Source organism: Citrobacter sp. R-1.5.2 (assembly GCF_035064245.1).
Taxonomy (GTDB): Bacteria; Pseudomonadota; Gammaproteobacteria; order Enterobacterales; family Enterobacteriaceae; genus Citrobacter.
The window spans coordinates 57,672-171,909 of the sequence record NZ_JASEYC010000002.1 but is presented as its reverse complement, the minus strand read 5'-3'; the positions used below and the strand labels follow the sequence as shown (position 1 = coordinate 171,909).

General features: G+C 51.2%; 113 protein-coding genes, 7 tRNA genes and 3 pseudogenes (1 of these 123 running past the window's edge). 52 read left to right on the top strand and 71 right to left on the bottom strand.

The features are described 5' to 3' along the window. Positions 1–81: 81 nt before the first annotated feature. Positions 82–537: a terminus macrodomain insulation protein YfbV gene (gene yfbV, locus QMN38_RS04880; RefSeq protein WP_003028087.1), complete on the bottom strand. Its 456-nt coding sequence runs from the start codon at positions 535–537 to the stop codon at positions 82–84. Positions 538–876: 339 nt separating this feature from the next. Here yfbV and ackA point away from each other — a divergent pair, with 339 nt between their 5' ends. The 3 genes from ackA (at position 877) to yfcC (ending at position 6,154) form a co-directional block, all read left to right on the top strand. Further along, positions 877–2,079 carry an acetate kinase gene (gene ackA / locus QMN38_RS04875; protein ID WP_006683648.1) on the top strand — a complete coding sequence of 401 codons (1,203 nt, stop codon included), beginning with the start codon at positions 877–879 and terminating at the stop codon, positions 2,077–2,079. Between the two features lie 196 nt (positions 2,080–2,275). Beyond that, positions 2,276–4,417: a phosphate acetyltransferase gene (gene pta / locus QMN38_RS04870; protein ID WP_137384163.1), complete on the top strand. Its 2,142-nt coding sequence runs from the start codon at positions 2,276–2,278 to the stop codon at positions 4,415–4,417. A 216-nt stretch (positions 4,418–4,633) separates the two neighbouring features. Then, complete coding sequence (yfcC, locus tag QMN38_RS04865; protein WP_271440251.1) at positions 4,634–6,154, top strand: putative basic amino acid antiporter YfcC; 1,521 nt, start codon at positions 4,634–4,636, stop codon at positions 6,152–6,154. A gap of 85 nt (positions 6,155–6,239) precedes the next feature. On the opposite strand, the gene yfcD is transcribed toward yfcC, so the two are convergent. Genes yfcD through yfcF form a run of 3 tightly spaced genes read right to left on the bottom strand, consistent with a single transcriptional unit; the run spans position 6,240 to position 8,102 of the window. Then, positions 6,240–6,794 (bottom strand): NUDIX hydrolase YfcD, encoded by a 555-nt coding sequence (yfcD, locus tag QMN38_RS04860; protein ID WP_199945882.1) that lies wholly within the window; start codon positions 6,792–6,794, stop codon positions 6,240–6,242. Positions 6,795–6,850: 56 nt separating this feature from the next. Next, positions 6,851–7,402, bottom strand: a complete 552-nt coding sequence (gene yfcE, locus QMN38_RS04855) for a phosphodiesterase (RefSeq protein ID WP_271440250.1) — start codon at positions 7,400–7,402, stop codon at positions 6,851–6,853. A 55-nt stretch (positions 7,403–7,457) separates the two neighbouring features. Continuing rightward, on the bottom strand, positions 7,458–8,102 hold the full coding sequence (gene yfcF, locus QMN38_RS04850; protein ID WP_271440249.1) for a glutathione transferase: 645 nt from the start codon (positions 8,100–8,102) through the stop codon (positions 7,458–7,460). 134 nt (positions 8,103–8,236) lie between these two features. Here yfcF and yfcG point away from each other — a divergent pair, with 134 nt between their 5' ends. The 4 genes from yfcG (at position 8,237) to QMN38_RS04830 (ending at position 10,789) form a co-directional block, all read left to right on the top strand. Then, positions 8,237–8,872: a GSH-dependent disulfide bond oxidoreductase gene (gene yfcG, locus QMN38_RS04845; RefSeq protein ID WP_271454968.1), complete on the top strand. Its 636-nt coding sequence runs from the start codon at positions 8,237–8,239 to the stop codon at positions 8,870–8,872. 54 nt (positions 8,873–8,926) lie between these two features. Next, complete coding sequence (folX, locus tag QMN38_RS04840; RefSeq protein ID WP_005129505.1) at positions 8,927–9,289, top strand: dihydroneopterin triphosphate 2'-epimerase; 363 nt, start codon at positions 8,927–8,929, stop codon at positions 9,287–9,289. A gap of 19 nt (positions 9,290–9,308) precedes the next feature. Next, positions 9,309–10,202, top strand: a complete 894-nt coding sequence (locus QMN38_RS04835; protein WP_323604631.1) for a TIGR01777 family oxidoreductase — start codon at positions 9,309–9,311, stop codon at positions 10,200–10,202. A 71-nt stretch (positions 10,203–10,273) separates the two neighbouring features. Beyond that, positions 10,274–10,789: a GNAT family N-acetyltransferase gene (locus QMN38_RS04830; RefSeq protein ID WP_271440247.1), complete on the top strand. Its 516-nt coding sequence runs from the start codon at positions 10,274–10,276 to the stop codon at positions 10,787–10,789. Between the two features lie 33 nt (positions 10,790–10,822). Here QMN38_RS04830 and hisP read toward each other — a convergent pair whose 3' ends face one another. The 15 genes from hisP to pdxB all read right to left on the bottom strand — a co-directional run bounded on the left by hisP (position 10,823) and on the right by pdxB (position 24,962). Then, on the bottom strand, positions 10,823–11,596 hold the full coding sequence (hisP, locus tag QMN38_RS04825; RefSeq protein WP_271440246.1) for a histidine ABC transporter ATP-binding protein HisP: 774 nt from the start codon (positions 11,594–11,596) through the stop codon (positions 10,823–10,825). Positions 11,597–11,609: 13 nt separating this feature from the next. Further along, positions 11,610–12,317, bottom strand: a complete 708-nt coding sequence (hisM, locus tag QMN38_RS04820) for a histidine ABC transporter permease HisM (RefSeq protein ID WP_271440245.1) — start codon at positions 12,315–12,317, stop codon at positions 11,610–11,612. Next, entirely contained in the window at positions 12,314–13,000 is a 687-nt protein-coding gene (locus tag QMN38_RS04815; RefSeq protein ID WP_323604630.1) for a histidine ABC transporter permease HisQ, read from the bottom strand. Before QMN38_RS04815 ends, hisM begins: the two co-directional genes overlap by 4 nt. 186 nt (positions 13,001–13,186) lie before the next feature. Further along, positions 13,187–13,969 (bottom strand): histidine ABC transporter substrate-binding protein HisJ, encoded by a 783-nt coding sequence (gene hisJ / locus QMN38_RS04810; RefSeq protein WP_003028120.1) that lies wholly within the window; start codon positions 13,967–13,969, stop codon positions 13,187–13,189. Positions 13,970–14,216: 247 nt separating this feature from the next. After that, a complete protein-coding gene (gene argT, locus QMN38_RS04805) occupies positions 14,217–14,999 on the bottom strand; it encodes a lysine/arginine/ornithine ABC transporter substrate-binding protein ArgT (RefSeq protein ID WP_271440243.1) in 783 nt (260 codons plus the stop codon). 287 nt (positions 15,000–15,286) lie between these two features. After that, positions 15,287–15,856: a UbiX family flavin prenyltransferase gene (locus QMN38_RS04800; protein WP_271440242.1), complete on the bottom strand. Its 570-nt coding sequence runs from the start codon at positions 15,854–15,856 to the stop codon at positions 15,287–15,289. Between the two features lie 96 nt (positions 15,857–15,952). Further along, on the bottom strand, positions 15,953–17,470 hold the full coding sequence (gene purF, locus QMN38_RS04795; protein WP_137384176.1) for an amidophosphoribosyltransferase: 1,518 nt from the start codon (positions 17,468–17,470) through the stop codon (positions 15,953–15,955). Positions 17,471–17,503: 33 nt separating this feature from the next. Further along, positions 17,504–17,992 (bottom strand): colicin V production protein, encoded by a 489-nt coding sequence (cvpA, locus tag QMN38_RS04790; RefSeq protein WP_005129678.1) that lies wholly within the window; start codon positions 17,990–17,992, stop codon positions 17,504–17,506. 202 nt (positions 17,993–18,194) lie between these two features. Beyond that, entirely contained in the window at positions 18,195–18,857 is a 663-nt protein-coding gene (gene dedD / locus QMN38_RS04785; protein ID WP_271440241.1) for a cell division protein DedD, read from the bottom strand. Next, a complete protein-coding gene (folC, locus tag QMN38_RS04780) occupies positions 18,847–20,115 on the bottom strand; it encodes a bifunctional tetrahydrofolate synthase/dihydrofolate synthase (protein WP_271440240.1) in 1,269 nt (422 codons plus the stop codon). Before folC ends, dedD begins: the two co-directional genes overlap by 11 nt. Before the next feature lie 69 nt (positions 20,116–20,184). After that, on the bottom strand, positions 20,185–21,099 hold the full coding sequence (gene accD, locus QMN38_RS04775; protein WP_137384179.1) for an acetyl-CoA carboxylase, carboxyltransferase subunit beta: 915 nt from the start codon (positions 21,097–21,099) through the stop codon (positions 20,185–20,187). A 149-nt stretch (positions 21,100–21,248) separates the two neighbouring features. Further along, on the bottom strand, positions 21,249–21,908 hold the full coding sequence (locus QMN38_RS04770; protein WP_003028140.1) for a DedA family protein: 660 nt from the start codon (positions 21,906–21,908) through the stop codon (positions 21,249–21,251). Between the two features lie 24 nt (positions 21,909–21,932). Then, positions 21,933–22,745, bottom strand: a complete 813-nt coding sequence (gene truA / locus QMN38_RS04765; protein WP_271440239.1) for a tRNA pseudouridine(38-40) synthase TruA — start codon at positions 22,743–22,745, stop codon at positions 21,933–21,935. Next, a complete protein-coding gene (locus QMN38_RS04760; protein ID WP_323604629.1) occupies positions 22,745–23,758 on the bottom strand; it encodes an aspartate-semialdehyde dehydrogenase in 1,014 nt (337 codons plus the stop codon). The genes truA and QMN38_RS04760 overlap by 1 nt, the downstream gene beginning before the upstream one ends. 67 nt (positions 23,759–23,825) lie before the next feature. Further along, positions 23,826–24,962, bottom strand: coding sequence for a 4-phosphoerythronate dehydrogenase PdxB (pdxB, locus tag QMN38_RS04755; protein WP_271456209.1), 1,137 nt, complete (start codon positions 24,960–24,962; stop codon positions 23,826–23,828). Positions 24,963–25,070: 108 nt separating this feature from the next. On the opposite strand from pdxB, the gene flk reads away from it, so the two are divergent. After that, entirely contained in the window at positions 25,071–26,078 is a 1,008-nt protein-coding gene (flk, locus tag QMN38_RS04750) for a flagella biosynthesis regulator Flk (protein ID WP_323604743.1), read from the top strand. Here flk and QMN38_RS04745 read toward each other — a convergent pair. Beyond that, positions 26,075–27,253 carry an MFS transporter gene (locus tag QMN38_RS04745; protein WP_323604628.1) on the bottom strand — a complete coding sequence of 393 codons (1,179 nt, stop codon included), beginning with the start codon at positions 27,251–27,253 and terminating at the stop codon, positions 26,075–26,077. The two genes, flk and QMN38_RS04745, sit on opposite strands and share 4 nt — an antisense overlap. Before the next feature lie 179 nt (positions 27,254–27,432). After that, on the bottom strand, positions 27,433–27,807 hold the full coding sequence (locus tag QMN38_RS04740; RefSeq protein ID WP_271440255.1) for a MerR family transcriptional regulator: 375 nt from the start codon (positions 27,805–27,807) through the stop codon (positions 27,433–27,435). Positions 27,808–27,978: 171 nt separating this feature from the next. Between QMN38_RS04740 and QMN38_RS04735 the strand changes: the two genes are divergently transcribed. The 3 genes from QMN38_RS04735 (at position 27,979) to QMN38_RS04725 (ending at position 29,264) form a co-directional block, all read left to right on the top strand. Next, positions 27,979–28,236: a helix-turn-helix domain-containing protein gene (locus QMN38_RS04735; protein WP_323604627.1), complete on the top strand. Its 258-nt coding sequence runs from the start codon at positions 27,979–27,981 to the stop codon at positions 28,234–28,236. A gap of 150 nt (positions 28,237–28,386) precedes the next feature. Next, a complete protein-coding gene (locus QMN38_RS04730) occupies positions 28,387–28,755 on the top strand; it encodes an NlpC/P60 family protein (protein WP_271455448.1) in 369 nt (122 codons plus the stop codon). Beyond that, positions 28,755–29,264 carry a YqhG/Tai3 family protein gene (locus QMN38_RS04725; protein ID WP_323604626.1) on the top strand — a complete coding sequence of 170 codons (510 nt, stop codon included), beginning with the start codon at positions 28,755–28,757 and terminating at the stop codon, positions 29,262–29,264. Before QMN38_RS04730 ends, QMN38_RS04725 begins: the two co-directional genes overlap by 1 nt. Positions 29,265–29,319: 55 nt before the next feature. Here QMN38_RS04725 and fabB read toward each other — a convergent pair whose 3' ends face one another. After that, entirely contained in the window at positions 29,320–30,540 is a 1,221-nt protein-coding gene (gene fabB / locus QMN38_RS04720) for a beta-ketoacyl-ACP synthase I (RefSeq protein WP_005129715.1), read from the bottom strand. Between the two features lie 159 nt (positions 30,541–30,699). Between fabB and mnmC the strand changes: the two genes are divergently transcribed. Beyond that, on the top strand, positions 30,700–32,700 hold the full coding sequence (mnmC, locus tag QMN38_RS04715; protein ID WP_323604625.1) for a bifunctional tRNA (5-methylaminomethyl-2-thiouridine)(34)-methyltransferase MnmC2/FAD-dependent 5-carboxymethylaminomethyl-2-thiouridine(34) oxidoreductase MnmC1: 2,001 nt from the start codon (positions 30,700–30,702) through the stop codon (positions 32,698–32,700). 151 nt (positions 32,701–32,851) lie between these two features. Here mnmC and QMN38_RS04710 read toward each other — a convergent pair whose 3' ends face one another. The 6 genes from QMN38_RS04710 to prmB are packed head-to-tail and all read right to left on the bottom strand — an operon-like array spanning position 32,852 to position 37,402. After that, a complete protein-coding gene (locus QMN38_RS04710; protein ID WP_005129722.1) occupies positions 32,852–33,127 on the bottom strand; it encodes a YfcL family protein in 276 nt (91 codons plus the stop codon). Positions 33,128–33,159: 32 nt separating this feature from the next. Then, a complete protein-coding gene (locus tag QMN38_RS04705; RefSeq protein WP_271440231.1) occupies positions 33,160–33,708 on the bottom strand; it encodes an elongation factor P hydroxylase in 549 nt (182 codons plus the stop codon). After that, positions 33,708–34,517, bottom strand: a complete 810-nt coding sequence (locus tag QMN38_RS04700; protein ID WP_103014173.1) for a sulfite exporter TauE/SafE family protein — start codon at positions 34,515–34,517, stop codon at positions 33,708–33,710. The genes QMN38_RS04705 and QMN38_RS04700 overlap by 1 nt, the downstream gene beginning before the upstream one ends. Next, the gene (gene mepA / locus QMN38_RS04695; protein ID WP_003834823.1) at positions 34,517–35,341 is read right to left on the bottom strand and encodes a penicillin-insensitive murein endopeptidase; all 825 of its coding nucleotides are present in this window, start codon (positions 35,339–35,341) and stop codon (positions 34,517–34,519) included. The genes QMN38_RS04700 and mepA overlap by 1 nt, the downstream gene beginning before the upstream one ends. A gap of 3 nt (positions 35,342–35,344) precedes the next feature. Continuing rightward, a complete protein-coding gene (aroC, locus tag QMN38_RS04690) occupies positions 35,345–36,430 on the bottom strand; it encodes a chorismate synthase (protein WP_271440229.1) in 1,086 nt (361 codons plus the stop codon). 39 nt (positions 36,431–36,469) lie between these two features. Then, the gene (gene prmB / locus QMN38_RS04685) at positions 36,470–37,402 is read right to left on the bottom strand and encodes a 50S ribosomal protein L3 N(5)-glutamine methyltransferase (RefSeq protein ID WP_271440228.1); all 933 of its coding nucleotides are present in this window, start codon (positions 37,400–37,402) and stop codon (positions 36,470–36,472) included. A gap of 166 nt (positions 37,403–37,568) precedes the next feature. Between prmB and smrB the strand changes: the two genes are divergently transcribed. Continuing rightward, positions 37,569–38,120 (top strand): endonuclease SmrB, encoded by a 552-nt coding sequence (gene smrB / locus QMN38_RS04680; RefSeq protein ID WP_323604624.1) that lies wholly within the window; start codon positions 37,569–37,571, stop codon positions 38,118–38,120. Between the two features lie 100 nt (positions 38,121–38,220). Here the strand turns inward: smrB and sixA are convergent, their stop codons facing one another. The 4 genes from sixA to QMN38_RS04660 all read right to left on the bottom strand — a co-directional run bounded on the left by sixA (position 38,221) and on the right by QMN38_RS04660 (position 42,833). Then, on the bottom strand, positions 38,221–38,706 hold the full coding sequence (gene sixA, locus QMN38_RS04675) for a phosphohistidine phosphatase SixA (RefSeq protein ID WP_048211041.1): 486 nt from the start codon (positions 38,704–38,706) through the stop codon (positions 38,221–38,223). A 208-nt stretch (positions 38,707–38,914) separates the two neighbouring features. Next, positions 38,915–41,062 carry a fatty acid oxidation complex subunit alpha FadJ gene (gene fadJ / locus QMN38_RS04670; RefSeq protein WP_271455444.1) on the bottom strand — a complete coding sequence of 716 codons (2,148 nt, stop codon included), beginning with the start codon at positions 41,060–41,062 and terminating at the stop codon, positions 38,915–38,917. Continuing rightward, complete coding sequence (gene fadI, locus QMN38_RS04665) at positions 41,062–42,372, bottom strand: acetyl-CoA C-acyltransferase FadI (protein ID WP_271448546.1); 1,311 nt, start codon at positions 42,370–42,372, stop codon at positions 41,062–41,064. Before fadI ends, fadJ begins: the two co-directional genes overlap by 1 nt. Positions 42,373–42,548: 176 nt before the next feature. Continuing rightward, complete coding sequence (locus QMN38_RS04660; protein ID WP_137384194.1) at positions 42,549–42,833, bottom strand: YfcZ/YiiS family protein; 285 nt, start codon at positions 42,831–42,833, stop codon at positions 42,549–42,551. A 371-nt stretch (positions 42,834–43,204) separates the two neighbouring features. Between QMN38_RS04660 and fadL the strand changes: the two genes are divergently transcribed. Then, positions 43,205–44,536: a long-chain fatty acid transporter FadL gene (fadL, locus tag QMN38_RS04655; RefSeq protein ID WP_005129763.1), complete on the top strand. Its 1,332-nt coding sequence runs from the start codon at positions 43,205–43,207 to the stop codon at positions 44,534–44,536. Between the two features lie 60 nt (positions 44,537–44,596). Here the strand turns inward: fadL and mlaA are convergent, their stop codons facing one another. Continuing rightward, positions 44,597–45,352 carry a phospholipid-binding lipoprotein MlaA gene (gene mlaA, locus QMN38_RS04650; RefSeq protein ID WP_005129765.1) on the bottom strand — a complete coding sequence of 252 codons (756 nt, stop codon included), beginning with the start codon at positions 45,350–45,352 and terminating at the stop codon, positions 44,597–44,599. Between the two features lie 286 nt (positions 45,353–45,638). On the opposite strand from mlaA, the gene QMN38_RS04645 reads away from it, so the two are divergent. The 4 genes and pseudogenes from QMN38_RS04645 to QMN38_RS04635 all read left to right on the top strand — a co-directional run bounded on the left by QMN38_RS04645 (position 45,639) and on the right by QMN38_RS04635 (position 47,768). Then, positions 45,639–46,580 (top strand): formate/nitrite transporter family protein, encoded by a 942-nt coding sequence (locus QMN38_RS04645; RefSeq protein WP_323604623.1) that lies wholly within the window; start codon positions 45,639–45,641, stop codon positions 46,578–46,580. 75 nt (positions 46,581–46,655) lie between these two features. Beyond that, positions 46,656–46,730: transfer RNA gene (locus QMN38_RS04640), tRNA-Arg, on the top strand. A gap of 160 nt (positions 46,731–46,890) precedes the next feature. Continuing rightward, a pseudogene (locus tag QMN38_RS26945) lies at positions 46,891–46,998 on the top strand (hypothetical protein); the annotation flags it as partial. A gap of 47 nt (positions 46,999–47,045) precedes the next feature. After that, positions 47,046–47,768 (top strand): IS3 family transposase, encoded by a 723-nt coding sequence (locus tag QMN38_RS04635; protein ID WP_323604622.1) that lies wholly within the window; start codon positions 47,046–47,048, stop codon positions 47,766–47,768. 38 nt (positions 47,769–47,806) lie between these two features. Here the strand turns inward: QMN38_RS04635 and QMN38_RS04630 are convergent, their stop codons facing one another. From QMN38_RS04630 to QMN38_RS04620, 3 genes and pseudogenes are all read right to left on the bottom strand, one after another. After that, the gene (locus QMN38_RS04630; RefSeq protein WP_271448550.1) at positions 47,807–48,262 is read right to left on the bottom strand and encodes a hypothetical protein; all 456 of its coding nucleotides are present in this window, start codon (positions 48,260–48,262) and stop codon (positions 47,807–47,809) included. A gap of 114 nt (positions 48,263–48,376) precedes the next feature. Further along, entirely contained in the window at positions 48,377–49,339 is a 963-nt protein-coding gene (locus QMN38_RS04625) for an ankyrin repeat domain-containing protein (RefSeq protein ID WP_323604621.1), read from the bottom strand. 50 nt (positions 49,340–49,389) lie between these two features. Beyond that, positions 49,390–49,509: pseudogene (locus QMN38_RS04620) on the bottom strand (nuclease); the annotation flags it as partial. A gap of 113 nt (positions 49,510–49,622) precedes the next feature. Here QMN38_RS04620 and QMN38_RS04615 point away from each other — a divergent pair. Continuing rightward, positions 49,623–49,838 (top strand): hypothetical protein, encoded by a 216-nt coding sequence (locus QMN38_RS04615; RefSeq protein WP_271448645.1) that lies wholly within the window; start codon positions 49,623–49,625, stop codon positions 49,836–49,838. Between the two features lie 269 nt (positions 49,839–50,107). Here QMN38_RS04615 and QMN38_RS04610 read toward each other — a convergent pair whose 3' ends face one another. After that, positions 50,108–51,487 (bottom strand): diguanylate cyclase, encoded by a 1,380-nt coding sequence (locus QMN38_RS04610; RefSeq protein WP_323604620.1) that lies wholly within the window; start codon positions 51,485–51,487, stop codon positions 50,108–50,110. 164 nt (positions 51,488–51,651) lie between these two features. On the opposite strand from QMN38_RS04610, the gene QMN38_RS04605 reads away from it, so the two are divergent. Together QMN38_RS04605 and QMN38_RS04600 are read left to right on the top strand one after the other, a co-directional pair. Beyond that, positions 51,652–52,128 (top strand): WbuC family cupin fold metalloprotein, encoded by a 477-nt coding sequence (locus tag QMN38_RS04605; RefSeq protein WP_323604619.1) that lies wholly within the window; start codon positions 51,652–51,654, stop codon positions 52,126–52,128. Positions 52,129–52,244: 116 nt separating this feature from the next. Further along, on the top strand, positions 52,245–52,784 hold the full coding sequence (locus QMN38_RS04600) for a DUF2058 domain-containing protein (protein WP_271440219.1): 540 nt from the start codon (positions 52,245–52,247) through the stop codon (positions 52,782–52,784). Between the two features lie 100 nt (positions 52,785–52,884). Here the strand turns inward: QMN38_RS04600 and pgtA are convergent, their stop codons facing one another. From pgtA to pgtC, 3 genes are read right to left on the bottom strand one after another with little or no spacing between them, the layout of a single operon-like run. Continuing rightward, positions 52,885–54,132 (bottom strand): two-component system response regulator PgtA, encoded by a 1,248-nt coding sequence (pgtA, locus tag QMN38_RS04595; protein ID WP_271448553.1) that lies wholly within the window; start codon positions 54,130–54,132, stop codon positions 52,885–52,887. Next, on the bottom strand, positions 54,122–56,131 hold the full coding sequence (gene pgtB, locus QMN38_RS04590) for a two-component system sensor histidine kinase PgtB (RefSeq protein ID WP_323604618.1): 2,010 nt from the start codon (positions 56,129–56,131) through the stop codon (positions 54,122–54,124). The genes pgtA and pgtB overlap by 11 nt, the downstream gene beginning before the upstream one ends. Further along, positions 56,128–57,327, bottom strand: a complete 1,200-nt coding sequence (gene pgtC, locus QMN38_RS04585) for a phosphoglycerate transport regulator PgtC (protein WP_271440254.1) — start codon at positions 57,325–57,327, stop codon at positions 56,128–56,130. Before pgtC ends, pgtB begins: the two co-directional genes overlap by 4 nt. 415 nt (positions 57,328–57,742) lie before the next feature. On the opposite strand from pgtC, the gene pgtP reads away from it, so the two are divergent. Beyond that, entirely contained in the window at positions 57,743–59,134 is a 1,392-nt protein-coding gene (gene pgtP, locus QMN38_RS04580) for a phosphoglycerate transporter PgtP (RefSeq protein WP_040231431.1), read from the top strand. 115 nt (positions 59,135–59,249) lie between these two features. On the opposite strand, the gene QMN38_RS04575 is transcribed toward pgtP, so the two are convergent. Next, the gene (locus QMN38_RS04575; RefSeq protein WP_271440216.1) at positions 59,250–59,492 is read right to left on the bottom strand and encodes a YfdY family protein; all 243 of its coding nucleotides are present in this window, start codon (positions 59,490–59,492) and stop codon (positions 59,250–59,252) included. A gap of 440 nt (positions 59,493–59,932) precedes the next feature. On the opposite strand from QMN38_RS04575, the gene lpxP reads away from it, so the two are divergent. Beyond that, the gene (gene lpxP, locus QMN38_RS04570) at positions 59,933–60,853 is read left to right on the top strand and encodes a kdo(2)-lipid IV(A) palmitoleoyltransferase (RefSeq protein ID WP_323604617.1); all 921 of its coding nucleotides are present in this window, start codon (positions 59,933–59,935) and stop codon (positions 60,851–60,853) included. A gap of 41 nt (positions 60,854–60,894) precedes the next feature. On the opposite strand, the gene QMN38_RS04565 is transcribed toward lpxP, so the two are convergent. Beyond that, on the bottom strand, positions 60,895–61,509 hold the full coding sequence (locus QMN38_RS04565) for a lysozyme inhibitor LprI family protein (RefSeq protein ID WP_271448555.1): 615 nt from the start codon (positions 61,507–61,509) through the stop codon (positions 60,895–60,897). Between the two features lie 344 nt (positions 61,510–61,853). Here QMN38_RS04565 and ypdK point away from each other — a divergent pair, with 344 nt between their 5' ends. Beyond that, positions 61,854–61,925: a membrane protein YpdK gene (ypdK, locus tag QMN38_RS04560; protein ID WP_010723117.1), complete on the top strand. Its 72-nt coding sequence runs from the start codon at positions 61,854–61,856 to the stop codon at positions 61,923–61,925. Positions 61,926–61,992: 67 nt separating this feature from the next. Here the strand turns inward: ypdK and alaC are convergent, their stop codons facing one another. Beyond that, the gene (gene alaC / locus QMN38_RS04555; RefSeq protein WP_137384255.1) at positions 61,993–63,231 is read right to left on the bottom strand and encodes an alanine transaminase; all 1,239 of its coding nucleotides are present in this window, start codon (positions 63,229–63,231) and stop codon (positions 61,993–61,995) included. Positions 63,232–63,618: 387 nt separating this feature from the next. Here alaC and QMN38_RS04550 point away from each other — a divergent pair, with 387 nt between their 5' ends. From QMN38_RS04550 to QMN38_RS04540, 3 genes are all read left to right on the top strand, one after another. Further along, on the top strand, positions 63,619–65,316 hold the full coding sequence (locus QMN38_RS04550) for a sensor histidine kinase (protein WP_271448557.1): 1,698 nt from the start codon (positions 63,619–63,621) through the stop codon (positions 65,314–65,316). A gap of 14 nt (positions 65,317–65,330) precedes the next feature. Continuing rightward, positions 65,331–66,065: a two-component system response regulator YpdB gene (gene ypdB, locus QMN38_RS04545; protein WP_271440214.1), complete on the top strand. Its 735-nt coding sequence runs from the start codon at positions 65,331–65,333 to the stop codon at positions 66,063–66,065. Between the two features lie 82 nt (positions 66,066–66,147). After that, a complete protein-coding gene (locus tag QMN38_RS04540; RefSeq protein WP_075551355.1) occupies positions 66,148–66,348 on the top strand; it encodes a hypothetical protein in 201 nt (66 codons plus the stop codon). 78 nt (positions 66,349–66,426) lie between these two features. Here QMN38_RS04540 and QMN38_RS04535 read toward each other — a convergent pair whose 3' ends face one another. Next, positions 66,427–67,053 carry a LysE family translocator gene (locus QMN38_RS04535; RefSeq protein WP_271456219.1) on the bottom strand — a complete coding sequence of 209 codons (627 nt, stop codon included), beginning with the start codon at positions 67,051–67,053 and terminating at the stop codon, positions 66,427–66,429. Between the two features lie 468 nt (positions 67,054–67,521). After that, positions 67,522–68,487 carry a glucokinase gene (gene glk / locus QMN38_RS04530; protein ID WP_115643122.1) on the bottom strand — a complete coding sequence of 322 codons (966 nt, stop codon included), beginning with the start codon at positions 68,485–68,487 and terminating at the stop codon, positions 67,522–67,524. Positions 68,488–68,691: 204 nt separating this feature from the next. Between glk and QMN38_RS04525 the strand changes: the two genes are divergently transcribed. Beyond that, the gene (locus tag QMN38_RS04525; RefSeq protein WP_271440210.1) at positions 68,692–69,927 is read left to right on the top strand and encodes an ion channel protein; all 1,236 of its coding nucleotides are present in this window, start codon (positions 68,692–68,694) and stop codon (positions 69,925–69,927) included. On the opposite strand, the gene QMN38_RS04520 is transcribed toward QMN38_RS04525, so the two are convergent. After that, complete coding sequence (locus tag QMN38_RS04520) at positions 69,928–71,580, bottom strand: alpha-keto acid decarboxylase family protein (protein WP_271448559.1); 1,653 nt, start codon at positions 71,578–71,580, stop codon at positions 69,928–69,930. A 183-nt stretch (positions 71,581–71,763) separates the two neighbouring features. Here QMN38_RS04520 and mgrA point away from each other — a divergent pair, with 183 nt between their 5' ends. The 6 genes from mgrA (at position 71,764) to QMN38_RS04490 (ending at position 78,314) form a co-directional block, all read left to right on the top strand. Next, positions 71,764–72,753, top strand: a complete 990-nt coding sequence (gene mgrA / locus QMN38_RS04515; RefSeq protein ID WP_323604616.1) for an L-glyceraldehyde 3-phosphate reductase — start codon at positions 71,764–71,766, stop codon at positions 72,751–72,753. Between the two features lie 137 nt (positions 72,754–72,890). Further along, positions 72,891–73,217 carry a DUF2502 domain-containing protein YpeC gene (gene ypeC, locus QMN38_RS04510; protein ID WP_005122377.1) on the top strand — a complete coding sequence of 109 codons (327 nt, stop codon included), beginning with the start codon at positions 72,891–72,893 and terminating at the stop codon, positions 73,215–73,217. 277 nt (positions 73,218–73,494) lie between these two features. Further along, entirely contained in the window at positions 73,495–74,700 is a 1,206-nt protein-coding gene (locus QMN38_RS04505; protein ID WP_271448561.1) for a PfkB family carbohydrate kinase, read from the top strand. Between the two features lie 45 nt (positions 74,701–74,745). Beyond that, entirely contained in the window at positions 74,746–75,708 is a 963-nt protein-coding gene (locus QMN38_RS04500) for a sugar ABC transporter substrate-binding protein (RefSeq protein ID WP_137384263.1), read from the top strand. A 73-nt stretch (positions 75,709–75,781) separates the two neighbouring features. Further along, on the top strand, positions 75,782–77,308 hold the full coding sequence (locus QMN38_RS04495) for a sugar ABC transporter ATP-binding protein (protein WP_323604615.1): 1,527 nt from the start codon (positions 75,782–75,784) through the stop codon (positions 77,306–77,308). Between the two features lie 13 nt (positions 77,309–77,321). Further along, a complete protein-coding gene (locus QMN38_RS04490; protein WP_271440205.1) occupies positions 77,322–78,314 on the top strand; it encodes an ABC transporter permease in 993 nt (330 codons plus the stop codon). Positions 78,315–78,365: 51 nt separating this feature from the next. On the opposite strand, the gene QMN38_RS04485 is transcribed toward QMN38_RS04490, so the two are convergent. Then, a complete protein-coding gene (locus QMN38_RS04485; RefSeq protein WP_005130002.1) occupies positions 78,366–79,604 on the bottom strand; it encodes an Nramp family divalent metal transporter in 1,239 nt (412 codons plus the stop codon). After that, positions 79,601–79,675, bottom strand: coding sequence for a hypothetical protein (locus tag QMN38_RS27190; protein WP_418219455.1), 75 nt, complete (start codon positions 79,673–79,675; stop codon positions 79,601–79,603). The genes QMN38_RS04485 and QMN38_RS27190 overlap by 4 nt, the downstream gene beginning before the upstream one ends. A gap of 273 nt (positions 79,676–79,948) precedes the next feature. Here QMN38_RS27190 and nupC point away from each other — a divergent pair, with 273 nt between their 5' ends. Beyond that, entirely contained in the window at positions 79,949–81,151 is a 1,203-nt protein-coding gene (gene nupC, locus QMN38_RS04480) for a nucleoside permease NupC (protein ID WP_048210997.1), read from the top strand. Between the two features lie 145 nt (positions 81,152–81,296). Here nupC and QMN38_RS04475 read toward each other — a convergent pair. After that, positions 81,297–81,372, bottom strand: a tRNA-Ala gene (locus QMN38_RS04475). Between the two features lie 38 nt (positions 81,373–81,410). After that, a tRNA-Ala gene (locus tag QMN38_RS04470) sits at positions 81,411–81,486 on the bottom strand. A gap of 221 nt (positions 81,487–81,707) precedes the next feature. Here QMN38_RS04470 and QMN38_RS04465 point away from each other — a divergent pair. Both QMN38_RS04465 and QMN38_RS04460 read left to right on the top strand, forming a co-directional pair. Next, complete coding sequence (locus QMN38_RS04465) at positions 81,708–82,070, top strand: YfeC-like transcriptional regulator (RefSeq protein WP_003028277.1); 363 nt, start codon at positions 81,708–81,710, stop codon at positions 82,068–82,070. A gap of 1 nt (position 82,071) precedes the next feature. Continuing rightward, positions 82,072–82,464, top strand: coding sequence for a MerR family transcriptional regulator (locus QMN38_RS04460; protein ID WP_271440203.1), 393 nt, complete (start codon positions 82,072–82,074; stop codon positions 82,462–82,464). A 56-nt stretch (positions 82,465–82,520) separates the two neighbouring features. Here the strand turns inward: QMN38_RS04460 and gltX are convergent, their stop codons facing one another. Then, complete coding sequence (gene gltX, locus QMN38_RS04455) at positions 82,521–83,936, bottom strand: glutamate--tRNA ligase (RefSeq protein ID WP_271440202.1); 1,416 nt, start codon at positions 83,934–83,936, stop codon at positions 82,521–82,523. Between the two features lie 258 nt (positions 83,937–84,194). Between gltX and QMN38_RS04450 the strand changes: the two genes are divergently transcribed. The 4 genes from QMN38_RS04450 to QMN38_RS04435 all read left to right on the top strand — a co-directional run bounded on the left by QMN38_RS04450 (position 84,195) and on the right by QMN38_RS04435 (position 84,594). Continuing rightward, positions 84,195–84,270, top strand: a tRNA-Val gene (locus QMN38_RS04450). Positions 84,271–84,316: 46 nt separating this feature from the next. After that, positions 84,317–84,392 (top strand) — tRNA-Val (locus QMN38_RS04445). Between the two features lie 46 nt (positions 84,393–84,438). Continuing rightward, a tRNA-Val gene (locus QMN38_RS04440) sits at positions 84,439–84,514 on the top strand. Positions 84,515–84,518: 4 nt separating this feature from the next. Further along, positions 84,519–84,594: transfer RNA gene (locus QMN38_RS04435), tRNA-Lys, on the top strand. A 215-nt stretch (positions 84,595–84,809) separates the two neighbouring features. Here the strand turns inward: QMN38_RS04435 and QMN38_RS04430 are convergent. The 3 genes from QMN38_RS04430 to xapA form a co-directional block, all read right to left on the bottom strand. Continuing rightward, complete coding sequence (locus QMN38_RS04430) at positions 84,810–85,694, bottom strand: LysR family transcriptional regulator (RefSeq protein ID WP_271448563.1); 885 nt, start codon at positions 85,692–85,694, stop codon at positions 84,810–84,812. Positions 85,695–85,959: 265 nt separating this feature from the next. After that, entirely contained in the window at positions 85,960–87,216 is a 1,257-nt protein-coding gene (locus QMN38_RS04425; protein ID WP_271440200.1) for a nucleoside permease, read from the bottom strand. 57 nt (positions 87,217–87,273) lie between these two features. Further along, positions 87,274–88,104, bottom strand: a complete 831-nt coding sequence (xapA, locus tag QMN38_RS04420; RefSeq protein ID WP_323604614.1) for a xanthosine phosphorylase — start codon at positions 88,102–88,104, stop codon at positions 87,274–87,276. 284 nt (positions 88,105–88,388) lie between these two features. On the opposite strand from xapA, the gene QMN38_RS04415 reads away from it, so the two are divergent. Further along, positions 88,389–89,153 carry a nucleoside-specific channel-forming Tsx family protein gene (locus QMN38_RS04415; protein WP_271448566.1) on the top strand — a complete coding sequence of 255 codons (765 nt, stop codon included), beginning with the start codon at positions 88,389–88,391 and terminating at the stop codon, positions 89,151–89,153. A gap of 31 nt (positions 89,154–89,184) precedes the next feature. Here QMN38_RS04415 and QMN38_RS04410 read toward each other — a convergent pair whose 3' ends face one another. Further along, entirely contained in the window at positions 89,185–90,111 is a 927-nt protein-coding gene (locus tag QMN38_RS04410) for a LysR family transcriptional regulator (protein ID WP_286628976.1), read from the bottom strand. 89 nt (positions 90,112–90,200) lie between these two features. Here QMN38_RS04410 and QMN38_RS04405 point away from each other — a divergent pair, with 89 nt between their 5' ends. Further along, positions 90,201–91,202: a bile acid:sodium symporter family protein gene (locus tag QMN38_RS04405; RefSeq protein ID WP_271440197.1), complete on the top strand. Its 1,002-nt coding sequence runs from the start codon at positions 90,201–90,203 to the stop codon at positions 91,200–91,202. Here QMN38_RS04405 and QMN38_RS04400 read toward each other — a convergent pair. The 3 genes from QMN38_RS04400 to zipA all read right to left on the bottom strand — a co-directional run bounded on the left by QMN38_RS04400 (position 91,199) and on the right by zipA (position 94,510). Then, complete coding sequence (locus QMN38_RS04400; RefSeq protein ID WP_323604613.1) at positions 91,199–91,417, bottom strand: DUF3820 family protein; 219 nt, start codon at positions 91,415–91,417, stop codon at positions 91,199–91,201. The two genes, QMN38_RS04405 and QMN38_RS04400, sit on opposite strands and share 4 nt — an antisense overlap. A 1-nt stretch (position 91,418) precedes the next feature. Further along, on the bottom strand, positions 91,419–93,434 hold the full coding sequence (gene ligA, locus QMN38_RS04395; protein ID WP_323604612.1) for an NAD-dependent DNA ligase LigA: 2,016 nt from the start codon (positions 93,432–93,434) through the stop codon (positions 91,419–91,421). Between the two features lie 71 nt (positions 93,435–93,505). Continuing rightward, positions 93,506–94,510 (bottom strand): cell division protein ZipA, encoded by a 1,005-nt coding sequence (zipA, locus tag QMN38_RS04390; protein ID WP_323604611.1) that lies wholly within the window; start codon positions 94,508–94,510, stop codon positions 93,506–93,508. Between the two features lie 230 nt (positions 94,511–94,740). On the opposite strand from zipA, the gene cysZ reads away from it, so the two are divergent. The 5 genes from cysZ to crr all read left to right on the top strand — a co-directional run bounded on the left by cysZ (position 94,741) and on the right by crr (position 99,601). After that, positions 94,741–95,502, top strand: coding sequence for a sulfate transporter CysZ (gene cysZ, locus QMN38_RS04385; RefSeq protein ID WP_137384721.1), 762 nt, complete (start codon positions 94,741–94,743; stop codon positions 95,500–95,502). A gap of 163 nt (positions 95,503–95,665) precedes the next feature. After that, positions 95,666–96,637, top strand: coding sequence for a cysteine synthase A (gene cysK / locus QMN38_RS04380; protein WP_003038091.1), 972 nt, complete (start codon positions 95,666–95,668; stop codon positions 96,635–96,637). Positions 96,638–97,020: 383 nt separating this feature from the next. Next, positions 97,021–97,278, top strand: a complete 258-nt coding sequence (gene ptsH / locus QMN38_RS04375) for a phosphocarrier protein Hpr (protein WP_002913505.1) — start codon at positions 97,021–97,023, stop codon at positions 97,276–97,278. A gap of 45 nt (positions 97,279–97,323) precedes the next feature. Further along, the gene (gene ptsI, locus QMN38_RS04370; RefSeq protein WP_323604610.1) at positions 97,324–99,051 is read left to right on the top strand and encodes a phosphoenolpyruvate-protein phosphotransferase PtsI; all 1,728 of its coding nucleotides are present in this window, start codon (positions 97,324–97,326) and stop codon (positions 99,049–99,051) included. Between the two features lie 40 nt (positions 99,052–99,091). Continuing rightward, on the top strand, positions 99,092–99,601 hold the full coding sequence (crr, locus tag QMN38_RS04365; protein WP_000522253.1) for a PTS glucose transporter subunit IIA: 510 nt from the start codon (positions 99,092–99,094) through the stop codon (positions 99,599–99,601). 145 nt (positions 99,602–99,746) lie between these two features. Here crr and QMN38_RS04360 read toward each other — a convergent pair whose 3' ends face one another. Both QMN38_RS04360 and pdxK read right to left on the bottom strand, forming a co-directional pair. Further along, entirely contained in the window at positions 99,747–99,986 is a 240-nt protein-coding gene (locus QMN38_RS04360) for a cytoplasmic protein (RefSeq protein WP_137384723.1), read from the bottom strand. Next, on the bottom strand, positions 99,983–100,849 hold the full coding sequence (pdxK, locus tag QMN38_RS04355; protein WP_323604609.1) for a pyridoxine/pyridoxal/pyridoxamine kinase: 867 nt from the start codon (positions 100,847–100,849) through the stop codon (positions 99,983–99,985). Before pdxK ends, QMN38_RS04360 begins: the two co-directional genes overlap by 4 nt. 82 nt (positions 100,850–100,931) lie before the next feature. Here pdxK and ptsJ point away from each other — a divergent pair, with 82 nt between their 5' ends. Next, a complete protein-coding gene (gene ptsJ / locus QMN38_RS04350; protein ID WP_323604608.1) occupies positions 100,932–102,224 on the top strand; it encodes a MocR-like B6 salvage transcription factor PtsJ in 1,293 nt (430 codons plus the stop codon). 13 nt (positions 102,225–102,237) lie between these two features. Beyond that, positions 102,238–102,954 (top strand): annotated as a pseudogene (locus QMN38_RS04345) (type 1 glutamine amidotransferase). 90 nt (positions 102,955–103,044) lie between these two features. On the opposite strand, the gene cysM reads toward QMN38_RS04345, so the two are convergent. From cysM to QMN38_RS04295, 10 genes are all read right to left on the bottom strand, one after another. Beyond that, a complete protein-coding gene (cysM, locus tag QMN38_RS04340) occupies positions 103,045–103,956 on the bottom strand; it encodes a cysteine synthase CysM (RefSeq protein WP_271440188.1) in 912 nt (303 codons plus the stop codon). A gap of 118 nt (positions 103,957–104,074) precedes the next feature. Beyond that, positions 104,075–105,172, bottom strand: a complete 1,098-nt coding sequence (cysA, locus tag QMN38_RS04335; RefSeq protein ID WP_137384728.1) for a sulfate/thiosulfate ABC transporter ATP-binding protein CysA — start codon at positions 105,170–105,172, stop codon at positions 104,075–104,077. After that, on the bottom strand, positions 105,162–106,037 hold the full coding sequence (cysW, locus tag QMN38_RS04330; protein ID WP_271440186.1) for a sulfate/thiosulfate ABC transporter permease CysW: 876 nt from the start codon (positions 106,035–106,037) through the stop codon (positions 105,162–105,164). Before cysW ends, cysA begins: the two co-directional genes overlap by 11 nt. Then, a complete protein-coding gene (cysT, locus tag QMN38_RS04325; protein ID WP_003038061.1) occupies positions 106,037–106,870 on the bottom strand; it encodes a sulfate/thiosulfate ABC transporter permease CysT in 834 nt (277 codons plus the stop codon). Before cysT ends, cysW begins: the two co-directional genes overlap by 1 nt. Then, positions 106,871–107,887 (bottom strand): thiosulfate/sulfate ABC transporter substrate-binding protein CysP, encoded by a 1,017-nt coding sequence (cysP, locus tag QMN38_RS04320; protein WP_271440185.1) that lies wholly within the window; start codon positions 107,885–107,887, stop codon positions 106,871–106,873. A 305-nt stretch (positions 107,888–108,192) separates the two neighbouring features. Then, positions 108,193–108,984: an SDR family oxidoreductase UcpA gene (gene ucpA, locus QMN38_RS04315; protein ID WP_271440184.1), complete on the bottom strand. Its 792-nt coding sequence runs from the start codon at positions 108,982–108,984 to the stop codon at positions 108,193–108,195. Positions 108,985–109,188: 204 nt separating this feature from the next. Then, positions 109,189–110,088, bottom strand: a complete 900-nt coding sequence (yfeX, locus tag QMN38_RS04310; protein WP_271440183.1) for a porphyrinogen peroxidase — start codon at positions 110,086–110,088, stop codon at positions 109,189–109,191. A gap of 93 nt (positions 110,089–110,181) precedes the next feature. Beyond that, positions 110,182–110,757, bottom strand: coding sequence for an RpoE-regulated lipoprotein (locus tag QMN38_RS04305; RefSeq protein WP_323604607.1), 576 nt, complete (start codon positions 110,755–110,757; stop codon positions 110,182–110,184). A gap of 59 nt (positions 110,758–110,816) precedes the next feature. Beyond that, positions 110,817–111,266 (bottom strand): DUF2919 domain-containing protein, encoded by a 450-nt coding sequence (locus tag QMN38_RS04300; RefSeq protein WP_323604606.1) that lies wholly within the window; start codon positions 111,264–111,266, stop codon positions 110,817–110,819. Beyond that, complete coding sequence (locus tag QMN38_RS04295) at positions 111,253–111,678, bottom strand: GNAT family acetyltransferase (protein WP_048210972.1); 426 nt, start codon at positions 111,676–111,678, stop codon at positions 111,253–111,255. Before QMN38_RS04295 ends, QMN38_RS04300 begins: the two co-directional genes overlap by 14 nt. A gap of 211 nt (positions 111,679–111,889) precedes the next feature. On the opposite strand from QMN38_RS04295, the gene amiA reads away from it, so the two are divergent. After that, positions 111,890–112,759, top strand: a complete 870-nt coding sequence (amiA, locus tag QMN38_RS04290) for an N-acetylmuramoyl-L-alanine amidase AmiA (protein ID WP_137384734.1) — start codon at positions 111,890–111,892, stop codon at positions 112,757–112,759. 2 nt (positions 112,760–112,761) lie between these two features. Then, positions 112,762–113,661 (top strand): oxygen-dependent coproporphyrinogen oxidase, encoded by a 900-nt coding sequence (gene hemF / locus QMN38_RS04285; RefSeq protein WP_323604605.1) that lies wholly within the window; start codon positions 112,762–112,764, stop codon positions 113,659–113,661. A gap of 84 nt (positions 113,662–113,745) precedes the next feature. Here hemF and eutR read toward each other — a convergent pair whose 3' ends face one another. Continuing rightward, positions 113,746–114,238: the final stretch of an HTH-type transcriptional regulator EutR gene (gene eutR / locus QMN38_RS04280; RefSeq protein ID WP_061068308.1), read on the bottom strand. The gene runs 560 nt beyond the window's last position; the window shows 493 of its 1,053 coding nt (coding positions 561–1,053); its start codon lies beyond the right edge, outside the window; its stop codon occupies positions 113,746–113,748.

The window sequence follows — 114,238 nt, the reverse complement described above, 5'->3', positions numbered from 1 at the left end:
GGGACTCCTGTATCACTACTACTGCGATGAAAAAAAAGAAGGCAACTTGTGCCTTCTTTTATATGCGTAATCAGGGGTCAATTACAAATCATCGAGGAAAGTTTTATCCAGTTGTTTGAAGGCGCGCTTAAGCGTGTCAGCCAGCGCCTGGTAATCCGGCTTCCCTTCAACCGGCGATAACGCCTGTCCGGCTTCTTGTAATTTTCCCCGAACTTCGTAGAACCAGTTGAGAATCGAAGGCGGCAGTGGCGTAACGGAACGTTTACCCAACCACCACATGCCCTGCATTGGCAGGCTCAGCGCAAACAGCGCCGTTGCCACAGCCGGTCCCAACTGACCACCTAACGCAATTTGCCAGCATAACGTGAAGACGGCGATAGGTGGCATAAAGCGAATCGCATAGCGCGTCATGCGGATCACACGATTCTCAACAAACACGGGCGCCAGGCGCTTTTCCATTGGCCACGTCTTTGCGTAGTGCTGTCCCCGGCGAAACAAGCTAAAAAAATTGACGGAGCGATTATCCGGTGTCGACATGGCGATTACCTCAACTTCACATATAAAAATTAAAAAATTTGTGCAAAACAACAACTGCAAAGGACATCGTTCAAAACATTTTGTCTTTGATACCCACATTCAGGTATCCTGTGCCGGCCTGTAAGGCCTTTAGTCCAAAATCATTGAGTCGTCAAATTGGCATACAGTATGCCATTGGCTGAAAAATACGCAAAATGGCATAGACTCAAAGGTATTTATTCCATCGTGCCCAAAAAGACCCTGGCGCATGATGTTAATCATAAACGTCGGTGTCATCATGCGCTACGCTCTATGACTCCCTGACGTTTTTTTAGCCACGTATCATAAATAGGTACTTCCATGTCGAGTAAGTTAGTACTGGTTCTGAACTGCGGTAGCTCCTCACTGAAATTTGCCATCATCGATGCAGTAAACGGTGAAGAATACCTCTCTGGTTTAGCCGAATGTTTCCATCTCCCAGAAGCACGTATCAAGTGGAAAATGGACGGCGGTAAACAAGAAGCGGCTTTAGGTGCAGGCGCCGCTCACAGTGAAGCGCTGAACTTTATCGTTAACACTATTCTGGCACAAAAACCAGAATTGTCCGCGCAATTGACTGCAATTGGTCACCGTATCGTACACGGCGGCGAGAAGTATACCAGCTCCGTGGTTATTGACGATTCCGTTATCCAGGGCATCAAAGATTCCGCCTCTTTCGCACCGCTGCACAACCCGGCTCACCTGATCGGTATCGCAGAAGCGCTGAAATCCTTCCCAAGCCTGAAAGACAAAAACGTGGCTGTGTTCGACACCGCGTTCCATCAGACTATGCCGGAAGAATCTTACCTCTACGCTCTGCCGTACAGCCTGTACAAAGAGCATGGCGTTCGTCGTTACGGCGCGCACGGTACCAGCCACTTCTTCGTGACTCAGGAAGCGGCAAAAATGCTGAACAAACCGGTTGATGAACTGAACATCATCACTTGCCACCTGGGCAACGGCGGTTCTGTTTCTGCAATCCGTAATGGTAAATGTGTTGATACCTCCATGGGTCTGACCCCGTTGGAAGGTCTGGTGATGGGTACGCGTTCCGGTGACATCGACCCGGCGATTATCTTCCACCTGCACGACACTCTGGGCATGAGCGTTGACCAGATCAACAAAATGCTGACCAAAGAGTCTGGCCTGCTGGGTCTGACCGAAGTCACCAGCGACTGCCGTTATGTTGAAGACAACTACACCACCAAAGAAGACGCTAAACGTGCAATGGACGTTTACTGCCACCGTCTGGCGAAATACATCGGTTCCTACACCGCGCTGATGGATGGTCGTCTGGATGCGGTTGTCTTCACCGGTGGCATTGGTGAAAACGCAGCGATGGTTCGTGAACTGTCTCTGGGCAAACTGGGCGTTCTGGGCTTCGAAGTTGACCACGAACGTAACCTGGCCGCACGTTTCGGCAAATCTGGTTTCATCAACAAAGAAGGTACCCGTCCTGCGGTGGTTATCCCAACCAACGAAGAACTGGTTATCGCGCAAGACGCGAGCCGTCTGACTGCCTGATTTCACACCGCCAGCTACACCCTAAATAATTCGAGTTGCAGGAAGGCGGCGACGTAGCGAATCCCAGGAGCGTACACCAGTACGTGACTGGGGTGAGCGAAGAAAGCCAACGCACATGCAACTTGAAGTATGACGGGAGCTGGTGGTGCCGTTTTGTCTCCCGCCTGAAATTGGCGGTAACGAAAGAGGATAAACCGTGTCCCGTATTATTATGCTGATCCCTACCGGAACCAGCGTCGGCCTGACCAGCGTCAGCCTTGGCGTGATCCGTGCTATGGAACGCAAAGGCGTTCGTCTGAGCGTCTTTAAGCCAATCGCTCAACCTCGTGCCGGTGGCGATGCACCAGACCAGACTACCAGCATCGTGCGTGCTAACTCCTCTCTGCCAGCCGCTGAGCCGCTGAAGATGAGCCACGTGGAATCTCTGCTGTCCAGCAATCAGAAAGATGTGCTGATGGAAGAGATTATCGCGAACTACCACGCGAACACCAAAGATGCTGAAGTTGTACTGGTTGAAGGCCTGGTCCCAACCCGTAAACATCAGTTCGCCCAGTCTCTGAACTACGAAATCGCGAAAACACTGAACGCGGAAATCGTCTTCGTGATGTCTCAGGGCACCGATACTCCGGAACAGCTGAACGAGCGTATTGAACTGACTCGCAGCAGCTTCGGCGGCGCGAAAAATACCAACATCACCGGCGTTATCGTTAACAAACTGAACGCACCGGTTGATGAGCAGGGCCGTACCCGCCCGGATCTGTCCGAGATTTTCGACGACTCTTCCAAAGCGAAAGTGATCAAAGTTGATCCGGCTAAACTGCAAGAATCCAGCCCGCTGCCAGTACTGGGCGCGGTGCCGTGGAGCTTCGATCTGATCGCAACGCGTGCAATCGATATGGCGCGTCACCTGAACGCTACCATCGTTAACGAAGGCGATATCAATACCCGTCGCGTGAAATCCGTAACGTTCTGCGCACGCAGCATTCCGCACATGCTGGAACACTTCCGTGCAGGTTCCCTGTTGGTAACGTCCGCCGATCGTCCTGACGTGCTGGTTGCAGCATGCCTGGCGGCAATGAACGGCGTAGAAATCGGCGCCCTGCTGCTGACTGGCGGCTACGAAATGGACGCGCGCATCAACAAACTGTGCGAACGTGCATTCGAAACTGGCCTGCCGGTATTCATGGTCAACACCAACACCTGGCAGACCTCTCTGAGCCTGCAGAGCTTCAACCTGGAAGTGCCGGTTGACGATCACGAGCGCATCGAGAAAGTTCAGGAATACGTTGCAAACTACATCAACGCTGACTGGATTGAATCTCTGACCGCGACCTCTGAGCGCAGCCGTCGTCTGTCTCCGCCAGCGTTCCGTTATCAGCTGACCGAACTGGCGCGTAAAGCCGGTAAACGTGTTGTTCTGCCAGAAGGTGACGAACCGCGTACTGTTAAAGCAGCGGCTATCTGTGCTGAACGTGGGATCGCAACCTGCGTACTGCTGGGTAACCCGGATGAGATCACCCGTGTTGCCGCGTCTCAGGGCGTTGAGCTGGGTGCTGGCGTAGAAATCGTTGACCCGGATGTGGTTCGCGAAAGCTACGTTGCTCGCCTGGTCGAACTGCGTAAAAACAAAGGCATGACCGAAACCGTTGCTCGCGAACAACTGGAAGACAACGTGGTTCTCGGTACTCTGATGCTGGAACAAGACGATGTTGACGGTCTGGTTTCTGGTGCCGTGCATACGACAGCAAACACCATTCGCCCACCGCTGCAGCTTATTAAAACTGCGCCGGGTAGCTCTCTGGTGTCTTCTGTGTTCTTCATGCTGCTGCCGGATCAGGTTTATGTTTACGGCGACTGCGCGATCAACCCAGATCCGACCGCAGAACAGCTGGCAGAAATCGCGATTCAGTCTGCTGATTCCGCGATTGCCTTCGGCATCGAACCACGCGTTGCAATGCTCTCCTACTCCACCGGTACATCTGGTGCAGGTAGCGATGTAGAGAAAGTACGTGAAGCAACACGTCTGGCGCAGGAAAAACGTCCTGACCTGATGATCGACGGTCCTCTGCAGTACGATGCGGCTGTTATGGCTGATGTAGCAAAATCCAAAGCGCCGAACTCTCCGGTTGCAGGTCGCGCTACCGTGTTCATCTTCCCGGATCTGAACACCGGTAACACCACCTACAAAGCGGTACAACGTTCTGCTGACCTGATCTCCATCGGGCCGATGCTGCAGGGTATGCGTAAGCCGGTGAACGACCTGTCTCGTGGCGCGCTGGTAGACGATATCGTCTACACCATCGCTCTGACCGCGATCCAGTCTTCCCAGCAGCAGTAATCTGCTGTGTACGCCGGATGGTGACCTAAACGCATCCGTTGCGACCTACATAGCGTGATTCTTGAAACCGGAAATAGCTGATATTTCCGGTTTTTTTATGCCCGTCCCTTTCATTAACAAATTCTGAAATATTTGCTTAGATGCGCTGCATCAATGAATAACTATTCTCCTGTTTGCATACTTAGCCTCTTTGCTTTGCAACAGGGATAGTCCTTTATGTCTGCAGTAACAGAATCACAACCCGCGAAAAAATGGGCCATGCCCGACACGCTGGTCATTATTTTTTTCGTCGCCATTTTAACCAGTCTGGCAACATGGGTCGTTCCCGTCGGAATGTTCGACAGCCAGGAAGTGCAGTACCAGGTCGATGGACAAACCAAAACGCGTAAAGTGGTCGATCCCCACTCTTTTCGTATTCTGACCAACGATGCGGGTGAAGAGCAATATCACCGGGTTAAGTTCTTCACCACCGGCGATGAAAGCCCTGGTCTGATGAATTTTCCGTTTGAAGGGTTAACCTCCGGTTCAAAATTTGGCACCGCCGTTGGCATCATTATGTTTATGCTGGTGATTGGTGGTGCATTCGGCATCGTAATGCGCACAGGAACCATCGATAACGGCATCCTGGCGCTGATCCGTCATACACGGGGTAATGAGGTCTTGTTTATCCCGGTACTGTTTATTCTCTTCTCGTTAGGCGGTGCCGTCTTTGGGATGGGGGAAGAAGCGGTCGCCTTCGCCATTATCATTGCGCCGCTAATGGTGCGGTTAGGTTACGACAGCATCACCACTGTTCTGGTGACCTATATTGCCACCCAAATTGGCTTTGCCAGCTCATGGATGAACCCATTCTGTGTGGTTGTCGCACAGGGTATTGCGGGTGTGCCCGTGCTCTCGGGTTCGGGTCTGCGCATCGTCGTGTGGGTTGTGGCGACGATGATCGGCCTGACGTTCACGCTGGCCTACGCGGCACGTATCAAGAAGAACCCATTGCTGTCCCGGGTGCATGAATCGGACCGTTTCTTCCGTGAGCAGCAGGACGAGGTCGTCGAGCGACGTTTCACACTGGGTGACTGGCTGGTCCTGATCGTGTTGACCGCAGTGATGATTTGGGTGGTCTGGGGCGTTATCGTCAACGCGTGGTTCATTCCTGAAATTGCCAGTCAGTTTTTCACCATGGGGCTGGTGATTGGCATTATCGGGGTTGTTTTTCGACTCAACGGTATGACGGTCAATATCATGGCCTCCTCGTTTACTGAGGGTGCGCGAATGATGATCGCGCCTGCCCTGTTGGTCGGCTTTGCCAAGGGAATATTACTGCTGGTTGGTAATGGCGAAGCGGGTGATGCCAGTGTGTTAAATACCCTGCTGCACAGTATCGCCAACGGTATCAGTGGCCTGGACAACGCGATTGCGGCCTGGTTTATGCTGCTTTTCCAGGCTGTGTTTAACTTCTTTGTCACATCCGGTTCGGGTCAGGCAGCACTGACTATGCCGCTACTGGCACCACTGGGCGATCTGGTAGGGGTAAACCGCCAGGTCACCGTGTTGGCTTTTCAGTTTGGTGACGGCTTCAGTCATATTATCTACCCAACCTCTGCGTCGCTGATGGCGACATTAGGGGTATGTCGGGTGGACTTCCGCAACTGGTTGAAGGTGGGTGCCACGCTGCTGGGCCTGCTGTTTATTATGTCCAGCGTAGTGGTTATTGGTGCGCAAATGATGGGCTACCATTAAACAACAAGGCCGGATAATGCACATCAGCGGCTTATCCGGCCTACAACGAGTCCCGATCCGTCATCCAGGATCGGCGGCGCTGAGTTTACTCAGCTTCTTCGTGTTTTTCGGCTTTCGCACTTTCATTCTTGACATTGCGTGTCATCCACAGCGCCAGTGCTTTCAGTGAGTCCGGTGTAAATTCATCACAGCGCGCGGTAATTTCTTCCGGCGTCAGCCAGCACACTTCACTAATCTCTTCTTCCTGCAGCGCAAACGGTCCGTGAGAAACGCAGCTAAACAGCCCGCCCCAGACGCGACAGTTCTGGTCTTCAAAATAAAACTGACCGTGCTCGGCAAACGGGACACCGGCAATGCCCAATTCTTCTTCCGCTTCACGACGCGCGGAGTCCAGAAGCTGCTCATCAGCCTGCACAACCCCCCCCGCGGTAGCATCCAGCATACCGGGCATAAAGTCCTTTGTCTCAGTGCGACGTTGAACCAGAATTTTACCCATACCATCGTGTACAACGATATACGTTGCACGGTGGCGCAAGCATTGTGCCCGCATTTGTTCCCGGCTGGATTGTGCGATGACTTCATTGTCTTCATTCACAATATCCACCCATTCAGTACTTGCCAAACGACGCTGTTCCACCATCAGGAAACCTTCTTTTTTCTAGCGCTCTTACGGCGCGTTTACGTTTGTGGGGTAAATTACGGATTAATCTCGACCTGCGCAATAATACTTTGATCATTGAGTGCCATCACGCTGAGAACATTATCATCCAGAATCCCGTAGCTTGCCGTAAATCCCCCTTTCGGGATGCTTACCGAACCTGGGTTAAACTGGTAGATATCCCCACGTCGCTCTGCCACCGGCAAATGCGTATGCCCATAAACCAGCACATCGCCGGCGTTGAGCGGTGGTAAGTTATCCGGACCAAAAAGATGTCCGTGCGTCAGAAAGAGTCGCTGGCTGTCAGTCAGAATTTGCTGCCACGGCGCGGTTATTGGAAAATGCAGGAGCATCTGATCCACTTCGCTGTCGCAATTTCCACGCACCGCAATTATCCGCGACGCCTGCTCATTCAAACGCTCGGCGACCTGTGCTGGCGCGTAGCCCTCTGGCAGCGCATTACGCGGCCCATGGTTCAATACATCGCCCAGTATCACCAGCCATTGCGCACCACTTTGGGTAAACCGTTCAAGTACGCATTCCGTAGCCGGCAACGAACCATGAATGTCCGATGCGAACATCAGTTTCATCACTCACCCCTCGTTGAAAAACACCTTTCAATGATACTGGATTACGCCCCTACTTTCAGCAGGAACGCTTCGCTGAAAGCGCGATAAAACGTTGTACCGAAGCGCGCTGCCACTGGAAGGTGGCATACTCCGCGAGCTGTTCTGGTACATCATCGCCATTCAGAACCAATCGATTAAGCATTAGCGCCAAATCGCTGTCTGCGATACACCATTCACCAAACAAATTCTGCTTACCTTGCGCCAGTAAACTGCCCGCCGTGGCAAACAATTTTTCCGCACTGGCCCTTCCTGCTTCCGTCAACGGACCTTTCTTCACGCCACCAAAAACCACATCCGTCGAACGCTCTTCCCGGATAGGCATCAGATCGCTACGGAGCCAGGCCTGAACCTGGCGGGCACGAGCCCGTTTTTGTAGATCGTGCGGATAAATACGCTCCCATTGCGGTGGAGCGAAACGCTCTTCCAGGAACTCGGCAATCGCCGAGGATTCACTCAGTTCAAAACCGTCAATGTCCAGAACCGGTACACGACGCGTCAGCGCATACCCTTGCCATGAAGGTTGCAAGTGTTCACCACTATTGAGGTCGACAGTTTTCAGCGTAAAAGGCAGCCCTTTCTCTTGCAGAGCGACATAAACAGACAGCACATAAGGGGAGAAAAAATTGGCATCTGACCACAGCGTAATTGCAGGTTTGCTCATAATGTCCTCTGAAGTGTATTGGCTTGCTTTCAAAATATAGAGTCTTTCTCTCGCTGTCACTTGATGAAAACTCACGCACGTCAGCAGCTTCTATACTTGTAGTGACCCGGTTCATGACAAAACGGACGCTGAAAATGATCGACCTCTACTACACTCCATCGCCAAACGGGCACAAAATCACACTGTTTCTCGAAGAGACACAGTTAAAGTACCGCCTGATACATGTAGATATCAGCAGAGGCAGCCAGTTCCGCCCTGACTTTTTGCAGATTTCACCGAATAATAAAATTCCGGCCATCATCGACTGCGCCCCGGAGGATGGTGGAAAACCCATTAGCCTGTTTGAGTCTGGTGAGATTTTACTCTACCTGGCGGAAAAGAGCGGTAAGCTACTCAGCGGTGAATTACGCGAGCGCCACACCACGCTGCAGTGGCTCTTCTGGCAGGTTAGCGGACTTGGGCCAATGCTCGGACAAAATCATCACTTCAGCCACTTCGCACCGCAGACCATCCCCTACGCTATTGAACGGTATCAGGTGGAAACCCAGCGACTGTACAACGTCATGAATAAACGTCTGGAAATATCACCCTGGCTGGGTGGCGATCATTACAGCATTGCCGACATTGCCTGCTGGCCGTGGATTAATCTCCACCAGCGCCAGCGTATCGACCTCGACAACTATCCGGCGGTCAATAACTGGTACGAACGAATCCGTACTCGTCCCGCAACAGAACGGGCGATGCAGCAAGCGCAGAGCGAGAAAAGTTAACGCGATTCGGTTCTCGTGTATCATGAAAAGGTTCATACATGGAGGAAACCTGCAATGTCACAACCTGACGCAATTATTCGTATAAAAAACCTTCGTCTGCGCACTTTTATCGGCATTAAAGAAGAGGAGATCCTGAACCGACAGGATATCGTCATCAATATTGCCATCCACTATCCCGCAGACAAAGCCCGGACCAGTGAAGATATCAACGACGCGCTGAATTATCGCACCATCACCAAGAGCATCATTTCGCACGTTGAGAGTAACCGCTTCTCATTGTTGGAAAAATTAACGCAAGATGTGCTCGATATCGCACGCGAACATCACTGGGTCACTTATGCTGAAGTGGAGATCGATAAACTTCACGCATTGCGTTACGCCGACTCCGTTTCCATGACATTGAGCTGGCAGCGCTAAACGTAACCCGGGAGGCGACATGCAGATTCTGATTACCGGCGGTACTGGCCTGATTGGACGTCATTTGATCCCCTGCCTGCTGGAACTGGGGCATCAGATTACCGTAGTGACACGTACTCCTGATAAGGCTCGTCAGATTCTGGACTCCCGGGTCACGCTATGGAAAGGGCTGGAAGAGCAGCAAAACCTCGATGGCATTGATGCTGTCATCAACCTTGCCGGAGAACCTATCGCTGACAAACGCTGGAGCGCTGAGCAAAAAGAGCGTTTGTGCCAAAGTCGCTGGGGGATCACGCAGAAGCTGGTTACGCTAATCCACGCCAGCAGCACACCACCGTCCGTACTCATCTCCGGTTCCGCTACGGGATACTACGGCGATCTGGGTGAAGTCGTTGTGACGGAAGAAGAACCGCCACATAATGAATTCACCCATAAGTTGTGCGCCCAGTGGGAACAGATCGCCAGCGCTGCGCAAAGCGACAGAACGCGCGTATGTTTGCTACGTACTGGCGTTGTATTGGCCTCTACGGGCGGGATCCTCGCTAAGATGGTCCCACCGTTTCGTCTGGGGCTTGGCGGTCCTATCGGCAATGGGCGTCAATACCTGGCCTGGATCCATATTGACGATATGGTCAATGGGATTATCTGGCTGCTGGATAACGATCTGCGTGGTCCCTTCAACATGGTTTCGCCGTACCCGGTTCGCAATGAGCAGTTTGCCCATGCGCTGGGTCATGCCCTGAACCGCCCGGCGATCCTGCGCGTTCCGGCGGCCGCTATGCGGCTGCTGATGGGCGAATCCTCGGTGCTGGTCCTCGGGGGGCAGCGCGCGTTGCCCAAGCGACTGGAAGCGGCAGGCTTTGCGTTTCGTTGGTACGATTTGGAAGAAGCGCTGGCCGATGTCATCCGATAATGTCTGATATCCCTTCACTGTTGCCATTGTGGTGGTATGGTTAAAAAACCGAATACCACAATGGCGACGTTATGGCGATAATATCGACACCCCGACTTACCCTCTCTTTGTACCAACTCGCTGACTGGCCTTTTTTCCAGCGGCTACGAGAAAATCCTGATGTCATGCGTTTCATGGGTGATATCGCCCCAACCAAAGATACTCGCCTGCTCTTCGCCAGACGCCTTTCCGCTCGACATACATTTGTTATCCGGGAGCACAACAACACGGCGCAACTGGGTGATATTGGCTTACAGATAAGCCATCTTTATCCTCAGGAAGCGGATATTGGCTACGCCATCACGCCACGGGCGCAAGGAAAAGGTATTGCCAGCGAAGCCGTACGTGCCGTGTGCGATTATGCCTTTCAACAGGCTGGCGTAACGGCGATAAATGCCTATGTATTAGCCGGGAATACCGGGTCGATACGCATTCTGGAAAAAACAGGATTTACACGTACTCAAGTGCTTGAAAAAGCCTATGAAGTGAACGGCATAGCGCATGACGACTGGGTTTATCGTCTGGAGTACAGCGCGTTAAAACGGTAGGCCCGGCAAGCATAGCGCCTCCGGGCAAATCAATTACTTCAGCGATCCTTTAAGGAACTGCTGTAAACGCGGGCTTTGTGGGTTCCCGAACACCTGCTCCGGATTGCCCTCTTCTTCAATTTTTCCCTGATGCAGGAAAATAACGTGTGAGGATACGTGGCGGGCAAACCCCATTTCATGCGTCACGACCACCATGGTTTTCCCTTCCTCTGCCAGCTGTTGCATGATGCGCAGCACTTCGCCGACCAGCTCTGGGTCTAGCGCCGAGGTGGGTTCATCAAACAGCAGAACTTCCGGCTCCATCGCCAGCGCACGGGCAATTGACACACGCTGCTGCTGACCGCCGGACAGATGCACCGGGTATTTCCCCTGCGCGCGCTCATCAATACCGACTTTGGCCAGATACTTCACCGCACGCTCGCGGGCTTCATGCTTGCTCAGCCCCAGCACCTGGATAGGTGCTTCCATGACGTTTTCCAGCACCGTCATGTGACTCCACAGGTTGAAGTGCTGAAAAACCATCGTCAGTCGCGTACGTAACAGACGCAGCTGATTTTTATCTGCAACCTTCAACTGACCGTCTTTGTCGCGTACCAGACCAATATTCTGACCGCTAACCACAATCGTTCCGGCGCTCGGTTTTTCCAGAAAGTTAATGCAGCGCAGGAAGGTACTTTTACCTGAACCTGACGAACCAATAATGCTGATAACATCACCCGCATTGGCCTGCAGCGATACCCCTTTCAGCACTTCATGTTCGCCGTAGTGCTTATGTAAATCGATAACGTTTAATTTATTCTCAGGCATCGTGTTACTCGAACTATTTAGAGGATACATGCTGCAACCAGCGTTTTTCCGCTTTACGGAACAAACTGATCAGGACATACGAAATCATCAAATACAGTACAGCGGCAATACCGAATGCGGTAAATGGCTGGTAGGTTGCCGAGTTGATGTCACGGGCGATTTTCAACAAATCCGGCACCGTCGCAGTAAACGCCAGCGCCGTGGAATGCAGCATTAAAATGACTTCGTTGCTGTATGCCGGTAACGCGATACGCAGTGCGGAAGGCAAGATAATGCAGCGGTACAGTTTGAAGGAAGAGAAACCGTAAGCTCGTGCGGCTTCAATCTCGCCATGCGGCACGGAACGGATGGCCCCGGCAAAAATCTCCGTCGTGTAGGCACAGGTATTCAGCGTCAGCGCCAGTACGGTACAGTTCAGCCCGCTGCGGAAAAACGCGTTGAGAAAATCTGTCCCTTTCACAATCTCCAGCGTATACATGCCGGAATAAAACACCAACAGCTGAACATACAGCGGCGTTCCACGAAAAATATAGGTGAACAACCAGATAGGAAACTGGATAAATTTATTGCTTGATACACGACCAATCGCCAAAAACAGTGCCAGAATCCCGCCCATCACCACCGATGAGATCAGCAACCACAATGTGATCGCCACGCCGGTAAAGCGATAGCCGTCAGTCCACAACAGGGATTTCCAGTACTCCTGAATAATTTCAATCACAGGTCAGCCCTCTTCACACCCACGGAGTAGCGGCGCTCAAGGTACAGCAGCACACCATTAGACACGGTGGTAAACACCAGATAGATGACCCCACATACCACGGCAAAATAGAACGGCTCCCAGGTGCTTTTTCCGGCAAGCTGAGTGGCTTTCACCACATCTTCAAGTCCAAGCAGTGACACCAGCGCCGTGGCCTTCAGAATAACCTGCCAGTTGTTGCCAATCCCCGGCAAGGCAAAGCGCATCATTGCCGGAAACATAATGCGGCGAAATATTTGTGAGCTGGTAAAACCGAATGCCGTCGCCGCTTCAATATGACCTTTCGGTACCGCCATAAACGCGCCACGGAAGGTTTCAGTAAAATAGGCTCCGTAGATAAATCCGAGCGTAATAATCCCTGCAACCATCGGATCGATATCAATCTGACTGATACCCATTGCGTCGGTAATCGTATTCAGCGCGATTTGTAATCCGTAGAAAATGAGCAGCATTAAGACGAGATCGGGAACCCCGCGGATAAGCGTGGTGTACCCTTCGAAAATAAGCTCCATTGCCCGGTTTTGCGAAAGCTTCGCTGCCGCGCCAACAAGGCCTATCATGACCGCCAGCACTACCGAGCTGAGAGCCAGCTCCAGCGTAACAATCGCGCCCTGTAAAATAACACCTGAAAAGCCATACAACATGCTGCCTGTCCTGTCGTGTGTGGTGGAGTAATAAGCCTCTTTTGATTTCAGACTAACCGTTAAATGCCGGATGGCGGCTTTGCCTTATTCGGCCTACACAATCACCGTAGGCCTGATAAGTGCAGCGCCATCAGGCATAAATTCAACGCGTCAAAAATCTACGGGCTTTATCAGCACCTGCGGTGATTAACCGCCGTAAACATCAAAATCGAAATACTTTTTCGCCAGCTTCTCGTAAGTACCGTCAGCACGCATCTCTGCAAATGCTTTATTCAGTGCTTCGCGCAGTTCATTATCGTCTTTGCGCAGCCCCATACCGGTACCGACGCCGAACAGTTTCTCGTCTTTCACTGACGGGCCGCCGAATTTGTAATCTTTACCTACTGGCTGCTTCAGGAAGCCTTCGCTGGCCGCGACTTCATCCTGGAATGCGGCATCAATACGCCCGGCAGTCAGGTCAGAATAGATATTGTCTTGCCCCTGATAAGAGACGATTTCAATGCCTTTTGGCGCCCAGTGTTCGTTACCAAACGTTTCCTGAGTCGTGCCCTGCAGCACACCGACACGCTTACCTTTCAGAGACTCGATGGTCGGCTGAATAGCGGAATCTTTAGCAACCACCAGACGAGAGTCTGCTGCATAAAGCTTGTCGGTAAAGGCAATCTCTTGCTGACGTTTTTCAGTAATGGAAAGCGACGACATGATGGCATCGATCTTCTTCGCTTTTAACGAAGGGATCAGCGCATCCAGCGGGTTTTCCACGAAGGTACATTGTGTATTGATGCGTTTGCAGAGCTCTTTAGCCAGATCGATATCAAAACCGACCAATTCACCCTGTGCATTTTTCGATTCGAACGGTGCATAAGTAGGATCTGTACCGATACGAATTTTTTGCGGGATGGCTGCAAATGCTGCGGTAGCACTGGAGAAAGCCAGAACCAGAGAAAGAGACAACACCAGTTTTTTCATAACTATCCTCAACAGACTGTCTTTTATAGGGGATCTTTACAGGACCAGGTGCAGTTATCGTGCCATTAATCAGGCCGACAAGGCAAAGCATTCTACCTTGTCAGCGGTATTTATTTGCATGAAAAGCGCTTAAGTATGCAATCATGCTTATTAAGACCACGATAAAAGCACCAAAACAGTGCACTGAAATCATTATGCACCGTAATGGTTAACCCCTATGGTGCAGTTAATTCCCCGTTTCAGCGTATCAATCGCCGTAGACATTAAAGTTAAAATACTTACTCGCCATTTTGTCGTAGGTACCATCTTTACGCAGTTCGCCCAGCGCTTTATCAAACGCCGCTTTCAGCTCGACATCGTCTTTGCGTAAACCAATCCCGGTCCCGTCGCCAAAGTATTTTTTATCTTTTACTGAAGGACCGGCAAACGCGTAATCTTTACCTGCAGGTTGTTTCAGGAAACCTTCGCTGGCTGCGACTTCGTCCTGCAATGCCGCATCCAGACGGCCCGCCGTCAAGTCAGAATAGATCAGATCCTGGTTCGCATAGGCCACAACATCCACGCCTTTGCTGCGCCAGTTATCATTGGCATAGGCTTCCTGCGTCGAACCTTGCAGTACGCCAACATGTTTACCCTTGAGTGAATCCAGAGTCGGTTGAATTGGGGAGCCTTTCGCCGCGATCAGACGTGAATCTGCTGCGTAAAGTTTGTTTGAGAAAGCAATTTCTTGCTGGCGTTTCTCGGTGATGGAAAGCGAAGAGATGATGGCATCAATTTTTTTCGCTTTCAGCGACGGGATCAGCGCATCAAAATCACTGGCGACCCAGGTACATTTGATCTGCATACGTTTACACATCTCATTTCCCAGATCGATATCAAAACCGACAAAATCGCCTTTGGCATCTTTAGAGGAAAAAGGAGCGTACGTTGTATCTGTACCAATACGAACCGTCTGCGGAAGTGCTGCGTAGCTGGCCGCGGTGGCGGAGAGTCCTACCAGCAAAGACAAAGCAAGAACCGTCTTCTTCATACATAACCCTCAAGTGGCGTAATTTTATTATGTTTTACGTTGTGTTGTGTGTTTGCAGACTTTTTCATGCAGGTCTTATGCCATTTTCGCATCGATGAGGATATTCGACGTTAAATATGTTAATAAAACGTTGCAATATTGTCCTGATTTTGAAGATAGCAGGTCTGACGGTTGAACCGCAGCGTTTCGTTGCGTTTTAACGAATTAAATGTTGAGGATATGATCGCGGTTACAAAATTGCCCTGAAACAGGGCAACGGATGTTTCTTTGCACGCTGATGGAACGGCTTACGCCCCTTGCCAGCGAGTGAACAGGTCCTGCGGAAGAGTGATATCAAACTGATCAAGTACGCGATTAACCGTTTGATTAATCACATCATCAAGCGTCTGTGGCCGATGATAGAAGGCGGGAACGGGTGGCATAATCACCGCGCCAATTTCTGCCGCCTGAGTCATCAGACGCAAGTGCCCGAGATGCAGCGGAGTCTCACGTACACACAGCACCAGCGGACGGCGTTCTTTCAGCACCACATCTGCCGCACGGGTAAGCAGTCCATCGGTGTAGCTGTGAACGATGCCAGAAAGCGTTTTGATTGAACACGGCAGAATAACCATTCCGGCGGTCTGAAAAGAACCGGAGGAGATACTGGCGGCGATATCGCGCGTATCGTGATTCACATTCGCCAGGGCCTGCACGTCGCGTACAGAGAGGTCCGTTTCCAGCGCCAGCGTCTGTCGCGCCGCCTGGCTCATCACCAAATGGGTTTCCACGTCAGCAACGTCGCGTAAAACCTGTAACAGCCGCACGCCATAAATTGCACCGCTTGCGCCGGAAATACCAATGATGAGTCGTTTCATGTTTAATCGCCCTTGCTTGTTCAGGGCCGACTTTGCAGGAATTTACGGTGAGTTGCAAGCAAGGGTGCAGGTTGCCCCCTTGCTTACGAGCAAACGTTAACCTTCGTTGTGCATCTCAAGATTTTCCGCTTCGTTCTGGCGCAATACCGCTTTGGCATCGTCATTACGCAAAGAGTCCAGGAAATCGAGATACTGCTGGTCAACATCTTTAGTGACATAGACGCCATTAAACACGGAGCATTCAAACTGCTGAATATCCGGGTTCTCAGCACGCACAGCATCGATCAGATCGTTCAGATCCTGGAAGATGAGCCCATCCGCGCCAATGATTTGGCGGATCTCGTCTACTTCACGACCATGAGCAATCAGCTCCGTCGCTGTTGGCATGTCAATGCCATAAACGTTAGGGAAGCGAATCTCCGGTGCGGCAGAGGCCAGATAAACCTTCTTCGCGCCAGCTTCACGCGCCATTTCGATAATCTGTTCTGAAGTCGTTCCACGCACGATGGAATCATCAACCAGCAGTACATTTTTATCACGGAACTCAGCGCGGTTGGCATTCAGCTTACGGCGCACGGATTTACGGCGCAGCTGCTGACCCGGCATGATAAAGGTACGCCCCACATAGCGGTTTTTCACAAACCCCTGACGATATGGCTTACCGAGGATCCGGGCAATTTCCAGCGCGATATCACAAGAGGTTTCAGGAATGGGGATCACCACGTCGATATCCAGGTCTTCCCACTCACGGGCAATTTTTTCGCCAAGCTTTGTTCCCATATTCACACGGGCGCTGTAGACGGAAATCTTGTCGATGAAGGAGTCAGGACGCGCGAAGTAAACATATTCAAACAGGCATGGGTTGCTGACCGGATTATCGGCACACTGGCGGGTAAACAACTGGCCTTTTTCGGTAATATACACCGCTTCACCAGGAGCAACATCACGCAGGAATTCAAAGCCCAGCGTATCCAGCGCCACGCTCTCAGACGCCACCATGTACTCGGTACGGCCGTCGCCGATATCGCGTTTGCCCAGCACCAGCGGGCGGATACCATTAGGATCGCGAAACGCCACCATACCGTGACCGATAATCATCGCCACACACGCATAGGCACCACGGATCTGACGGTTGGTCGCTGCAATCGCGGCAAAAATATTGTCGGCTTCCAGCGGATAATGGCGGAAGTTATCCAGCTCGCTGGCGAAAATATTCAGCAGAATTTCTGAATCAGAAGTGGTATTGATGTGACGGCGCTTTTCTTCGAACAGCTTTTTACGCAGCTCATGCGCGTTGGTCAGGTTGCCGTTGTGGGCAAGCGTGATGCCATACGGTGAGTTGACATAAAAAGGTTGAGCTTCGGAGGCGCTGGAGCTGCCAGCCGTTGGGTAACGCACATGACCGATGCCCATATTGCCCTGCAAACGCTGCATATGGCGCGCTTCAAAAATATCGCTCACCATTCCGTTTGCTTTACGCAAACGGAAGCAGTTATTGGCATCAATGGTGATGATGCCTGCGGCATCCTGACCACGGTGCTGGAGCACCGTTAACGCGTCATAAATCGACTGGTTTACCGGCATAACACCGGCGATACCGACAATACCGCACATACGTCTTTTCCTCGTTCAGCAACGACCCAAAGTTTATACTTTGGGCAAGAAACTTGACGAGCTTTGCAGATAGTCAAAGAACCATCTGATGATGAAACTGAACTGCGGGATCAGCTGCGACTTACTCCAGTCTTCACTTTTCGACAGACCGGTAAATGTATCGAGAAAGAACAATATGGCGGCGACGATCAACGCCCCTCTCAGAGCACCGAAGCAGATCCCCAACACCCTGTCAGTACCCGACAGGCCTGTTTTCTCCACCAGCTGGCCTATCACAAAGTTAACGATAGCGCCGACGATAAGTGTCGCGATAAACAGTATCGCGATAGCAATCCCATTCCGAACCAGTTCGTCTTCAAAGCCCGTAAACCAGACAGACAGGTAAGTGTAGTAATGGCTGGCGACAAAGAAAGCACAACCCCAAGTCACCAACGATAATGCTTCACGTACAAAGCCACGGATCAGGCTAACCAGACAGGAAAAACCAATCACCGCGATAATGGCGTAATCAATCCAGACCATAAGTGTCCCACGATTTTACGCCCTGTCGTCCTGTTCGGGGCGCATTCTAACAGAAAAAGAAAACGTTTGCGTAGGGATTTCCTTTCCACGCGTAAATAAAAATGGCGCTGAAAAAATCTTCAACGCCATACGGTTTTATGCCTCTTCGGGCACTGCCGGATAGCGGTGTTAATACCGTATCCGACCGACATGAGACAGCCCCTTAATTAGGGGTATACCCCATCACAACCCCACTCAGGCCGGAGATTTTCTGCAGTTCCCCCAGCGAGTTTTTCAGCTTATCTCTGGACGCATCAGGCCCAACGAGAATTCGGGTTATTTTACCCTGTACCGGCGTTGACGGGGAAGTATATACCCGGAAGCCCGCACCACGTAACTTACCGACAATCTCATTGACCTTATCCGCATTTTTCAACGCACCAAGCTGCACAACGTAGGCTTTCCCGGTTGGTGCCGGCGCGTCTTCGACGACCGGTTTCGGTGCTGGTGCTGGAACGGGCGCCGGAGCAGCAGCAACAGGTTGCGGCTTCGGTTTAGGTTTTGGTGGCTCCACAGGCGCAGGGATAGGATCGAACTCTGCGTTGTTTGCTGCCGTCAAACGCGATGGATCCAACGACGGCGCGGCCGCATCACCGGCACGTACCTCTTCTGCGGCACCTTCCGGCGGTTGCGTTGGCAGTGCCTGCGTCGCCGCAGGCATCATGTCCGGTTCATCGCGATCGCCAGGTTTTGGTACCAGCGGGATCGCCGCAAACTCATCCTGATAATGTTTTTTCTGCCCGTCGAGCAGCCCGGGAAGCACAATCACCCCAAGCGCGACCAGCACAATCGTGCCAACTAATCGATTCTGAAACTTACTCGCCACCGCTTCTCCCCACGTCTAGTACTTCCATGACATGTGCGACAGTGTGAAACGATCCACACACCAACACGGTATCTTCTGGTTTTGCCGCGGCCAGGGCCGCAAGCCATGCCTGAGCCACGCTGTCATAGGCTTCGCCATTACCCAGATGCTCCAGCAGTTGTTCTGCCGATGCACCACGCGGGCCTTCCAGAGGCGCACAATACCAATCGTCAACCACGCTTTTCAACCAGGCTAACGTACCGGCAATGTCTTTATCATGTAGCATACCGATAACGGCAAGTACGCGCCCGCTTTTCACTAACTTTTTCAGACGTTCAGTCAAATATTCTGCCGCATGCGGATTATGAGCAACATCAAAAATCACCCGCGGTGACTCGCTCACAATCTGAAAACGCCCCGGTAAAATAGCCTGCTCGATACCTTCACGAATCGCCTGCTCGCTGACGTTAAGTCCGCTGGCTCTCAGTGCTGCCAGTGCGGTTGCGGCGTTAGGTTGCGGGACCTGCGGTAACGGCAGTTGCGTCAGCGTACCGTGGCTATCAGTGAATGACCAGTCGTTCTCTGTAGCCGAATAGCGCCAGTCCACACCACGGCGCTGCAGTATCGCCCCTGTCTCTTGCGCCACATCCGCGATGGTATAGGGCATTTCCGGTTCACCGACAATAGCCGGTTTCTCTGCACGGAAGATACCCGCCTTCTCGCGGCCAATGCTTTCGCGATCGGGCCCCAGCCAGTCAGTATGGTCAAGCGCAATGCTGGTGACCACCGCGACATCGGAATCGACGATATTGGTTGCGTCAAGACGGCCGCCTAAACCCACTTCCAGAATCACCACATCAAGCTGCGCCTGTTTAAACAGCCACAATGCTGACAGTGTGCCGTATTCAAAGTAGGTCAGGGAAATATCGCCGCGCGCCGCTTCAATCTCTGCAAACGAAGCGGTATGCGCAGATTCCGGCAACTCGCCCCCCTGCACGCGGACACGTTCTGTGTAGCGCACCAGGTGAGGAGAACTGTATACACCAACTTTATATCCGGCCGCGGTGAGCACGGACTCCAGCGTTCGGCAAGTCGTGCCTTTACCGTTGGTTCCCGCGACGGTAAAAACAAACGGCGCAGGTTTTAATACGCCCAGTTTTTGCGCCACCAGACTCACGCGTTCAAGACCTAAATCGATGGTTTTACTGTGCAGGTTTTCCAGATAAGAAAGCCACGAGGCCAGGGGCGACGTGGCTTGGGGAATACGTTTATTGTCCATGATGCCTGTAGATTCGTTACGTTGAGAAAAGCAAAAGGGCAGCGCCTGTGGCCCTGCCCTTTTCAGTTATCAGGCCTCTGATTCCTGATCGGGTACCGGAGGTACCACCTCACCTTCACGTGGTTCATCCGGATTCGGCGCGGGCAGATTCATCAGCTTCGCCAGAACACTTGCCAGTTTCAGACGCATTTCCGGGCGGCGTACGATCATATCGATAGCGCCTTTTTCAATCAGGAATTCACTACGCTGGAATCCCGGCGGCAGTTTCTCACGTACTGTCTGCTCGATAACACGCGGACCTGCAAAGCCGATCAGCGCTTTCGGCTCAGCAATGTTGAGATCGCCCAGCATCGCGAAGCTTGCAGAAACACCGCCCATGGTAGGGTCAGTCAGTACGGAAATGTACGGTAAACCGCGTTCCTGCATTTTTGCCAGCGCCGCAGATGTTTTTGCCATCTGCATCAGTGACATCAGCGCTTCCTGCATACGCGCCCCGCCAGACGCGGAGAAACAGATCAGCGGGCAGTTGTCTTCCAGCGCCTGTTCAACCGCACGGACGAAACGCGCGCCGACGACAGAGCCCATGGAGCCGCCCATAAAAGCGAACTCGAATGCAGCTGCAACGACCGGCATGCCGTGAAGCGTACCTTTCATTACCACCAGCGCGTCTTTCTCACCGGTTTCTTTTTGCGCAGAAGCCAGTCTGTCTTTGTATTTTTTGGAATCACGAAACTTCAGCACATCTTTCGGCTCAAGCTCGCTTCCCAGTTCCACAAGAGAACCTTCATCTAACAGGCTATGCAGGCGATTACGCGCCGACATGCGCATGTGATGGTCACACTTCGGACAGACCTCAAGATTACGTTCCAGCTCAGCACGGTATAAAACCTGACCGCAGCTATCACACTTGGTCCACACCCCTTCAGGAATGCTTGCCTTGCGGGTGGGAGTAATGTTGCTTTTAATTCGTTCAATCCAGCTCATTGGTGACCTTTCTGCCTGAACCCTAGTCAGCTTTGTTATAAGGGGCGCATAATGCCATTTTTGCCCCAAACAGACCATGAATGTTGCACATTAAAACATAACAGCCCGAAACTTTGGATAAAAAAGTGGTCGAACCGCTGAGTTACTTTCTATTTTGCAGCACGTGACGCAGCGCGCTTGTGGCGAATAACTTCAATTACGCCAGGCAATACCGAGAGGACGATAATCGCCACAATCAGTAATTTCAGGTTTTCCTGAACAATCGGAAGATCGCCAAACAAGTAGCCTGCATAGGTGAACAGCAATACCCACAGCAACGCGCCAACAACGTTATACATCGCAAAATGACGGTAGGACATGTGTCCCATACCCGCAACAAACGGTGCAAATGTACGCACAATAGGAACGAAACGTGCCAAAATAATTGTTTTGCCGCCATGACGCTCATAGAACGCATGGGTTTTATCCAGATAGCTGCGGCGGAAAATTTTGGAATTTGGGTTGCTGAACAGCTTCTCGCCAAACAACCGCCCGATGGTGTAGTTCACCGCATCGCCCACAATGGCCGCCACTATCATTAACGCCACCATCAGATGGACATTAAGATCGTTCGTTGGCAGTGCAGAAAGTGCACCGGCGACAAACAGCAGCGAATCTCCTGGCAGGAACGGCGTGACCACCAGTCCCGTTTCACAGAACAGAATCAAAAACAGAATAGCGTATACCCAGATACCGTATTCCGCGACCAGCTCCGCCAGGTGCACATCAATGTGCAGGATAAAATCGATGAGAAAGTAAATCAGATCCATAATTATGCCTTTATACGACTCAAATTAGTCCGCCAGAAATAGCGGGCCCATTGGCGGTTTTGGCAGATCAAATCGGTCAGGGTAATCTACCGCGACCAGATACAGACCTTCCGCCTTCGCCGTTGCTGCTGCTAACGTTCTGTCCTTTGCTGCTAACAGTTCTGCAATCCAGCTCTCCGGCTGGTTGTGGGCGCCTACTTCCATCAGGCTGCCGACAATATTCCTGACCATATGATGTACAAAGGCATTCGCTTTAATATCCACCACCACATAAGTGCCGAAACGCGTAACGTTTATATGCATCACATTACGCCACGGTGTGCGCGACTGACACTGCACTGCCCGAAACGAGGTAAAATCATTCTCGCCAATCAGGCACTGAGCCGCACGATGCATACGCTCAGCATCCAGCTGCTCGTAGTAATGCGTCACGCCTTTTCCCAAAACGGCGGGACGCAACCGATGATTGTAGATGATGTAGCGATAACGGCGAGCCGTCGCGCTAAATCGGGCATGAAAATCATCCGGTACAGCTTTCACCCAGCGCACGGCAATGTCACCAGGTAAATTCGCATTTACCCCCAGCGTCCACGCCGCATCTTTACGTTGCGCGGTGGTTTCAAAATGCACCACCTGTCCCGTACCATGAACACCTGCATCCGTGCGGCCCGCACAAAATACAGTGATGCGTTCATTAGCAACCTGAGAGAGCGCTTTTTCCAGTTTTTCCTGAACGCTGCGCACTTCATTCTGGCGCTGCCAGCCATAATACTTGCTGCCGTCATACTCAATGCCCAGCGCAATTTTATGCGTTGACGGCTGTTGCAGGTCAGACATTAGTACAGGTACTCCTGCACCAGTTTTTCCGCAATTTTTACTGCCATCAATGCGCCGCCAAAGCGCACGTTATCCGCCACGGACCAGAACTGAACCTGCTCCGGCATACCATAGTCGTTATGTACGCAACCAATTGACAGGTGCGGTGTACCAGACGCATCGCCAACCTGGGTCGGGAAATCGGTCTCTTCTGACAGAACAATATCTTCACCACGAGTAAAGGCATCACGCGCCTCTTCTGCGGCCAGCGGGCGCAGCGCTTCAAAATTCACCATCTGCGCATGACCGTAGAACACCGGTGACTGCACGATGCTGGCTGAAATCAACAGACCATCATCTTGCATAATTTTACGGACTTCATCGACGATACGACGTTCTTCGCGCACACTGCCTTCGCGATCGGGCAACAGCGGCAGCATATTGAACGCCAGTTGGCGACCAAAGAAGTCATCCTCGTCAATCGGGATCCCGTTGAGCAATTTCGCACTCTGTCCGGCCAACGCATCTACCGCTTTTTTACCGTGGGCAGAAGCCGAGATAATGTTGGTTACCGTAATCCGTGAAAGACCACCGTCATCGATCAGCGGTTTCAGCGCAGAAAGCAGTTGACTGGTCAGGCTGTTTGGCACCGAGATAACGTTGCGATTGCGGTAGTCTGCCAGTACAAATGGGTTAACGTCCGGGACGACCAGCGGAACGTCAGGTTCAAGCGCAAACAGGCCACTGCTGTCAATCACCAGACAACCGGCATTGGTTGCTTCTTCCACCCATGCCGCAGTGGCTTCAACTCCCGCAACAAAAAATGCCAGCTGTGCCTGGGTCCAGTCAAAGTCAGCGACATCCTGAACAATGACCGATTTACCGTTAAAACGCAGGTGTTCACCAGCACTTTCATTACGTGCCAGCGCATAGATTTCACCGACCGGGAACTGGCGTTCAGCCAGCGTATCGAGCAGGGCTTCGCCTACGGCGCCCGTTGCGCCCAGAATGGCAATATTCCAGCCTTCAGACATGGTGATTTACTCCAGAAATACATAAGCGTCCCTGTCGTATTATTCAACAGGGAGCATTAAGAAGACATTAATGTGCCGGATGATGAACGGCGTTAAAACCCAGCTTACACAACAGGGCTGCGGCAGCAGCGTCGTCACACATTACGTATAAAGACGACCACTCGCGACGTTCAAGATAATTCTTGCGCAGTTTATCAAATTCACCCGGAATTCCAGCGACTTTGCGCAGTGGCGCATCGTCGCGGCGCACATCATACACTAAATGAACCAGCCTTTTCAGTGTTGGCTGATCTAACGGACCATGCAAGGTAATACGGCCAAATTCCGGTGCGGGCAACAGCGTATTCAATGCAACGTGCTGCTCACGACCAATAAATTTGCTATAGGCCTCAAAGACCTGCGTTGTCCCACGCGCTTTCCCTTCCAGGGTATAGCCGGCAATGTGTGCCGTACCAATGTCCGCTTTCTCCAGCAGCGCCACATTCAGATCCGGCTCGCCTTCCCAGACATCCAGCACGACGCTCAGCGACTGCCCGGCGTTGAGTCGGTTCAGTAAGGCGGAATTATCCACGACCGGTCCGCGGCAGGCATTAATCAGAATGGTTCCGGGCTTCAGGCGGCTAATCAGCGCCTCATCGGCCAGATGCAGCGTTTTGTACGGACCGTCTTTAAACAACGGCGTGTGGAAGGTCAACACATCTGCTTGTTCAACCAGTTCTTCCAGTGCGCGGAAATCGCCTTCGTCGCCCCGATCGGCACGCGGTGGATCGCACAGCAAGGTGCGGATCCCTAATGCTTCCAGTCGCGCCTGTAAACGCCCTCCCACATTACCTACACCAACAATACCGACCGTACGGTCACGTAACGTAAAACCGTCGCGCTCAGCCAGCATCAGCAGTGCAGAGAAGACATATTCCACTACCGCAATCGCATTACAGCCGGGAGCAGCAGAAAAACCAATGCCTGACTGCGCAAGCCAGGCATCATCCACATGATCAGTGCCTGCCGTTGCCGTACCGACAAACTTTACCGGTTTTCCACTGAGTAGCGATGCGTTTACTTTCGTCACCGAGCGCACCATTAAGGCATCCGCATCATCCAGTTCTGCGACGGGAATCGGGCGACCGGGAACCGCTTTGACCTCCCCCAAACGACTGAACAGTTCGCGGGCATAGGGCATATTTTCATCAACGAGGATTTTCACGTCTTTCTCACCTGTTTGAGAACGAGAGTTAACCGGGCAAGTGTGCCATAATCTCGCCGCCAGGCATACTGCGAGACCTGGTTAGCACAGATTTAAGGAACAGAGATGATGCAGCCCATTTCAGGTACGCCCGCACGCCCTCCTGGCGAAGGCCAAACTCCCCCTTCCGTTGCCGGCGAGCAGCCACTGTCCACGCAGCAGCGTACCGTTCTGGAACGACTGATTACCCGTTTGATTTCGCTTACCCAACAGCAAAGCGCTGAGGTGTGGGCTGGAATGAAGCACGATTTGGGCGTTAAAAACGATACGCCGCTGCAGTCACGTCACTTCCCTGCCGCTGAGCAAAACCTGAATCAGCGTCTGGGGGTTGCTCAGCAGAATCATGCTAACCGTCAGGTTCTGTCGCAGCTCACTGAATTATTGAGTCAGGGAAATAACCGCCAGGCGGTGAGTGATTTTATCCGTCAGCAGTACGGGCAAACGGCGCTCAGCCAGCTCACGCCTGAGCAGTTGAAGAACGTTCTCACCTTGTTGCAACAAGGGCAGCTTTCAATTCCGCAGCCGCAGCAGCGGCCGGCAACCGATCGTCCTTTATTACCCGCCGAGCACAATACGTTGAATCAGTTGGTCACTAAGCTGGCTGCCGCCACGGGAGAGTCGGGGAAAATGATCTGGCAGTCCATGCTGGAACTGTCTGGTGTAAAAAGCGGTGAGCTTATCCCGGCAAAACAGTTCACCCATTTGGTGACATGGCTGCAGGCGCGCCAGACCCTCAGCCTGCAAAATGCGCCAACGCTGCAAACGCTGCAGGCGGCGCTAAAACAGCCGCTGGAGCCAAATGAGCTAACAGCCATAAAAGAGTATGCGCAGCAAACGTACCAGATCCAGCCGCAAACGATCCTGACAGCGGTACAAGTGCAGGACTTGCTGAATCAAATTTTCCTGCGCCGCGTGGAGCGTGATCGGGAGCAGGAATTAAACGATCCGCGTCATCTTCAACCCATTTTCAGCCCGTTCGCGCCGGTGATTGAAACGGTAAAAACACTGTCGGCACGACCAGGGCTGATGTTTGTCGCCTTGCTGGTAGCATTAGCCCTGTTCTGGTTGCTTGCTTAACCTTTTCGCAGAGTCAGCAGCGTCACGAAAATGCCCACTACAGCGGAAATCGCCCCGGCAAGGAATACCGAGGAGTAGCCGTACGCAGTGGCCAGAACCCCGGCGACAGGACCGCTTATGCCGTAGGAGATATCCTGAAATGCGGCGTAACCGCCGAGAGCCGTACCACGAACCTGGGCAGGCACTCGCTTCACGACCTCCACGCCCAGCGCCGGGAAGATCAGCGAACACCCGGCACCGGTTAATGCGGCTCCCAGCAGTGCAATCCAGGCAGATGGAGCCTGCCACAGTAAAATCAGACCCGCCGTTTCAACCAGTAAAGAGACAACCGCGACCTTCACCCCGCCAAACCTGTCTGGCATCCAGTCAAACAGAATACGCATCAGCACAAACGCGCTACCAAACGCAGTCAGGGTAAACCCTGCCATCGTCCAGCCATTGCTGACAAAGTAGAGCGAAATAAAAGTACCGATTACCGCAAAACCAACGCCCTGCAGCGCCAGGCCCAGACCTGGTTTCCAGATAAGCCCCACCACGCTCCACAAGGAAGGACGCTCTCCTGCATGGGCAGGGACTTTACGCACGGTACCGTTGAACGCCCATGCCAGCAGCGGTAATACCATCGTGGTTCCCGCCAGCGCCGCGAAGCCAAAATGGCTGTGGATCAGTAGCCCCAGCGGTGCACCGGCCGCCAGCGCGCCGTAAATCGCCATTCCGTTCCACGACATCACCTTACCGGAGCGCGTTGGCCCGACCAGCCCAAGCCCCCAGGTCAGCGTTCCGGTGAGCAGTTGGCTTTCACCAAAACCGAGAATTAAACGTCCAACAATCAACAACGCAAACTTCACGGGAACGGAAACGGGCAAAAGCGCCGCTAGCAACCACGCTGCACCCGCCAGCGCACAGGCAAACATCCCCTGCAGCGCCGAGCGCTTGGCGCCATACTGATCGGCTAACCTACCGGCATAACCACGTGTTAATACCGTTGCCAGAAACTGGATGCCCACAGCGATACCGACCATGGTATTGCCATAGCCCAGTTCCTGGTGCACAAACAGAGGAATAACGGGCAAAGGTAAACCGACCGTCATATAGGTCAGGAAAACCGCAAAAGCGATACGAAACAGCGAAAAATTCGCCGAAGGTGTTTTTTCTTGTTGGGTTACAGCTGTCATGCGTTACTCCAAAATGCAGAGTAAGGCGAGGAATGTCCACGCCCCCTCTACCTGACTATCAGGATTAAGGTGCGTTGGATAACGTTAAACGCTTACGCATTATCAAGAGGATAATGTTGAAGCTGGAGTCTGCCTGCGAGTGGCCCTGGCTGTCAACTGTGAAAGCATAGCCGTGCGTGTCAAAGCGGTGATTTCTCTACGAACAAAAAGGGAAATACCGCATCAATGCCTTTCGCTCTGAACCGCCCGGTTACCTGTTCACGCTGCTGCGGCGTCAGGAGCAGGAACATCATATCCCAAATCTCTTTGGGTCCTGCTTCCTGCACGATGTTGCGATCTGGTGCTTCTGTTTTCTCATTTTCATTCAGATACGAGCGTACATACAGTGGGAACACAGAAATATGAAATTCCTCGGCCTTAGATTTCGCACGCTTGCGCTTAACGCCCTCTTTCCCTTCACTGTAAGTATTTAAGCGCAGGCGAACAGCGGGTGCGCTTCCTGGAAACCCCGGTAATTCAAGACACTCTTTTACCGTGAACCACTCTTTTACCATCAGTTTCTTTCCTTTCTGCTGATGAAATAAAAATATTTTTTCTTTTTCGCGAAATTTCAAATTAATTCTGGCAATATTCCCACGATAAAAAGAAAGTAACGTTCTTTTGTCTTTCTAATTTATAACCTGAAAAATATCGGTGCCGATAACACATCTTCTTAGGATTACAGAATGGAACAAAAAAGCCAAGACTGGCATCGTGCAGATATTAAAAGTGCACTGGAAAAAAGAGGTATTACACTCAGAGAATTGTCACGTTCGGCGGGTTTATCTCCTGACTCGCTGCGTAATGTATTTACCCGCAGTTGGCCGCGAGCAGAACAGATCATCGCACAGGCGCTGGAAACCACGCCGGACGTAATTTGGCCGTCACGCTATCTCACGAAATCAGCAAAAAAAGTCGTCACAAAGAATAATCATAAATTATAAATATATTATCCATAATTTACCCGGTAGATTGATTAATATCTCAATCAAATATATTTACGATATTAATAGCACTATCGGTCATTCCCATCAGATTAAATCCTGTTAAAGCAACATACGAATTTATTACCTATTCCATTAACAGGAGTCATGATGAGTTGGAATAAAACAACAGCGGTTAATTATGCTAAATCACACGCGGGTTCACATTCTCAAGGACGCTGCGCGGAATTTACCCGCAAAGCTATTCAGGCAGGAGGTATCACTCTTGGGCATACTTATCATGCTAAAGATTATGGCCCCATGCTAAAAAGTGCCGGTTTCAGCCCCATTGGCCACGTTGAACAGCCCCGGGCAGGAGATGTAATCATCATTCAGCCGTATGAGGGAGGAAACCCAAGCGGTCATATGGCGATATTTGACGGTCAGGAGTGGTACTCCGATTTTAGACAACGTGATAGGTGGGCGGGGCCTGGCTATCGGGCGGCAAAACCGTCATACACCATTTACAGGAAACAGTAATGAAAGCGTTCTCGCTGATTGCTCTGGTTTTGTTCCTTTGTGGCTGTTCTTCATCCCACCGTGACAGCACTCAGGATGTTAAACAATTCTATCTCGCATGGATGTCCGCATATACACAAGATCGGGACACGTCCGCACTCATGCAACGCTATGTGGCAAAAGACGTTATCGATCGCCTGAAACTCATTGATACCCTTTACGAGCAGGAAATACGGGATTCAGACTACTTTATGTACGTTCAGGATTACGACCCTGAATGGATCCCGCGGCTACGGGTTGGAGCAGCTCAGCCCTTTCTCGGTGGCGAAAAGGTGGAAGTGCAATTAGGTGGACCGACAGGCCAGGCACCCATGCTGCTGGAAGTGTATACGCGTTGGGAAGACAGGCGCTGGAAAATTTATCGCGTTCGCGATATTAGCGATCGTTATGAACAGCCCATCTACAGTGCCGGGGATATTACCCGTGCGAAAGCATGGTCTGCGGAGATCGCACCAGAATACAAAAGATGAATAAGTAAAAAAGGGAGCCTGACGGCTCCCTTTCGTGTACGGCATGAGCCGAGACTTATGCTTTCAGCTTACGCATAACCAGCGTGGCATTGGTGCCGCCAAAACCGAAGCTGTTAGACATAACAGTCGTCAACGCTTGCTCGGTCGGTTTAGTCACGATGTTCAGACCTGCAGCTTGCTCATCCAGCTCTTCAATGTTGATGCTCGGCGCAATAAAACCGTGCTCCAGCATCAGCAGAGAGTAAATAGCTTCCTGAACGCCAGCCGCACCCAGTGAGTGACCGGTCATGGCTTTGGTTGCAGAAATGGCCGGGCTGTTATCGCCAAAGACTTCGCGGATTGCACCCAGTTCCTTCACGTCGCCTACCGGAGTAGAAGTACCGTGGGAGTTCAGGTAGTCAATCGGGGTATCAACACCGTGCATCGCCATCTGCATGCAGCGAACTGCACCTTCACCTGACGGAGCAACCATGTCTGCGCCATCAGACGTTGCGCCGTAACCTACGATTTCAGCGTAGATGTGCGCGCCACGAGCCAGTGCGTGTTCCAGTTCTTCGACAACAACCATACCGCCGCCGCCTGCGATAACAAAACCGTCACGGTGTGCATCATAAGTACGGGAAGCTTGAGACGGGTTGTCGTTATATTTGGTAGACAGCGCGCCCATTGCGTCGAACTCGCACGCCATTTCCCAGCACAGCTCTTCGCCGCCGCCAGCAAAAACGATGTCCTGCTTGCCCAACTGAATTTGTTCAACAGCATTGCCGATACAGTGTGCAGAAGTCGCACAGGCAGAGCTGATGGAGTAGTTAACGCCGTGGATTTTGAACGGTGTCGCGAGGCAGGCAGAAACGCCGGATGCCATCGCTTTGGTGACCACATACGGGCCAACCGCTTTCAGACCGCGCGGGCTACGCATTGCGTCAGCACCGAATACCTGAAAACGCGGGGAGCCGCCGCCGGAACCTGCAATCAGGCCAACGCGCGGATTGTTCTGGTAATCTTCTGCAGCAAGGCCGGCATCAGCCACTGCCTGCTCCATAGAAAGGAAAGCATAGATGGATGCGTCGCTCATAAAGCGCACTACTTTGCGGTCAATGAGGCCAGTGGTATCCAGTTTTACGTTGCCCCAGACGTGGCTACGCATGCCGGAGTCCTTCAGCTCCTGAGAGAAAGTGATCCCTGAACGTCCTTCACGCAGAGATGCCAGGACTTCCTGCTGGTTATTACCGATGCTGGAAACGATGCCCAAGCCAGTAATCACTGCACGTTTCATTCAATACCTCTGTAAGTCGCACTATTTTAAAGTTTCGAGTGGCACAATAGCGTACACTTGTACGCCGAACAAGTCCGATCAGCCATTTAATGTGGAAATTTGCGCAGCCAGGCACTCCTCGTTAAGATCGGGTCACAGCCTGTCAGACGAGTAACTTACGTGAAACAATACGCTATACAACCTGCCAACCTTGAATTCAACGCTGAGGGTACACCTGTTTCCCGAGATTTTGACGATGTCTATTTTTCCAATGATAACGGGCTGGAAGAGACACGTTACGTCTTCCTTGGCGGCAACCACCTCGCCGAACGTTTTCCTGTGCACCCTCGCCCGGTGTTCGTGGTGGCAGAAAGTGGCTTTGGTACCGGGCTAAACTTCCTCACGCTCTGGCAGGCATTCGCCACCTTTCGCAACGCACACCCTGACGCTACCCTGGAAAGATTACATTTCATCAGTTTTGAAAAATTCCCGCTGACGCGTGAGGATCTGGCGTTAGCGCATCAGCACTGGCCGGAACTGGCGTCGTGGGCAGAGCAACTCCAGGCACAGTGGCCACTGCCGCTGGCTGGTTGCCATCGTCTACTGCTTGATGAGGGGCGGGTTACTCTGGATCTGTGGTTCGGTGACATCAACGAACTCACCGGAAAGCTGGACGAGTCCCTGAACCAACAGGTTGATGCCTGGTTTCTGGACGGCTTCGCCCCGTCAAAAAATCCGGATATGTGGACGCCAACACTCTTTAATGCCATGGCTCGACTGGCCCGACCGGGTGGTACGCTGGCAACCTTCACTTCGGCTGGTTTTGTACGCCGGGGATTGCAGGAAGCCGGATTTACAATGCAGAAGTGCAAAGGTTTTGGTCGAAAACGTGAAATGCTGTGTGGCGTGATGGAACAGACGATGACGCCTCCTTCATCAGCACCGTGGTTTTTGCGTACAGGAACGAAGAAACGTGAAGCGGCCATTATTGGCGGTGGTATTGCCAGCGCATTACTGTCTCTGGCGCTACTGCGCAGAGGCTGGCAGGTCACGCTCTACTGCGCTGACGATAAACCCGCGCAGGGTGCTTCCGGCAATCGTCAGGGCGCACTCTATCCGTTGCTCAGTAAACATGATGCGGCGATTACGCTTTTCTTCCCCACCGCATTTACCTTTGCTCGTCGCCTGTACGATGCCCTACCCGTTAATTTTGCCCATGACTGGTGTGGCGTCACGCAGCTCGCCTGGGATGAGAAAAGCCAGCAAAAAATCAGCCAAATGCTGTCCCTTGAACTGCCCGATGCGCTCGCCGTCGGGGTGGACGCAGACCAAATTTTGCAAACAACAGGCGTTGTGACCGAATGTGATGGCATCCAGTACCCGGCCGGCGGATGGCTGTGTCCGGCACAACTTACCACCGCCGTTCTCGACTATGCGACAACGCTTGGGTTGCGTACCCACTACCAACACACACTGACCTCACTTGCTCATCAAACCGATAGCTGGCAGCTGCAGTTCGCCAGCGGAGAAGCGGCAACACATGAGGTCGTGGTTCTGGCGAATGGGCACTGTATTCACCGTTTTGAACAGACTCAGTCACTACCGGTGTATTCCGTTGGCGGCCAGGTAAGTCACATTCCCACGACGCCTTCGCTTTCCACACTGCGTCAGATTCTGTGCTATGACGGCTACCTTACCCCGCAAAATCCGGAAAATCAGCAGCACTGTATTGGCGCCAGCTATCATCGGGGGAGTGAAGAGACGTCGTTCCGTCATGATGACCAGCAGCAAAACCGTCAGCGTTTGATCGACTGTTTGCCGAATGCGGCATGGGCGAAAGAAGTGAATGTCAGTGACAATGCTGCCCGTTGCGGCGTCCGTTGTGCCACGCGCGATCATTTACCGATGGTCGGTAATGTGCCGGACTATAACACCACTCTCGATCAGTATGCCCGGCTTGCAGAAGACAAAGAACATGCTTTACGCGCACCGGTATACCCGGATTTGTTCATGTTAGGCGCGCTGGGGTCACGTGGGCTATGTTCTGCCCCGCTATGTGCAGAAATTCTGGCCGCGCAAATGAGTGATGAACCGATCCCAATGGATGCCAGCACGCTGGCGGCGCTGAATCCGAATCGTCTGTGGGTACGGAAGTTATTGAAGGGCAAAGCGGTGAAGTAAGATACCATCTCATTATTGCCCGATGCGCTGCGCTTATCAGGCCTACAACCCCAATCTGAATCGTTTGTGGGTAAAAAAATCGTAGGCTGGGTAAGCGTAGCGCCACCCGGCAAGCTGAGAATGCCGGATGGCGGTCGACTACGGGCAATGATTATTTTGTCGCCTTCTGGAACAAGGTGTCCCACATCTCTTTCACTAATGCCTGGTCACGTGGCGAGAGTTCGCCCGCACTGATGGCTTTCTCCAGGCTGCTGGTCACATTGGCGTACAATGCTTCAGCGGAATGGTCCTCACCACCGTCCAGTTCAGCAACGGCCAGCGTCAGGTGCCCACGCAAGTAACCACTGGCAAACAACTCATCATCGCTGGCGTGCTCTACCATATCGTCGATTAATGCCAGAATGCGTGATTCAAACTCCGCGATCATCTTCTTTCCTCATTGTAAACGTGGCATCGGCGTCAGTTGAGCGCTTCGGGCCACGGGAATTGTTCCGCCTTAAGTTCAGGCGTGTGATAATAATTCTGTAGTGCGTTAATGAAACGCGCCGGGCGTTCGGGGATCCCCTGTTCCAGGTACTCCATCACCTGGGCATGAACGCGACGCTGGAATACCACGCGATCCGGTTCAAAGTCCCCTTCCAGGTTGTCGCAACTGACGTTAAACGGGTAGCCCGCCGCCATGCAAAACAGCCAGTCAAACGCCTGCGGCTTCACTTCCACATCTTCAAACTGGCATTGCGTCTTCGCATCACGCCCGTCCGGGCAGTACCAGTAACCAAAATCGACCAGCTCACGGCGCGCCTTGCCGGCGATGCACCAGTGTGAGATTTCGTGTAACGCGCTGGCGTAATAACCATGCGCAAAAACGATACGGTGATACGGTAATTCCGCATCGGCAGGAAGATAGATCGGTTCGTCGTCGCCTTTAATCAGACGGGTATTAAATTCATCGGCAAAGCAGCCGTTAAAAATCTCAATTAACTGTTCGTAGTGATGGGTATTATTCATTAGTTCATCCCCAGCCAGTGGAGAATCTCCTGTCCATGATTATCATAAAGTAATTTGGCACTCATCACTGCGGAAACAATGACAATCATCGGCCGAATGAGTTTTTGTCCTTTGCTGAGCACCAGTCGCGACCCCATCCGTGCGCCAATAAACTGGCCAATGAGCATCACGAACCCAGTCGCCCAAATCACTTTGCCGCCGAGAGCAAACAGCAATAGCCCGCCAATATTCGATGTGGCATTTAATACTTTGGCATGGGCTGTCGACTTCGCGAGGTTATAGCCACACAGCATGACAAAGGCCAGCGCGTAAAATGATCCCGCTGCCGGGCCAAAAAAACCGTCGTAAAAGCCGACGCATCCCCCGGCCACCAGCGCAAAAGGCAACCCGTGCAATCGACGCTGTCGGTCTTCTTCCCCGATTTTCGGCATCAACAGGAAGTAAAGGCCAATACAGATAACCAGAACCGGCAGGATCTGGCGCAGAATATCTGACTGCACGTGCTGAACCAATAGTGCGCCGCTCATTGACCCGATAAAGGTCATGAAGATATTGAGCTTCTGATCCGCCAGGTTAACCACACCACGACGAATAAAATAGAGGGAGGAAGAGATAGATCCCCCGCAGGCCTGCAGCTTATTGGTCGCCAGCGCTTGCGCGGGTGGCATCCCGGCCGCCATCAATGCCGGAATGGTGAGTAAACCACCGCCTCCGGCCAGAGAATCAATAAAACCTGCCAGCATCGCCACAAAAAAAAGCACACCTAACAGCAGTGGCGACACCATAAACAGAGAGGCAAAATGATCCATTAGAGTACATGCTCGTCCAGTAGCGCCTGGCAGGAAGGCGGCAACGGCGGCGGTGTCTTCTTCTCAGGCTTGGTGGTTCCAGGTTTTGGAGGTTCGAACCAGCTTTGCAACTCCGCGCCGCAGCCGTCACCCGGTGGTGGTAACGGTTGGTCTTCGCACTCAAGACTGTCGGCAGGGCAACGTAACCGGACATGCATATGCGCACGATGCTGGAACCATGGCCGCACTTTACGCAACCAGTCCCTGTCGGTCCCTGCATCCAGGCAAAGTTGCTGCTTAATCGCCGGGTTCACGAAAATACGCGTTACTTCATTATCTTTTGCCGCCAGCCTAATCAGGCTGAAAATCTCCGGCTTCCACAGTGACGGCACGACACGTTTGCCATCCTGTGAGACCAAATCTAACGCCTGCGGTCGCAGCAGTTGCGACTGGGTCCAGCGCGTTTTTGGCAGTTGCAGGAAAATATCCACATCCAGTCCCGTCTGGTGGCTGGCGTGACCGCCATTGAATCGCCCACCGGCCGGCATACCCATATCGCCGATTAACACCGTACCCAGCCCCTGACTATTGGCCTGATTACTCAGGCGCTGGATAAACCTCACCAGGTCCGGATGGCCAAAGTAACGACGCTGATCGGTGCGCATCACCTGATAGTGTTCTGACTGTACCGGAAGCGTATCCGCCCCCACGATACAGCCATTGGAGAATGCGCCGATAGACTGTGCGCTACCCGCAACCGGATGGGTAATTTTCTGCCAGGGCGTTGCTGCCAGACAGGCGGTACTGGCAAACAGAGCCAGCGCCGCAAGTGCCGTTTTTTTCATTTCTTACCAGCGTGGAATGTCAGTCTTCACATCCGCATTTTGCGCCCGCTGGCGCAACAGGTGATCCATCAACACAATAGCCAGCATCGCTTCTGCGATCGGCACTGCGCGGATCCCAACGCACGGATCGTGACGTCCTTTGGTTACCATTTCGACTTCTTCACCAAAGCGGTTGATAGTACGCCCAGGTACAGTGATGCTGGACGTCGGTTTCAGCGCCATATGGGCAATAATTTGTTGCCCGCTGCTGATCCCTCCCAAAATGCCACCCGCATGATTACTCTGGAAACCGTCTTTGGTGATCTCATCACGGTTCTGACTGCCACGTAGCGCCACAACGTCAAAACCATCGCCAATCTCTACGCCTTTTACAGCGTTAATGCTCATCAACGCATGCGCGATGTCGGCATCAAGACGGTCAAAAACAGGTTCACCAAGACCCGCCGGCACACCGTCAGCAACAACGGTGACTTTGGCGCCAATGGAGTCGCCCTCTTTTTTCAACCCGCGCATCAATTCATCCAGCGCTTCGATTTTATCCGGGTCCGGGCAAAAGAAGGGATTCAATTCGACCTGAGACCAGTCTTTAATCTCCAGCGGAACATCGCCCATTTGAGTCAGACAACCACGGATTTTAACGCCGAATTTTTCCGCCAGATATTTCTTGGCGATTGCTCCCGCCGCTACACGCATTGCCGTTTCACGAGCGGATGAACGTCCACCGCCACGGTAATCACGCAAGCCGTATTTCTGCTCGTAGGTATAGTCGGCGTGTCCTGGACGGAAAACATCCTTGATGGCACCATAATCCTGAGAACGCTGATCGGTATTTTCAATCAGCAGGCCAATACTCGTACCGGTGGTGACGCCGTCGAATACGCCGGAGAGGATCTTCACTTGATCCGGTTCCCGACGCTGGGTAGTGTAACGCGACGTGCCCGGACGACGCCTGTCGAGATCGTGCTGCAGGTCGGCTTCAGTCAGAGGAATGCCCGGCGGAACACCATCAACGATACAACCGAGCGCCAGCCCGTGTGATTCGCCGAAGGTTGTTACGCGAAAGAGTTGCCCAATTGTATTTCCTGCCATCACGGCTCCGTTATGCGTGTTGTGTATCTGCGCGTGTATTTAGTCTTTGTAAATACTGAAGTGCTCACGAGCGGCGATCAACTGCTCTTTGGTCAGCATGAATACACCGTCTCCACCATTGTCGAATTCCAGCCAGGTAAACGGCACATCAGGGTATTGCTCTATCAGATGTACCATGCTGTTTCCGACTTCACAAATCAGAATACCGTTATCAGACAGGTAGTCCGGAGCATTGCCCAAAATACGGCGAGTCAGCTTCAGTCCATCACTACCGGATGCCAGACCCAGTTCAGGCTCATGACGGTATTCGTTCGGCAGGTCTGACATGTCTTCCGCATCAACATACGGTGGGTTAGTGACAATCAGGTCATACTGGATTTTCACTAGATCGCGGAACAGGTCGGAACGGATCGGCGTTACGTGATGAATCAGACCGTGCTCTTCAATATTGTGTTCGGTAACCGCCAGCGCATCCGTCGAAATATCAACCGCATCCACTTCAGCTTCCGGGAAGGCATAGGCGCAGGCGATAGCAATACAACCGCTGCCGGTGCACATATCGAGGATATGCTGCGGCTGCTCGTTGATAAGACCCGCAAAGCGGTTATTGATCAGCTCGCCAATAGGCGAACGCGGAACCAGCACGCGCTCATCAACATAGAATTCATGCCCGCAGAACCAGGCCTTGTTGGTCAGGTAAGCCACCGGAATACGCTCGTTGACGCGACGAATCACACGCTCAACAATACGATGACGCTCGCTGGATGTCAGACGTGCGGTACGCATGTCCTCAGGAATATCCAGCGGCAGATAAAGAGACGGTAGCACCAGCTGTACGGCCTCATCCCACGGGTTATCCGTACCATGGCCATACCAAATGTTCGCTGCGCTAAAACGGCTGACCGCCCAACGCAACATGTCCTGAATGGTATGCAGTTCACTCACTGCTTCATCGACGAAAATTTTATCCACGTATTCCTCCAGGGCATGCTCGCATTAAATTCGGCGGCTAGTTTGCCACGAAGACGGCGATAAATCAGCATTCACACGGAGCCTGAACGCGAAAATTGCGTTTTAAGCGATCGGATGCCCGTCGAGTCGGGTTAAACTAACGGAAAATAAAAGTTGAGACTCTCGAATGAAAAAGAAAACATCGCTCAGCGAGGAGGATCAGACGCTGTTTCGCCAGCTGATGACCGGCACCCGGCAAATTAAGCAGGACACCATTGTCCATCGACCACCACGCAAAAAAATCACCGAGGTTCCGGTCAAAAGACTGCTACAGGAACAGGCTGATGCCAGCCACTATTTCTCGGATGAGTTTCAGCCGCTGCTGAACACGGACGGTCCGGTAAGATACGTGCGGTCCGATGTCAGCCATTTTGAACTGAAGAAAATGCGCCGTGGTGATTACTCCCCGGAGCTGTTTCTTGATTTGCACGGATTGACGCAACAACAGGCCAAACAGGAGCTCGGTGCATTGATTGCCGCCTGTCGTCGTGAGCATGTCTTTTGCGCCTGCGTAATGCATGGCCACGGGAAGCACATTCTGAAACAGCAAACGCCGCTGTGGCTGGCACAACATCCGCATGTGATGGCCTTCCATCAGGCACCGAAAGAGTACGGTGGCGATGCCGCACTGCTGGTACTGATCGAAGTGGAAGAGTGGTTGCCACCGGAACTTCCCTGAGGCAGCAATTCAGAAACAAAAAGAGCCGCATTTGCGGCTCTTTTATTTTCCGGATGGCGATTCTGCCTTATCCGGACGATGAAACATGGCACGGATTCGATTAAATCGCTTTTGCCATTTTCAAATTACACGGGCTCATCTGCCAGTTAAAAATGCCCTTTCCGCTCTCATCAAGCGTTACGCTGGCTATCGCAGATGTGGTAAACATCGGCGGCGTTTCACCTGGGCAAAGCTCAGACACCAGATATCCCACTAACGGTAAGTGAGAAATCACCAGCGCCGTCGCGATACCTTCATTGGCCAGAGCCTGTAAATAGGCGCTGACCAGACCGACATCGCCGCAGGGAGTCAGCTCCGGCAAAACATCCACACCGGCTGGCAGGTTCATACATTCACCCACCACATCCAGCGTCTGTTCGGCTCGTAGGAACGGGCTCACCAGAACACGTTCGATATCCACTTTTTGACCTTTCAGCCAGTTCGCCATCAGGCGAGATTCGTCACAACCACAAGAGGTTAAAGGACGAACCGAATCACTGGCGGCATCGAGGGCCGCGTCGCCGTGACGCATGATAAAAACTTGCATATTGCACCGCTTTTGTTAACCAGAATCACCGACACGTTTACACAAAGCCCCTATTGGCAGTGGTAACTATGTGGTGGCCGGCATTGTGCCTTATCCATTCACCGAATGAAACGCTGTTTTTTACCTCAACGGCGTAAGTATAGTCAATCTCTGTTTACATTTTGAGCGTGACACATACATTCAGTGCGGATTCATCCTACCTTTGACCTCATGAATTCAGGTCAGTTTCCCCGATATTCCAGAATCTTTCACCACGTTCCGCCATCTGCAATAACTGTTCACACGGTGTAAACCGTGAACCATATTGCGTGGACAGTCGTTGCAGAACCGCAACCACTTCACCCGCACCGAGAGAATCCATATACCGGAACGGGCCGCCGAGGAATGGCGGAAAACCAATACCAAATACAGCGCCGATATCACCATCACGTGCGCTGCGGACGACCTGCTCACCAAAACAGCGTGCTGCTTCGTTAAGCATTAACATGACACACCGCTCGGCAATTTGCGGGGCTGCGAGTTGGCCCTGACCCTGGACGCCAATAAGCGTATAAATTGCAGGGTCGACCTGTTTTTTGCTTTTACGCCCTTTCGCGCCATAAAGATAGAAACCCCGACCATTTTTTCTACCTTTGCGATCGTCATTCAAAATTGAAGCAACAACATTTGCAGGCGCGCTAAAACGTTCTCCATATGCGGCCTCAAGCACTGGTATAATTTTAGTGCCCGTATCAATTCCGACCTCATCCAAAAGTTGGATTGGCCCTACCGGAAAACCAAACTTAACCAGCGCGGCATCAATCGTGTCGACACGTTCGCCTTCGGTCAGCATGCGAATCGCTTCGTTGATGTAAGGCGCTAAAATTCGGTTAACGTAAAAGCCAGCCTTATCCTGGACAACAATCGGTGTTTTGCCCTGTTTTTTCGCTAACTTAACGGTTGTGGCAATCGTCTGTTCAGAGGTTGTTGCATGCGGGATCACTTCCACCAGTGGCATTTTTTCTACCGGACTAAAGAAGTGCAGACCAATTACCTGTTCAGGTCTGGCAGCATTAGCCGCAATATCACCAATAGGCAAAGATGAGGTGTTCGATGCAAAAATAGTATGAGGGGCACAATTCTGTTCAATTTCTGCCACCATCTGTTGTTTTAACGACAGATCTTCAAACACCGCTTCAATAATCAGATCACGATGAGCAAAACCGCGATAATCGGTGGTTCCCGAAATCAGCGCCAGTTGTTTGTCACGTTCACCTGCCTTGATATGACGGCGACGAACCTTCGTTTCAAGTTGATCCCAACTGTACTTCAGCGCGTGGTTGATTCCTTTAGCATTAATATCTTTGATGCGTACCGGCAAGCCACCTTTACAGGCAGTGACGTAAGCAATACCGCCGCCCATCAGGCCACCGCCCAAAATACCGACGCTATTCAGCGGGCCGGGTTTCGCTTCACTGCCGGGATCCTTTTTCACATCGGTATTGGCAAAAAAGATGTTCCGTAGTGCCTTAGACTGCGAAGTCATCGCCAGCTCACCAAACGCGCGGGCTTCCGCCTCATAGCCGCTGCTGCTGCCCTGTGCGAGACCGGTTTCAATCACCTCAAGAATGCGGTCCGTTGCAGGGTAGTTGCCCAGCGTTTTTTGCGCCGTCTTTTTGCTGACCATACGAAACAGCAGCGCACGTCCCAACGGCCCCGCCAACACACGTTCACGTACGGGCAGCACCCGGTGCGCCGAACTGTCTTTTTTGGCCAGTTCAACCGCGGCTTCCAGCAAAATGGTCTGTGGTACAACTTCGTCCACCAACCCCACTTTTAGCGCCTGTTTTGCCCGGAGCTGTTTTCCTGTCAGGATCATATCCAGCGCAGTACTGACACCAATAAGACGAGGTAATCGCTGGGTTCCACCGGAACCGGGAAGCAGGCCTAACTGCACTTCCGGTAAACCCAGCACGGTTTTAACATCATCGGTACAGATACGGTTATGGCAGGCCAGCGCCATCTCCAGCCCACCGCCCAGACAGGCACCATGAATCGCGGCGACAACAGGGATCGGCAATGCATTAATTTCCGCCATGATCTGCTGCCCCTGACGGGCCAGCGTTTCAGCTTCCTGCGCGCTGCGGCAATCGCCTATCATATTGATATCGGCACCGGCGATAAAATTATCGGGTTTCGCCGAAATGAACACGACGCCACGCAACGCTTTATTGTCGCGAATTTGTTTCAGAATGGCCCTAACCTGAGAAGCAAACTCCGCTTTCAGGGTATTCATTTTTTCTCCGGGTACATCAATGGAGACAACAGCGACGTTATCCAGACGCACGTTGAGCGTAAAAGCCGATGTCATTTCCATTATTCTGCCTCCAGAACCATTGCCGCACCCAGGCCACCAGCCGCGCAGGCGGTGACTAAACCAAAGCCACCGCCACGACGCCGCAGTTCATGGAGGGTTTGGGTGATCATTCGTGCACCAGTTGCGGCGAATGGGTGCCCATAGGCAATTGAGCCGCCCAATACGTTAAATTTACTGTCATCGACTTCACCTGTGGCATGGGAGCGCCCCAGCACTTCGCGGGCAAAACGCTCACTGCCCAGCAACTGGAGGTTCGCCAGCGTTTGTGCCGCAAAGGCTTCATGCATATCAATAAGCGTTAAATCCGCCATGGTTAACCCTGCGCGCTCCAGGGCAAGCGGGGTCGACCATGCAGGTCCCAACAGCATGTCCTGCCAGACATCAATGGCGGTAAAGGCAAAACTACGCAGATATCCCAGCGGTACCAGCCCTAACTCTTTCGCACGCGATTCCGTCATCACAATCACGGCCGCAGCACCATCTGTTAACGGCGTGCTGTTGGCCGCCGTAACGGTACCGTGTTTTCTGTCAAATGCCGGACGCAACCGGGCGTAATCCGCCATCGTCGAGTTACCGCGAATATTGTTATCTTCTGAAAAAGGATCTTTAAAGGGGGGGGCGTAGGTTGTCATCACCTCATCCGCAAGTTTTCCTTCAGACCATGCCTGAGCCGCGCGCTGATGAGAACGGTGCGCCAGCGCGTCCTGCTGCTCTCGGGTAATACCATAGGTTTTGGCCATTTGCTCGGCGGTATCCCCCATACGCAAACCGGTGGAGTACTCAGCAACAGCCGGTGGCACAGGCATCAGATCGCGCAAGCGCAATCGGGAGAAGAGCTTCAGACGTTGTCCGGTTGTGCGGGCTTTATTGACATCCACCAGTACTCGCGCCAGCTTTTTGCTGACGCCAATAGGCAGAACGGAAGAGGAATCTGCGCCGCCGGCAATCCCAGCACGAATAGTACCGGCCATCAGGCTTTCTGCAACATTCGCCACGGCCTGAAAGCTGGTTGCACAAGCCCGGCTTACGCTGTAAGCATCCGTATGCACATTCATCCCGGTTCCCAGAACGATTTCCCGGGCAATATTGGGGGCTTCTGGCATTTGAACCACCTGGCCAAAAACCAGCTGTTCAATCACGTCAGCGGGTATTTCGCTGCGGGCCAGCAATTCACTAACAACCATTTTTCCCAAATCAACGGCGGGAATGCCATGAAACGCGGTAGCCTGACGGGCAAATGGCGTACGCAATCCGCTCACGATGGCGATACGGTCGCCCTGGCGGGTAACCAGCGGTAAAGCCTGACTCATAACACTCCCCTGTAAAAAATAAAAATAAGTGGTCTGACCTGATCACAGTCTTAACCAATTTTTTACATTTAGCCAAGCGGGGAGAAAAGAAAGTGAGAGCTATGACACAGTGAATAGTCACTGACTGTTACGAAAATACCCTTGCCACCAGGTGACAAGGGTATTAGCAGAAGGGATTAACGCAAGCCCAGCTGGAAAATTAGCGTTTCAGCTTCACAGGCAAAAACAAAGTCGATATCCAGACGCACACCCTCAGACTCTTCAGTGAAAGTCGAGGTGATTTTGCAAGGTTCAGATTCCACGCTGCGTGCCTTCTCAGTCAGAGCGGCCAGCGTTTCTTCTGCCTCTGCGCGATTCGCGAACACGCGGCTGTAGGAAGCGGTGCAATCGGAGTTGTCCATGATGGTGCCAACATCCATACAGCAGCAAACCGGGGTTTCATCAGCACTGCATTTACTCATTGTAGATTTCCTCTGTATTCGCACCCGAGGTGCCAGATAAACGATAGGGACATTTTACGCTCCCATTATTCGCCTCTCCAGTCGTTAATTGTGCGAAATGAGATAAGTGACAGAAATCACACTTAAAAATGATCTAAAACAAAAATCGCCCAAACAGGTGAGTGCGCGCACCCGCAATTTTGCCAGCTGGATCGCGTTTCTTAGATCAGAATTGAAAATATTTATAAACATACTTGCAACATTCTGGCTGGTCCGACCTATACTCTCGCCACTGGTCTGATTTCTATGTGGTACCTCAGACCCTACACTTCGCGCTCCTGTTACGGCATGTAACATAGTTTGTATAAAAATAAATCTATGAGGTTATGGTCATGAGCCAGAAAACCCTGTTTACAAAGTCTGCTCTCGCAGTCGCAGTGGCAATTATCTCCACACAGGCCTGGTCTGCAGGCTTTCAGCTAAACGAATTTTCTTCCTCTGGCCTTGGCCGGGCATATTCGGGTGAAGGCGCTATTGCAGATGATGCAGGTAACGCCAGTCGTAACCCCGCGCTGATCATGATGTTTGATCGCCCTACTTTCTCTGCGGGTGCCATTTTCGTTGACCCGGATGTCGATATTTCCGGACGCTCACGTATTGGTAACGACGCCAGTCAGGACAATATCGCCCCAACCGCCTGGATACCGAACGTGCATTTTGTTGCCCCGATTAACGATCAATTTGGTTGGGGGGCGTCAGTTACCTCTAACTATGGTCTGGCAACGGAGTTTAACAATAATTACGCAGCCGGCTCGATGGGCGGAAAAACCGATCTGGAAACGCTCAACTTAAACCTGAGCGGTGCCTACCGTCTGAATAATCATTTTAGCTTCGGCCTCGGTTTTAACGCCGTCTATGCCAAAGCGAAGCTTGAGCGTTATGCAGGCGATCTGCCGCAGCAAATCGTTGCAGGCTCTGGTGGCCGGGTTCCTCCCGCACTGGCCGCACAATACCCGGCAGATACCCAGATTGCGCGCCTGAAGGGTGACGAATGGGGCTTCGGCTGGAACGCCGGTATTCTTTATGAAGTGGATAAAGACAACCGTTACGGTTTCACCTACCGTTCGGAAGTAAAAGTTGACTTCGACGGTGATTACCGCAGCAGCCTGCCATCAATGGACCGTATTCCAGCGCAGTTGCGCCCGGTGTTCGCTAGCCTGCCTGCTGGCACTAACGGCAACACAATCGACGGTTCGCTTGATCTGAATCTGCCAGAAATGTGGGAGTTCTCAGGTTATAACCGCGTTGCACCACAGTGGGCGGTTCACTACAGCATGGCGTATACCAGCTGGAGTCAGTTCCAGGAGCTGAAAGCGAAAGGCAGCAACGGTCAGACCTTGTTCTATAAAGAAGAAGGTTTCAAAGATTCTTACCGTATCGCGCTGGGTACTACCTACTACTACGATGATACCTGGACATTCCGTACCGGTATCGCTTTCGATGATAGCCCAGTTCCAGCTAACCGCCGTTCCATCTCTATTCCGGATCAGGACCGCTTCTGGCTGAGTGCGGGTACCACCTATGCGTTTAATAAAGATGCTTCATTGGATGTCGGCATTTCTTATATGCACGGTCAGAAAGTGAAATTCGAAGAAGGCCCGTACTCCTTCGAATCAGAAGGGAAAGCCTGGCTGTACGGTATGAACCTGAACTACGCATTCTGATTTTCATCAGACGTAAAAAAGGTGAGCTTTTTAGCTCACCTTTTTATTTGCCTCAATTCCTTACTCAGAATCGATCTCTTTTAACTCATCCTGAATATCTTTTGCGTTCGGGTTTTCTTCGGGTTTGAGTTTACCGCCATTCGCAATAAAGTCATGACGCTGGAAGTAAGCTTCACGCACCATGATGTAAGGATCTGAGGATTGGCGCAGCAGCCCGTCAGAATCGAGCAGTTGCGCACGCGTTTCAATTCCTTCAACCGTCCATTTACCTATCGACAATGGCCAGGTTAACCAGGACAGAACCGGATACAGCGTATCCACCATATCGCCGCCATCATCACGCAGCGTGAAACTGCCGTAGAACGGAAGCTGCATATATGGACCGTAACCTACATCATAGTGGCCTAATGTGCTGCCGAAGCGGTGTGGTTCAACACGCTGCAACTTCGGATTCGCCATTCCCGCCACATCAATAAACCCGCCCATACCTAGCAAGGTATTCAGGAAGAAACGGGTAAAATGCACCATCCCCTGATAGGGGTCGCCTTGCAGGAAATAGTTAACCATGACAGCCGGTTCTTCAAGGTTGCCCGTAAAGTTGCTCAAACCATTACGGGCCGGCTGCGGAACATAATCACGCCAGGCTACAGCCACCGGGCGAACAACATATGGATCCAACACATTAAAGTTGAAGTTGTACATGGTGCGGTTGAACCCTTCAAATGGGTCCGAACGCCCCTGCTGTTCAGTACCGGAGCTCGCACACCCCACCAAAAGTGTGGTTCCCAGCGCAAGCGCCGACAGGCGAAGCTTCATAAGTGTCTCCCTGTGTATTATGGCTATCGCTGATTGCCATCCATGACGGAACGATGATGTATCCGCCTGATTAGATGTGAGCGATTGTAACAGCACGTCAATCGATGTCTATATGCCCTAACTTACTGATTTGATCATAGCCTGGTAATACAGACACAGTGATGGTTCATTTTAACGAAGCCAATAAAAACATGCGTTACCATTTTTGCGATTTCAGACTTTATCCACCAGCCTTCAAATAAAAACCGCTACGCTTTAGCAATACGTGCTTATTCAGGATCCTGGTATGAATGACATCGAAAAAGAGAAGATTGATCGTCACAGCGACGAACTCCAGGTGGAAAGCGAAGAAAAGCGGAGCGGAAAAAAGATAGAACTCAATGAGGACAGACTCCCCTCACGTGCAATGGCGATCCACGAGCATATCCGCCAGGACGGAGAAAAAGAGATGGAACGCGACGCGATGGCGCTATTGTGGTCAGCCATCGCTGCCGGACTGTCAATGGGTGCATCGTTGCTGGCAAAGGGAATTTTTCACGTGCAACTGGAGGGTGTTTCCGGCGGATTTTTGCTGGAGAATATCGGTTATACCTTCGGCTTTATTATTGTGATTATGGCCCGCCAACAACTCTTTACGGAAAATACCGTCACCGCCGTCTTACCCGTTATGCAAAACCCCACCCTCAGCAATTTTGGTCTGTTGATGCGTCTGTGGGGTGTAGTACTACTGGGTAATATTGTGGGCACCGGGGTTGCAGCATGGGCGTTTGAATACATGCCGATTTTTGATGAGGCGACCCGCGACGCCTTCATCAAAATAGGCATGGATGTAATGAAAAATAACCCGACGGAGATGTTTGCTAATGCCATTGTCTCCGGATGGTTGATTGCCACGATGGTCTGGATGTTTCCCGCCGCCGGAGCCGCAAAGATTGTCGTCATTGTCCTGATGACCTGGCTGATTGCCTTAGGCGATACCACACATATCGTCGTGGGTTCAGTTGAAATTCTCTATCTGGTCTTTAATGGAACACTGCACTGGGGCGACTTTTTCTGGCCTTTTGCCTTACCGACACTGGCCGGAAATATCTGTGGCGGGACATTTATCTTTGCGCTGATGAGTCACGCGCAGATCCGCAATGATATGAGCAATAAACGCAAGGAAGAAGCCAGGTTGCAAGCAAAGCGGGAAGCACAACCGCAGAAAAACCAGAAAAAACAGACCTGAATGGCGACTGTTTGAGCAGTCAGGCAGCCTGAGACTTACCGTTGAGAGTAAAAAACGCTATACTCGTGCCGCTTCGTCCCCTTAGTTAAATGGATATAACGAGCCCCTCCTAAGGGCTAGTTGCAGGTTCGATTCCTGCAGGGGACACCATTTCACAGTTCGCCACTCTCCGCAGTAGTTCGCAAAATCCCTTACACAACATGCTCTCAATAAAATATAAGTTCGCCATAGTTCGCAATAGAACGTTGACAGCCGCATACTTCGGCGGGTAAAAAACGAGTAAATAATTTTACCCACCGGAATTTTACCCATGCTAACCATCAAGCAGATCGACGCGGCAAAGCCGAAAGATAAACCATACCGACTGCTCGACAGCAACGGGCTGTACCTTTATGTGCCAGTTGAATCGCCACAGGTTTAACAGACACCTCATAGTCATTTAAAATGGCTTAAAGAGAGGTGCATATGAGCAGTAAGCGTTATCCTGAAGAGTTTAAAATTGAAGCCGTTAAGCAGGTTGTTGATCGTGGCCATTCGGTTTCTAGTGTCGCAACACGTCTCGATATCACCACCCACAGTCTTTATGCATGGCTAAAGAAATCCGGGCCGGACTCATCCACTAATAAAGAACAGTCAGATGCACAGGCCGAGATCCGCCGGCTCCAGCGACAGTTCAATCCGGATGCTCCGGATGAGCGTTTGGTAACGGACATCACCTACATCAGGACCCACGAGGGCTGGCTGTATCTGGCCGTGGTTGTTGACCTGTTCTCACGCAAAATTATCGGCTGGTCAATGCAATCCCGGATGACAAAGGACATTGTCCTGAACGCACTGCTGATGGCTGTATGGCGGCGTAATCCGCAAAGAAAGGTGCTGGTTCACTCGGACCAGGGCAGTCAGTACACAAGTCATGAGTGGCAGTCATTCCTGAAATCACACGGCCTGGAAGGGAGTATGAGCCGTCGTGGCAACTGTTACGGTAACGCGGTTGCAGAAAGCTTTTTCCAGTTACTGAAACGCGAGCGGATAAAGAAAAAGATCTACGGAACGCGGGAAGAAGCCCGCAGCGATATTTTTGATTACATCGAAATGTTTTATAACAGTAAGCGTCGGCATGGTTCGAGCAATCAGATGTCACCGACAGAATATGAAAACCAGTATTATCAACGGCTCGGAAGTGTCTAGATTATCCGTGGCGATTCAGCTCAACGTAACCTTTCAGGTTATACCGAGGTATTCACAGAGTCACTCAAGCCCATTTCTCCCCAAGCATTTTTCCAGCCAGCGATACGTTTTACTGAAATAGAATGATGAGTCGACTTATCATTCTGCGCACGGTGCCCACCGTGTTTATCCAGATACTCCACATGAGCCTCATAAATATCATTCCTGATCCACGACAGCGGCGTGACATAGAAAGTATTCGGCTCTCGACCAAGATCGATAAAAACCCAAAACTCATTATTTTTTTTATCAAGAGTACACTGGGCAGCATAGTTGGTTGTGGTTTGCCATGTTCCCACTTTTTTCGATCGAGTCGTCACTTTGCACGTTTTACCGTTGGGGGCCTCAAATAGGATGAATGACTTGTTGCCTTCCTTTTGAACGACAACATTTCTGGCCCCAAGGCTGGTTAATTTGTGCAATACCGCTAACTGCCCTAATTCTGCTGTGTTCATAATTTTCTCTCAAACGATTCAAAAAATCAGTAAATGCTGCAAATTTGCAGCGATGAGATAACCATCTACATCTAAAACAACAAAACCAACTTTCAGCACTTAATAAAAAAAGCACTAAGCCTCATGAGGTGAGGTCAACCAAACCGCCTGCATCCAGGCCAGTCTTTTTTGCAACTGGGGGATGAAATTATTCAGCCAATACAAGGAGGAAACATAGCCTGAAGATCCACCGCCACGGCTAAACCGTTTTACAAAAAACTCATCTTCCCCTACCCGATGAATTAATGATCTTCCAGTCAATGCCTGAAATGCCGCCGCAATGATATTTGCCAACTCGTCTTCATCTTCCGGGATACTCACCTGACATAATGCCTTGCGCATCTCCAGCCATAAGAAGAGGCTCCCACGCGATCCCCATTGAGATGGGGCCGGGTCAAACAAGTCTGATACAACGGCCCATTCGCGTTCCGGAATGCTAATCTTTTTTGCCGCAATCTTATGCACCAACGGGAAAAATATCAGCCTGAAAAAATCAGCCTCTACCGTGAATGTAAAACCGTCAGCTACATCAAAGTAAATGGCTTCAGCCGTTGATATCGCTTTACCCGTCAACGCAAAAAAGAGGTGATTTAGCCTGGTATCCAGTTCGCTAAGGTCATCAGGACATGACTCAGCACCAAAAGCTGAAATCATTTTATCGACCAAAATTTGGTTGCCATCATAATCAGTGAATAATTGCCGTTCATTGGTAACAACTTTTCTGATGATTTGCGCGAGAGTCGCTTTTTGTGGGAAAAGAAGATACTCCAGTTCAGGTCTCTTGTGCTTTTCGACCACGATGTCATAAGCCGTCTGTCGCTTAGTGTTCGTTGTCGCACTTCTGTCGGCCCCAAGAGATAACAGTTCCCCTATCACCGACAAATTGGCCCCATGCCATGCAGCCTGATGCAACGGGGTGTAGCCTTTAGGTTCACTGGGAAGATTGACCAGATGAGGATAATCACGAAAAATGGGCAAAATAGTTTCCCATTCTCCCTGAAAAGCGAGTTTTAATACTTTATCGTTAACAGACTTCATTCCAGCCTCTCTTACTGTGCCCGTTCAGCATCCCTACGCAAAAAAATACGTTATAGTTTATCCACCGTATGACGCCATTTCGGCATGGTGAGCTTACCGACAGTGTTCTGATTACCGAAGAAACCGACCTCGTTCACCGCGTCATTTTCTGCACGAGTTTCCAGCCATTTTGACCTACCCCCTGGATTAGATACAACCTTCAGTTAATAATGTCGGTTGGTTTTTTCTTCATATTTCCCGTTTCGCCAGCCTGCTGCAAATTCAGCTGGAGTCTGGTAATCCAGTGATGAATGTGGACGGCACTCGTTATTATCTTGCACGCAGCATCGGTGCCGCCCCTGCCACAATGCGCTGGGAATCTCAGGCTGTTTCATTGGTTCCGGTCGTTCAAGTAGACACGATACTCAACGGCGTGGTGGATAAGTCCATTATGAATGCACTAATAATGAAAAAAATGAGTGTTAGAATTCAATCCAGAAAACAGAATCTAGCAGGCTGAGTAATCCGAATGGTGGTTTCGGGTAACACAACGACCACTAAAAAAGATCTCTATGCACCAGCACGGAGTTCTCAGCAGCTTAAAGTGGTCCTCGAAGCTAAATCGCCTTCTTCGCAACAATCCTCCCGGTCGTATTATCCATCCGATATTGAGAGATCGTACCATCAAGGATGTGCTCAACAACTGCAATCGCTGTTGTTAGCGGCACATTGAACCACTCCTGGGGACACCATCACATCTATCACGCAACGCTGCGTTTTATTTCACCATCACGGTACTTGCCATAGCTCCACACAGTTTCTCCCCCGGCGTTTTGCGCCATACAGCGCTTCATCAGCCGCCTGGATAAGACGCTCATAATCGGGATGTCCATTAAACATCGCTGCACCGATTGAAAGAGAAAGTAAAATGGGTTCGCCTGTCGGAGAGTTCACCTTAATTCTCTCCACGCCTTTGCGGATCCGCTCTGCAATGCGCAGAGTGTCTGCCACGTTGATTTCGGTCAGGATGATGAGGAACTCATCGCCGCCATAACGAAAAACATAGTCGCAGGTACGCACATTGTCATAAAACGCACCGGCGACTTTACGCAGGATCTCATCTCCGGTGTTATGTCCCCACGTATCATTGATCTGCTTAAATTTGTCGACATCAATCAGCAGCGTCGAAAGCGGTATCCCGCTCCGACTGGCGTGAATGATTTCGCGTTTAAAAATGGTTGGCAGAAAACGACGGTTCAGCAAGCGCGTCAACACGTCCATCCCCACCTCATGTCGCGAGACTTCATCAAACAGTTCGCGCAGTAAAGTGACGATTTGCGAGAGTATGTTCCGTGTTTGCTGCAAAAACTTAACCCGTCGCGGTTTACTGGCGAGGGCATCGTCAGAGATGCGGATATCTTTAAAAATGTCATCAAAATCCTGGATCAGGCGGGATATATGTCCTGCCTCAGCAATCCCACTGAAGTAATGACGTCCCTTATGGCTAAACCACAATCCGAAATCGGATTGACCAAGCGGGCTGCTATTCCCGATGCTGGAGTCAAACATGACTTTATAAAGCAGCGTCATTTCCCACGTCAGTAACGCGTTAGTCTGCCGTTCCTTTTCCTCTTCTGCGTTCTCCATCAGTGAGAAGATGCGATAGTTTTCGTCCTCTTTAGCCGCATTATTCTCACTGAAGACATACGCTCGTGACATAACCTCCATCGCCAGATCGATACTGTTGATGGCGTAGTGGTAAATGTTGAGTTTGATTTCAGAAGTGTGCGGACTGGTATTAATCAGCGGCAACAGTAATTTTTTTAGTACTCTGAAGCCCATTTCAACCAGATCAACAGAGATCCCGATGCGAGCGTGAACATCCGCGGCACGCTGCTGGGCACGCATCTGTTCTTCAACCTGTTCTACCTGGCAGGAAAGCACGTCGATAAGCCAACGACGTAATGCTTCTTGTAGCTGCCTTTCCACCTGATCGGTGGTTAAAAAATCCGCGGCATTAGGGTCGGCCAATACAACGCGGTAAAACTCTGCGATCAGCGCCGGCGCATGAACGTGTGCCAGTTGTGCTGCAAGTTGATGGACGTATGGGTCTGTCTCATTAATCAACTGTACCCACTCGTCCTTCACGGTTTGCAAATAGGTTTCCATAGGATGGCCCTCAGGGTAAGTTGTTACTTTTTTCGGTACGGCTGGCAAATTATAGTCTGTTATGATTATTGGGTATGAATGCCTTCCCTACCAACATCGCCTTCACATACACTGCTTTGCACAATCCAAACAGACTGACACGGGACCCCTTTCAGGCGGCTAACATGAAACAAATAACCTTCAGCGATCTGCAACAACAAAGTGAAGCGGCAGCTAATTCTCCTCGCTTGCGCGCACATCGTAATTTTCATCCGCAACTAAGCGATCCCGTTCAACGTCTGGCGATTGCGATGGAACCAGGAACCTATGTCCGCCCTCATCGCCACCCGCATACCTTTGAGCTGTTAATACCTCTCAGCGGACGCTTTGTGATATTGAATTTTGATGAGGATGGCGTCGTTACGCGGCGTGTTGTGTTAGGAGAGGAGTGCATGGCGCTGGAGATGGATGCCGGTATCTGGCATGCCGTCTTGTCCCTGGATAAGGGGGGCGTTATTTTTGAAGTTAAACACGGTGGTTATCAACCCGTGGCCGAACAAGACGTTGCGGCCTGGGCGCCTGCCGAGGGCGAGCCCGGTACGGCTGAGTTGATAGCCTGGTATCAGCATGTTCAGCCCGGAGATGCGCCGTTTAGCGCCTGAGCATTTCGCGGTAACAGACAGAAGCCAAACCAGTTTGGTAAAACCCCGTATTCTGGCATCCCATCGGACGTTAAGGTTATAATCCTGACAACGATTTTATTGGATCAGACACCAAAATGACAAAACTCACCCTACAAGAGCAGATGCTGAAAGCTGGCTTAGTCTCCAGCAAAAAAATGGCGAAAGTACAGAGAACGGCGAAAAAATCGCGCGTTCAGGCCCGTGAAGCCAGAGAAGCGGTTGAAGAGAATAAAAAAGCACAAATTGAACGGGATAAGCAGTTAAGCGATCAACAGAAACAAGCAACGCTGTCGAAAGAATACAAAGCGCAGATTAAGCAGCTTATTGAAATGAACAAAATCACCATTTCTAAAGGTGATATTGGGTATAACTTCACCGATAATAATCTGATTAAAAAAATCTACGTGGATAAGCTGACACAGGCGCAATTGATTAAAGGGCGTCTGGCTATTGCCCGGCTGACTGCCGAAAGCGACCGCGACAGTGAATATGCTATTATCCCGGCTGTCGTTGCCGATAAAATTGCACAGCGCGACGACAGCTACATCGTCTTAAATTGTGAGCTGAGCCAGGAAGCGAAAGACGAAGACGATCCGTACGCTGATTTCGTCGTACCTGACGATTTAATGTGGTAAATGGAAAATGCCGGATAATAAGTCCGGCATTTTTTCTAATAATGAGGTGACGACTCAGATGCTCACTCAACGCCCCTTATCATAACCGCACCGCCTCACTCTAGAACTTATAATGTTCTTTGCTTAACCCGTATTTTCTCATCCGCAAATACAGCTTTTTGCGCGGAACTTGCAGATATTCTGCCACTTCATTAATACGCCCTTGATGAATATTTAGCGCTTCGGTAATGATTTGCCGCTCATACTCTTCAACCCGGCGATCTAACGGTGTCGGTTCCGGCATATGCAACTGCGGATTGGCGGTTTCCGCCAATGGCAGCAACCCAACGGCAAAAAGCTCTGCGGCGTTTGCCAGCTCTCGCACATTGCTCAGCCATACACGACGTCGCATCCCTTTCAGCAATTCCCCGTCGACCTCCGGAATGGGGTGGTTCAGACGCAGGCAGGCTTTTTGCAGGTAATGGCGAAAAAGCGGCTCAATATCGTCCGGGCGCAGGGATAGCGGCTGGCAGGCGATTTGCGTCATGGCGAAACAGTAATACAGTTCGGCCACGATCTGGTTTGTTGCCGCCAGCTCCACCAGCGATGTCGTACCAATACCAATTAACCGAAAAGGACGCCGCTCCTGGCTTTGCAGGTGAACCAACTGGTGCTGCTGCTCGCGCGTCAAACACGCTATATGGCTTAATACCAGCGTCCCGCCTTGCGCTTGTGCAATCAGCTCATCGAGCTGAGCGGTGTTCCCGATGGTGAGCTCTGCGCGAATAAGCGGCCCCTGGGCGCTACGTCCCAGTTGATGCAGATAACGGGCTCCCGTCATGCGTCCCGTCCCCGGCTCCCCATAAAACCAGACGGCAAGATCCGTTTCTGCCAGTTGCTGCAGGCGTTGACGGTACTGATTTATCCAGTCGCTGTAGCCAACCAGCTCAACCTGCAGCTTTTGTTGGCAGTAATGACGACGGGCAATCACAGATTTTCGCTGCTGCAACGCCTCTGCAACCTGCAACAGCAGCTTGCCGGGATCGACCGGCTTTTGCAGAAAATCCCATGCCCCTTTTTTCACCGCATCCACAGCCATCGGCACATCGCCATGACCGGTAATAAGCAGGATCGGCAGTTGGTTATCATCCTGATGAAAAAGAGCCATCAGTTCGATACCGTTACAGCCAGGCATACACACGTCACTCAGGACGATACCGGGCCAGTCAGCCTGTAGCCAATTTCGGGCATCATAGGGATTATTGCATGCGCATACCCGATAGCCTGCCTGCTCAAGCAACAAGGTGTAAGCATCAAGGACATCGGCATCATCATCAATCAGCAGAACAGAATATTCATCACTCAACATCTTCTACATCCGTCAGGTTGAATTGCAGTACCACGCAGGCATTGCGCCCCAGCGTTGACGCCAGGCGTAGCTCGCCGTTCATCTGCGTCATTAACGAGACACAAATTGATAGCCCAATACCGAGACCAACATCCTTACTGGTGGTAAACGGTTTTAATAGCGACGGCAGCAGTGCACCAGGCCAGCCGGGGCCATTATCGCTGACAAAGACACATACCGTACTACCTTCGGTCTGCCAGTGAACGTCAATCTTCGCGGCAATCGGGCAGGCATCCAACGCATTTGCCAGTATGTTTACCAGAACTTGCTGAATTCTCACTTCATCGCCCGTAATCCACACGCGCCCAACCGGCAGCGAAAGCGTACCCTGCTGCGGTTTATGCCGCATAGACAATAGCTCCCAGGCCGCGCTGAAGGTTTGTCGTAAATCGACCGGATGCAGTGGTGCCCCCGGCTCGGCCCGGCGCGCAAACTGTCGCAATGAGCGGATAATGGCATCGATACGGGTAATGAGTCCTTCAGCTTTGGTTAACGTGCTTCTGGCCTGCGCCAACTGCTCCTGTTCAATTGCCCTGCCCGCAGTAAACAGATACATCGACAATGCATTCAGTGGTTGATTGATTTCGTGGGCCAGCGTGGTCATGGTCTGTCCAACCACCGCCAGTTTCGCCGTCTGAATCAATTCGCCCTGGGTCGCTCGCAGATCGGCTTCAATCTCCTTACGCTCTGCCACTTCCTGCTCAAGCTGACTTTTTTGCGTATTGAGCTGACCCAGCGTATGGCGCAGTAACCCCGCAATGCGCCCTAGCTCATCACGACCATAAACCGGGATCGAGGCATCGGTTCTGCCAAGACCAATTTGCACCACGGCCTGGTTGAGCGCGGTAAAACGCTTCACCAACCGTGAACGGATAAAGTAGTGGTTGAGCCCCCAGGCAAGAAGCAGCGCCAATAGCGTCGCCAGCAGAATAAGCCCACCGCTGACGCGAACAATCTGCTCCAGTCGCTGGTTAAACATCTGCATTTGCTGATGACTACTTCCCAACTGAGCCTCAAGCAATGTTCGAAAACGACCAAGCGTAGCTTCTCTGGCATGACTGGCATCAACCAGCGCTTTTTGCGCTGCGACATAATCGCGCATCGTATCGGGCATTTTGTTTTTCATCATCCCGATTTCCAGCAATTCGTCGATGGTTTGTCGCAACGTGATAGTACTGGGCCAGTCGTCCAGGGTGCGGATATTTTCATCCGCCGTTTTCTTCAAATTTTCCAGATAGCGAATATGATTCTCTACCAGCATGCCGTCGTCGCTACCTGACTTCAGTTCATTCAACCTGTCGCGTAAATCATCGACAATCTGGTTTTCAATTCTTGCCAGCGTGTACACCTGTTGCTGCTCATTTTGCACCTCCCTGGCGCGTTTCAGGTACAACGCCGCGTCACCATTTTTCGCTTCAATTTGATCCAACAACGTTCCCTGCTGCCAGGTGAAATCCTGCACCAGAGAGTTCAGTTCGGTCGTGAAATCATCATGTAACCAGTCGATTCGCGCGGAAAGTTCGCTGACTTTTTCGCGTACCAGGAACATGTTGTAGAGCACCCTGTCCAGCTCGGTCATCAACGCCCGGCTATCCTGCAAAATCACCGCCAGCTGTTGCTGTTCCGTGGGTTGCAATCCCCGACTCAGCAGTTCAATTTTGTCCAGATGCTCTATGATCTGATTGCGCAGTTGCAGCCGTACGGTCGTATTGGGGGCAAGCAGGAATTCATTAAGCTGATCGACAACCAGGTTAAGATTCCCTTCAATCAAAAAAGCAGAATGCACGCGCGGGAAATAGTCATCGAGCGAATAGCGGATTTGCGAGCTTTGCTCATGCCAGGAATACAAACTGACACAGCTCACGCTTAGCGTCAGTAAAGCTCCCGTCAGAAAAGCACCCCGCAAACTGCTGCTGATGCTGAGCTGACGAAGACGTTGCCATAGCGAACCGCCTTTCATTGTAGTTCTTCCAGTTTTGATATCGCCAGGCGCTGGTTGTTAAGAAACCAGAGTTGCCACTCCATCATTTGCTGTTCAGCAAAACTTTTATTATCGAATTGAGCAAGCCAGGCTTCATCTTCGCTGCTCCTGGCGTCGATTGGGACCTGGGTTAACAGCGCTCTGATTTCGGGTAACGGGTGTTTCAGACGTGCTTCCGCACTGTACAGCGCTCGCCAGGCATCCTTAAGCTGTGCGAGGCGGAAACTGATGGCCGTATCAAACATGCGCTGGACCAGTTGTTGTCGTTTCAGGATCAGACGGTAATTAAGCGGTGGCTGTTTCATCAAAATGGCCTGTTGGGCTGCACGCGGGTTATCTGCTGCCAGCGACGTTACCGGATATTTACCGGTATTCGCATCGGCAAGGATCCGCTGCCCTTCTGGGCTCAATAAATAGCGGATAAAACGTTGTGCTTCATTGGCACGCGGGCTGTTTTTCAGCACAGCTACGTAGGTCGGCGAGACCGCAGAGTGTGGGAAGTAAGTAAAGGTCAGATTGGGGTCATTGAGCAGCAGATTGGCATAGTTATCAATAACTGGCCCCGCAACGCCCAATCCGCTCTTAATTTTATCCGCAACACCAAAGCTGCGTGATGAGATGGTCACCAGGTTCCCGGCACTGGCCAGCAATGTCGCCCAACCTTCTTGCCACCCCTTTTGCTGCAGCAGTGATTCAACCATCAGGTGATTGGTATCGGAGCGCGATGGACTACTCATCAGCAGGGCATTTTGATATTTAGGATGCGTTAAATCCCCCCAGTCCGTCGGTGGAGGCAGATGTCGCGCTGTCAGTGCTGAACGATTAATCAGCAGACCAAATCCTGAGATCGCCACGGCTACAGACGTCGACCGTATTGACTCAGGCACCAGCCGCTGGCTTTCCGGCAATGCGTTATCAAAAGGAGCAAGTTTCTGATGCTCCTGAAGATGCTGCAGTAGCATCGGCGAAGAGGTTAAAATCAGGTCAACGTTTTCCGCATTCGCGGTATCGAGCAGTTGTTCGAGAGAAGAACTGGTCCGATTCAGCGTGCGGATCATCACGGACCCCGGCTCCGTTTGCCAGCGCTGAATAATCCAGGCCGTTGCCCCCGGGGAAAACGTCGTCGCCATCACCAGCTCCTTCCCCTGTGCCAGACAGGTCGCCGACAGCGACATAAAACACAGTGAGAGCGCCAACAAACTACCCCGGCAGAAAAGTCTGTTTGTGATCCTGTTCATAAATACCAACATCGTCGAAAAATAATATTGAGACAAAACTTACCCGTTTATCATGACAGGTGAAAAAGATAAAACCGCTATCAGAATAACCAGACGGAATGCGATAACAGAGATAAAGAATACCCGAAAATGTCGTTTGAATTTGTTAATACCCGCACATGCTGATGATAAAAACGCATTCAGAATAATAGTTCTGACCTCACCATAATTCAAAAGGGTCAAAATCAGTCCCACTTTCAGCAAATTGAGTCAATAGTGACACATTTCTTCAATTTGAATTTCTTCGCCACCTATTTCACTCTTCACTGCGAAAAATCCTGATATTCACATCAATATAAATTTAGGTGATGATATGTTATCAATATTCAAGACAGGGCCATCGGCAAATAAAGTCCCGGAAGAAAAAATTCAGGAGACTTACGGTCGATACCGCATTCAGGCGTTACTTAGCGTATTTCTTGGCTATCTTGCGTATTATATTGTACGCAATAACTTCACCCTCTCGACCCCGTACCTGAAAGAACATCTGGATCTCAGCGCAACACAGATTGGTTTACTCAGCAGTTGTATGCTTATTGCCTATGGGATCAGTAAAGGCATCATGAGCAGCCTGGCAGACAAAGCCAGCCCGAAAGTCTTTATGGCTTGCGGTCTGATCCTGTGCGCCATTGTCAACGTTGGCTTAGGGTTCAGCACCGGATTCTGGATTTTTGCCGCGCTGGTGGTCTTCAACGGGTTGTTCCAGGGGATGGGCGTCGGTCCCTCGTTTATTACCATCGCCAACTGGTTCCCACGCAAAGAGCGTGGACGCGTTGGCGCATTCTGGAATATCTCACACAACGTCGGTGGCGGTATTGTCGCCCCCATTGTTGGTGCCGCCTTTGCTATTCTCGGCAGCGAACACTGGCAAAGCGCCAGCTATATCGTCCCAGCCTGTGTTGCGGTGCTATTTGCTTTTATTGTTCTGATGTTGGGCAAAGGCTCACCACGCGAAGAAGGCTTGCCTGCTCTGGAACAGATGATGCCGGAAGAAAAAGTCGTGTTAAATGCCCGACACGTAACCCAGGCACCGGAAAACATGAGCGCCTTTCAGATTTTTTGCACCTACGTGCTGCGTAACAAAAATGCCTGGTATGTTTCACTGGTAGACGTTTTTGTCTATATGGTGCGTTTTGGCATGATCAGTTGGTTACCGATTTATCTGTTAACTGAAAAACATTTCTCGAAAGAGCAAATGAGTGTGGCGTTCCTGTTTTTCGAATGGGCGGCAATTCCTTCCACATTGCTGGCAGGCTGGCTGACCGACAAACTGTTTAAAGGTCGTCGCATGCCGTTGGCCATGATTTGTATGGCGCTGATCTTCGTCTGCCTGATTGGTTACTGGAAAAGTGAATCTCTGCTGATGGTCACTATTTTTGCTGCCATCGTCGGGTGCTTGATCTATGTTCCCCAGTTCCTGGCGTCTGTTCAGACCATGGAAATCGTCCCTAGCTTTGCTGTCGGTTCGGCGGTCGGATTACGTGGTTTTATGAGCTACATTTTTGGTGCATCGCTGGGAACCAGTCTGTTTGGTGTCATGGTCGATAAAATGGGATGGCATGGCGGTTTCTATCTGCTGATGGGCGGGATTGTCTGCTGCATTCTGTTCTGCTATCTGTCTCACCGCGGGGCGCTGGAACTCGAACAACAACGAAAAAATGCCCAACAACAGGACACCGAGCTGCAGCTTGCTGATGCAAGGTAATCTGCTTTAGAGAGAAAAAAGTGCCAGCGATGCTGGCACTTTAGTTTGCTCAGATGGAAGCCAGAAAATCAGTCAATGGGGTACACAATGGCGTTTTCAGTTATGAACCTTCGATTTAATGCTTATCATCCCCCACCATAAAGCGAATGATCAATCCGCATGTCGGGGCAAGAAAAAGAAATAGTCCCGTTACCATTTCGTTTCCATCAGTCAACCGTATGGTAAAGAAATAAATTAATGCCGTAAGGATAGCCATGCCGAAAAAAGAACTAATTGACGCGGCAGCGCCCATTACCTGCCAAATATAGCAACTGACGCACAGAATGCTCAATGCGAGGAAAGTCCAAAAATAGAACATAGCGTTACCTCCTGTCTGCCGTAAAAATCGACGTAAGTCCTTACACTTCCTTGATTTTATAGTCTAAGACAATTCCTATCCGTTCGCAATTCAAGCAACATTTTCGCTACAATAACTGTTCACCTTCTGAACAGAGCATTCTCTGTTGGCCTTTATTTAATCGTCATAAAAACAACAAATTATCTATAAACCTATTCTTGCTTTTTATCGACCAAAAAACATTTACGAAACTTGAGGAATTATTTCTGGATGACATTAATCTTCGGGTGTACATTGTGCGTCCGATCATTCATACCCCTCGTGGTTTGTCCTGACTCAGTTTTACACTCTTTACAGGAACCATTGTCGCTCATAGTGACCTAACTGTTCAGTGTCAGAGAGTAACGCTGTAGACAAAGAATCTTCGCGATACATTATTTTCGTACCAACAACAGGTGCTTATGTTCCCCCAATGTAAATTTTCGCGCGCGTTTTTGCATCCGCGCTACTGGCTCACATGGTTCGGTGTCGGTGTGCTCTGGTTACTGGTGCAACTCCCTTATCCTGTTTTATGTTTTCTGGGCACCCGTACAGGTACGCTGGCGCGCCCATTTTTAAAGCGCCGGGAATCCATTGCCCATAAAAATCTCGAACTCTGTTTCCCGAATCTGTCACAAGAAGAAAGGAACAAACTGGTCGACGAGAACTTCCGCTCACTCGGCATGGCACTGCTTGAAACCGGAATGGCCTGGTTCTGGCCAGATCGCCGGGTGCGTAAATGGTTTGATGTTGAAGGCCTGGACAACCTGCAACGCGCTCAGGCGCATAACCGTGGCGTAATGGTAGTCGGCGTGCATTTTATGTCGCTGGAACTGGGGGGCCGTGTGATGGGGCTTTGCCAGCCAATGATGGCAACCTACCGCCCGCACAACAACAAATTAATGGAGTGGATACAAACCCGTGGCCGTATGCGCTCGAACAAAGCCATGATCGGCAGAAATAATCTGCGCGGCATTGTCGGCGCACTGAAAAAAGGGGAAGCCGTATGGTTTGCACCCGATCAGGATTATGGCCGTAAAGGCAGCTCATTTGCGCCATTCTTCGCCGTCAAAGATGTTGCAACAACCAACGGTACCTATGTGCTGTCACGCTTGTCGGGGGCGAAAATGCTGACCGTCACCATGGTGAGAAAATCTGATAACTCCGGCTACCGTCTGTTTATCACGCCAGAAATGGAAGGCTACCCGGAAGATGAAAACCAGGCCGCGGCCTATATGAACAAAATCATTGAGAAAGAGATCATGCGGGCACCCGAGCAGTATCTCTGGATCCATCGTCGTTTCAAAACCCGCCCGATGGGTGAATCCTCGCTATATGTCTAAAAAGAAAGGCCGAATGGCCTTTCTTTATTTCTGCGCTTGAATTACTTAACACCCCACTTGTTCTGTAGTTCAGTCATTCGTTCACTATATTCTCTGGCAAGGCAGGCGGGCTTATCCTGCTCTTTCCAGCATTCATTACGTCCTTTGATCCAGCCTCGTTGCTCTGCTTTTAGCGTCGGGTCATTTTTCGATTTAGCCAGCGCCTGCTTGTAGACCCCGTTCAATTTTAAATCCATTGCGGAGAGCGAGGGACTCTGACAGATAATCTCTTCCATACTTCCCTTTTCTGCTGCAGAACAGGAGAACGATGGGCCAGCATGAGTCGATTTTTTCGCCGGAGAGAAATCAACATTATCTTCAGGCTGACAAATCCCATGCTTGCGGTTTGGGCCAGCCCAGGACACTTCCGGGTTTCCGTCATCTTTTCTGGAAATAGAGACGGTATTTTTACCGCTCTTCGCCTCCCAATAATTTTCATTAAAGGTCTTAATGGTCGCTTTTGTGCCATTAATCCATACATTGCCTTTACCATCACTATTCACACCACCAATACTTGCGCAGTTGAAATTGAACGCTTGTGGTGCAGCCGCCATCGACGTCAATGGCGCAAGAACAAGTGCTAACATCATTAATCTGGTCATTTTTAACCTTTTCATTATCAAATTCCGCGAGAAAATTAACCGCATTAACCTCAAGGTGATATGAGAATTCTCTGAGTAACAACTACGTCGCTCAATAGCAATTTATTACCGTCAGAAATTAAACTGTCGCCGAATCACGACACTTGTAAGTTACTAAAATTAAATAAAAAAATGCCTCTTGTTTCACCTCATTTTTAGGCGTACATTAGCGCCGTCTGGAGCATTAAAGCTCAGAATTCTGAGGTGATGCAGCCAAGCAAACGCGGGGTATTCTCCCTTTCGTTTATGCTCGCATCAGCTCTCTGTCAGGTAAGCATATGTTCATTTAGGCGTACTCATCGTATGCGGAGAGATGAAAAGTGAAATATTTCTTTATGGGCATTTCTTTTATGGTCATCGTATGGGCCGGTACTTTTGCCCTGATGATCTAAATTGAAAGATGCAGCAAAAAAACAGGAGCCATTTGGCTCCTGTTTGCGTTGTAAGGTGAAAGTTTTGCTAGTCGGTACTTTCAGTGGCTGATTTCGGGCTGGCCGGGAGTAAACCATCTGCGCGGAACATGGCTTTGATTCCGCGGATTGCCTGGCGGGTACGGTCACGGTTCTCAATCAACGCAAAACGCACGTGTGTATCACCATAGTCCCCAAAGCCAATCCCCGGCGAAACACAAACCTTCGCCTCATTCAGCAATTTTTTGGCAAATTCAAGCGACCCCATTGCGGCGTACTGCTCCGGAATTTTCGCCCACACGTACATCGACGCTTTTGGCATTTCAACCATCCAGCCCGCTTCATGCAGCCCTTTGACCAGCACATCGCGACGACGCTTATATTGCTCAGCGATATCCCGTACACACTGCTGATCACCTTCCAGCGCGGCAATAGCGGCTACCTGCAGCGGTGTAAACGTTCCATAATCGTGATAGCTCTTAATGCGCGCCAGTGCGTTTACCAGCGTTTTATTGCCAACCATAAAACCAATGCGCCACCCCGCCATGTTATAGCTTTTCGACAAGGTGAAAAATTCAACGGCAACATCACGGGCCCCCGGAACCTGCATAATCGATGGCGCTTTCCAGCCATCGTAGACAATATCGGCATAGGCCAGGTCGTGAACCACCAGCACATCGTAGCGTTTAGCCAGCGCGACGACCTTTTCGAAAAACTCCAGCTCGACACACTGCGCCGTCGGGTTGGACGGGAAGCCTAAGATCATCATCTTCGGTTTCGGATAGCTTTCGCGAATCGCACGCTCCAGTTCATTAAAGAAGTCGACCCCTTCCACCAGCGGCACGGAACGCACCTGTGCTCCGGCGATAACGGCACCATAAATATGGATGGGATAACTGGGATTCGGCACCAGGACCGTGTCGCCGTGATCCAATGTCGCCAACATCAGGTGAGCCAGCCCCTCTTTGGAGCCAATCGTTACAATCGCTTCGGATTCAGGATCGATCTCGACGTCATAGCGTTCCTGATACCAGCGAGAAATCGCCCGACGTAAACGAGGAATACCGCGCGACGTTGAATAACCGTGGGTATCCGGGCGCTGCGCCACGGTACACAGTTTTTCGACAATGTGAGGAGGCGTAGCACCGTCCGGATTCCCCATGCTGAAATCGATAATATCTTCGCCGCGCCGACGCGCAGCCATCTTCAGTTCAGCGGTAATGTTAAAAACGTAAGGGGGGAGACGATCAATACGCGTAAAACGACGTTCAGGGCGGGAGTCAGCCATAATATCCTCAGATGTACGTTAGCGCCCGGACCGTCCGAGCGACGCTGCCACGATGGTGGCACGTTTAGAAAATAGCCTGATTAATTTCCTTCTGTCGAGAGGTACAGCAAAATATTTTTTATCGGCATAAAAGAGGAACAGCGTTTCTAAAACGGGAAATGCATGAATATCCAACCCTCATGAAATCACCATTTTTTAACATTTTGTTATTAAATACATTACGTTGAAGTTCGCCTTCTCTGGAGGGATATTGTAAATACAACAATCATGCAACAATCCCCTTTTAATATTGTGGTTTTTCCTCATTAACCTGTGCTGACAGGGATGCTGGTCATCCAGCCTCAGGTTACCTATCATAGGGGTTTAACCCCTTCGCAAGAGTCACCTGTGCACGAAATATTCAATATGCTGCTGGCGGTCTTTGATCGGGCAGCGCTGATGCTGTTCTGTCTGTTTTTCCTGATTCGTATCCGCCTGTTCCGCGAACTGTTGCACAAGTCAGCCCACTCGGTGAAAGAACTGCTCGCCGTTACGGCCATTTTCTCCATGTTTGCCCTGTTCAGCACCTGGTCTGGTGTACCGGTAGAAGGCTCACTGGTGAACGTGCGTATTATTGCCGTGATGTCAGGCGGAATTCTGTTCGGCCCATGGGTCGGTGTCATTACCGGACTCATCGCGGGTACACACCGTTATCTGATTGATATCGGAGGTGTTACCGCCCTTCCCTGTTTTATTACCAGCATCCTTGCTGGCTGTATTGCGGGTTGGATCAACCGAAAAATCCCTAAGGCACAACACTGGCGCGCCGGTATTTTAGGCGGGATGCTGTGCGAATCATTGACCATGATTCTGGTGGTCGCCTGGGCTCCCACAACCGAACTGGGGCTGGATATCGTCTCGAAAATCGGTATCCCAATGATCCTTGGCAGCGTCTGTATCGGCTTTATCGTCATGCTGGTACAAAGCGTGGAAGGAGAGAAAGAAGCCAGTGCGGCAAAACAGGCTAAACTGGCGCTGGATATCGCCAACAAAACCCTGCCGCTTTTTCGTCAGGTCAATAGCGAGTCGCTACGCCAAGTGTGCGAAATTATTCGCCATGATATTCATGCAGATGCCGTCGCGATCACCAATACCCAGCACGTTCTGGCCTATGTCGGCGTTGGCGAACTGAACTACCGCGATAACGATGATTTCGTTAGCCCGACCACCCAGCAGGCGATAAATTACGGAAAAATCATCATAAAGAACAATGATGAAGCCCATCGCACGCCGGAAATACACTCCATGCTGGTAATACCGTTGTGGGAAAAAGGTGTGGTCACTGGCACGCTGAAAATCTACTACTGCCATGCCCACCAGATCACATCTTCATTACAAGAAATGGCTATCGGCCTGTCACAAATTATCTCGACTCAGCTTGAGGTTTCCCGCGCCGAGCAGCTACGCGAAATGGCAAATAAGGCAGAGTTGCGGGCACTACAAAGTAAAATAAATCCCCATTTTCTGTTTAACGCGCTAAACGCTATCTCATCGTCAGTGCGACTGAACCCGGACACTGCACGCCAGCTCATTTTTAATTTATCACGCTATCTTCGCTATAATATTGAATTAAAAGATGATGAGCAGATCGACATCAAGAAAGAGCTGTATCAAATTAAGGATTACATTGCTATTGAACAGGCCCGTTTTGGCGATAAGTTGACGGTTATTTATGATATTGATGAAGAGGTCAGCTGTTTTATTCCCAGCCTGCTGATTCAGCCATTGGTTGAGAACGCCATCGTCCATGGGATCCAGCCCTGCAAAGGGAAAGGTGTGGTCACGATCAGCGTGGCGGAATGTGGTAATCGGGTACGCATTGCCGTCAGAGATACCGGCCATGGTATCGATCCGAAAGTCATTGAACGCGTTGAGTCCAATGAAATGCCGGGCAATAAAATTGGCCTGTTGAATGTACATCACCGCGTTAAGCTCCTGTACGGTGAAGGGCTACATATCCGTCGTCTTGAACCTGGCACAGAGATTGCGTTTTACGTGCCAAACCAGCACTCACCTGCAGCAGCCCCGGCCACATTATTGCTTTAACCAGGAGTAAAGTTGTGAAAGTCATCATTGTTGAAGATGAATTCCTGGCCCAACAGGAACTTAGCTGGCTGATAAAAGAGCACAGCCAGATGGAGATTGTCGGTACATTTGACGACGGTCTGGATGTGCTTAAATACCTGCAGCACAACCGCGTTGACGCTATTTTTCTGGATATAAATATTCCATCACTGGATGGTGTGCTGTTGGCACAAAACATCAGTCAGTTTGCGCATAAGCCCTTTATTGTGTTTATTACAGCCTGGAAAGAACACGCTGTTGAAGCCTTTGAACTGGAAGCGTTTGACTATATTCTGAAACCGTACCAGGAATCACGAATTGTCGGCATGTTGCAAAAACTGGAGGCGGCCTGGCAGCAGCAGCAAACAGGAGCCCCCCTTAGCAGCCCGGTGACGCGTGAAAACGATACGATCAACCTAATCAAAGACGAGCGGATTATCGTTACGCCAATCAACGATATTTACTACGCTGAAGCCCATGAAAAGATGACCTTCGTCTACACTCGGCGCGAATCGTATGTCATGCCGATGAACATCACCGAATTTTGCAGCAAACTGCCTGCCTCACATTTTTTCCGCTGCCACCGCTCATTCTGCGTAAACCTGAACAAAATCCGCGAGATCGAACCGTGGTTTAACAACACCTATATTTTGCGATTGAAAGATCTGGAATTTGAAATCCCGGTTAGCCGGAGCAAAGTAAAAGAATTCAGGCAATTAATGCATCTATAGCGCGATTAGTCATGACCATGCGGATTGTTGTAAAATGGCTATCTACTGCCGGTGCTATAAAACGTAATAAAGTGAATTTTCAATGAAATACAGACATGCGCTATCCCAGTTATGTTTTCAGATGCTGGAAATGGGTGCGGATCGCCGTACGGTGAAAAAAGCCCTCACCTCACGTCGAATGAAGGCTCGTCAGGCTGTCGTACTGCTGTGCAAGCAAGAGATGGTGCTACTGAGAGCCGGGAAACTGCCGATACAAAACGCAACAAGCACGACATCTCACTGACAATAACCGGTCGCGGGCTAACTAAACCATTAACTCGCGGCCACTTAGTGTGCAGGACATGCTACAGGCTAAACCGAATTAGCTAAGAGCAACCTTAATACCGAGAGCAATAAGCAGACCGCCCAGCATTTTATCGATGATTTTCTGCGCCTTTGCCAGGCCTGCGCGAACTGGCGCACTTTGGATAAGGATCACGAGTACCGGCCACCAAATCACTGACACCATCAAAATAACGCCGGCATACCAGGCTTTTTCTGGAAAACCAGACTGGACGCTCAGCACCTGAGTGAAGATCGACAGGAAAAACAGCGTCGCTTTTGGATTGAGCAGGTTGCACAAATAACCCTGCAGAAATGCTTTACCTAACGTCACTTCCTGGCGCGCAACCTGGGTCATATCCATACTGTTGTGTCCGCGTGACAGCAGAGCTTGCAGCCCCACCCAAATCAGATACGCAGCCCCCGCATATTTCAGAATATCGAATAGCCAGGGTGTCGTGGTAATAACAACCGCCAGTCCAGCCACACAGTAGGACATATGGGTCGCCACACCACCGACGATGCCAAAAGCCGTCATCATGGCCTGAAGACGCTTGTAGCGCGCCGCATTTTTAATCACCATGAAGAAGTCCGGGCCGGGAGAAAGAATGCCCAATGTGGCAATCGAAGCAACAAAGGCCGTCGCACTAACAGAAGGAATAAACATATTTAAAAATTCGCCAGGCTGAAATGTATTACCAATAAATCAGGAAGTTTATTCTAGCTCACCAGCCTCTTTAAGCTCCATCACTTTTACCGCTTACTAAATATACTAAAAAGAATTCCTCACGATAAATCGAGTCTTATTGCAGCAATCTGGCCTGGATAATGCAATACTATCCCGACGTATTACTCTAAATAAGATGTCCGTTCTCATAAAGTGAAAAGCATTAAATTTACGCTAACTTAATGATATTTCGACACGTTATCCACAAGAGTGATATTTATACTTTTTCTTATTATTGCGGCAACCTTTTGCGGTTGTGCCAGGATATTTAATGTCAACATAATGACATTTGTAATAATTGATAATACAAAAAATCGCCCACATCCTCAGGGTGTTTCAGTTTTAACCGTCAACGGAATTATTTTCGTTGTTGGCCGGATAAGCGCAAAGCGCTATCCGGCACGAGTCTTACAGAATATGCCCCAGCGTCTGGCGTAAATGCGCGCCGGAACCAAGCAGACCTGGATTATCATGCACAATCAGATATACCGGGATATCCTGCACATAGGCTTTAAAACGCCCTTTATCCTCAAAACCACCGCGAAAACCCGATGCTTTAAAGAATTCCAGGAAGCGCGGCACGATGCCACCGGCAATGTACACCCCGCCAAACGTCCCTAACGTTAATGCCAGATCGCCGCCAAACCGGCCCATAATGACGCAAAACAGCGACAGGGCACGACGACAGTCAATACAGGAATCGGCCAGTGCGCGTTCCGTAATATCTTTCGGTTGCAGATTTTCCGGCAGACGTCCGTCGGATTTGACAATCGCGCGATACAGATTTACCAGCCCAGGACCGGACAGCACGCGCTCTGCCGAAACGTGACCAATCTCAGCCCTCAACACCTCCAGGATAATCGCTTCTTCCTCGCTGTTCGGCGCAAAATCTACATGCCCTCCCTCGCCTGGCAGGCTCACCCAGCGTTTATCCACATGTACCAGATGCGCTACGCCGAGACCGGTGCCTGCACCATAGACCGCAATAGGTTTGCCCTCGACAGGCTCAGCGCCGCCAAACTGGATCAAATGCTCTTTTTTCAGCATTGGGATTGCCATTGATACGGCAGTGAAATCATTGATGATTTCCAGATGGCTAAAGCCCAGATTCTTTTTCATCTCAGCAATAGAAAATGCCCAGGTATGGTTGGTCATAGCCACCCAGTCACCGGTTATTGGGCAGGCAATAGCGATACAGCCATCTTTGACGCTAACGCTATGCTCATCCAGGTACACGCGCACAACGGCTTCAAGGCTCGGGTAATCCAGCCCGGAATAGGTTTTCGCCTGCGAAATCTCGCCACTGGCAATATCGCACAGAGCAAGACGCGCGTTGGTGCCGCCAACATCACCCACTAAAGCATATTTTGTCATTCTTCCACGGCTCCGCTAAAGTCAGAATAAATCTTTGTCACACTGTAAATTCATGGGGGCATAACAACAACGCCCTGAAGACTGATGCCCGTGGAATATCGATCCAGGTCACAGAATTACTTTATCGTTTCAGCACCATTTGCAGCGATGCCGTTGGGCAGTCTGTGCAAACTACGTCTATGACTCTGCATTAAGGAATAGAAAATGCTCCATCCGCGAGCCAGAACGATGCTCTTGCTATCAACGCCTGCGTTACTGATTGGGGTAGCGTCCAGTCTGGTGCTGATTGCTGTGATGAAAGTGGCTTCCGTTTTACAGCAATTTTTGTGGGAACGTCTGCCCATAAGCATCGGTATTGCCCAAGATTCTCCATTCTGGATTATTGCTATGCTCACTCTTACCGGGGTCATGGTCGGGCTCATCATCCGCTACAGTCATGGTCATGCGGGCCCTGACCCAGCCTGCGAACCCTTAATCGGTATGCCCGTCTCGACGTCTGCGTTGCCAGGATTGCTGGCCGCCCTGATTATTGGCCTCGCAGGGGGTGTCAGTTTGGGTCCAGAGCACCCCATCATGACCGTTAACATTGCGCTGGCAGTGGCGATGGGTAGCCGCATGTTTCCGCGAATTGCGAAGCTGGACTGGACCATCCTCGCCTCTGCTGGCACCATCGGGGCGCTATTTGGTACCCCGGTTGCCGCTGCACTGGTCTTTTCGCAAACGCTGAACAGCTCCAACGATGTCCCCTTATGGGACCGTCTGTTCGCACCGTTAATGGCCGCCGCGGCAGGATCACTTACCACCAGCCTGTTCTTTCATCCCCACTTTTCGCTGCCTATCGCGCACTATACGCAGATGCATCTGGTCGATATCTTCAGTGGCGCGGTCGTTGCGGCCATTGCTATCGCGGCGGGGATGGTGGCCGTGTGGTGTCTGCCTCGTTTGCACCATCTGATACATCGCCTGAAACACCCGGTGCTGATCCTCGGCGCGGGAGGCTTTATCCTCGGTATTTTGGGTGTTATCGGAGGACCACTGACTCTGTTTAAGGGCCTGGATGAGATGCAGCAAATGGCATTTAGCCAGACGCTGGGAGCCTCGGACTATTTCATGCTGGCGGTGATAAAGCTGGCGGCGCTGGTCGTGGCTGCAGCGAGTGGTTTTCGCGGTGGGCGGATTTTCCCTGCGGTATTCGTTGGCGTCGCGCTGGGGCTGATGCTGCACGCCCATGTCGAAGCCGTTCCTGCCGCGATTACGGTCTCCTGCGCCATTCTGGGATTGGTACTGGTCGTCACTCGTGATGCATGGCTGAGCCTGTTTATGGCAGCAGTGGTGGTGCCGGACACCACCCTACTACCGCTGTTGTGCATCGTCATGCTTCCGGCCTGGCTGCTATTAGCCGGAAAACCAATGATGATTGCTGACCGTCCCGATAAGTAACTACCCCCCGTTGCGGGATTCCAGCGCACGGGTCACCGTGCGCAAGAGTTCAGGAAGGTCAGCTTTCGGCAACACCACTTCTATCAACGAGAGGCGTTGCGGTTTTGCCAGACGAGCCAGAACCTCTTCCAGTTGGACAGCCTGCTTCACGCGCCAGCATTCCGCCTGACATTCACGACTTAGCGCCTGCGGCACCAGCGTCCAGCTCCATCCGGCTATATCATTGTATCGTTGGTTCGCACCATGAATGGCTCGTTCCACGGTATAACCGTCATTATTGAGCAGCAAAATAACAGGTGTTTGCCCGTCCCTAAGCATGGTTCCCAACTCCTGAATGGTGAGCTGTGCCGCGCCATCGCCAATAATCAGGATCACCCTACGGTGCGGGAAGGCTGTTTGCGCCCCGAATGCAGCAGGCAAAGCGTAACCGATTGACCCCCACAACGGCTGGACCAGTACTTCCACCCCGGCAGGAAGTGACAGCGCAGCTGCGCCAAATGCTGCGGTCCCCTGATCGACAAGGATAATATCGTCGGGGGCCAGATACTGTTGCACCGTATGCCAGAAATTTCCCTGCGTCAGAGGGCCTTTCTCAACTTGCAGACGCCCGGCACAAGGACGTTCAGGCGGAAGCGAAAACGACATTTCCAGGCACAGTTCCCGTAGCGTAGTAACCGCCTGTTCCATCGGGATGTTAAACCAGCTTCCCCCAACCCGCGACGCATGGGGTTGAACCTCAATCGTTCGCTCGAGAGGTAAGTTTTGCGTAAACCCGGCGGTCAGGGTGTCAACAAACCGGGTGCCGACGCAAATAATCGTATCGGCATCTTCTATCGCCTGGCGCACATAATCACTGCTGGCCCCCGCACTGTATGTGCCCACAAACGCCGGATGTCGCTCGTCAAACAATCCTTTGCCCATCAACAGCGTGGCATGAGCCATCGGCGTTTCCGTCATCCAGCGTTGTAAAACGGGCTGCAAGCCAAAGCGTAGCGCGAGAAAATCGGCTAATAGCGACACGCGCGAACTGTCCAGTAACTGCTCACGCGCATGATAGCGAAACGCAGCAGCTACACTACTTTCCGGCTCGCTCAAGGGAACAATAAGTATGTCACTCGGTGGTGTGGCGGGTTGTTTCGCAACATCAGCAGGTAGCATCAGGTAACCCGGTCGTCTTTCCGTTAACATCGCCTGCAACACGCGGTCAATTTCATAGCAGGCATTTTGTTCATCCAGCACTGCACTGGCTATCGTCACTGACTGTTGCATACGGTAGAAATGCTGAAAGTCACCGTCGCCGAGGGTGTGATGCATTAACTCGCCACGACGCTGAGCGCTGCGACATGGTGCCCCGACAATATGCAGGACAGGAACGTATTCCGCGTAACTTCCTGCAATGCCATTAATTGCGCTTAACTCGCCCACACCAAAAGTGGTAAGCAGCGCTCCCGCTCCAACTACCCTGGCATAGCCATCCGCGGCATACGCCGCATTCAATTCATTCGCACACCCGACCCAACGCACGCTTGAGTGGTCAATAACGTGGTCAAGAAACTGCAAATTGTAATCGCCCGGCACACCAAACAGATGGTCAATGCCACAGCCTGCCAGCCTGTCCAGCAGATAATCAGCAACGGAATACGGGGTTTGCATGACAGCTATCCTTCTGACGGTAACCTCATGTTGAGTATCGAAGAACTGTGATGACTGTCCAGGAATGTCACTGCGAAGGAGGTGGAAAGCAGGGTGTACAGTTTTGACGATCAAAATGTCCTTGAAGAATCGATTGTGTAACCGTATACACTGAAGGGCACATATATTCTGGAAGGAGGCGACATGGCTTATCAGGCTAACGAAAATCGCTATCACACAATGGAATACCGCCGCTGCGGTCAGAGCGGGCTTAAACTGCCGATTGTCTCCCTGGGTCTGTGGCACAATTTTGGTGACACCACTCAGGTCGAAAACAGCCGGGACTTATTACAGCACGCCTTCGATCTGGGGATCAGCCATTTTGATCTGGCGAATAACTACGGCCCGCCGCCGGGTTCGGCTGAACGAAACTTCGGTCGCATCCTGCAGGAAGATTTTTTATCGTACCGGGATGAACTGATAATCTCGACCAAAGCGGGCTATACCATGTGGGAAGGTCCCTACGGTGACTGGGGATCGCGCAAGTACCTGATTGCCAGCCTCGATCAAAGTCTGAAACGTATGGGGCTGGAGTATGTTGATATCTTCTATCATCACCGCCCCGATCCCCAAACACCGCTCAGAGAAACCATGAACGCGCTGGATCATATTGTGCGTCAGGGGAAAGCGTTGTACGTAGGACTCTCTAATTATCCTGCGGATCTCGCCAGGCAGGCGATCGAAATACTCGATGATTTAGGGACACCGTGTCTCATCCACCAGCCGAAATATTCCATGTTTGAGCGCGGGGTTGAGGGGGGACTGCTGTCACTCTTGCAGGAAAAAGGCGTTGGCAGCATCGCCTTTTCCCCGCTGGCTGGCGGGCAATTAACTGACCGCTATCTGAACGGTATTCCGGCGGATTCCCGGGCAGCGAGCGCCAGTCGTTTTCTCAACCCAGACCAGATCACCCCACAAAAACTGGAAAAAGTCCGTGCCCTTAATGCGCTGGCCGGGCGCCGGGGACAAAAACTGTCCCAGATGGCGTTAGCCTGGGTTCTTCGCGATGATAAAGTGACGTCAGTACTGATTGGCGCCAGCAAACCTGCGCAAATTGAAGATGCCGTTGGCATGCTGGCAAACCGTCATTTCTCTGCCGAAGAGTGTGCGGAGATCGACGCCATCCTGGCATGATGGAAATAAAGACACATTTATTAACAAAAAGTGCGCTCTCTGACGATTTAAGAGTTAAGGCGATGAAACGGGGCTTTACTGCCCCGTAATATTGCGTTAACAGGCCGGCTACGGCTCGATCGTGAAGGAGAGAAAGAATGTTCAGGTCACTGATTCTGGCGGCAGTCTTATTGGCTTTTGCACCGCTGGCCGCAAACGCTGGCGAAATTACCCTGCTGCCGTCGATTAAATTACAAATTGGCGATCGCGATAACTACGGCAACTACTGGGACGGTGGGCGCTGGCGTGACCGGGATTACTGGCACCATAATTATGAATGGCGCAAAAATCGTTGGTGGCGTCATGACAACGGCTATCATCGCGGCTGGGATAAGCGCAAAGCTTATGAGCGTGGCTATCGTGAAGGCTGGAACGATCGCGATGACCATCGCGGGCGTGGACGTGGCCACGGGCACCGCCATTAATGTAACAAATCCCCATCATGCGGGGAGTACTGTTCACACAAATCATCGAGTTAGCCAGGGCCTGTGTCTATACCCAGGCCCTTTTTGCATCACGCTTTGCCAATCGCCAGATGACGAGCAGTCACATCCGCTCTCCCCTGTTTTCCCGTAAATTTCCTGTTCATTTCACAAATTCGCAAAATCGGAAAAAAAAATTCCGATTTATCGTGTTTTTTTTGAACTTTGCGCGATAAATATTAACATTAATTTAATATTATAAAACCTGGGGTGAGCGCTAATGAAAAAACAAGAAAGACAAAAGGCCATTCGGGTTAAGTTAGTAACCGATAAAAAGGTTTATGTTAGCGAATTAGCAAAGGAATTATCTGTCACAACTCGCACGATCCGTAATGACTTAAATGAATTAAGTCAGAATAGCCTTTTCTCGTTATTTCATGGTGGTGCACAATTAAAAAGCGCATCTGATGAATCATTATTTGAACAGTCTTTCACCAACACCATATTGAATGGGTTCAAAAGCCACAAAGAAATTGTATCGGTTTCTGCTCATGCCAAAAAAAATAGCTATATAGATGATAGCATTTACATACTTGGTTCATTTAATATCGATATTGTTTCTGAAACGACGACATTTCCTCAGATTGGCCAGACCATCCGAGCCTCTGCAACCCGTTTTTATGCCGGAGGAAAAGGCACAAACCAGGCGGTTGCCGCGGCTAAAATCAATAACAATGTTCATCTTACCGTTAAGTTAGGAGCTGATGAGTTTTCCAAAAAAGCCAAAAGATATTTAACCAATACTGAAATTTCTTCTTTTTCTTTTTTTGAAAATGAAATGTCATCCACGGGCATTGCAATGGTATGGGTTTCAGGTGCCACGGGTGACAATATGATCAGTATCGATCTTGGGGCCAATGAAACATTTACCCAGGAAGATATTCTATTGGATATTGATACCATCCGTAATTGCAAAGTTTTTTTAACTCAGTTGGAGAATAATTTTCCAATCACGCGTTTCGCTATCATGCAGGCAAAACTCGGAAAATCGCTGGTTGTCCTGAACCCGGCGCCTTATGTTTCAGAGATCAAAGAAATATTGCATTTAATTGACATTATTACACCGAACAAAATTGAAGCTGAAGCGTTATCTGGTATCAACATTGTTGATATCTATTCGGCCAAAAATGCCGCCAGGAGCATTTATGTGCAAGGCGCAAAATGCGTCATTATCACGTTAGGTAGCGACGGTTGTCTGATCTTTGATGGCACAGTTTTCACGCATATTCCTGCCTATAAATCAGCCGTGGTCGATACCAGTGGAGCAGGCGATGCCTTTACCGGGGCACTGGCTGCATGCATTGCAAACGGTAAAGGACTCATCAATGCAGCGCAGTATGCTTCTGCGTTTGCCTCGTTGAAAGTTGAACGTAAAGGTGCATCAAATATGCCCAACAATTCACTCGTTTATCATCGTATGCAGTAGCTGTTTAGAGCATCATTCAGCCCCCTACACCTATAGGATAATTTCATGAAAAATAAAATGTTTTATCGTGTTATCGGTGCCACAGTCGGTTTAGCGCTTTCCGCCACGTTCACCGCCCCTGCTTTTGCCGCCGATACTCAGACGCATAAACCTAAAGTCGCGCTGGTGATGAAATCACTGGCAAATGAGTTTTTCCTGACCATGGAAACCGGAGCAAAAGAGTATCAGAAAAAAAATGCCGACAAGTTTGATTTGATTTCTAACGGCATCAAAAACGAAACAGATACGGCAAATCAAATCCAGATCGTTGAACAAATGATTGTCTCAAAAGCCGATGCGATTATCATTGCACCATCAGATTCGAAAGCCCTTGTACCAGTCATTAAGAAGGCAATTGATGCCGGTATTATTGTCATCAACATTGATAACAAATTTGATGACGGTGTACTTAAAGATAAAAACCTGAATATTCCTTTTGTTGGCCCGGATAACCAAAAAGGTGCAAAAGAAATTGGCGATTATTTAGCGAAGCATCTTAAGGCCGGCGATCAGGTTGGTATTATTGAGGGCATCCCTACCTCCAGCAACTCTCAGCAACGTACTCTGGGCTTCCAAAATGCAATGGCGCAGGGCGGTATGAAAGTCGTCTCTGTTCAATCTGGCCAGTGGGAAATTAACAACGCCAATGCGGTCGCTGCGGCAATGTTAAGTGAGTATCCTGATATCAAAGCACTGTTAGCCGATAACGATAATATGGCATTAGGTGCCGTTTCCGCCATCCGTTCTGCCGGGAAAAAAGGACAGGTTCTGGTTGTCGGCTATGACAATATCGAAGCGATTAAGCCTATGTTAAATGACGGTCGTGTTTTAGCAACCGCGGACCAATTTGCCTCTCAACAAGCTGTATTTGGTATTGATGCCGCCCTTGATGCCTTAAAAAATGGCAAAAAACAGAGTGAGCTCTCCAGCAACGTAGAAACACCAATAAAACTGATCGTCAAACAATAAGCGGATTACAGTGCGCCGCTGTGGTACTGCCATCAATTGAGTATCAGAGCGGCTTACCGGATAAGGCCAGAATATGAAAAGTGGGCAAGAAATCCTCACAATACAGGGGGTAGGTAAAACCTACAGTGAACCTGTTCTGGTGGATGTGACGCTAGCATTATATCCAGGAAAAGTACTGGCCCTGACGGGAGAAAACGGTGCCGGGAAAAGTACGTTATCAAAAATTATTGGCGGGTTAACCAACGCAACGACCGGGAAAATGGTTTATCAGGGGCAGCCTTACGCACCTGCGAGCCGAAAAGATGCAGAAAAGCTGGGTGTTCGCATGGTTATGCAAGAACTCAATTTACTGCCTACGTTGTCGGTTGCAGAAAATTTATTTCTCGAACAACTTCCGCATCGATTCGGCTGGATCGATCGAAAAAAGCTAGCAGAAATGGCCCGTCCGGTAATGGCAATGGTTGGGCTGCAATCAGTCGATCCAAATACGCTGGTGGGCGAATTGGGTATTGGTCACCAACAGATGATCGAAATCGCCAGAAACCTGATTGGTGAAAGCCGGATACTTATTCTGGATGAACCGACGGCCATGCTTAGTAGTCGTGAGGTCGAACTGCTGTTTAAACAAATAGCGCTCTTCAAAGCCCGAGGCGTTTCAATAATTTATATTTCTCACCGACTGGATGAGCTTGCGATGATAGCCGATGACATCGCGGTGCTACGTGATGGTCATTTGGTTTGCGTGGACGATATTAAACGTTATACCCGCGATCAACTTGTTTCGTTGATGGTCGGCCGCGATTTAGAAAGTTCATTTGATTTAAGTGGACGCCAGGCAGGTCAGCCCATCCTGAAAGTGGAAAATTTTAAGCGTGGGAAAATCATTCGCGACACGTCGTTTACCTTGCATAGTGGCGAAGTGCTCGGCATTAGTGGCCTGGTCGGCTCTGGCAGGACAGAGCTGCTACGCGCTATTTTTGGCGCGGACAAAATAGACAGTGGCACATTACTGATTGGCACTCCACTAAAACCGGTGGTGATCCGTTCGCCTGCACAAGCTATCCGACACGGTATCGCCTTAGTCACTGAGGATCGTAAAGGTGAAGGGCTTCTGCTACCACAGTCGGTTGCCGCAAATATCTCGTTGGGTAACAGCGGCAAAATTAGCCATCTGTCGGTCGTTAACACATTGAGTGAAACCACATTAGCGAATAAGCACATCAAAAATTTAGGCGTTCGTACAACGAACACCTCACAGGCCGTGGAAAGCCTGTCAGGTGGTAATCAGCAGAAAGTTCTCATTAGCCGCTGGCTGGAACGAGACTGTGAAGTCGTCTTATTTGATGAGCCGACTCGCGGTATTGATGTAGGTGCCAAGCAAGATATTTATCAATTGCTGAATACGTTAACGGCGAAGGGAAAAGGCGTTGTTGTCGTTTCCAGTGACCTGCGCGAACTGATGCTGGTTTGCGATCGTATTGCGGTCATTTCCGATGGCAAGTTAGTGAACACATTTACACGCGATAACTGGAGCCAGGATCGCATTTTAGCGGCTGCATTTTCGGCCTATCAGCATTCAGAAGAGACTGTCAGCGAGTAGCCGGGGATAAAAAATGAAAAACAATTTTGCGACAAAACAAGCGGCAGCAGAGAAACGAAATACACCGACGTCATGGAAAGGTCTAAGTAGCTATATCGGGTTGCTCGGAGCGTTAGCCGCAATGATCGTCCTATTTTCATGCCTCAGTTCTCATTTCTGGAGCATGAACACTTTCAGCACTATTGCGAATCAGATCCCCGATTTAATCGTCATGTCGGTGGGGATGACATTTATCTTAATCATTGCCGGCATCGACCTTTCCGTTGGATCGTTGCTGGCGCTTGCTGCTGCAGTCGTCAGCGTCACCTATTTAAATTTTCATTGGACGCCCTGGCTGGCCGCGCTTTCCGGCGTAGCACTCGCCACATTCGTTGGGGCGCTAACAGGCCTGATTACCGTTGCCTGGCGTATTCCGGCGTTTATCGTCTCACTGGGCGTTCTGGAAATGGCCCGCGGAGCAGCGTATCAGTTAACTGACTCGCGGACCGCGTATATCGGTTCTATTTATGATTATTTAGCCGACCCCATTCTCTTTGGCGTCTCCCCTTCTTTTATTATCGCGATCGTTGTCATTGTCGCTGGGCATCTGGTGCTGACGCGAACCGTATTTGGTCGCCATTTGATCGGTATTGGCACCAATGAAGAAGCCGTTCGATTGTCAGGTATAAATCCGGGTCCTTATAAGATCGCAGTCTTTGCTTTGATGGGGGGATTATCCGGCCTGGCGTCGCTGTTTCAGGTTGCCCGTCTTGAAGCCGCCGACCCCAATAGCGGCGTTGGCATGGAACTACAGGTGATTGCCGCCGTTGTGATTGGTGGCACGAGCCTGATGGGAGGACGTGGCTCTATTATTTGTACGTTTCTTGGCGCGCTGATTATTTCCGTTCTGGCAGCGGGACTGGCGCAAATTGGCGCAAGCGAGCCGACAAAACGTTTTATAACAGGAGCCGTGATAATCGTTGCAGTGGTACTTGATACATACCGTAGCCACTTAAATAAAAAATAATCATGAGGGTTACCCGGCTTGACCGGGTAACCACAGCAGATGAAAGCCCTGTTACAATCCGAGCGCGGTTCCGACGAGCAGCCAAATATTCAGTGCCACGACCAGCACCACAATCACCCAGCCGACCTGTTTCACCCAACGGCTATTAACTAAATCCCCCATCAGTTGGCTGTTGCTGGTAAAAATCAGTAGTGGTACCAGCGCCAGGGCGATACCAAAGCTGAGTAATACCTGACTCATCACCAGAATCCGGGTGGGATCAAGCCCCATTAGAATCACAATAAATGACGGCATCATGGTGACGCTACGACGCACCCAGAGCGGGATATGAAAGCGGATAAAACCTTGCATAACCACCTGCCCCGCCAGCGTGCCAACCACGGTAGAGGAAAGCCCTGCTGCCACCAGGCTTAAACCAAATACGGTAGCAGCAGCATGGCTCAGCAGCGGTTCAAGCGTCAGATAGGCCTGGTCCAGGTCTGCGATACCGGTATGCCCGCTAAAGTGAAACGCGGCTGCTGCGGTCGCCATCATCGCCAGATTCACAAATCCGGCAATCGTCATGGCGATAGCCACATCCCATTTCGTCGCTGCGTAACGCTGTTGGCGCGTACCACCGTGCAAATGCTGGGTTAAGGAGGAGTGCAGATAAATGACGTGCGGCATGATGGTAGCGCCAAGCACACCGGCCGCCAGGAACACCGCTTCAGAATTGGGCAGGCTTGGTATAACCATTCCTTTGCTAAGCTGCGCAAGGTTCGGTTGGGAAAAGATCAGCTCGACAATGTATGCCGCGGCCACGAATAACAACAAACCGCCGATCACTTTTTCCAGGGGTTTCTGCCCGCGACGCTGCAGCATCAGAATTAAAAATGTCGCAATACCCGTGAGCACAGCCCCCTGCAGCAGCGAAACGCCAAGGATGAGTTTAAAGCCAATCGCAGCGCCAATAAATTCTGCAAGATCGGTCGCCATCGCAATGATTTCGGCCTGTACCCAGTAAAACCAAACCACAGGACGAGGATAGTGATCACGGATCTGTTCCGCCAGGTTTTTGCCGGTGGCAATGCCAAGCTTGGCCGACAGCACCTGAATCAGCATCGCCATCAGGTTTGCCCAGACCACAACCCACAGCAGTTTGTAGCCAAAGCTGGCCCCTGCCTGGATATTCGTAGCAAAGTTACCGGGATCGATATATCCGATAGCCGCGATGAACGCAGGTCCCATTAATGCGAGCTTCAACTTGCGCGCTGCCCGTCCACTGCTACTCTCAACGCGATCGTTAGTCATTTTAGTGCCTCAGAAACATAGCCTTTGCTATGTTTCAAGCTACGCCTATTGAGAATGATTATCAAATTCATTTTAATGGGTGAAGTTGATTTCTCTGATAGCGTTTGTCTATGGAACGGTAAGAAATTTGGAAATGCCGGTAAGATGTTTGATTATTGTTATGAGATTAGCACAGTGACATAACTTTTCACTTCCATACTAAACATAACGGAAGTGTATCACCGATCACTAATTTTGAATCTCGTCACAGGTCCTTATTATAGTGTGTGTTTGATCTCGTTTTCTTTACTGTTGTTACATAGAATGTGCACGAAAACTAAATCTGCCTCAAATTTGGAGCAAATATGGACCGCGTTCTTCACTTTGTCCTGGCCCTTGCCGTGGTTGCGGTACTCGCACTGCTGGTAAGCAGTGACCGTAAAAAAATCCGCATTCGTTATGTTATTCAATTGCTTGTTATCGAAGTGTTACTGGCATGGTTCTTCCTGAACTCTGATGTCGGCCTGGGCTTTGTAAGAGGCTTCTCCGAGATGTTTGAAAAACTGCTCGGATTCGCTAATGAAGGGACTAACTTTGTCTTCGGCAGTATGAATGATAAAGGCCTGGCATTCTTCTTCCTGAAAGTGCTTTGCCCAATCGTCTTCATTTCCGCCCTGATCGGTATTTTGCAGCATATCCGTGTTCTGCCGGTTATCATCCGCGCGATTGGTTTCCTGTTATCCAAAGTGAACGGTATGGGCAAACTGGAATCCTTCAACGCCGTTAGCTCCCTGATCCTGGGTCAGTCCGAGAACTTTATCGCCTATAAAGATATCCTCGGTAAAATGTCTCGCAACCGCATGTACACCATGGCAGCAACGGCGATGTCTACCGTTTCCATGTCTATCGTCGGCGCGTACATGACGATGCTGGAACCAAAATACGTTGTTGCTGCGCTGGTTCTGAACATGTTCAGCACCTTTATTGTTCTGTCACTGATCAACCCTTATACCGTTGATGCCAGCGAAGAAAATATTCAGATGTCCAATCTGCACGAAGGTCAGAGCTTCTTCGAAATGTTGGGTGAATACATTCTGGCAGGCTTCAAAGTTGCGATTATCGTTGCGGCAATGCTGATTGGTTTCATCGCGCTGATCGCTGCCCTGAACGCCCTGTTCGCTACCGTTACCGGTTGGTTTGGCTACAGCATCTCCTTCCAGGGCATCCTGGGTTACATCTTCTACCCGATTGCATGGGTGATGGGTGTGCCGTCCAGCGAAGCGCTGCAGGTGGGCAGTATCATGGCAACCAAACTGGTTTCCAACGAATTCGTCGCAATGATGGACCTGCAGAAAATCGCCTCTACGCTCTCTCCGCGCGCTGAAGGCATTATCTCTGTATTCCTGGTTTCCTTCGCGAACTTCTCTTCTATCGGTATCATTGCAGGTGCAATTAAAGGCCTGAACGAAGAGCAAGGTAACGTGGTTTCCCGCTTTGGTCTGAAACTAGTATACGGTTCTACGCTGGTCAGCGTACTGTCTGCTTCCATTGCAGCACTGGTACTGTAAGTGTAAGACAATATCGTTGTAAAAATGCCGGGGATTTTCCCCGGCTTTTTTATGCCTGCTATTCAGCAAACCGAAGGGATATAGGGTAAGAACGGACAGGATACAGAAACGAAAAACCCCCGCTTTTCAGCGAGGGTTTCAATTTTGGTGGAGCTAAGCGGGATCGAACCGCTGACCTCTTGCATGCCATGCAAGCGCTCTCCCAGCTGAGCTATAGCCCCACGATGCGTTTACGTACCAAATTCATTGGGATTAAATTTGGTGGAGCTAAGCGGGATCGAACCGCTGACCTCTTGCATGCCATGCAAGCGCTCTCCCAGCTGAGCTATAGCCCCGTCACGTAAAGCTTGTCGAGTTGACGGGCGGCATCATATGAATTCCCTTCGCGTGTGTCAACGGCAAAATTAACTCATAGAATTCAATCGCTGAAAAAGCAGGCAAATGAAGAACATTGCGCAACAACTCGCATTCAGTAGTTAAACGCGTCACGGTTTCTACTAAAATGGTGCTATAAAATGAGCCACTAATTAACCCCACGACTATTCAGGGAATCGTTATGTTCAAGGAACGGATGACGCCAGAAGAACTTGCTAATCTGACCGGATACAGCCGACAGACCATCAATAAATGGGTGCGCAAGGAAGGTTGGGCTACCTCACCCAAACCAGGCGTTCAGGGCGGTAAAGCCCGTCTGGTTCACGTTACCGAACAAGTTCGTGAATACATTCGCAGCGCTGAGCGTTCAGCGGAAGGCTTATCAGATAATTTATCTTTATCAGGTGACACCTCCATCGAAGCTCTACTGATAAGACTCGCCAAAGAAATGACGCCATCAGAACAGAAAATGTTTACGTCGCTGATCCTGCGTGAAGGCATTACGGGTTTGTTACAACGCTTAGGGATTCGCGACAACAAATAATATGAAAAAATTACGCAGTAAAATGACCACCGAAGAGCTGGCTGAATGTCTCGGTGTCGCCAAACAAACCGTCAATCGTTGGATCAGAGAGCAAAACTGGACAACCGAAAAATTTCCCGGTGTTAAAGGTGGTCGCGCAAGGCTTATTCATATTGATGCCGGCGTCCGAGAGTTTCTTCTCAACATTCCAGCTTTTCGCAAGGTACCGGAATTTTATCAGGCAGAAGAACCTATTGCCGAGTATACACACGTGGTTCGCAGTCACGCCTGCCGTCAGATAATCAGCGCACTGGATAACATGTCGCCAACGGAACAGGAAAAGCTGGCGATGTATATTTCGCGCGAAGGTATTCGCACTTTCCTGACCCGTCTGGGCATTGATGAGTCTGAATAAATACCAAAAAAAACGGCAGGCTATGCGCCTGCCGTTTTTTTATCTCTTAACCTGTCTTACTGCTGACTTTCACGCTCAGCAATAAACGCGAGCGCTTTGTTAATACGTTCAATGCTGCGAGATTTACCAATCGCATGCACCGTAACGTCTAACGCAGGAGACTGACCCGCACCGGTTACGGCTACGCGCAGCGGCATCCCGACTTTACCCATACCCACTTCCAGCTCATCAGCGGTTGCCTGAATCGCGTGGTGCACGTTTTCCGCAGTCCATTCGCTGATAGCAGCCAGTTTATCGCGAACCACTTCCAGCGGCTGACGGGCAACCGGACGCAGGTGTTTCTTCGCTGCATCGGCATCGAACTCAGCAAAGTCTTCGTAGAAGTAGCGGCAGCTCTGCGCCATCTCTTTCAGCGTCTTACAGCGTTCACCCAGCAGTTTTACCAGCTCAGACAACTGCGGGCCAACGCGCGTATCGATATTTTCCTGCTCGATGTGCCACTGCAGATGTGTCGCCACATATTCTGGCGCCAGTGCATTAATGTAGTGGTGGTTCAGCCACTGCAGTTTTTCGGTGTTGAACGCGCTTGCAGACTTGCTCACCGCACCGAGAGAGAACAGTTTGATCATTTCTTCACGGGTGAAGATCTCCTGATCGCCGCTGGACCACCCCAGACGTACCAGATAGTTCAGCAACGCTTCTGGCAGGTAGCCGTCGTCGCGATACTGCATAACGCTGACCGCACCGTGACGTTTAGAGAGTTTTTTGCCGTCGTCGCCGTTGATCATCGATACGTGAGCATAAACCGGGACCGGTGCGTTCAACGCTTTCAGGATGTTGATCTGACGTGGGGTGTTGTTGATATGGTCTTCGCCACGAATGACGTGGGTGATTTCCATATCCCAGTCATCAACCACAACGCAAAAGTTATAGGTCGGGGAACCATCAGTACGGCGGATGATCAGGTCGTCCAGCTCCTGGTTGCTGAATTCGATCGGCCCACGGATCTGGTCATCAAAAATAACGGACCCGTCCTGCGGGTTCGCAAAGCGTACGACGCAAGGTTCGTCATCCGCGTGGTGTTCATGGCTATGACGGCAGCGACCGTCGTAACGTGGTTTTTCACCTTTAGCCATCTGATCTTCACGCAGCTGTTCCAGACGTTCTTTGGAGCAATAGCATTTATATGCCGTACCTGCTTCCAGCATCTCATCAATGACAGCATTGTAACGATCAAAACGTTTAGTCTGGAAATACGGGCCTTCATCCCACTCCAGATTCAGCCAGTTCATGCCATCCATAATGGCTTCAATAGCTTCCGGAGTGGAGCGTTCGAGATCGGTGTCTTCAATACGCAGCACAAACTCACCGCCATGGTTACGTGCAAAAAGCCAGGAATAAAGAGCAGTACGCGCACCGCCGACGTGCAGGTAACCTGTCGGGCTTGGCGCGAAGCGAGTTTTGATTTTCATGAAATGGCCTTACGTTTATAAAGATGCCGACAACCGGCAAATCCTGGGAAGATTATCAGGCTGGTATTCTATCACTGTGGTCTGATTCCTCAATGTTGTTCAGGTTGGAACATCACGCTTTGCCATTTTCGTATACAAATCATGCGGCATGGATTGTTTTGCGATCGTTTTGCTTAAATTTACGACGAACGAACAATTTCTTTAGAAAATGCGTTGACTCATTTTCAACTCTCCCTATAATGCGACTCCACACAGCGGGGGTGATTAGCTCAGCTGGGAGAGCACCTCCCTTACAAGGAGGGGGTCGGCGGTTCGAACCCGTCATCACCCACCAACTACTTTAAGTAGTCTCCGCCGTGTAAAGTAAGAAATTGAGAAGTGGGTGATTAGCTCAGCTGGGAGAGCACCTCCCTTACAAGGAGGGGGTCGGCGGTTCGATCCCGTCATCACCCACCACTTTCTCGCCAGCTGGATTTCTTACAATAAAATGAAGTACCGAAGTGGGTGATTAGCTCAGCTGGGAGAGCACCTCCCTTACAAGGAGGGGGTCGGCGGTTCGATCCCGTCATCACCCACCACTTCGGGTCGTTAGCTCAGTTGGTAGAGCAGTTGACTTTTAATCAATTGGTCGCAGGTTCGAATCCTGCACGACCCACCAATGTAAAAAGGCGCCCTAAAGGCGCCTTTTTGCTATGCGCAAAATTTAACGATTCGAACCTGCAGCAGGTTCGGGTCTTGCCTGATGCGCTGCGCTTATCAGGCCTACAGACAATACCGCACGCGTAGGCTGGATAAGACGTTAGTCGTCATCCGGCACAGACAATACCGCACGCGTAGGCTGGATAAGACGTTAGTCGCCATCCGGCACAGACATCACATCGTCAATGCCACTACCAGTTTCTCCAGCGCGGGCGTTGCCTGTTGTTGGTCGTACACAATGTACAAATCCGCCGGAATACGTTCCTCTAACGGGCGGAACACCACTCCCGGCCAGTTCATCTGCGCATAACTGTCTGCGATTAAGGTAATCCCAATCCCCATACTGATCATCGCCAGTACCGTTTGCGGCTCCCTCACCTCGCGAATAATCATTGGCGTAAAGCCGACGCTCAGGCAAACACGCTGCAAAAATGTCCAGTCAGTATGAACGGAAGGCATCGTGACAAAATATTCGTTCCGTAACGCTTCCAATGGTATCGCTGCAAGCGCGGCCAGTGGGTGCTCTTCTGGCATCGCTACCAGAAAAGAGGACTCATGCAAACGCAAGCTGGTGAATCCAGGCGAAGGTTCAGTCGCCATCCGCCATACTCCTGCATCCAGCTCACGCCGCTCCAGCATCGTCATCTGCATTGCTGGCATATGCTCGCGAAATAGCACTTCAACGTTGGGATTTTCCTTCAAAAAACGCCGCATGACCGGGCGCATTTTTCCCCACATTGCCGTACCGATAACACCAAGTTCAATTCGCCCTGTTTCACCACGACCAATCTGCTCTACGCGTGCCAATGCCTGATTGGCGCTGGCTAACAAACGGCGGGACTCCTCCATCAAAATAGTCCCTGCATGGGTTAACGCAACACTACGGGAGTGACGGATGAACAGCAAAGTGCCAAGTTGATGTTCAAGTTCTTTGATATGAATACTCAAAGGGGGTTGCGACATATTCAACCGGGCAGCAGCCCGACCGAAATGCAGTTCTTCTGCAACAGCAAGGAAATAACGCAATAACTTCAGATCAATACGATGGGCACGTTCCATAACTGTTGCACTCCATGAATGAGGGATAAGGTCTGGAATTTACCACATTACCTGATAAAAAAGAGTTTTAACGACCAGATATCCGATATGCATACAGATAATAGAGCGTACGTTGGGAACAGACAGGCATGAAAATAGATATATAGCGTAAAATTAATAATGTGCCATTGTCAGCCTCAATACCCTGAAAGGGAATTATTTCTTTACGTATTACTGTCGCTTATAAAGCAAACTGGCGAGTATTTACTCGCCAGTGATATATAAATTAATGTGCCAATGATTTAGTCGCCAACTTTTCTGGATGATGCTGGTACTTAAAGAACAATGCGAATACAACCGCCAGCGCCAGTGCATAAGCAGCAAATACCAGCCAGATGGTTTGCCAGTCTTTTACTCCATCAATAGAGAAATAATCGACGGCCATACCGCTTAAAATCGAACCTACCCATGCACCAACACCATTTACCATCGTCATAAACAGCCCTTGTGCACTGGCACGTATATTGGAACTGACCTCCTGCTCCACAAACACCGAACCTGAGATGTTGAAGAAATCAAACGCACAGCCGTAGACAATCATCGACATAAGAAGCAGCACAAAACCAAACGGAGAAGGATCGCCGAACGCAAAGAACCCAAAGCGCAACGTCCACGCCAGCATGCTCATCAGCATCACCGTTTTGATGCCAAAGCGTTTGAGAAAGAACGGGATAGTGAGGATAAAGCCGACTTCTGCCATCTGAGAAACCGACAATAGAATTGAAGGATATTGCACCACAAAGCTATTGGCAAACTCAGGGTTACGGGCGAAATCATGCAGGAACGGATTACCAAAGACGTTGGTAATTTGCAGTACCGCCCCCAGCATCATTGCAAACAAAAAGAAGATTGCCATACGCGGGTTTTTAAACAGAACAAACGCATCCAGTCCCAACTTACTGGCAAGTGTTGCTGATTCTTTTTTCTCTGCAACCGGAATTTTCGGCAACGTGAGAGCATAAAGCGCAAGCAGCAACGATGCACCGGAGGCGATATACAACTGTGCGCTGCTCAATTCCAGCCCCATCAGACTGACTGTCCACATAGCCACGATAAACCCAATGGTGCCAAAAACGCGTACGGGTGGAAATGATGTGACAGGGTCCAGACCCGCTTTTGCCAGGCAAGAGTAGGAAACACTGTTCGATAATGCGATCGTCGGCATGTAGGCCATGGCATTGACTAACATGACCCAAAACATCGTGTCCGAATCCGTGACGGTTGTGGCATACAGCAACACACCGGCGCAGACCAGATGGCACAGCATATACGCACGTTCCGCGCGTAACCATTTGTCGGCAATGATCCCCATAATGCCAGGCATGATAATCGCCGCCAGGCCTTTGGAGCTGTAAACCATGCCAACATTGGCCCCCGTAAAATGTAAGGTGTTTATCATGTATGAACCCAGGGTTACCAACCAACTACCCCAGATAAAATATTGCAAAAACGACATAATTTTTAATCGGGAAATAATACCCATTTTTTATTCCTTGCCGTAGGGTAAAGCCCCTGATGCGGGGCTATTGTTATTGTGTATTTAGGCCAGCTTGCGTAAGAAACCACAAATCAGATTGATAAAGTTCTGACGAGAAAGTTCGGCTGCTGCCAGTGTTTGCTCATGGGACAGTTTTACATCACCCAATCCTTCCGCCAGATTGGTAATCGCTGATACTGCCACAACTTTCAGGTCGCAATGGCGAGCAGCAATAACTTCAGGTACAACAGACATGCCCACCACATCGCCGCCAATAATTTGCATCATGCGAATCTCAGCTGCTGTTTCGAAGTTCGGTCCAGGATAAGAAACAAATACGCCTTCAGTGAGAGGGAATCCTTCATCTGCCGCAACGGTCTGGAGAATGGCGCGGTAATCTGCATCATAAGCATTCGCCAATGAGAAGAAGCGATCGCCAAAACGCTCATCATTTAGCCCAACCATCGGGGTACCCGGCATCGTATTGATATGGTCGCGTAGTGCAACCAGGCTCCCCGGCCCCACTTCAGGACGCAAAGATCCCGCGGCATTGGTGCTGAACAACACTTCACAGCCCAGTAATTTCAGCGTACGAACGGCGTCAGTCATGACCGCCATGCCACGGCCTTCATAAAAATGGCCACGCCCTTTCATGCAAGCTACCGGGACCCCTGCCAGATGACCAAGCACCAGTTCTCCGGCATGCCCATGGACGGTACTCACCGGGAAACCCGGCAGCTTTTCGTAGGAGATAGCCACAGCACCTTCAATTTGTTCAGCCAGCGCCCCCAGACCGGACCCCAGAATAAAGGCGACACGTGGGGTAAAGTCGGGTTTATAGCGACGAATAATATCAGCACTGTACCAGGGATTTTGCGAGAAAGAGTGGCTCATGATATGTCCTTCTAAGGGCTTATTAATTGAATGAAATCTGACACCCTTCGTTTATAGCGGGAATCACATGAGCCTTACCAATACCGTTTCCTGCATAATTCAATATCGATTTTATATAGATTGACTTTTATTAATTCAGATCCAATGCCTATCAATTATCAACATTTAAATATTGGACGAGCCATCTTTTACACAAATAACATAAGAACAGCTGCATCCTGGCAGCAATTATAAATTACGCACAAATATTCAGTGCATTTATTATTTGGCAGATGGAACACTCAATGAATAAAAAACTTATCGCAATAAGTTTAGCAACCTCATTTACCTTACCTCAACTGGCACAGGCTGAATTTAAAGGCGGCTTCGCCGATATTGGTCTGCATTACCTGGACTGGACATCCGATACCACAGAAAAAACCAGTAAGAAATCACACAAAGATGATTTTGGCTATCTGGAGCTTGAAGGTGGCGCGAATTTTAGTTGGGGAGAAATGTATGGATTCTTCGACTGGGAGAATTTCTACAATGGCCGCCACGCTAAACCCGGCAGTGAACAGCGCTACACCTTCAAAAATACCAACCGTATCTATTTAGGTGATACAGGGTTAAACCTCTATCTTCATGCCTACGGCACCTATGGCTCACCTGAACGTGCTAATTTTCATGATGACATGTTTCTCTATGGGTTAGGGTATAACTTCACTGGCAACGGTTACTGGTTTAAACCCTTCTTTGCCAAACGCTACACTGACCAGACATATTACACCGGAGATAATGGTTATGTGATGGGCTGGGTTGCAGGCTATAGCTTCCTGTTAGGCAGTGAGACGTTTTCCGTCACGAACTGGAATGAGTACGAATTTGACCGCGCAGCAACCTACGCGGCAGGAAACGGCGGCAAAGACGGCATCAACGGTGCCTTTGCGTTGTGGTGGAATGCGACACCGCACCTGACCGCAGGAATTCAATATCGCTACGCCGATAATAAACTGGGGGAGTCTTTCCTTCAGGATGGCATCATTTACTCCATCAAATACATATTTTAACCTACCGCACCTGCCCGACTGGCAGGTGCATTTAAATCTGATACAACGGATCGCGTACCCGACCAGCAGTTAATTCACTGGCCTGCGTACGCACCACGTCCCACAATGCCTGAGCGGCAGTTGAGAGAGAACGATTTTTGCGCCGCGCCAACATCAGTTGCCGCTCAACAACTGGCGTTAAACGTTTAACCTGTAAATGGCTGCCCTGCGGTAAGGGGAGTGCCAGCGCGGGCAGCACGCTGATTCCAATCCCTGCTTCGACCATCGGGAACAGCGTTGCCGGGTGTCCAATCTCCTGAACAATGTTGGCATCAATAGAAAAATGAGACAATGCCGCATCAATCAGCGGTCGGCTACCAGAGGCATAATCCTGCAAAACCAGGCGCTCATGCTGCAGATCCTGCCAGTTAATCCATTCCCGGTGAGCTAGCGGGTGATCCTGACGACACAACAACAGAAACGGCTCCGATAGCACCGCTTCACACTGCAGATCGGTCACGGCTCCCGGGTCAATCACAATGCCAAAATCCACTTCCCCCTGACGAATACTCTCCAGTACCCACTGTTGTGGCCTGTCGTGCAGGACAAAATCGATCGCCGGATACAGCTGATTGCTCTGCGCAATACACTGCGGAATGAGATGCGCGGAAATCGTCTGGCTGGCAGCCACACGCACCGTACCGGTTAACTGCGTGCCAACCTGACCGGCTTCGCGCAGCGTACTGTGCAGTTCATCCAGAATGCGTTCCAGCCGCGCTGCGAGTTGCTGCCCGGCTTCCGTCAGCACCACCTCGCGCGTTGTACGATCCAGTAGCCGGACACCCGTCTGCCCTTCCAGCTCTTTTACACTATGACTGACCGCCGACTGACTTAAGCCGATGATATCCCCCGCCCGGCTAAAACTTTTGGCCTGAGCGACGGTGACAAAGATACGTAATTGGCGCAAAGAATAATTCATCGATTCGATTCATATATAGATGCAATAAATCAATTTTATTTCTCAAACAGAAAAACGCAAAATGTTCCTACCGAATTTCAGGAGCTTTTATGAAACTTTTTCGTATCCTTGATCCGTTCACGATAACGCTGATTACCGTTGTTTTATTGGCCTCATTTTTCCCTGCAGAGGGCGGCTTTGTTCCTTTCTTTGAAGGCCTAACCACCGCCGCTATTGCCCTGCTCTTTTTTATGCACGGCGCAAAGCTCTCGCGTGAAGCCATTATTGCCGGCGGTAGCCACTGGCGTTTGCATCTGTGGGTCATGTGCAGCACCTTTGTGGTCTTCCCCGTGCTGGGTGTCCTGTTTGCCTGGTGGGCACCGGTCAACGTTGATCCGATGCTCTACACGGGTTTCCTGTACCTGTGCATTTTGCCTGCCACGGTGCAGTCGGCAATTGCCTTTACGTCACTGGCGGGCGGTAACGTTGCCGCCGCCGTGTGCTCCGCCTCTGCCTCCAGCCTGTTGGGTATTTTCCTCTCGCCGCTGTTGGTCGGACTGGTGATGAATATGCATGGTGCAGAAGGCAGCCTGGAGCAGGTAGGGAAAATCATGCTGCAACTGCTGCTGCCGTTCGTACTGGGACATCTTTCACGTCCGTGGATTGGTAACTGGGTGTCACGCCATAAAAAATGGATCGCCAAAACGGACCAGTCATCCATTCTGCTGGTGGTTTACTCCGCTTTCAGTGAAGCGGTCGTGAACGGAATCTGGCACAAAGTTGGGGTCGGTTCACTGCTGTTTATTGTGATTGTCAGCCTTGTATTACTGGCCATCGTGATTGGTATCAACGTCTTTGTCGCGCGCAAATGCGGCTTCAACAAAGCCGATGAAATTACCATTGTCTTCTGTGGGTCGAAAAAGAGTCTGGCAAACGGGATCCCCATGGCCAATATTCTGTTCCCGACTTCGGTGATTGGTATGATGGTGCTGCCGTTGATGATCTTCCATCAAATCCAACTGATGGTATGCGCCGTATTGGCGCGTCGTTACAAGCGCCAGACGGACGCATTACAGGCGACGCAGCAGAATAGCCGCGCCGCGAAAGCTTAAAGCGGGCGTTTCAGGGGCTGTACCAGCTGTGTCAGCCCCTCGGTTTTAATCAGCAGCGTGATTTGCATTAGCTCACCCAGTTTGCCTGGCGGAAATTCATCTTTGCGGGCAAACCACAGCAGATAATCTTCCGGGACGTCAATCAGTCGACGCCCCTTATATTTTCCAAAAGGCATCACGGTGTTGGCAATATCAATCAGTTGCTCTTTTTCCATCTCAGGCGCCCAGTAAGCGGATCATTTCAGCTTCATCGATAACGATAATGCCCAACTCCTGCGCTTTTGCCAGCTTCGAGCCTGCCGCTTCGCCGGCAATAACCAGATCGGTTTTCTTCGACACGCTACCGGCCACTTTTGCCCCCAGCTCGGTCAGTCGCGCTTTGGCGTCATCGCGTGACATCAGGCTCAGGCTCCCGGTCAGCACCACCGTTTTGCCCGCGAAGGGGCTGTCGATTTCTTCAGCGTTGATTACCACCGGCGCTGGCCAGTGAATACCCTGCGCCAGCAACTGCACGATCACCTCGCGGTTGCTCTCTTCGGCAAAGAAGTTAAACACGTGAGTAGCCACCACAATGCCGACATCCGGTACTTTTTGCAGCTCTTCAATAGAGGCCGCCTCCAGCGCATCCAGCGTACCGAAATGCGCCGCCAGGCCAGCCGCCGTTGCTTCACCGACTTCACGAATGCCCAGCGCATACAGGAAACGGGCAAAGGTGGTTTCTTTCGCTTTTTCCAGCGCGTTCACCACGTTTTGCGCCGATTTCGGTCCCATGCGATCAAGACCGGTCAGCTTACCTGCGGTCAGCGTGAACAAATCCGCTGGTGTGTGCACGTACTCTTTCTCGACCAGTTGATCGATAATTTTGTCGCCCATACCGTCAACATCCAGCGCACGACGGGAAACGAAGTGTTTGAGCGACTCTTTACGCTGCGCACCACAGATTAAACCGCCCGTGCAGCGAGTAACGGCTTCGCCTTCCACACGCTCAACGTCAGAGTTGCATACCGGACAATGAGTGGGGAACTCGATTTCGCGCGTATCGTCCGGGCGTTCGGAAAGCACGACGTTCACTACCTGCGGGATGACATCGCCCGCACGACGAATAACGACTTTGTCGCCAATGCGTAACCCCAAACGCTCGATTTCATCAGCATTATGCAACGTCGCATTACTGACCAACACGCCAGCCACTTGCACCGGCTCGAGGCGGGCGACGGGCGTAATCGCGCCGGTACGCCCGACCTGAAACTCAACATCGCGAACAAAAGTCATCTGTTCCTGCGCCGGAAACTTAAAGGCTACCGCCCAGCGCGGTGCACGGGCAACAAAGCCCAGTTGCTCCTGCAGCGCCATGGAGTTGACTTTGATAACCACGCCGTCGATATCGAATCCCAACGTTGGGCGGTCTTCTTCAACCTGATGATAGTAAGCGAGTACTTCCTGCGGAGAGTCGCACAACGTTACCCTGTTGCTGACCGGTAGGCCCCACGCTTTAAACTGCAGCAAGCGCCCCAAATGCGTATCGGGCAGTTCGCCGCCTTCCAGCACGCCGACGCCATAGCAGAAGAAAGTAAGCGGTCGCTTCGCGGTGATACGCGGATCGAGCTGGCGTAATGATCCTGCCGCCGCATTACGCGGGTTAGCAAACACTTTGTTGCCCGTGCGGCGGGCTTCTTCGTTAATTTTTTCAAACCCGGCCTGCGGCAAAAACACTTCGCCGCGCACTTCCAGACGTGCCGGAATATTATCGCCACGCAGTTTTAACGGGATCGCGCGAATGGTGCGCACGTTCGAGGTAATGTCCTCGCCAGTCGTACCATCACCACGTGTTGCCGCGCTGACCAGTACACCGTTCTCATACAGGATACTGACCGCCAGACCATCCAGCTTCAGCTCACAGCACCATGTCAGCTTATCCGTGCTCTTCAGTCTGTCCTGAACGCGCTTATTGAAGGCGAGAAAACTCTCTTCATCAAACACGTTATCCAGCGACAGCATCGGCACTTCATGACGGATCTGGCTGAACGCCGCCAGAGGTGCGGCACCTACGCGCTGGGTGGGTGAATCGGGCGTGACAAGTTCAGGATGCTGCGCTTCCAGTTCACGCAGTTCGCGCATCAGGCGATCATATTCCGCATCAGGAATTTCCGGCGCGTCCATCACATGGTAGAGATGCTCATGATGGCGAAGCGTGGTTCGCAGTTCTGTCAGTTGTTGTTCGATTGATTCCATATCGCACCATCAATGATAAAAAACCCCCGACAGGCGGGGGTTCAGAAAGGAGAGGTCACGCCAGAGGAAAATCAGGCGTGAGATTCTTTAACTTCGCGGATGCGGTCCTGATACTCACGCAGTTTCTGCGGCGTCATCATACGACGTTGATCGTCGAGCACCACACCACCCACTTCATCGGCAATGTGTTGTGCGGACTGCAGCATCAGCTTGAAGTTTTGCAGTTCGTCGCCATAGGACGGAACCTGCATAAAGATAGTAACGCCCGGCGTGCTGAAATCGCCGGTCATCTCAGGGTCAAACGTCCCTGGGTTCACCATATTGGCAAGACTGAACAGCGACGAGCCACTCCCATCCGGGCTGAGATGACGATGGAAAATATTCATATCGCCAAATTTAAAACCAGCCTGCTGAATGCTGTTGAGCAACACCTCACCGTTGAGCTCGCTGCCATGATGCGCCGCGACGTTCATAATGATGACCGCTTCTTTACGCTGCGGTTTTTCAGCAACAGGCGCTTCTTCAACAACCGGTTCAGGCTGCGGTTGCGGTTCAACAACAGGCTCTACTGGCTGGAAGGTCTGCGGTGCAGGTTGTGGCGCTTGCTGCACGGGTTGCTGTACCTGTGGAGCCGCTGGCTGAGGTTGCATCGGTTGCTGCTGTACCGGCTGATGTTGCACCGGTTGTGGCTGTTGTACTGGCTGCTGCGGATGCTGGGCATGCGGCTGCGGTACCTGTGGCGCCTGAGTGGGCTGCTGCGCGTGTTGACGCGGCTGAGCAGACGCATAAGGCGGCTGGTACTGGTGTTGCGGCGACTGAGGAGGAACACCATGTTCCTGAGCGCTGCCGGGAGCATGATTCACACGATGCACGCGGACTTCGCCCACGCCTTCATCTTCCTCGACGTTGTCGTCGTAGGAATCCTCGTCATCACGTTTAGACTTCATGCGTTTCAGTGGGCGATCGCGGAATATAGAAGACCGTTCTTTACGGCTAGTCCAGAAACCATGTACCAGTAAAGCGATTATGGCGATCGCGCCAACAATGATTAATATCAGACGCAAATCCTGCATCATTATATTCTCTGTTGTTCTAACACCTTGCCACCACGGCAAACATTTACTCACTAAGAGTATTTGCCGATTACGCCAAGTGCAAGTGCACTCTTGGCTTTCACGGCATAAAGATGAATAAAAACGTGCTTTTTGCTGTTTTTTCGAACATTTCTGAACAGCCTAACGCTCAACAACCCGGTAAGATACGCAAAGTTTACCAGAGCTTATATAACAAGGAGTATGTCCTGACCATGGTTTCATCATCTGCAGTTGTACCTCGCAGCGGTTTTTATTACTTTTCTCAGGGATGGAAACTCATCACTCAACCGGGAATTCGTCGCTTTGTTATCCTGCCTTTACTGGTGAATATTTTGCTGATGGGCGGCGCATTCTGGTGGCTGTTTACGCAACTGGACAGTTGGATCCCCGCGCTGATGAGCCACGTCCCGAACTGGCTACAGTGGCTTAGCTATTTGCTATGGCCGATTGTGACTGTCTCCGTGCTACTGGTGTTTGGCTACCTGTTCTCCACCATCGCCAACTGGATTGCCGCACCGTTTAACGGCTTGTTGGCAGAACAACTCGAAGCCCGCCTGACGGGTGCGACGCCGCCTGACACTGGCGTTCTTGGCATCATGAAAGATGTGCCGCGTATTATGAAGCGTGAGTGGCAAAAGCTGGCGTGGTATCTCCCGCGCGCCTTTGTGTTACTGCTCCTCTATTTTATCCCCGGTGTGGGGCAGACCGTCGCACCAGTGCTGTGGTTCCTGTTCAGTGCGTGGATGCTGGCCATTCAATATTGTGATTATCCATTCGACAACCACAAAGTGCCCTTTAAAGAGATGCGTATCGCCCTGCGCACACGCAAAGTCACCAACATGCAGTTTGGTGCGCTAACCAGTCTGTTTACGATGATCCCGGTGCTCAATCTGTTCATCATGCCGGTTGCGGTTTGTGGTGCCACGGCGATGTGGGTAGACTGCTACCGTGCTAAACACGCGTTATGGAAGTAATGCAAAAATGTGTAAAACAGGGATGGCTTATGCCGTCCCTTATTCCATACTGACGTCGAATATTTCCTTTATGAATATAGATATGCTAAATCCTTACTTCCCCATACTTTCTCAACAGGTATGCTGAAGCGGTATCCCAATTTCATACAGTTAAGGACAGGCCATGAGTAAGATTTTTGAAGACAACTCGCTGACTATCGGTCATACGCCGCTGGTTCGACTGAACCGTATCGGTAACGGACGCATTCTGGCGAAGGTGGAGTCACGTAACCCGAGCTTCAGCGTCAAATGCCGTATTGGTGCCAATATGATTTGGGATGCCGAAAAACGTGGTGTACTGAAGCCGGGCGTTGAGTTGGTCGAACCGACCAGCGGTAACACCGGGATCGCGCTGGCCTACGTTGCTGCCGCCCGTGGTTACAAACTCACCCTGACGATGCCAGAAACCATGAGCATTGAGCGTCGCAAGTTGCTGAAGGCATTGGGTGCAAACCTGGTGCTTACCGAAGGCGCGAAAGGCATGAAGGGCGCGATTCAAAAGGCGGAAGAGATTGTTGCCAGCGACCCAGAAAAATTCCTGCTGCTTCAGCAATTCAGCAATCCGGCTAACCCGGAAATCCACGAGAAAACCACCGGACCGGAAATCTGGGAAGATACCGACGGTCAGGTTGATGTGTTTATCTCTGGCGTCGGTACCGGCGGTACGCTGACCGGGGTGACCCGCTACATTAAAGGGACCAAGGGCAAAACGGACCTCATCACCGTTGCCGTTGAGCCGACAGACTCGCCGGTTATCGCCCAGGCACTGGCGGGTGAAGAGCTGAAACCGGGTCCGCACAAAATTCAGGGCATTGGCGCAGGCTTCATTCCGGGTAACCTTGACCTGAAGCTTATCGATAAAGTGGTTGCCATCACCAATGATGAAGCTATTTCCACGGCGCGCCGCCTGATGGAAGAAGAAGGCATTCTGGCGGGTATCTCTTCAGGTGCTGCGGTTGCTGCTGCGCTTAAGCTCCAGGAAGATGAAACCTTTACCAATAAGAATATAGTGGTTATTCTACCGTCATCGGGTGAGCGTTATCTGAGCACAGCACTGTTTGCCGATCTCTTCACTGAGAAAGAACTGCAACAGTAATGCCAGCATGTTAAATACGCGTAAAAAAGCACCCTTTTGGGTGCTTTTTTGTGGCCTGCTTCAAAGTTTCAACCCACCTGGCATTGATTCAGCCCGCCGGAACTGGTATTTAACCAAACTAATTATTTTGATGCGCGAAATTAATCGTTACAGGAAAAGCGCTAGCTGAATCGATTTTATGATTTGGTTCAACTCTTCCTTTCGCGGCATAATGTTTAATGACGAACGAAACGTCAGCGGCAAGAAGTTGCCAGCAACGGATTGCACCGAACTCCTTTTGTGTCGCGTCCTGTTTACGTCGACGCTAACAATACAGGCTAAAGTTGAACCGCCAGGCTAGACTTTAGTTCCACAACACTAAACCTATAAGTTGGGGAAATATAATGTTCCAGCAAGAAGTTACCATTACCGCTCCGAACGGTCTGCATACTCGCCCTGCTGCTCAGTTTGTTAAAGAAGCAAAAGGCTTTACGTCTGAAATCACTGTGACTTCCAACGGCAAAAGCGCTAGCGCAAAAAGCCTGTTTAAGCTGCAGACTCTGGGCCTGACTCAGGGCACCGTTGTTACCCTTTCCGCAGAAGGCGAAGACGAGCAGAAAGCAGTTGAGCATCTGGTTAAACTGATGGCTGAACTCGAGTAAGTTCAACGAGTTCTTTTAAATATCAGTCACAAGTAAGGTAGGGTTATGATTTCAGGCATTTTAGCATCCCCGGGTATCGCTTTCGGCAAGGCACTGCTGCTGAAAGAAGACGAAATCGTCATTGACCGGAAAAAAATTTCTGCCGACAAGGTTGATCAGGAAGTTGAACGTTTTCTGAGCGGTCGTGCCAAGGCATCTGCGCAACTGGAAGCGATCAAAACCAAAGCTGGTGAAACATTCGGTGAAGAAAAAGAAGCCATCTTTGAAGGGCATATCATGCTGCTCGAAGATGAGGAGCTGGAGCAGGAAATCATAGCCCTGATTAAAGATAAGCACATGACGGCTGACGCAGCTGCGCATGAGATTATCGAAGGTCAGGCCACAGCCCTGGAAGAGCTGGATGATGAATACCTGAAAGAACGTGCGGCTGACGTACGTGACATCGGTAAACGCCTGCTGCGTAACATCCTGGGTCTGGCAATTATCGACCTGAGCGCTATCCAGGAAGAAGTTATCCTGGTTGCCGCTGACTTGACCCCGTCAGAAACCGCACAGTTGAACCTCGAGAAGGTGCTGGGTTTCATCACTGACGCAGGTGGACGTACCTCTCATACCTCAATCATGGCGCGTTCTTTGGAACTGCCTGCCATCGTAGGTACCGGTAGCGTCACCTCTCAGGTGAAAAACGACGACTATCTGATTCTGGATGCCGTAAACAATCAGGTTTACGTCAACCCAACTAACGACGTTATCGAACAACTGCGTGCCGTTCAGGAGCAAGTTGCTACCGAGAAAGCGGAACTCGCTAAGCTGAAAGATCTGCCCGCTATCACGCTGGACGGTCACCAGGTTGAAGTGTGTGCCAACATCGGTACCGTTCGTGACGTTGAAGGCGCTGAGCGTAACGGCGCTGAAGGCGTGGGTCTGTATCGTACCGAATTCCTGTTCATGGACCGTGAATCGCTGCCGACTGAAGAAGAACAGTTTGCTGCGTATAAAGCCGTTGCTGAAGCGTGTGGCTCTCAGGCGGTTATCGTACGTACCATGGACATCGGCGGCGATAAAGAACTGCCGTACATGAATTTCCCGAAAGAAGAGAACCCGTTCCTGGGCTGGCGTGCCGTGCGTATCGCGATGGATCGTAAAGAGATCCTGCGTGACCAGGTTCGCGCTATCCTGCGTGCCTCTGCTTTCGGCAAACTGCGCATCATGTTCCCGATGATTATCTCTGTTGAAGAAGTGCGCGCACTGCGCAAAGAGATCGAAATCTACAAACAGGAACTGCGCGACGAAGGTAAAGCATTTGACGAAAGCATTGAGATTGGCGTGATGGTGGAAACACCGGCTGCGGCAACAATTGCACGTCATTTAGCCAAAGAAGTTGATTTCTTTAGTATCGGCACCAATGATTTAACGCAGTACACCCTGGCAGTTGACCGTGGTAATGATATGATTTCACACCTTTACCAACCGATGTCGCCATCTGTTCTGACGCTGATCAAGCAAGTTATTGATGCTTCTCATGCTGAAGGCAAATGGACCGGCATGTGTGGTGAGCTTGCAGGCGACGAACGTGCTACACTTCTGTTGCTGGGGATGGGTCTGGACGAATTCTCTATGAGCGCCATTTCTATCCCGCGCATTAAGAAGATTATCCGTAACACGAACTTCGAAGATGCGAAGGTGTTAGCAGAGCAGGCTCTTGCTCAACCGACAACGGACGAGTTAATAACGCTGGTTAACAAGTTCATTGAAGAAAAAACAATCTGCTAATCCACGAGATGCGGCCCAATTTACTGCTTAGGAGAAGATCATGGGTTTGTTCGATAAACTGAAATCTCTGGTTTCTGATGATAAGAAAGACACCGGAACTATTGAGATTGTTGCTCCGCTCTCTGGCGAGATCGTCAACATCGAAGACGTGCCGGATGTAGTTTTTGCTGAAAAAATCGTTGGTGATGGTATTGCTATCAAGCCAACCGGTAACAAAATGGTTGCCCCTGTTGATGGCACCATCGGCAAAATCTTTGAAACCAACCATGCGTTCTCTATCGAATCTGATAGCGGCATTGAGCTGTTTGTTCACTTCGGTATTGATACCGTTGAACTGAAAGGCGAAGGCTTCAAGCGTATCGCTGAAGAAGGCCAGCGTGTGAAAGTGGGCGACCCGGTTATTGAATTCGATCTGCCACTGCTGGAAGAGAAAGCCAAGTCTACCCTGACTCCGGTTGTTATCTCCAACATGGACGAAATCAAAGAACTGATCAAACTGTCCGGTAGCGTGACCGTGGGTGAAACTCCGGTTATCCGCATCAAGAAGTAATTCTTGCCGCAGGGAAGAATGGCGCCAGATGGCGCCATTTTTTTATCTAACGGACGTCAAAACCTGCCGGATGGTGCTACGCTTCTCCGGCCTACGAAAAACGCCGTAACGTAGGCCAGGTCAGGCGTATGTGCCGCCATCAGCATTAAATTTGTGAAGTAACCGGCCGGTAACACGCCTCGCGCATCAGGATTTTCATACCTTCCGGCCCGCTTTCCAGCATCCGCCGTTCCGAATCCGCCACTAGCAGTTCACAATCATAGCCACCGGCAATCCCAAACATGGCGCGCGCCACACAGATATCTTCCAGCGCCTCTGTTCCGCTGGTATCAAAATGTCCAACGATGCGTCCATGCTGACTAACCACCAGTCGATAACTCTTCATTGCGCCTCCCCTGCCGGTGGCAGAATTAACTCATCACAACCGCACAAGTGTGTCCATGTCATCACTTCCAGCACGCGCTGTGCAGCGTCGTGCGTGGCAGCAGTAAGTGGTTTTCCCAGCACGATACCGCTCACCAGTTCAGCGCAGAACAGATCGCCAGTCCCTTTCAGGTCCGTTTTCACCCGCGGATGGGCTAGCACCTCAACCGTTTCAGCCGTCACAATAGCAACCTGAATGACCTCCTCGGTTTCTCCCGGAGCGCTGGTGATTACCACCCATTTCAGCGTATCGGTGAGCAGCGATTTGGCTGCCGATATCGCTTCATCCAGCGTGCGGCACGGTTTACCGCTCAACATCTGCAGCTCAAACACGTTTGGCGTCAGTCCCTGTGCCAGCGGTAGCAGATGTTTGCGATACGCCTCCGGTATTTCGGCCTTTACGTACATGCCGCTGTCCGTATCCCCAATCACCGGATCAACCAGAATACACAGATCCGGGTGGGTAGCCCGCACGGTCTCCAGCCACTGTGCCAGCAGAGCGATTTGTTCCGCACTGCCCATATACCCCGTGGTCACCGCTTTTAGCTCACGTAACGTATCGCGTTCATTTAAGGCGCGAAGATAGCCGCTAAACCAGTCGGCCGGGATAACACCGCCATAAAAAGTCTCATAATGCGGTGTATTGCTGAACAGTACCGTTGGGATCGCGGTGACGCGTAATCCCTGCGCTTTGATGGCCGGGACGGCGATACTGTTACCTACGCTGCCATACACCACCTGTGACTGGACGGCGACGATATCGGTTTGTAGCGCCCGATGCTTGTCGTCGAAGAGCACTGACTGTATTTCACTCTCCTGCTGCATAAACTTCTCCTCTCGCTGGACAGCGGGCTATCGCCTCACTATTATCGTCATATGCTAAAATTCATTTTGTCATAGGTCAATAATGATCGACGGAAAAACCGCTAACGAAATTTTTGACAGTATTCGTCAACATGTCGCTACAGGCACCCTCGCCTCAGGCGAAACGCTTCCGCCAGTGCGCGAGCTGGCGACGACATTGAACGTCAACCGCAATACTGTCGCGGCGGCTTATAAACGACTGGTCACCTCCGGGCTGGCACTCAGTCTTGGGAGAAACGGGACGGTAATAAAAGGAATTTCCTCCCCTATCGCGCTGGAGGGAGGGAACCCGAATACCCCGCTTACCGACCTTTCCGGTGGTAACCCTGCGCCGACTTGTCTCCCCGATCTCAGTCGTTATTTCGCGCAAATAAATAAGAATCCACGTCTGTATGGCGATGCCGTCGTATCGCCTGAGCTTAAAACCTGGGCCACACGCTGGATGCAGGATGCCCTCCCTGGCGTGGGAGAAATTGATATCACCAGCGGTGCTATTGACGCTATTGAACGACTACTGTGCGCCCATTTATTGCCGGGCGATAGCGTCGCGGTAGAAGATCCCTGCTTTTTAAGTAGTATCAATATGTTGCGTTATGCGGGATTCTCAGCGAGCCCGGTCACCGTAGACAACGAAGGCATGCAACCCGACATGCTGGAGGCGGCGTTACAAAGAGGGGCGCGGGCAGTGATCCTGACGCCGCGGGCCCACAACCCGACGGGATGTAGCCTGAGCGCCGCACGCGCCGCCCAGTTACAAAAAATCCTGGCCCGCTATCCGCAGGTGCTGGTGATTGTCGACGACCACTTTGCACTGCTGTCCGCATGCCGTTGGCACCCGGTGATTGCCGCGCAAACCACACACTGGGCAGTCGTCCGTTCAATGTCGAAAACATTAGGCCCGGATTTACGCCTTGCCATCGTTGCCAGCGATCCGGTCACTTCAGCAAAACTGCGGTTACGACTCAACGCCGGCAGTCAGTGGGTCAGCCATCTGCTTCAGGATTTGGCCTGCGCCTGCCTGAGTGACGAGGAGTATCAACGTAAGCTGGTCCAGACTCAGCGGTTTTACGCAACACAGCAGCAAAAACTGACCACCGCTCTCAGAGGATATGGCATTGATCTACCCGTCGGTGATGGTCTGAATCTGTGGCTGCCTCTGACGCATCACAGTCAATCACTTGCTTTTGCCCTGGCAAAATCCGGTTGGCTGGTACGCGAAGGTGAGGTGTTTGGTGTGAATACACCATCGCACGGTCTGCGCATTACGCTGTCGACCTTGAACGACAGCGATATTCATAAGCTGGCGGCTGATATTCATCAGGCGCAAAAGCGCTAACAGGAGAGAAAAAGTGCGAGTTCATTTTGTTATTCATGAGTCTTTTGAATCTGCTGGCGCGTATCTGCCGTGGGCAGAATAGCGTGGCTATACCATCACCTAGTCACGGGTTTACGCCGGAGAATCGGTTCCCGCCAATGCTGATGGGTTCGATATGCTGGTCGTCTTTGGTGGCCCGCAGTCTCCACGCACCACGCTGGCAGAGTGTCCGTATTTTGACTCTCAGGCCGAACAGCATCTGATCAATCAGGCGATTTCAGCACGCAAAATTGTGGTGGGGATCTGCTTAGGTTCACAGCTGATTGGCGAGGCGCTGGGCGCGAAGGTATGTCAAAGCCCGGAAAAAGAGATTGGTCATTATCCCATCACACTGACTGAAGCAGGTAAAGCGCACCCGCTGATCGCCCACTTTGGATCGCCGCTGATGGTCGGTCACTGGCACAACGATATGCCTGGATTAACCGATCAGGCGACAATTCTGGCGACAAGTGAAGGCTGTCCGAGACAAATCGTGCAATACGGTAATTTTATCTATGGCTTCCAGTGTCATATGGAATTCACCGCCGAGGCAATCGAGGGGCTGATTCAGCATTCGGAACAAGAGTTAGCAGAGGCCAGAGGAAAACGCTTTATCCGCTCTGTTGCTGAAATGCGCGAATGGGATTATCAGCAGATGAATGAAAAACTGTGGCAGTTCCTGGATAAACTGGTAGAGAACCGTAACGATTAATCATTGAAAGCCGGATAAAACACGCAACGTCTTATCCGGCGATCGTGTCGTGTGTTTGCCTGATGGCGCTACGCTTATCAGGCAAACAAATTAAATCCCTGCGCCCTGATTGAAGTGCTCTTCACCAAAAACGCCGGTCGAAAGGTAGCGATCGCCGCGATCGCAGATGATCGCCACCACCACAGCGCCGGGTGTAGCACGCGCCACGCGTAACGCCCCCGCCACCGCGCCGCCAGAACTGACACCGCAGAAAATGCCTTCACGAACCGCCAGCTCACGCATGGTGTTTTCTGCATCATTCTGATGAATATCCAGCACCTCATCCACCAGCGAGGCGTTAAAAATGCCCGGCATATACTCCGCAGGCCAGCGGCGGATTCCCGGAATACTGCTGCCCTCTTCCGGCTGCAGACCGACAATCGTCACCGGTTTAGCCTGTTCACGCAGAAAACGAGATACGCCGGTAATGGTGCCGGTCGTGCCCATGCTGGAGACGAAATGGGTAATGCGTCCGGACGTTTGCTGCCAGATTTCCGGGCCGGTTGTGGTGTAATGCGCATACGGGTTATCAGGATTGTTAAACTGATCGAGCAACTTACCTTCGCCACGTTGGGCCATTTCCAGTGCTAAGTCACGCGCCCCTTCCATGCCCTGCTCTTTGGTCACCAGTATCAGTTCAGCCCCGTAAGCCCGCATCGCCGCACGTCGCTCCTGACTCATGTTGTCAGGCATAAGCAGCTTCATGCGATAACCTTTCAGCGCGGCGATCATCGCCAGCGCGATGCCGGTATTCCCGCTGGTTGCTTCAATCAGTACATCGCCCGGCTTAATTTCTCCGCGTTTCTCCGCTTCGACAATCATCGACAGCGCAGCCCTGTCTTTCACCGATCCCGCGGGATTATTCCCTTCCAGTTTGACCCAAATTTCACTGCCGTTTTCCGGCGCAAGACGCTGCAGTTTAACCAGAGGCGTATTGCCAATCGTTTGTTCTAATGTGTTCACGTTTTCAGCTCAATAAAATGCCGGGTGGCGCTACGCTTACCCGGCCTACAGGTCATGCTTTAGCCCGTAGGCCCGGTAAGCGCAGCGCCACCGGGGAATAACTATGCGAATTAACCTATCAGGCCGATTGCGCCAGGGCAAGTTCCGCTTCACGCGTTTCAATGCGCTGGTCACCGTTGTACAGACGTGCATTTTGCAGCCCAACAAACAGGCGTTCGCCACGAGCAGGGGAATCGTCTCCCTGCATGACCACTGTCAGCGGTTCGTTATACCACCCCAGTGGTTGCACAACTAATTGGGTGTAGTGACCTTTCGGGCTGGCTTCCAGCACCTGTACCGGCAACGGGGAATCCAGGCTGGTACGACGGCTCACATCCACTTCCCACGGACGCAGGAACAGATCAACCGGCCCTTGATACGCTGGCGTATAGCCCAATGGCCAACGGTGTGCGCCAACATGGAACTGTCCGCCACGAATCGTCCCCTGCAGGCGGTTAACCTCACCCATAAATTCCAGTACAAAGCGGGTTGCCGGTTCACGCCAGACCTGGTCCGGCGCATCGGCTTGTTCAATATGTCCCTGGCTCATTACCACCACGCGATCGGCCACTTCCGTCGCCTCTTCCTGATCGTGGGTAACAAACACGCTGGTAAATTTCAGTTCTTCGTGCAACTGACGCAACCAACGACGCAACTCTTTACGCACCTGAGCATCAAGTGCACCAAACGGCTCATCGAGTAGCAGGATCTGCGGTTCCACCGCTAACGCTCGTGCCAGCGCCACACGCTGTTTTTGCCCGCCGGAAAGCTGCGCCGGAAAACGATCCGCCAGATGGGCAAGCTGCACCATCTCCAGCAATTTGGTGACTTTCGCCTTAATGGCCGCCGCGTTTGGACGCTCGCGACGCGGTAAGACCGTCAGCCCAAAGGCGATATTGTCGAAAACGGTCATATGGCGAAACAGCGCATAATGCTGAAAGACGAAGCCAACTTTACGATCACGCGCATGTAAGCGACTGACGTCAGTACCATGAAAGCGAATATGCCCGCTGGACTGATGCTCCAGCCCGGCAATAATTCGCAGCAGCGTGGTTTTACCCGAACCGGAGGGTCCCAGCAGCGCGACCATCTGACCTGAAGGAATATCCAGCGAGATATCGTTCAGCACCTGGGTGCGACCAAAAGACTTCTTAATATTGGCAATCTCAATGCTCATGATTTTCCTCCTGCTGCGCGCGTTTTTCCTGGTTCTCCAGGCGCCATTGCAGCATGCTCTTCAAAAACAGGGTAATAATCGCCATCAGCGTTAACAACGCCGCTGCGGTAAAGGAGCCGACAGTGTTGTAATCCTGCTCCAGTAATTCAATCTGCAATGGCAATGACAAGGTTTCGCCGCGAATCGAACCAGACACCACCGACACCGCACCAAACTCACCAATCGCACGGGCATTGGTCAACACCACACCGTACAGCAATGCCCAACGGATATTCGGTAACGTCACGCGACGGAACATCTGCCAGCCGGACGCGCCAAGCAGCACAGCCGCTTCATCTTCATTACTGCCCTGGCTTAACATCACCGGCACCAGTTCGCGCACCACAAACGGACAGGTTACAAAGACCGTAACCAGCACCATGCCTGGCCAGGCAAACATGATTTGCAGGTTATGTTCATCCAGCCAACCGCCGAGTGGGCCGTTAGAGCCGTAAAACAGCAGATAGACCAGACCGGCGACCACCGGCGAGACAGCAAACGGAATATCCAGTAGCGTCAGCAACAGCTGGCGGCCTGGAAAGTTAAAGCGGGTCACCAGCCAGGCCAGCAAGACACCAAACACCAGGTTCACCGGCACTGCGATCAGTGCAATCAACACCGTAAGCCAGATGGCATGCAGCATGTCCGGGTTAGCCAGATTCTGTAATACCGGCAGTAACCCCTTACTGAATGCCTGCACGAAGATATAGATCATCGGCACCAGCAAAATAAACGCGGACACCAGCATGCCCGTGCCAATCAGAAACCATTTACCCCAGTTGATGCGGGGCGCCCCATAGTGTTTCAATTGGGTAATGTCTGCCATCAGTGACCTACCACGCGTCGACCAAAGCGACTCTGCAGGGTGTTAATCGAAAACAGCAGCAACAACGAAGCCCCAAGGATTACTGACGCAATCGCACTAGCGGCTGGGTAGTCAAACTCCTGCAAGCGAACAAAAATCATCAGTGAGGTGACTTCCGTTTTCCACGCAATATTCCCGGCGATAAAGATAACTGCGCCAAATTCGCCTAAACTACGGGTGAACGACAGCGCCACGCCCGCCACCAGCGCAGGAGACAGCTCCGGCAGCACCACTTTGCGGAAACTCTGCCAACGCGTAGCACCCAGCGTCTCCGCCGCTTCTTCATACTCCGGACCTAACTCTTCCAGCACCGGCTGTACGGTACGTACCACAAACGGAATGCTGGTAAAGGCCATTGCCACCGCGATACCCAGCCAGGTGTAAGTGACCTTAATATCCAGTTTCGCCAGCCATTCGCCGTAGAAACCGTTGACCGAAAACAGTGACGCCAGCGTCAGACCCGCTACCGCCGTAGGCAGCGCAAACGGCAGGTCCATCAGCGCATCCAGCAGCGTGCGGCCCGGAAAACGATAGCGGGTTAAGATCCACGCCATCAACAGACCAAACACGCCGTTAAAAATCGACGCCACAAATGCTGACAGCAGCGTGACTTTATAGGCCGCCACGACCTGCGGGTTAGTGATCACATCCCAATATTGCGCCCAGCTCATTTGCGCCAGTTGCATTACCAGCGCACTAAGCGGTAACAGCAATATCAGGCACACAAACAGTAAGCTGGTACCCAGACTTAAGGTAAAGCCGGGCAGCACGCGTCGGGAAGAAACAGCAAACATTTACTTGCGCCCCGCCGCCAACAGTTTGTCCAGCTCACCGCCGCTGACAAAGTGTGTTTTCATCACTTCAGGCCAGGAGCCGAACTTGTCTTCTACGCGGAACAATTCAGTCTGCGGGAATTTATCTTGCAGCTTGTCCATGACCTGTGGGTTATTCACACGGTAGTAATAGTCGGTGATGATGGTTTGTGCCTGCGGGCTGTACAGCCAGTTCAGATAGGCTTTAGCCGCTTTCTCTGTCCCGTTGGCCTGCACATTCTTATCTACCCAGGCAACCGGGAACTCGGCAAGAATATTGGTTTTCGGAATAACAACCTCAAAACCCTGCGCTTCATACTGCTTGCGAATGTTATTCACTTCCGACTCGAAGCTGATCAATACGTCACCGAGCCCGCGCTCGGCAAAAGTGGTGGTCGCGCCACGGCCGCCGGTATCAAACACTTCGACATTTTGCAGGAACTGGGTCATGAACTGTTCGGTTTTGGCTTTATCGCCGCCGTCTGCTTTATCCGCAGCGCCCCACGCCGCTAAATAGGTGTAGCGCGCATTCCCGGACGTTTTCGGGTTAGGGAAGATAAGCTTGACGTCAGAACGAACAAGGTCATTCCAGTCGTGAATATTTTTAGGGTTTCCTTTACGCACCAGGAATCCCATTGTGGAATAGAACGGTGAACTGTTGTTCGGCAGGCGAGTTTGCCAGTCGGCCGGGATCAACTTGCCTTTGTCGTGCAGGATTTGCACGTCGGTCACCTGGTTATAGGTCACCACATCGGCTTTCAGTCCCTGTAAAATCGCCAGCGCCTGTTTTGATGACCCGGCATGAGATTGTTTTATCGTCAGTTTATCGCCGCCGTTATCCTTCGCCCATTGCTGTTCAAACGGGGGATTAAGGGCGGCAAACAGCTCGCGAGACACATCGTATGAGCTGTTCAACAGCTCTGTTGCCTGCGCCTGCCCCACCAGCAACAGCAGCGCCGCCAGCGTCAGGGTTCTTTTTTTCAGTAAGTTAACGGCCATTGCGCACCCTTATAAATTTAATGACTTTCTTATGGTCATCATATTTATAACCGGCACTAAAGGAGTAACGGTTTTATATACCGTTTGATGATTTGAAAGTTGAAAAGAGAATAAGAGCTTATCCCAGTAGGTGTAATTGTTGCAGGCAGTTTGGACACGGACAGCGCGGAAAAACCGGAGCGTACACGAAGTACGTGAGGATTTTGAGCACTGCCCAGGGCCAAACTGGCGAATAAAATAGCCTAATGGGCTAGCTCTAAGGGGTACCTCCTCCCCAGGTTCACCAGGGAGGAGACAGGCATCAATCAGATGCCGACGCTAACGCTTTCCGGCAGTGTGCTGCCGCCATCAATCACGTTTTGCGTGCCAGTTAAGTAGCTGGATTCATCCGACGCCAGGAACGCCGCCAGTTCACCCACTTCAAGCGGGCAGGCCAGACGGCGCATTGGAATCGCTTTCGCCATGTCGACTAAAACCGATTCAGGATCGTCCGGGTTAGACTGACGTGCAATACTTTCCGCCATTGGCGTACGAACGTAGCCTGGGCAAATTGCATTTACACGAATCCCCGATTGCGCGTATTCAACCGCCAGGGACTTAGTTAAGCCGATAATAGCGGCTTTCGACAGCGCATACGCCGTTTCGCCCGGGTCGGCCACCATATCGCCTGTTACCGATGACATCATCACGATGCGCCCGTCTTTGCGCGCAATCATCTCCGGCAGAACGGCCTTCGTCACGTTCCAGACGCCTTTAATGTTGACATCAATGTGGAAGTCGCGATCTTCATCGCTCATTTCAAGGAAGTTGCCAAGGCGACATACGCCGGCATTGTTGACCAGAATGTCGATTTTGCCTTCAATTTTCTTCGCGCGTTTTACCGCTTCCGTGACTGACGCAAAATCTCTGACGTCTGCGTGAACCGCTGTGCAGCGATGCCCGCGCCCAGCCAGTTCATCCGCCAGCTTTTCAATCTCATCGGAGATATCCAGCAGGATTAAGTTCGCGCCATGGCGGGCAAACGTTCTGGCGATCCCCTCGCCAATACCCTGAGATGCGCCCGTAATCAATGCTGTTTTGCCCGTGAGTTTTCCCATTTCAATATTCTCCTTTTGAATATGAAGCCTTCGCTTCATTCACGCAGAAGATACAGCATTAACAAATTCATGCTGAGGAATAGCTCACTAAATCAGGTTAATTTCAGGTAAAAAAAATCCCCGTCGGGCGGGGATTTTCAATTTGATGACAGATAAGAACGCGGTAGGCCCGGTAAGCGTTAGCGCCACCAGGCAATACCGGGATTACAGCGCCATCAGTCGATCCAGCGACGGTGCAAAGTAATAGCCACCGGTGACCGGTTTGGTAAAGCGCAGCATCGCGTCACGTTTGCCGTCGGTATCACCAAACATGCTCAGCAGTTGCTGCTCAATATTGTGCAGACGCGCACAGTACGCGCAGAAATAGAGACCATGCGTACCGCTGGCTGTACCGTACGGCAGGCTCTGACGAACAATTTTCAGGCCCTTGCCATCTTCTTTCAGATCCACACGGCTCAGGTGGGATGTTACCGGACGATCGTCACCATCGATCTCTTCGTTGGCTTCCTTGGTGCGGCCAATCATCATTTCCTGATCGTGAATACTCATGCGGTTCAGTTGCTTCAGGTTATGTTCCCAACGCTGCACGAATACATAGCTGCCGCCAGCATCGATGCCATCTTTGATAACAGCGACTTCACGACGCGTTTCTTCACCCGCCGGGTTTTCCGTACCATCAACAAAGCCACTGAGGTCACGCTCTTCCACCCAACGGAAACCGTGGATCTCTTCTTTGACATCAATGCAGTCGCCAAACGCTTCCATGGCTGCCTGCGCAACGGAGAAGTTCACGTCATGGCGCAGCGAGAGAATATGGATCAGTACGTCATACTGGGTCGCCGGAGCCAGACCTTTACCGTAAGGGATGAAGTCCTTCAGCTCTTCCGCGCCCACGCCGCCGCTCAGTGTGCGCCAGGTGTTGTTGCCAAAAGCGACTACCGCGCCCAGATGCGCATCCGGGAATTTCGCTTCAAAGGTCGCCAGTTTATCGGCAAAGGTTTTGCTGGCCGCACGCAAGGCCTCAACGTCGCCTTTAACATTGGCTTCAATCCAAATCGCCGCACGGCAATGTTCTGGCAAAATGCCACTCTGAACCTGAGACATTGTTCCTCCTGAAAAAAAGCTGCCACGACATCGTGGCATTGATGGGCGTTATTCTACCTGTTTTTTTAGTCAGTCGATTTGTTCAGACGCAAATTAACGCCGCCAGATAATTTTGCTGACTTTCCACTCTTGTAGCGTATCGTCAGACGGCATTATGCCTTCAGGGCCGCTCCAGTCACCGGAAAAAATATAGCTAATGTGCTGACTTCCTTCAGCTTTACATTCAACGTTCTCGCTATCATCACCGGTTGCTTTCTGACAATTACCGAAGGCTTTAGTGTAAAGGTCGCTAAACGGTGTACCGATTTCAACACCCGCGTCTGATGAAATATCGCTGTCCAGGACATCAATGCGACCGATCGTTCCCTGGTCGCCATTGATCACCATTGCCAGCTTGTCACCTTTCATCACCTCAAAAAAGCGCACGACATTGCCGTTATTGGTTTTCATCCCACTACGCAGGCGATAATCGCCATCCAGCGCATCAGCAATGGTCTTTTCTTCCAGTGTTGTCGCGCCCGTGAGTTTTCCCACGCCTTGCTCAGTGACCTCGGTCGAAGAACCAAACCAGTTCCACGGATTAGCGGCGGACCAGTTCACCGATGAGAGGGTTGAACACCCGGTCAGCACCAGCGGTATCGCGCATAACGTCAAACGCAGTGATTTCATTTCACTTCCTTCCATATTTATCAACGCTGCTTTGAGTCCGGTTTCACTAAAAAGTGCCGTTATTCTTTCTCGGGGGAAAAACAGACGCGCAAACGTTGATTGGTTAACAGCCAGACCAGCGCGACGATATCCGCCACCAGCAGCGTCAGCCCGACGCCGTTGACCGGATCGCCTGCCAACCACAGCATCGGCTGCCAGCCGAGCAGCACCAGTTGAGCCAGAATCAGTAATCCGCGCAGCCTGTGCCATAAAACGGGAAACGCGGAACGCCGCCCGCTGAGTAAAAACGCCAGCACGGCCGGAACGCCGGGAAGTAACCCCAGCCAGAACGCATCATGATCGGGATAAAACAAATTCAGCAACGTGTTGCCTTGATCGCGGGAAGAACCCGCAATCACAAACAACACCCAGGTACGCGCCTGGAGCAGCAGCACGCACCAGAACAGAAATGGCAGGCGCAGACGCCCATGACCGTCATAGTCGGCGGGATGGAACTCAGTACTCTTCATCTTCGATTAAACGTTTACCCAGATGGAGTACATCGGTATGTTCATAGCCCAAACGCTCATACATACCCAGCACAACGTCATTATCGTCACGCACCATGATTTGAATCTTTGGACAACCACGGGCAATGAGCTTTTTCTCCAGTCGGTTCAGCAGCGCATTAGCAATACCACGCCCCCTGAACTCAGGATGCACGCCAAGGTAATAAGCGGAACCACGATGACCGTCATAGCCCCCCATCACTGTGCCGACAACTTCACCGTTCACTTCTGCGACCAGAAACAAGCTGACGTCATGATTGACTTTGCGCTCAATGTCCATTTCCGGATCATTCCATGGACGCAGCAGATCACAGCGCTCCCAGAGGGTGATCACCTCTTCGAAATCTTCCTGGCGAAATACGCGTATTTCCATGGTATTAGTTTCCTTTTCAGGACGTTAAAAAGCGATTATGGCGCGAACCACTGATTTAGCCAATATCTGACGCGAAGCGACGGAAAAAATGGCATAATACGGAATTGTCACGTATTGAAATGAAAAGTAAAACAATTCTTATCCCGATCCGTCGCAACGGACTACGCGATACGATATAACGTCTGGAACCTTTTTTTACAACTCAGGCCGTATGAGCACTTTTAAACCACTAAAAACTCTCACATCGCGCCGCCAGGTGCTGAAAGCTGGGCTGGCAGCCCTGACGCTGTCCGGCATGTCGCAAGCCATCGCAAAGGAAGAAACGCTAAAGACCAGTAATGGTCACAGCAAACCGAAAGCCAAAAAAGCGGGTGCTAAGCGTGTTGTTGTTCTTGACCCAGGACACGGTGGTATTGATACCGGGGCAATTGGCCGCAACGGCTCGAAAGAAAAACACGTGGTGCTGGCGATTGCCAAGAATGTACGCTCGATTCTGCGCAATGAAGGAATTGATGCACGCCTGACCCGCTCTGGCGATACCTTCATTCCACTGTACGATCGCGTTGAGATTGCCCACAAGCACGGTGCCGATCTGTTTATGTCGATTCACGCCGACGGCTTCACCAATCCGAGCGCGGCGGGGGCATCGGTCTTCGCCCTGTCCAATCGCGGTGCCAGTAGCGCCATGGCGAAGTACCTGTCCGATCGTGAAAACCGTGCCGATGAAGTCGCAGGTAAAAAGGCCACCGATAAAGACCATTTATTGCAGCAGGTACTGTTCGATTTGGTACAAACCGACACCATTAAAAACAGCCTGACGCTCGGTTCGCACATTCTTAAGAAAATCAAGCCGGTACACCGTTTGCACAGTCGCAGCACGGAACAAGCCGCGTTCGTGGTACTAAAATCACCGTCAATTCCTTCGGTACTGGTCGAAACGTCATTCATCACCAACCCGGAAGAAGAACGGTTGCTGGGCACAACGGCATTTCGCCAGAAAATCGCCACCGCTATCGCCAATGGCATCATCAGCTATTTCCACTGGTTTGATAATCAGAAAGCACATTCGAAGAAACGTTAATCATGAAGCCCGATGCACAGCGCGTTAAACAGTTCCTGCTGAGTCTGCAGGATAATATTTGCCAACAGTTATCTGCCATCGATGGTGCAACGTTTGTTGAAGATAACTGGCAGCGTGAAGCGGGCGGCGGCGGTCGTAGCCGGGTGCTACGTAACGGCGGTATCTTTGAACAAGCGGGGGTGAATTTCTCCCACGTACACGGTGACGCAATGCCAGCCTCTGCTACCGCACATCGGCCAGAGCTTGCCGGGCGCAGCTTTGAGGCGATGGGTGTCTCGCTGGTCGTGCATCCGCAGAATCCGTACATCCCTACCAGCCATGCCAACGTGCGTTTTTTTATCGCCGAAAAACCGGGTGCCGATCCAGTATGGTGGTTTGGCGGTGGCTTTGATTTAACGCCCTACTATGGTTTTGAAGAAGATGCCGTTCACTGGCATCGCACCGCGCTTGAACTCTGCCAACCGTTTGGTGATGACGTGTACCCGCGTTACAAAAAATGGTGCGACGACTACTTCTTTCTGAAGCACCGTAACGAGCAGCGCGGCATTGGTGGGCTGTTTTTTGATGACTTGAATACGCCAGATTTCGACCACTGCTTCGCCTTTATGCAGGCGGTCGGGCAAGGTTACACCGAGGCGTATCTGCCGATCGTCGAACGCCGCAAAGCGATGATCTGGGGCGAGCGCGAGCGCAATTTCCAGCTTTATCGTCGCGGACGCTATGTGGAATTTAATCTGGTGTGGGACAGAGGCACGTTGTTCGGTCTGCAGACCGGCGGGCGCACCGAATCGATTCTGATGTCAATGCCGCCGCTGGTGCGCTGGGAGTATGACTGGCAGCCGGAAGCGAACAGCCCGGAAGCCGCCCTTAGCGAATTTATTCAGGTCCGCGACTGGGTGTAATTGCCTGATGGCGCTACGCTTATCAGGCCTACAACCCGTAGGCCGGATAAGACGTAAAGCGTCGCATCCGGCACAATTCTTTCATCACGCCCACTGACGCATACGCTGATGCAGCGTCAACGAAGGTTTTTCTGCAAACAGCTGCTGGTAATCGGTAGCAAACTGCCCTAAATGCCAGAATCCCCACTGCATCGCAGCGTCCTTCACCGTTGCACTTTGCGACCACGGGCTAATAAGCTCCCGGCGCACGGCATTCAGACGAATACGTTTTAACCAGGCATTCGGTCCGATACCGAGGATCGCGTGAAACGCGTTTTGCAGCGTGCGACGACTCACATGTAGCTGGTTACACAAGTCGAGCACGGTCAGCGGCTCTGACATATTCTCCAGCACATATTCACGCGCACGCGACAGCAGGCGGCGATAGCTCTGATGGCTGATGCTTTCAGCAGTCATAATCGGCTGCGCGTCTTCCAGCATAGTGCCCATCGCCAGCAGCAGGTTATCACCCAACACTTTGCGCACCGCCGGCTGATGAAGGTTCTCGGGATTTTCACTAAACGTCGCCAGCGCCTGT

Excerpts from the sequence above, each read along its gene's own strand:
- QMN38_RS04710 (WP_005129722.1), bottom strand. The coding sequence starts at position 33,127 with ATGATCGCGGAGTTTGAATCACGCATTCTGGCATTAATCGACGATATG.
- yfcC (WP_271440251.1), top strand. The coding sequence starts at position 4,634 with ATGTCTGCAGTAACAGAATCACAACCCGCGAAAAAATGGGCCATGCCC.
- pgtP (WP_040231431.1), top strand. The coding sequence starts at position 57,743 with ATGTTATCAATATTCAAGACAGGGCCATCGGCAAATAAAGTCCCGGAA.
- QMN38_RS04430 (WP_271448563.1), bottom strand. The coding sequence starts at position 85,694 with ATGGAACGTGCCCATCGTATTGATCTGAAGTTATTGCGTTATTTCCTT.
- QMN38_RS04460 (WP_271440203.1), top strand. The coding sequence starts at position 82,072 with ATGAAAAAATTACGCAGTAAAATGACCACCGAAGAGCTGGCTGAATGT.
- QMN38_RS04305 (WP_323604607.1), bottom strand. The coding sequence starts at position 110,757 with ATGAAATCACTGCGTTTGACGTTATGCGCGATACCGCTGGTGCTGACC.
- QMN38_RS04295 (WP_048210972.1), bottom strand. The coding sequence starts at position 111,678 with ATGGAAATACGCGTATTTCGCCAGGAAGATTTCGAAGAGGTGATCACC.
- crr (WP_000522253.1), top strand. The coding sequence starts at position 99,092 with ATGGGTTTGTTCGATAAACTGAAATCTCTGGTTTCTGATGATAAGAAA.
- QMN38_RS04835 (WP_323604631.1), top strand. The coding sequence starts at position 9,309 with ATGCAGATTCTGATTACCGGCGGTACTGGCCTGATTGGACGTCATTTG.
- QMN38_RS04465 (WP_003028277.1), top strand. The coding sequence starts at position 81,708 with ATGTTCAAGGAACGGATGACGCCAGAAGAACTTGCTAATCTGACCGGA.
- yfcG (WP_271454968.1), top strand. The coding sequence starts at position 8,237 with ATGATCGACCTCTACTACACTCCATCGCCAAACGGGCACAAAATCACA.
- folX (WP_005129505.1), top strand. The coding sequence starts at position 8,927 with ATGTCACAACCTGACGCAATTATTCGTATAAAAAACCTTCGTCTGCGC.
- QMN38_RS04830 (WP_271440247.1), top strand. The coding sequence starts at position 10,274 with ATGGCGATAATATCGACACCCCGACTTACCCTCTCTTTGTACCAACTC.
- QMN38_RS04645 (WP_323604623.1), top strand. The coding sequence starts at position 45,639 with ATGAATGACATCGAAAAAGAGAAGATTGATCGTCACAGCGACGAACTC.
- QMN38_RS04360 (WP_137384723.1), bottom strand. The coding sequence starts at position 99,986 with ATGAAGAGTTATCGACTGGTGGTTAGTCAGCATGGACGCATCGTTGGA.
- QMN38_RS04635 (WP_323604622.1), top strand. The coding sequence starts at position 47,046 with ATGAGCAGTAAGCGTTATCCTGAAGAGTTTAAAATTGAAGCCGTTAAG.
- QMN38_RS04700 (WP_103014173.1), bottom strand. The coding sequence starts at position 34,517 with ATGGATCATTTTGCCTCTCTGTTTATGGTGTCGCCACTGCTGTTAGGT.
- ptsJ (WP_323604608.1), top strand. The coding sequence starts at position 100,932 with ATGATCGACGGAAAAACCGCTAACGAAATTTTTGACAGTATTCGTCAA.
- yfeX (WP_271440183.1), bottom strand. The coding sequence starts at position 110,088 with ATGTCTCAGGTTCAGAGTGGCATTTTGCCAGAACATTGCCGTGCGGCG.
- QMN38_RS04705 (WP_271440231.1), bottom strand. The coding sequence starts at position 33,708 with ATGAATAATACCCATCACTACGAACAGTTAATTGAGATTTTTAACGGC.
- yfcD (WP_199945882.1), bottom strand. The coding sequence starts at position 6,794 with ATGGTGGAACAGCGTCGTTTGGCAAGTACTGAATGGGTGGATATTGTG.
- ptsI (WP_323604610.1), top strand. The coding sequence starts at position 97,324 with ATGATTTCAGGCATTTTAGCATCCCCGGGTATCGCTTTCGGCAAGGCA.
- QMN38_RS04405 (WP_271440197.1), top strand. The coding sequence starts at position 90,201 with ATGAAACTTTTTCGTATCCTTGATCCGTTCACGATAACGCTGATTACC.
- argT (WP_271440243.1), bottom strand. The coding sequence starts at position 14,999 with ATGAAGAAGACGGTTCTTGCTTTGTCTTTGCTGGTAGGACTCTCCGCC.
- QMN38_RS04735 (WP_323604627.1), top strand. The coding sequence starts at position 27,979 with ATGGAACAAAAAAGCCAAGACTGGCATCGTGCAGATATTAAAAGTGCA.
- QMN38_RS04725 (WP_323604626.1), top strand. The coding sequence starts at position 28,755 with ATGAAAGCGTTCTCGCTGATTGCTCTGGTTTTGTTCCTTTGTGGCTGT.
- QMN38_RS04565 (WP_271448555.1), bottom strand. The coding sequence starts at position 61,509 with ATGAAAAGGTTAAAAATGACCAGATTAATGATGTTAGCACTTGTTCTT.
- sixA (WP_048211041.1), bottom strand. The coding sequence starts at position 38,706 with ATGCAAGTTTTTATCATGCGTCACGGCGACGCGGCCCTCGATGCCGCC.
- QMN38_RS04600 (WP_271440219.1), top strand. The coding sequence starts at position 52,245 with ATGACAAAACTCACCCTACAAGAGCAGATGCTGAAAGCTGGCTTAGTC.
- accD (WP_137384179.1), bottom strand. The coding sequence starts at position 21,099 with ATGAGCTGGATTGAACGAATTAAAAGCAACATTACTCCCACCCGCAAG.
- pgtA (WP_271448553.1), bottom strand. The coding sequence starts at position 54,132 with ATGTTGAGTGATGAATATTCTGTTCTGCTGATTGATGATGATGCCGAT.
- yfcE (WP_271440250.1), bottom strand. The coding sequence starts at position 7,402 with ATGAAACTGATGTTCGCATCGGACATTCATGGTTCGTTGCCGGCTACG.
- fadL (WP_005129763.1), top strand. The coding sequence starts at position 43,205 with ATGAGCCAGAAAACCCTGTTTACAAAGTCTGCTCTCGCAGTCGCAGTG.
- smrB (WP_323604624.1), top strand. The coding sequence starts at position 37,569 with ATGAAAAAGAAAACATCGCTCAGCGAGGAGGATCAGACGCTGTTTCGC.
- ligA (WP_323604612.1), bottom strand. The coding sequence starts at position 93,434 with ATGGAATCAATCGAACAACAACTGACAGAACTGCGAACCACGCTTCGC.
- QMN38_RS04400 (WP_323604613.1), bottom strand. The coding sequence starts at position 91,417 with ATGGAAAAAGAGCAACTGATTGATATTGCCAACACCGTGATGCCTTTT.
- mlaA (WP_005129765.1), bottom strand. The coding sequence starts at position 45,352 with ATGAAGCTTCGCCTGTCGGCGCTTGCGCTGGGAACCACACTTTTGGTG.
- hemF (WP_323604605.1), top strand. The coding sequence starts at position 112,762 with ATGAAGCCCGATGCACAGCGCGTTAAACAGTTCCTGCTGAGTCTGCAG.
- hisJ (WP_003028120.1), bottom strand. The coding sequence starts at position 13,969 with ATGAAAAAACTGGTGTTGTCTCTTTCTCTGGTTCTGGCTTTCTCCAGT.
- QMN38_RS04625 (WP_323604621.1), bottom strand. The coding sequence starts at position 49,339 with ATGAAGTCTGTTAACGATAAAGTATTAAAACTCGCTTTTCAGGGAGAA.
- QMN38_RS04610 (WP_323604620.1), bottom strand. The coding sequence starts at position 51,487 with ATGGAAACCTATTTGCAAACCGTGAAGGACGAGTGGGTACAGTTGATT.
- lpxP (WP_323604617.1), top strand. The coding sequence starts at position 59,933 with ATGTTCCCCCAATGTAAATTTTCGCGCGCGTTTTTGCATCCGCGCTAC.
- hisP (WP_271440246.1), bottom strand. The coding sequence starts at position 11,596 with ATGCCTGAGAATAAATTAAACGTTATCGATTTACATAAGCACTACGGC.
- cysW (WP_271440186.1), bottom strand. The coding sequence starts at position 106,037 with ATGGCAGACATTACCCAATTGAAACACTATGGGGCGCCCCGCATCAAC.
- gltX (WP_271440202.1), bottom strand. The coding sequence starts at position 83,936 with ATGAAAATCAAAACTCGCTTCGCGCCAAGCCCGACAGGTTACCTGCAC.
- QMN38_RS04605 (WP_323604619.1), top strand. The coding sequence starts at position 51,652 with ATGAAACAAATAACCTTCAGCGATCTGCAACAACAAAGTGAAGCGGCA.
- QMN38_RS04485 (WP_005130002.1), bottom strand. The coding sequence starts at position 79,604 with ATGACTAACGATCGCGTTGAGAGTAGCAGTGGACGGGCAGCGCGCAAG.
- mepA (WP_003834823.1), bottom strand. The coding sequence starts at position 35,341 with ATGAAAAAAACGGCACTTGCGGCGCTGGCTCTGTTTGCCAGTACCGCC.
- nupC (WP_048210997.1), top strand. The coding sequence starts at position 79,949 with ATGGACCGCGTTCTTCACTTTGTCCTGGCCCTTGCCGTGGTTGCGGTA.
- pgtC (WP_271440254.1), bottom strand. The coding sequence starts at position 57,327 with ATGTCGCTGTCGGCGACCTGTCTGGCACAGGGGAAGGAGCTGGTGATG.
- purF (WP_137384176.1), bottom strand. The coding sequence starts at position 17,470 with ATGTGCGGTATTGTCGGTATCGCCGGTGTTATGCCGGTAAACCAGTCG.
- QMN38_RS04425 (WP_271440200.1), bottom strand. The coding sequence starts at position 87,216 with ATGGGTATTATTTCCCGATTAAAAATTATGTCGTTTTTGCAATATTTT.
- cysA (WP_137384728.1), bottom strand. The coding sequence starts at position 105,172 with ATGAGCATTGAGATTGCCAATATTAAGAAGTCTTTTGGTCGCACCCAG.
- fabB (WP_005129715.1), bottom strand. The coding sequence starts at position 30,540 with ATGAAACGTGCAGTGATTACTGGCTTGGGCATCGTTTCCAGCATCGGT.
- truA (WP_271440239.1), bottom strand. The coding sequence starts at position 22,745 with ATGTCTGACCTGCAACAGCCGTCAACGCATAAAATTGCGCTGGGCATT.
- yfbV (WP_003028087.1), bottom strand. The coding sequence starts at position 537 with ATGTCGACACCGGATAATCGCTCCGTCAATTTTTTTAGCTTGTTTCGC.
- QMN38_RS04495 (WP_323604615.1), top strand. The coding sequence starts at position 75,782 with ATGAAAAGTGGGCAAGAAATCCTCACAATACAGGGGGTAGGTAAAACC.
- cvpA (WP_005129678.1), bottom strand. The coding sequence starts at position 17,992 with ATGGTCTGGATTGATTACGCCATTATCGCGGTGATTGGTTTTTCCTGT.
- cysK (WP_003038091.1), top strand. The coding sequence starts at position 95,666 with ATGAGTAAGATTTTTGAAGACAACTCGCTGACTATCGGTCATACGCCG.
- QMN38_RS04800 (WP_271440242.1), bottom strand. The coding sequence starts at position 15,856 with ATGAAACGACTCATCATTGGTATTTCCGGCGCAAGCGGTGCAATTTAT.
- yfcF (WP_271440249.1), bottom strand. The coding sequence starts at position 8,102 with ATGAGCAAACCTGCAATTACGCTGTGGTCAGATGCCAATTTTTTCTCC.
- QMN38_RS04630 (WP_271448550.1), bottom strand. The coding sequence starts at position 48,262 with ATGAACACAGCAGAATTAGGGCAGTTAGCGGTATTGCACAAATTAACC.
- QMN38_RS04760 (WP_323604629.1), bottom strand. The coding sequence starts at position 23,758 with ATGTCTGAAGGCTGGAATATTGCCATTCTGGGCGCAACGGGCGCCGTA.
- QMN38_RS04740 (WP_271440255.1), bottom strand. The coding sequence starts at position 27,807 with ATGGTAAAAGAGTGGTTCACGGTAAAAGAGTGTCTTGAATTACCGGGG.
- QMN38_RS04300 (WP_323604606.1), bottom strand. The coding sequence starts at position 111,266 with ATGAAGAGTACTGAGTTCCATCCCGCCGACTATGACGGTCATGGGCGT.
- fadI (WP_271448546.1), bottom strand. The coding sequence starts at position 42,372 with ATGAGTCAGGCTTTACCGCTGGTTACCCGCCAGGGCGACCGTATCGCC.
- fadJ (WP_271455444.1), bottom strand. The coding sequence starts at position 41,062 with ATGGAAATGACATCGGCTTTTACGCTCAACGTGCGTCTGGATAACGTC.
- cysZ (WP_137384721.1), top strand. The coding sequence starts at position 94,741 with ATGGTTTCATCATCTGCAGTTGTACCTCGCAGCGGTTTTTATTACTTT.
- glk (WP_115643122.1), bottom strand. The coding sequence starts at position 68,487 with ATGACAAAATATGCTTTAGTGGGTGATGTTGGCGGCACCAACGCGCGT.
- QMN38_RS04525 (WP_271440210.1), top strand. The coding sequence starts at position 68,692 with ATGCTCCATCCGCGAGCCAGAACGATGCTCTTGCTATCAACGCCTGCG.
- folC (WP_271440240.1), bottom strand. The coding sequence starts at position 20,115 with ATGGACAATAAACGTATTCCCCAAGCCACGTCGCCCCTGGCCTCGTGG.
- mgrA (WP_323604616.1), top strand. The coding sequence starts at position 71,764 with ATGGCTTATCAGGCTAACGAAAATCGCTATCACACAATGGAATACCGC.
- alaC (WP_137384255.1), bottom strand. The coding sequence starts at position 63,231 with ATGGCTGACTCCCGCCCTGAACGTCGTTTTACGCGTATTGATCGTCTC.
- pdxK (WP_323604609.1), bottom strand. The coding sequence starts at position 100,849 with ATGCAGCAGGAGAGTGAAATACAGTCAGTGCTCTTCGACGACAAGCAT.
- QMN38_RS04500 (WP_137384263.1), top strand. The coding sequence starts at position 74,746 with ATGAAAAATAAAATGTTTTATCGTGTTATCGGTGCCACAGTCGGTTTA.
- QMN38_RS04730 (WP_271455448.1), top strand. The coding sequence starts at position 28,387 with ATGAGTTGGAATAAAACAACAGCGGTTAATTATGCTAAATCACACGCG.
- cysT (WP_003038061.1), bottom strand. The coding sequence starts at position 106,870 with ATGTTTGCTGTTTCTTCCCGACGCGTGCTGCCCGGCTTTACCTTAAGT.
- pgtB (WP_323604618.1), bottom strand. The coding sequence starts at position 56,131 with ATGAAAGGCGGTTCGCTATGGCAACGTCTTCGTCAGCTCAGCATCAGC.
- QMN38_RS04520 (WP_271448559.1), bottom strand. The coding sequence starts at position 71,580 with ATGCAAACCCCGTATTCCGTTGCTGATTATCTGCTGGACAGGCTGGCA.
- xapA (WP_323604614.1), bottom strand. The coding sequence starts at position 88,104 with ATGAGCCACTCTTTCTCGCAAAATCCCTGGTACAGTGCTGATATTATT.
- QMN38_RS04770 (WP_003028140.1), bottom strand. The coding sequence starts at position 21,908 with ATGGATCTGATTTACTTTCTCATCGATTTTATCCTGCACATTGATGTG.
- ucpA (WP_271440184.1), bottom strand. The coding sequence starts at position 108,984 with ATGGGAAAACTCACGGGCAAAACAGCATTGATTACGGGCGCATCTCAG.
- QMN38_RS04660 (WP_137384194.1), bottom strand. The coding sequence starts at position 42,833 with ATGAGTAAATGCAGTGCTGATGAAACCCCGGTTTGCTGCTGTATGGAT.
- QMN38_RS04415 (WP_271448566.1), top strand. The coding sequence starts at position 88,389 with ATGAATAAAAAACTTATCGCAATAAGTTTAGCAACCTCATTTACCTTA.
- zipA (WP_323604611.1), bottom strand. The coding sequence starts at position 94,510 with ATGATGCAGGATTTGCGTCTGATATTAATCATTGTTGGCGCGATCGCC.
- QMN38_RS04815 (WP_323604630.1), bottom strand. The coding sequence starts at position 13,000 with ATGTTGTATGGCTTTTCAGGTGTTATTTTACAGGGCGCGATTGTTACG.
- cysP (WP_271440185.1), bottom strand. The coding sequence starts at position 107,887 with ATGGCCGTTAACTTACTGAAAAAAAGAACCCTGACGCTGGCGGCGCTG.
- QMN38_RS04540 (WP_075551355.1), top strand. The coding sequence starts at position 66,148 with ATGAAATACAGACATGCGCTATCCCAGTTATGTTTTCAGATGCTGGAA.
- ypeC (WP_005122377.1), top strand. The coding sequence starts at position 72,891 with ATGTTCAGGTCACTGATTCTGGCGGCAGTCTTATTGGCTTTTGCACCG.
- QMN38_RS04745 (WP_323604628.1), bottom strand. The coding sequence starts at position 27,253 with ATGACAGCTGTAACCCAACAAGAAAAAACACCTTCGGCGAATTTTTCG.
- amiA (WP_137384734.1), top strand. The coding sequence starts at position 111,890 with ATGAGCACTTTTAAACCACTAAAAACTCTCACATCGCGCCGCCAGGTG.
- ptsH (WP_002913505.1), top strand. The coding sequence starts at position 97,021 with ATGTTCCAGCAAGAAGTTACCATTACCGCTCCGAACGGTCTGCATACT.
- QMN38_RS04490 (WP_271440205.1), top strand. The coding sequence starts at position 77,322 with ATGAAAAACAATTTTGCGACAAAACAAGCGGCAGCAGAGAAACGAAAT.
- ackA (WP_006683648.1), top strand. The coding sequence starts at position 877 with ATGTCGAGTAAGTTAGTACTGGTTCTGAACTGCGGTAGCTCCTCACTG.
- QMN38_RS04505 (WP_271448561.1), top strand. The coding sequence starts at position 73,495 with ATGAAAAAACAAGAAAGACAAAAGGCCATTCGGGTTAAGTTAGTAACC.
- QMN38_RS04575 (WP_271440216.1), bottom strand. The coding sequence starts at position 59,492 with ATGTTCTATTTTTGGACTTTCCTCGCATTGAGCATTCTGTGCGTCAGT.
- QMN38_RS04410 (WP_286628976.1), bottom strand. The coding sequence starts at position 90,111 with ATGAATTATTCTTTGCGCCAATTACGTATCTTTGTCACCGTCGCTCAG.
- QMN38_RS04535 (WP_271456219.1), bottom strand. The coding sequence starts at position 67,053 with ATGTTTATTCCTTCTGTTAGTGCGACGGCCTTTGTTGCTTCGATTGCC.
- aroC (WP_271440229.1), bottom strand. The coding sequence starts at position 36,430 with ATGGCAGGAAATACAATTGGGCAACTCTTTCGCGTAACAACCTTCGGC.
- flk (WP_323604743.1), top strand. The coding sequence starts at position 25,071 with ATGCAGCCCATTTCAGGTACGCCCGCACGCCCTCCTGGCGAAGGCCAA.